Annotated in this window: 103 protein-coding genes, 1 tRNA gene and 2 pseudogenes (1 of these 106 only partly in view); 74 read left to right on the top strand and 32 right to left on the bottom strand. The window is 73.9% G+C overall.

Annotation, left to right across the window (positions count from 1 at the left end; translation table 11 throughout):
- Positions 1–104 (top strand): annotated as a pseudogene (locus tag OO57_RS42310) (IS481 family transposase); the annotation flags it as partial.
- A gap of 123 nt (positions 105–227) precedes the next feature.
- Here OO57_RS42310 and OO57_RS07880 read toward each other — a convergent pair.
- Entirely contained in the window at positions 228–1,517 is a 1,290-nt protein-coding gene (locus OO57_RS07880) for an ABC transporter substrate-binding protein (protein ID WP_051776886.1), read from the bottom strand.
- A 282-nt stretch (positions 1,518–1,799) separates the two neighbouring features.
- Here OO57_RS07880 and OO57_RS07885 point away from each other — a divergent pair, with 282 nt between their 5' ends.
- The 8 genes from OO57_RS07885 (at position 1,800) to OO57_RS07920 (ending at position 9,242) form a co-directional block, all read left to right on the top strand.
- Entirely contained in the window at positions 1,800–2,237 is a 438-nt protein-coding gene (locus OO57_RS07885) for an SCO4402 family protein (protein WP_234337263.1), read from the top strand.
- A gap of 134 nt (positions 2,238–2,371) precedes the next feature.
- Complete coding sequence (gene purU, locus OO57_RS07890; protein WP_033251599.1) at positions 2,372–3,235, top strand: formyltetrahydrofolate deformylase; 864 nt, start codon at positions 2,372–2,374, stop codon at positions 3,233–3,235.
- Positions 3,236–3,636: 401 nt separating this feature from the next.
- On the top strand, positions 3,637–4,194 hold the full coding sequence (locus tag OO57_RS07895; RefSeq protein WP_081973531.1) for an ATP-binding protein: 558 nt from the start codon (positions 3,637–3,639) through the stop codon (positions 4,192–4,194).
- Positions 4,195–4,585: 391 nt separating this feature from the next.
- Positions 4,586–5,854: an MFS transporter gene (locus OO57_RS07900; RefSeq protein ID WP_234337264.1), complete on the top strand. Its 1,269-nt coding sequence runs from the start codon at positions 4,586–4,588 to the stop codon at positions 5,852–5,854.
- Between the two features lie 95 nt (positions 5,855–5,949).
- On the top strand, positions 5,950–7,269 hold the full coding sequence (locus OO57_RS07905; protein WP_081973532.1) for an MFS transporter: 1,320 nt from the start codon (positions 5,950–5,952) through the stop codon (positions 7,267–7,269).
- A gap of 9 nt (positions 7,270–7,278) precedes the next feature.
- Complete coding sequence (locus OO57_RS07910; protein WP_033251600.1) at positions 7,279–7,806, top strand: GNAT family N-acetyltransferase; 528 nt, start codon at positions 7,279–7,281, stop codon at positions 7,804–7,806.
- A gap of 74 nt (positions 7,807–7,880) precedes the next feature.
- Positions 7,881–8,210, top strand: a complete 330-nt coding sequence (locus OO57_RS07915; protein WP_033251601.1) for a DUF4229 domain-containing protein — start codon at positions 7,881–7,883, stop codon at positions 8,208–8,210.
- 6 nt (positions 8,211–8,216) lie between these two features.
- Entirely contained in the window at positions 8,217–9,242 is a 1,026-nt protein-coding gene (locus tag OO57_RS07920) for a LacI family DNA-binding transcriptional regulator (protein WP_051776887.1), read from the top strand.
- Positions 9,243–9,266: 24 nt separating this feature from the next.
- Here OO57_RS07920 and OO57_RS07925 read toward each other — a convergent pair whose 3' ends face one another.
- A complete protein-coding gene (locus OO57_RS07925) occupies positions 9,267–9,701 on the bottom strand; it encodes a GNAT family N-acetyltransferase (protein WP_033251706.1) in 435 nt (144 codons plus the stop codon).
- 372 nt (positions 9,702–10,073) lie between these two features.
- Positions 10,074–11,267 carry an MFS transporter gene (locus OO57_RS07930; protein WP_033251602.1) on the bottom strand — a complete coding sequence of 398 codons (1,194 nt, stop codon included), beginning with the start codon at positions 11,265–11,267 and terminating at the stop codon, positions 10,074–10,076.
- Positions 11,268–11,689: 422 nt separating this feature from the next.
- On the opposite strand from OO57_RS07930, the gene OO57_RS07935 reads away from it, so the two are divergent.
- The gene (locus OO57_RS07935; protein WP_033251603.1) at positions 11,690–13,021 is read left to right on the top strand and encodes a dicarboxylate/amino acid:cation symporter; all 1,332 of its coding nucleotides are present in this window, start codon (positions 11,690–11,692) and stop codon (positions 13,019–13,021) included.
- Between the two features lie 125 nt (positions 13,022–13,146).
- Positions 13,147–13,707 (top strand): Uma2 family endonuclease, encoded by a 561-nt coding sequence (locus OO57_RS07940; protein ID WP_033251604.1) that lies wholly within the window; start codon positions 13,147–13,149, stop codon positions 13,705–13,707.
- A gap of 12 nt (positions 13,708–13,719) precedes the next feature.
- Here OO57_RS07940 and OO57_RS43655 read toward each other — a convergent pair whose 3' ends face one another.
- Positions 13,720–13,875 carry a hypothetical protein gene (locus OO57_RS43655; RefSeq protein WP_158715053.1) on the bottom strand — a complete coding sequence of 52 codons (156 nt, stop codon included), beginning with the start codon at positions 13,873–13,875 and terminating at the stop codon, positions 13,720–13,722.
- A gap of 159 nt (positions 13,876–14,034) precedes the next feature.
- Here OO57_RS43655 and OO57_RS07945 point away from each other — a divergent pair, with 159 nt between their 5' ends.
- Together OO57_RS07945 and OO57_RS07950 are read left to right on the top strand one after the other, a co-directional pair.
- Positions 14,035–14,397, top strand: coding sequence for a DUF1304 domain-containing protein (locus OO57_RS07945; protein WP_033251605.1), 363 nt, complete (start codon positions 14,035–14,037; stop codon positions 14,395–14,397).
- A complete protein-coding gene (locus OO57_RS07950; protein WP_051776888.1) occupies positions 14,394–14,993 on the top strand; it encodes a TetR/AcrR family transcriptional regulator in 600 nt (199 codons plus the stop codon). Before OO57_RS07945 ends, OO57_RS07950 begins: the two co-directional genes overlap by 4 nt.
- A 241-nt stretch (positions 14,994–15,234) precedes the next feature.
- On the opposite strand, the gene OO57_RS07955 is transcribed toward OO57_RS07950, so the two are convergent.
- Positions 15,235–15,438, bottom strand: coding sequence for a cold-shock protein (locus OO57_RS07955; RefSeq protein ID WP_003998944.1), 204 nt, complete (start codon positions 15,436–15,438; stop codon positions 15,235–15,237).
- 354 nt (positions 15,439–15,792) lie between these two features.
- Between OO57_RS07955 and OO57_RS07960 the strand changes: the two genes are divergently transcribed.
- The 25 genes from OO57_RS07960 (at position 15,793) to OO57_RS08080 (ending at position 43,011) form a co-directional block, all read left to right on the top strand.
- Positions 15,793–16,680, top strand: a complete 888-nt coding sequence (locus tag OO57_RS07960) for a menaquinone biosynthetic enzyme MqnA/MqnD family protein (RefSeq protein ID WP_033251607.1) — start codon at positions 15,793–15,795, stop codon at positions 16,678–16,680.
- An 83-nt stretch (positions 16,681–16,763) separates the two neighbouring features.
- A complete protein-coding gene (locus OO57_RS07965) occupies positions 16,764–18,368 on the top strand; it encodes a serine/threonine-protein kinase (RefSeq protein ID WP_051776889.1) in 1,605 nt (534 codons plus the stop codon).
- Between the two features lie 89 nt (positions 18,369–18,457).
- Positions 18,458–19,666 (top strand): cyclic dehypoxanthinyl futalosine synthase, encoded by a 1,209-nt coding sequence (gene mqnC, locus OO57_RS07970; RefSeq protein ID WP_033251608.1) that lies wholly within the window; start codon positions 18,458–18,460, stop codon positions 19,664–19,666.
- A gap of 10 nt (positions 19,667–19,676) precedes the next feature.
- Positions 19,677–20,276, top strand: coding sequence for a hypothetical protein (locus tag OO57_RS07975; RefSeq protein WP_033251609.1), 600 nt, complete (start codon positions 19,677–19,679; stop codon positions 20,274–20,276).
- Between the two features lie 159 nt (positions 20,277–20,435).
- Positions 20,436–20,993, top strand: coding sequence for a hypothetical protein (locus OO57_RS07980; protein WP_158715054.1), 558 nt, complete (start codon positions 20,436–20,438; stop codon positions 20,991–20,993).
- Between the two features lie 44 nt (positions 20,994–21,037).
- On the top strand, positions 21,038–21,733 hold the full coding sequence (locus OO57_RS07985) for a demethylmenaquinone methyltransferase (protein WP_033251611.1): 696 nt from the start codon (positions 21,038–21,040) through the stop codon (positions 21,731–21,733).
- A 95-nt stretch (positions 21,734–21,828) separates the two neighbouring features.
- Positions 21,829–23,106, top strand: coding sequence for a geranylgeranyl reductase family protein (locus OO57_RS07990; RefSeq protein WP_033251612.1), 1,278 nt, complete (start codon positions 21,829–21,831; stop codon positions 23,104–23,106).
- A 135-nt stretch (positions 23,107–23,241) separates the two neighbouring features.
- A complete protein-coding gene (locus OO57_RS07995) occupies positions 23,242–24,153 on the top strand; it encodes a DMT family transporter (RefSeq protein WP_051776890.1) in 912 nt (303 codons plus the stop codon).
- Positions 24,154–24,605: 452 nt separating this feature from the next.
- Entirely contained in the window at positions 24,606–24,965 is a 360-nt protein-coding gene (locus tag OO57_RS08000) for an NADH-quinone oxidoreductase subunit A (protein WP_014137597.1), read from the top strand.
- A gap of 84 nt (positions 24,966–25,049) precedes the next feature.
- A complete protein-coding gene (locus tag OO57_RS08005; RefSeq protein ID WP_033251613.1) occupies positions 25,050–25,604 on the top strand; it encodes a NuoB/complex I 20 kDa subunit family protein in 555 nt (184 codons plus the stop codon).
- A complete protein-coding gene (locus OO57_RS08010) occupies positions 25,601–26,311 on the top strand; it encodes an NADH-quinone oxidoreductase subunit C (RefSeq protein ID WP_033251614.1) in 711 nt (236 codons plus the stop codon). Before OO57_RS08005 ends, OO57_RS08010 begins: the two co-directional genes overlap by 4 nt.
- Positions 26,311–27,639 (top strand): NADH-quinone oxidoreductase subunit D, encoded by a 1,329-nt coding sequence (locus OO57_RS08015; RefSeq protein WP_033251615.1) that lies wholly within the window; start codon positions 26,311–26,313, stop codon positions 27,637–27,639. The genes OO57_RS08010 and OO57_RS08015 overlap by 1 nt, the downstream gene beginning before the upstream one ends.
- Positions 27,636–28,376: an NADH-quinone oxidoreductase subunit NuoE gene (gene nuoE, locus OO57_RS08020; protein WP_033251616.1), complete on the top strand. Its 741-nt coding sequence runs from the start codon at positions 27,636–27,638 to the stop codon at positions 28,374–28,376. The genes OO57_RS08015 and nuoE overlap by 4 nt, the downstream gene beginning before the upstream one ends.
- Positions 28,376–29,734, top strand: coding sequence for an NADH-quinone oxidoreductase subunit NuoF (gene nuoF, locus OO57_RS08025; RefSeq protein WP_033251617.1), 1,359 nt, complete (start codon positions 28,376–28,378; stop codon positions 29,732–29,734). Before nuoE ends, nuoF begins: the two co-directional genes overlap by 1 nt.
- The gene (locus OO57_RS08030; protein ID WP_033251618.1) at positions 29,731–32,172 is read left to right on the top strand and encodes an NADH-quinone oxidoreductase subunit G; all 2,442 of its coding nucleotides are present in this window, start codon (positions 29,731–29,733) and stop codon (positions 32,170–32,172) included. The genes nuoF and OO57_RS08030 overlap by 4 nt, the downstream gene beginning before the upstream one ends.
- Complete coding sequence (gene nuoH, locus OO57_RS08035) at positions 32,169–33,494, top strand: NADH-quinone oxidoreductase subunit NuoH (RefSeq protein WP_033251619.1); 1,326 nt, start codon at positions 32,169–32,171, stop codon at positions 33,492–33,494. Before OO57_RS08030 ends, nuoH begins: the two co-directional genes overlap by 4 nt.
- Before the next feature lie 6 nt (positions 33,495–33,500).
- Positions 33,501–34,082, top strand: coding sequence for an NADH-quinone oxidoreductase subunit NuoI (gene nuoI, locus OO57_RS08040; RefSeq protein ID WP_033251620.1), 582 nt, complete (start codon positions 33,501–33,503; stop codon positions 34,080–34,082).
- Positions 34,079–34,930, top strand: a complete 852-nt coding sequence (locus OO57_RS08045) for an NADH-quinone oxidoreductase subunit J (RefSeq protein ID WP_033251621.1) — start codon at positions 34,079–34,081, stop codon at positions 34,928–34,930. Before nuoI ends, OO57_RS08045 begins: the two co-directional genes overlap by 4 nt.
- Positions 34,927–35,226 (top strand): NADH-quinone oxidoreductase subunit NuoK, encoded by a 300-nt coding sequence (nuoK, locus tag OO57_RS08050; RefSeq protein WP_033215314.1) that lies wholly within the window; start codon positions 34,927–34,929, stop codon positions 35,224–35,226. The genes OO57_RS08045 and nuoK overlap by 4 nt, the downstream gene beginning before the upstream one ends.
- Before the next feature lie 15 nt (positions 35,227–35,241).
- Positions 35,242–37,137, top strand: coding sequence for an NADH-quinone oxidoreductase subunit L (gene nuoL, locus OO57_RS08055; RefSeq protein ID WP_033251622.1), 1,896 nt, complete (start codon positions 35,242–35,244; stop codon positions 37,135–37,137).
- Positions 37,137–38,774: an NADH-quinone oxidoreductase subunit M gene (locus OO57_RS08060; protein ID WP_033251623.1), complete on the top strand. Its 1,638-nt coding sequence runs from the start codon at positions 37,137–37,139 to the stop codon at positions 38,772–38,774. Before nuoL ends, OO57_RS08060 begins: the two co-directional genes overlap by 1 nt.
- Positions 38,771–40,408: an NADH-quinone oxidoreductase subunit NuoN gene (gene nuoN, locus OO57_RS08065; protein ID WP_051776891.1), complete on the top strand. Its 1,638-nt coding sequence runs from the start codon at positions 38,771–38,773 to the stop codon at positions 40,406–40,408. Before OO57_RS08060 ends, nuoN begins: the two co-directional genes overlap by 4 nt.
- Positions 40,409–40,552: 144 nt before the next feature.
- A complete protein-coding gene (locus OO57_RS08070) occupies positions 40,553–41,137 on the top strand; it encodes a Uma2 family endonuclease (RefSeq protein ID WP_033251624.1) in 585 nt (194 codons plus the stop codon).
- Between the two features lie 151 nt (positions 41,138–41,288).
- On the top strand, positions 41,289–42,302 hold the full coding sequence (locus tag OO57_RS08075) for a polyprenyl synthetase family protein (RefSeq protein WP_033251625.1): 1,014 nt from the start codon (positions 41,289–41,291) through the stop codon (positions 42,300–42,302).
- Positions 42,303–42,351: 49 nt separating this feature from the next.
- Entirely contained in the window at positions 42,352–43,011 is a 660-nt protein-coding gene (locus OO57_RS08080) for a response regulator transcription factor (RefSeq protein WP_033251710.1), read from the top strand.
- A 157-nt stretch (positions 43,012–43,168) separates the two neighbouring features.
- Here the strand turns inward: OO57_RS08080 and OO57_RS08085 are convergent, their stop codons facing one another.
- Positions 43,169–44,422, bottom strand: a complete 1,254-nt coding sequence (locus tag OO57_RS08085; RefSeq protein ID WP_033251626.1) for an RNA-guided endonuclease InsQ/TnpB family protein — start codon at positions 44,420–44,422, stop codon at positions 43,169–43,171.
- 161 nt (positions 44,423–44,583) lie between these two features.
- Here OO57_RS08085 and OO57_RS08090 point away from each other — a divergent pair, with 161 nt between their 5' ends.
- The 3 genes from OO57_RS08090 (at position 44,584) to rarD (ending at position 48,664) form a co-directional block, all read left to right on the top strand.
- The gene (locus OO57_RS08090; RefSeq protein WP_033251627.1) at positions 44,584–46,533 is read left to right on the top strand and encodes a 2-oxoacid:acceptor oxidoreductase subunit alpha; all 1,950 of its coding nucleotides are present in this window, start codon (positions 44,584–44,586) and stop codon (positions 46,531–46,533) included.
- The gene (locus OO57_RS08095; RefSeq protein WP_033251628.1) at positions 46,530–47,567 is read left to right on the top strand and encodes a 2-oxoacid:ferredoxin oxidoreductase subunit beta; all 1,038 of its coding nucleotides are present in this window, start codon (positions 46,530–46,532) and stop codon (positions 47,565–47,567) included. The genes OO57_RS08090 and OO57_RS08095 overlap by 4 nt, the downstream gene beginning before the upstream one ends.
- Before the next feature lie 173 nt (positions 47,568–47,740).
- Positions 47,741–48,664 carry an EamA family transporter RarD gene (gene rarD, locus OO57_RS08100; protein ID WP_033251629.1) on the top strand — a complete coding sequence of 308 codons (924 nt, stop codon included), beginning with the start codon at positions 47,741–47,743 and terminating at the stop codon, positions 48,662–48,664.
- Positions 48,665–48,678: 14 nt separating this feature from the next.
- Here rarD and OO57_RS08105 read toward each other — a convergent pair whose 3' ends face one another.
- Positions 48,679–49,929, bottom strand: coding sequence for an ABC transporter substrate-binding protein (locus OO57_RS08105; RefSeq protein WP_033251630.1), 1,251 nt, complete (start codon positions 49,927–49,929; stop codon positions 48,679–48,681).
- A 223-nt stretch (positions 49,930–50,152) separates the two neighbouring features.
- On the opposite strand from OO57_RS08105, the gene OO57_RS08110 reads away from it, so the two are divergent.
- On the top strand, positions 50,153–50,485 hold the full coding sequence (locus OO57_RS08110; RefSeq protein ID WP_033251631.1) for a hypothetical protein: 333 nt from the start codon (positions 50,153–50,155) through the stop codon (positions 50,483–50,485).
- 200 nt (positions 50,486–50,685) lie between these two features.
- Here the strand turns inward: OO57_RS08110 and OO57_RS08115 are convergent, their stop codons facing one another.
- Positions 50,686–51,918: a LolA family protein gene (locus tag OO57_RS08115; protein WP_051776893.1), complete on the bottom strand. Its 1,233-nt coding sequence runs from the start codon at positions 51,916–51,918 to the stop codon at positions 50,686–50,688.
- A 185-nt stretch (positions 51,919–52,103) separates the two neighbouring features.
- Between OO57_RS08115 and OO57_RS08120 the strand changes: the two genes are divergently transcribed.
- Positions 52,104–54,704 (top strand): bifunctional FO biosynthesis protein CofGH, encoded by a 2,601-nt coding sequence (locus OO57_RS08120; protein ID WP_081973535.1) that lies wholly within the window; start codon positions 52,104–52,106, stop codon positions 54,702–54,704.
- Between the two features lie 6 nt (positions 54,705–54,710).
- On the opposite strand, the gene OO57_RS08125 is transcribed toward OO57_RS08120, so the two are convergent.
- The gene (locus OO57_RS08125) at positions 54,711–55,814 is read right to left on the bottom strand and encodes a tyrosine-protein phosphatase (protein WP_033251632.1); all 1,104 of its coding nucleotides are present in this window, start codon (positions 55,812–55,814) and stop codon (positions 54,711–54,713) included.
- Between the two features lie 192 nt (positions 55,815–56,006).
- Here OO57_RS08125 and OO57_RS08130 point away from each other — a divergent pair, with 192 nt between their 5' ends.
- The gene (locus OO57_RS08130; protein ID WP_033251633.1) at positions 56,007–57,110 is read left to right on the top strand and encodes an ADP-ribosylglycohydrolase family protein; all 1,104 of its coding nucleotides are present in this window, start codon (positions 56,007–56,009) and stop codon (positions 57,108–57,110) included.
- Positions 57,111–57,219: 109 nt separating this feature from the next.
- Here the strand turns inward: OO57_RS08130 and OO57_RS08135 are convergent, their stop codons facing one another.
- The 3 genes from OO57_RS08135 to OO57_RS08145 all read right to left on the bottom strand — a co-directional run bounded on the left by OO57_RS08135 (position 57,220) and on the right by OO57_RS08145 (position 59,335).
- Complete coding sequence (locus OO57_RS08135) at positions 57,220–57,426, bottom strand: DUF397 domain-containing protein (protein ID WP_033251634.1); 207 nt, start codon at positions 57,424–57,426, stop codon at positions 57,220–57,222.
- The gene (locus OO57_RS08140) at positions 57,423–58,280 is read right to left on the bottom strand and encodes a helix-turn-helix domain-containing protein (RefSeq protein ID WP_033251635.1); all 858 of its coding nucleotides are present in this window, start codon (positions 58,278–58,280) and stop codon (positions 57,423–57,425) included. The genes OO57_RS08135 and OO57_RS08140 overlap by 4 nt, the downstream gene beginning before the upstream one ends.
- Positions 58,281–58,606: 326 nt before the next feature.
- Positions 58,607–59,335: a GOLPH3/VPS74 family protein gene (locus OO57_RS08145; RefSeq protein WP_033251636.1), complete on the bottom strand. Its 729-nt coding sequence runs from the start codon at positions 59,333–59,335 to the stop codon at positions 58,607–58,609.
- A gap of 299 nt (positions 59,336–59,634) precedes the next feature.
- Here OO57_RS08145 and OO57_RS08150 point away from each other — a divergent pair, with 299 nt between their 5' ends.
- Positions 59,635–60,078 (top strand): hypothetical protein, encoded by a 444-nt coding sequence (locus OO57_RS08150; protein ID WP_033251637.1) that lies wholly within the window; start codon positions 59,635–59,637, stop codon positions 60,076–60,078.
- Complete coding sequence (locus OO57_RS08155) at positions 60,075–61,691, top strand: serine hydrolase (protein ID WP_158715055.1); 1,617 nt, start codon at positions 60,075–60,077, stop codon at positions 61,689–61,691. Before OO57_RS08150 ends, OO57_RS08155 begins: the two co-directional genes overlap by 4 nt.
- A 73-nt stretch (positions 61,692–61,764) precedes the next feature.
- On the opposite strand, the gene OO57_RS08160 is transcribed toward OO57_RS08155, so the two are convergent.
- Complete coding sequence (locus OO57_RS08160; RefSeq protein ID WP_033251638.1) at positions 61,765–62,673, bottom strand: YhjD/YihY/BrkB family envelope integrity protein; 909 nt, start codon at positions 62,671–62,673, stop codon at positions 61,765–61,767.
- An 84-nt stretch (positions 62,674–62,757) separates the two neighbouring features.
- Positions 62,758–63,519 carry a polyprenol monophosphomannose synthase gene (locus OO57_RS08165; RefSeq protein ID WP_033251639.1) on the bottom strand — a complete coding sequence of 254 codons (762 nt, stop codon included), beginning with the start codon at positions 63,517–63,519 and terminating at the stop codon, positions 62,758–62,760.
- Between the two features lie 267 nt (positions 63,520–63,786).
- Here OO57_RS08165 and OO57_RS08170 point away from each other — a divergent pair.
- Positions 63,787–63,859 (top strand) — tRNA-Arg (locus OO57_RS08170).
- 210 nt (positions 63,860–64,069) lie between these two features.
- Positions 64,070–65,170, top strand: a pseudogene (locus tag OO57_RS08175) (IS1380 family transposase); the annotation flags it as partial.
- A 104-nt stretch (positions 65,171–65,274) separates the two neighbouring features.
- Here the strand turns inward: OO57_RS08175 and OO57_RS08180 are convergent.
- Complete coding sequence (locus OO57_RS08180; RefSeq protein ID WP_158715056.1) at positions 65,275–65,448, bottom strand: hypothetical protein; 174 nt, start codon at positions 65,446–65,448, stop codon at positions 65,275–65,277.
- A 501-nt stretch (positions 65,449–65,949) separates the two neighbouring features.
- Here OO57_RS08180 and OO57_RS08185 point away from each other — a divergent pair.
- The 6 genes from OO57_RS08185 to OO57_RS08215 all read left to right on the top strand — a co-directional run bounded on the left by OO57_RS08185 (position 65,950) and on the right by OO57_RS08215 (position 73,281).
- Positions 65,950–66,342, top strand: a complete 393-nt coding sequence (locus OO57_RS08185; protein ID WP_158715057.1) for a hypothetical protein — start codon at positions 65,950–65,952, stop codon at positions 66,340–66,342.
- Between the two features lie 36 nt (positions 66,343–66,378).
- The gene (locus OO57_RS08190) at positions 66,379–67,071 is read left to right on the top strand and encodes an ABC transporter ATP-binding protein (protein WP_033251642.1); all 693 of its coding nucleotides are present in this window, start codon (positions 66,379–66,381) and stop codon (positions 67,069–67,071) included.
- A complete protein-coding gene (locus tag OO57_RS08195) occupies positions 67,068–69,386 on the top strand; it encodes an ABC transporter permease (RefSeq protein ID WP_033251643.1) in 2,319 nt (772 codons plus the stop codon). Before OO57_RS08190 ends, OO57_RS08195 begins: the two co-directional genes overlap by 4 nt.
- 466 nt (positions 69,387–69,852) lie before the next feature.
- Positions 69,853–70,887 carry an AI-2E family transporter gene (locus tag OO57_RS08200; RefSeq protein WP_033251644.1) on the top strand — a complete coding sequence of 345 codons (1,035 nt, stop codon included), beginning with the start codon at positions 69,853–69,855 and terminating at the stop codon, positions 70,885–70,887.
- A gap of 199 nt (positions 70,888–71,086) precedes the next feature.
- Positions 71,087–72,109, top strand: a complete 1,023-nt coding sequence (locus tag OO57_RS39225; RefSeq protein WP_051776895.1) for a hypothetical protein — start codon at positions 71,087–71,089, stop codon at positions 72,107–72,109.
- 161 nt (positions 72,110–72,270) lie between these two features.
- Entirely contained in the window at positions 72,271–73,281 is a 1,011-nt protein-coding gene (locus OO57_RS08215) for a quinone oxidoreductase family protein (RefSeq protein ID WP_033251647.1), read from the top strand.
- 241 nt (positions 73,282–73,522) lie between these two features.
- Here the strand turns inward: OO57_RS08215 and OO57_RS08220 are convergent, their stop codons facing one another.
- Genes OO57_RS08220 through OO57_RS08230 form a run of 3 tightly spaced genes read right to left on the bottom strand, consistent with a single transcriptional unit; the run spans position 73,523 to position 74,762 of the window.
- Entirely contained in the window at positions 73,523–73,714 is a 192-nt protein-coding gene (locus OO57_RS08220; protein WP_033251648.1) for a DUF397 domain-containing protein, read from the bottom strand.
- A gap of 15 nt (positions 73,715–73,729) precedes the next feature.
- Positions 73,730–73,939 (bottom strand): DUF397 domain-containing protein, encoded by a 210-nt coding sequence (locus OO57_RS08225; RefSeq protein ID WP_033251649.1) that lies wholly within the window; start codon positions 73,937–73,939, stop codon positions 73,730–73,732.
- Positions 73,932–74,762, bottom strand: a complete 831-nt coding sequence (locus OO57_RS08230) for a helix-turn-helix domain-containing protein (protein ID WP_033251650.1) — start codon at positions 74,760–74,762, stop codon at positions 73,932–73,934. Before OO57_RS08230 ends, OO57_RS08225 begins: the two co-directional genes overlap by 8 nt.
- A 113-nt stretch (positions 74,763–74,875) precedes the next feature.
- Between OO57_RS08230 and OO57_RS43660 the strand changes: the two genes are divergently transcribed.
- The 4 genes from OO57_RS43660 (at position 74,876) to OO57_RS08250 (ending at position 76,238) form a co-directional block, all read left to right on the top strand.
- Positions 74,876–75,232 (top strand): hypothetical protein, encoded by a 357-nt coding sequence (locus OO57_RS43660; RefSeq protein ID WP_033251651.1) that lies wholly within the window; start codon positions 74,876–74,878, stop codon positions 75,230–75,232.
- Positions 75,229–75,414: a hypothetical protein gene (locus OO57_RS43665; protein WP_033251652.1), complete on the top strand. Its 186-nt coding sequence runs from the start codon at positions 75,229–75,231 to the stop codon at positions 75,412–75,414. The genes OO57_RS43660 and OO57_RS43665 overlap by 4 nt, the downstream gene beginning before the upstream one ends.
- Entirely contained in the window at positions 75,411–75,641 is a 231-nt protein-coding gene (locus OO57_RS08245) for a hypothetical protein (protein ID WP_033251653.1), read from the top strand. The genes OO57_RS43665 and OO57_RS08245 overlap by 4 nt, the downstream gene beginning before the upstream one ends.
- 105 nt (positions 75,642–75,746) lie before the next feature.
- The gene (locus tag OO57_RS08250) at positions 75,747–76,238 is read left to right on the top strand and encodes an HPP family protein (RefSeq protein WP_033251654.1); all 492 of its coding nucleotides are present in this window, start codon (positions 75,747–75,749) and stop codon (positions 76,236–76,238) included.
- Between the two features lie 10 nt (positions 76,239–76,248).
- Here OO57_RS08250 and OO57_RS08255 read toward each other — a convergent pair whose 3' ends face one another.
- From OO57_RS08255 to OO57_RS08265, 3 genes are all read right to left on the bottom strand, one after another.
- Complete coding sequence (locus OO57_RS08255; RefSeq protein ID WP_051776896.1) at positions 76,249–76,734, bottom strand: ATP-binding protein; 486 nt, start codon at positions 76,732–76,734, stop codon at positions 76,249–76,251.
- A gap of 214 nt (positions 76,735–76,948) precedes the next feature.
- On the bottom strand, positions 76,949–77,758 hold the full coding sequence (locus OO57_RS08260) for an ABC transporter permease (RefSeq protein ID WP_033251655.1): 810 nt from the start codon (positions 77,756–77,758) through the stop codon (positions 76,949–76,951).
- Positions 77,755–78,702: an ABC transporter ATP-binding protein gene (locus tag OO57_RS08265; protein ID WP_033251656.1), complete on the bottom strand. Its 948-nt coding sequence runs from the start codon at positions 78,700–78,702 to the stop codon at positions 77,755–77,757. The genes OO57_RS08260 and OO57_RS08265 overlap by 4 nt, the downstream gene beginning before the upstream one ends.
- A 273-nt stretch (positions 78,703–78,975) precedes the next feature.
- On the opposite strand from OO57_RS08265, the gene OO57_RS43670 reads away from it, so the two are divergent.
- From OO57_RS43670 to OO57_RS08300, 8 genes are all read left to right on the top strand, one after another.
- Positions 78,976–79,140: a hypothetical protein gene (locus OO57_RS43670; RefSeq protein WP_157845508.1), complete on the top strand. Its 165-nt coding sequence runs from the start codon at positions 78,976–78,978 to the stop codon at positions 79,138–79,140.
- 104 nt (positions 79,141–79,244) lie between these two features.
- On the top strand, positions 79,245–80,495 hold the full coding sequence (locus tag OO57_RS08270) for a cytochrome P450 (protein WP_033251657.1): 1,251 nt from the start codon (positions 79,245–79,247) through the stop codon (positions 80,493–80,495).
- Positions 80,492–81,355 carry a biotin/lipoyl-containing protein gene (locus tag OO57_RS08275; RefSeq protein WP_033251658.1) on the top strand — a complete coding sequence of 288 codons (864 nt, stop codon included), beginning with the start codon at positions 80,492–80,494 and terminating at the stop codon, positions 81,353–81,355. The genes OO57_RS08270 and OO57_RS08275 overlap by 4 nt, the downstream gene beginning before the upstream one ends.
- On the top strand, positions 81,352–84,066 hold the full coding sequence (locus tag OO57_RS08280; RefSeq protein WP_051776897.1) for an ATP-binding cassette domain-containing protein: 2,715 nt from the start codon (positions 81,352–81,354) through the stop codon (positions 84,064–84,066). The genes OO57_RS08275 and OO57_RS08280 overlap by 4 nt, the downstream gene beginning before the upstream one ends.
- The gene (locus OO57_RS08285) at positions 84,063–86,312 is read left to right on the top strand and encodes an ATP-binding cassette domain-containing protein (protein ID WP_051776898.1); all 2,250 of its coding nucleotides are present in this window, start codon (positions 84,063–84,065) and stop codon (positions 86,310–86,312) included. Before OO57_RS08280 ends, OO57_RS08285 begins: the two co-directional genes overlap by 4 nt.
- A 1-nt stretch (position 86,313) precedes the next feature.
- Positions 86,314–89,559 carry a type 2 lanthipeptide synthetase LanM gene (gene lanM, locus OO57_RS08290; protein ID WP_051776900.1) on the top strand — a complete coding sequence of 1,082 codons (3,246 nt, stop codon included), beginning with the start codon at positions 86,314–86,316 and terminating at the stop codon, positions 89,557–89,559.
- Positions 89,560–89,587: 28 nt separating this feature from the next.
- A complete protein-coding gene (locus tag OO57_RS08295) occupies positions 89,588–91,861 on the top strand; it encodes a TOMM precursor leader peptide-binding protein (RefSeq protein WP_051776902.1) in 2,274 nt (757 codons plus the stop codon).
- A gap of 53 nt (positions 91,862–91,914) precedes the next feature.
- The gene (locus OO57_RS08300; RefSeq protein ID WP_051776904.1) at positions 91,915–93,441 is read left to right on the top strand and encodes a SagB/ThcOx family dehydrogenase; all 1,527 of its coding nucleotides are present in this window, start codon (positions 91,915–91,917) and stop codon (positions 93,439–93,441) included.
- A gap of 82 nt (positions 93,442–93,523) precedes the next feature.
- Here OO57_RS08300 and OO57_RS08305 read toward each other — a convergent pair whose 3' ends face one another.
- From OO57_RS08305 to OO57_RS08315, 3 genes are all read right to left on the bottom strand, one after another.
- Positions 93,524–94,213: a response regulator transcription factor gene (locus tag OO57_RS08305; RefSeq protein ID WP_051776906.1), complete on the bottom strand. Its 690-nt coding sequence runs from the start codon at positions 94,211–94,213 to the stop codon at positions 93,524–93,526.
- A gap of 31 nt (positions 94,214–94,244) precedes the next feature.
- Complete coding sequence (locus OO57_RS42320) at positions 94,245–94,529, bottom strand: hypothetical protein (protein ID WP_158715058.1); 285 nt, start codon at positions 94,527–94,529, stop codon at positions 94,245–94,247.
- Between the two features lie 250 nt (positions 94,530–94,779).
- Entirely contained in the window at positions 94,780–95,109 is a 330-nt protein-coding gene (locus tag OO57_RS08315) for a hypothetical protein (RefSeq protein WP_033251661.1), read from the bottom strand.
- Positions 95,110–95,382: 273 nt separating this feature from the next.
- Here OO57_RS08315 and OO57_RS08320 point away from each other — a divergent pair, with 273 nt between their 5' ends.
- On the top strand, positions 95,383–96,399 hold the full coding sequence (locus OO57_RS08320; protein WP_033251662.1) for a LuxR C-terminal-related transcriptional regulator: 1,017 nt from the start codon (positions 95,383–95,385) through the stop codon (positions 96,397–96,399).
- 228 nt (positions 96,400–96,627) lie between these two features.
- On the opposite strand, the gene murJ is transcribed toward OO57_RS08320, so the two are convergent.
- Both murJ and OO57_RS08330 read right to left on the bottom strand, forming a co-directional pair.
- Positions 96,628–98,709 (bottom strand): murein biosynthesis integral membrane protein MurJ, encoded by a 2,082-nt coding sequence (gene murJ, locus OO57_RS38385; protein WP_063737518.1) that lies wholly within the window; start codon positions 98,707–98,709, stop codon positions 96,628–96,630.
- A gap of 303 nt (positions 98,710–99,012) precedes the next feature.
- The gene (locus tag OO57_RS08330; RefSeq protein ID WP_158715059.1) at positions 99,013–99,933 is read right to left on the bottom strand and encodes a phosphatase PAP2 family protein; all 921 of its coding nucleotides are present in this window, start codon (positions 99,931–99,933) and stop codon (positions 99,013–99,015) included.
- A 389-nt stretch (positions 99,934–100,322) separates the two neighbouring features.
- Between OO57_RS08330 and OO57_RS08335 the strand changes: the two genes are divergently transcribed.
- Both OO57_RS08335 and OO57_RS08340 read left to right on the top strand, forming a co-directional pair.
- Positions 100,323–101,294, top strand: coding sequence for a sigma-70 family RNA polymerase sigma factor (locus OO57_RS08335; protein ID WP_033251663.1), 972 nt, complete (start codon positions 100,323–100,325; stop codon positions 101,292–101,294).
- A gap of 44 nt (positions 101,295–101,338) precedes the next feature.
- A complete protein-coding gene (locus tag OO57_RS08340) occupies positions 101,339–101,581 on the top strand; it encodes a hypothetical protein (RefSeq protein ID WP_033251664.1) in 243 nt (80 codons plus the stop codon).
- A 13-nt stretch (positions 101,582–101,594) separates the two neighbouring features.
- Here the strand turns inward: OO57_RS08340 and mscL are convergent, their stop codons facing one another.
- The 5 genes from mscL to OO57_RS08365 form a co-directional block, all read right to left on the bottom strand.
- The gene (gene mscL / locus OO57_RS08345) at positions 101,595–102,011 is read right to left on the bottom strand and encodes a large conductance mechanosensitive channel protein MscL (RefSeq protein WP_033251665.1); all 417 of its coding nucleotides are present in this window, start codon (positions 102,009–102,011) and stop codon (positions 101,595–101,597) included.
- Positions 102,012–102,062: 51 nt separating this feature from the next.
- Positions 102,063–102,329, bottom strand: coding sequence for a hypothetical protein (locus tag OO57_RS08350; protein WP_033251666.1), 267 nt, complete (start codon positions 102,327–102,329; stop codon positions 102,063–102,065).
- 282 nt (positions 102,330–102,611) lie between these two features.
- Complete coding sequence (locus tag OO57_RS40780; protein WP_081973539.1) at positions 102,612–102,935, bottom strand: FmdB family zinc ribbon protein; 324 nt, start codon at positions 102,933–102,935, stop codon at positions 102,612–102,614.
- 103 nt (positions 102,936–103,038) lie between these two features.
- Complete coding sequence (locus OO57_RS08360; protein WP_033251667.1) at positions 103,039–104,337, bottom strand: MFS transporter; 1,299 nt, start codon at positions 104,335–104,337, stop codon at positions 103,039–103,041.
- 179 nt (positions 104,338–104,516) lie between these two features.
- The gene (locus tag OO57_RS08365; RefSeq protein WP_033251668.1) at positions 104,517–106,055 is read right to left on the bottom strand and encodes a potassium/proton antiporter; all 1,539 of its coding nucleotides are present in this window, start codon (positions 106,053–106,055) and stop codon (positions 104,517–104,519) included.
- A 220-nt stretch (positions 106,056–106,275) separates the two neighbouring features.
- Between OO57_RS08365 and OO57_RS08370 the strand changes: the two genes are divergently transcribed.
- Positions 106,276–109,017, top strand: a complete 2,742-nt coding sequence (locus OO57_RS08370; RefSeq protein ID WP_033251669.1) for a penicillin acylase family protein — start codon at positions 106,276–106,278, stop codon at positions 109,015–109,017.
- Positions 109,018–109,073: 56 nt separating this feature from the next.
- Here the strand turns inward: OO57_RS08370 and OO57_RS08375 are convergent, their stop codons facing one another.
- Positions 109,074–109,661, bottom strand: coding sequence for a 5-formyltetrahydrofolate cyclo-ligase (locus OO57_RS08375; protein ID WP_033251670.1), 588 nt, complete (start codon positions 109,659–109,661; stop codon positions 109,074–109,076).
- A gap of 63 nt (positions 109,662–109,724) precedes the next feature.
- Between OO57_RS08375 and OO57_RS08380 the strand changes: the two genes are divergently transcribed.
- The 4 genes from OO57_RS08380 to moaC form a co-directional block, all read left to right on the top strand.
- Positions 109,725–110,564, top strand: coding sequence for a GGDEF domain-containing protein (locus OO57_RS08380; protein ID WP_051776913.1), 840 nt, complete (start codon positions 109,725–109,727; stop codon positions 110,562–110,564).
- 58 nt (positions 110,565–110,622) lie between these two features.
- Positions 110,623–111,543, top strand: a complete 921-nt coding sequence (gene galU, locus OO57_RS08385; RefSeq protein ID WP_033251671.1) for a UTP--glucose-1-phosphate uridylyltransferase GalU — start codon at positions 110,623–110,625, stop codon at positions 111,541–111,543.
- A 26-nt stretch (positions 111,544–111,569) separates the two neighbouring features.
- Positions 111,570–112,907, top strand: a complete 1,338-nt coding sequence (glp, locus tag OO57_RS08390; protein WP_051776915.1) for a gephyrin-like molybdotransferase Glp — start codon at positions 111,570–111,572, stop codon at positions 112,905–112,907.
- Between the two features lie 115 nt (positions 112,908–113,022).
- Positions 113,023–113,376 carry the 5' portion of a cyclic pyranopterin monophosphate synthase MoaC gene (gene moaC, locus OO57_RS08395; protein WP_051776931.1) on the top strand. The gene runs 84 nt beyond the window's last position, so only the first 354 of its 438 coding nucleotides appear in the window; its start codon is at positions 113,023–113,025; its stop codon lies beyond the right edge, outside the window.

The raw sequence follows: 113,376 nt of genomic DNA on the forward strand, positions 1-113,376 counted from the left end.
ACCCCGCCTGGCTCCACACCTACAATCACCACCGCGGACACACCGCACTCGCCGGCCAACCACCCGCCAGCCGCGTCCCCAACCTCACAGGACAGAACATCTAGGGCGACACGCCCCTGCTTTCGCGCTCGCCGGGGCCGGGGTCCGCGCTCGTCGGGGTTCGCGCTCGTCGGGGTTCGTGCCCGCCGGGGTTCGCGCTCGTCGGGTTCGCGCTCGTCAGGCTTCGCTCACGCGGGCGGTTCGCCGTTGGTGAGGACCCAGCGGACGTCGGTGAAGCCCTGGTGCTGCTCGGTGAGGCGGCCGCCCCGGACCTGCTGGAAGGTGACGGAGGTGTTCACCAGGCGGGGGGAGTCCGCGCTGGGGAGCATGTTGGTGACGCCCCAGCTGAGCGGCGGGGTGGTGCCCGCGGTGTCGATGGGGTCGCCGCTGTCGAGGACGACCTGGAGGGCCTTCGCGGTGACCGGCAGGCTCCTGTCGATCCGGCCGACGGCCTGGCGGAGGACCGCGTAGGCGACCCAGGTGGTCTGCACGCCGGGGTCGGCGACGTCGATGGTGGCGCCGTTGCCGTAGCTGCGGGCGGTCTCGCGGAGGCCGTCCCAGACGGTGGAGGCCTCGGCGGGGAACCAGCCGGTGGCGTACGCGCCGCGCAGGGGGCCGTTGTCGCCGCCGGTGGAGTCGACCACGGACTGCTGGAAGGAGCCGATGACGGAGGCGAGTTGGGTGTTCTTCGGGTTGGCGCGGCGGTACGGGTCGAGCAGGTTGGCGGTGGGTTCGGCGCCGAGCGCGGAGAGCATGCAGTTGCCGGGCCGGTCGTCGCCGACGGCCCGGCGGGTGTACGGGGAGTAGTCGTTGGACTTCTCGGGGGCCTTGACGTCGGTGACCTTGATGCCGGTCCGCGCGACGGCGCTGGTGAGGTAGTTGACCAGGGTGTCGCCGGCCCGGGTGTCGGGGCGGATCAGGGCGATCTGCTTGCAGCCGGCCTCGACGAGCTGGCGCCCGCTGCCCGCGACGAGGGCGGGCAGGCCGCCGTTGACGGGGTAGGAGAGCGGGCTGCTGAACTCGGGGCTGGAGAGGCCGTAGCCGCCCAGGAAGGGGATGCCGGCCTGTTCGAGGATCGGCATGAAGCTGCTGCCGTACTGGCTGGCGGAGCCGACCACGGCGACGGCGCGGGCGTTGACGGCCTGCTCGGCGCAGGCGGTGGCGCCGTCGGTGGTGTCGTGCTCGTTGCAGGTGAGGATGCGGACCCGGTGGCCGTTCAGGCCGCCGTGCTCGTTGAGCTCGCGGCCGACGGCCTCGGCGAGGGCGGTCATGCCGGGGCGGTCGGCGGCTCCGGTGCCGGACGGGGCCCAGGTCATGACGGTGACGTCCTGCCCGGCGGCGTCGGCGGCGGCGGGCCCGCCGCAGGCGGAGGCGGAGAGCAGGGCGGGCAGGACCGCGGCGGAGGCCGCCAGGGCGGTGGCCGCGCGGCGTCGTCCGCTGACGGCGGGTACCGGGTGGTGGGTTCCGTGCCGCGTCATGGCGCTCTTTCCTCCCTGGAGGTGCTGCTTCGGGTCGTCCCGTGCTCCGTTGCGCAGGTTCGGCGGACCAAGGGTGGTCGCCACCGCGCACGCTGAGAGGGACGCGATGTGAACGGACCGCCAACGGGGGAGGAACACGGAGAGTTGCCGCCCGGTGACGCGTGTAGAGCCGGGCCGGGCGGGAACGTACGATCGACTCCCGTGTCCGACAGCCTCGATTCTCCGCACCGGTCTGCCCGAAACACTTCTCGAACGGGCGGCCGCTCCAGCACGATGGGCGCCATGCCCCTGAGCGATCTGCCCTGGTGGCGCTGGCGGGCCCGGATCCGCTCGGCGCTGCACATGTTCTCCGACCCCGCGTTCCAGCGTTCGGCCTGGCTGGAGGGCCCCGGCGGGTACGGCGACGTCACCGACGCCGTGTACCGGCTGGTGGAGGACAGCTGGCTGGACCGCTGGTCGGCGGAGAAGTACGTGGGCTCGGTCTTCCGGGACTCCGCGGAGGCGGTCGCGGTGGACGGCGCGGTGCTGCGGGTGCTGCGGATCCTGCACCAGGTCGGCGCGGACGCCCCGGCCGCCGCGTACCTGGGCCACCCGGACTGGGCGGAGGCGGTGCGGGCGGCCCGCGAGGCGCACCACCGGCTGGCCGTCAACGACGGCGACGACCCCGACCTGCCGCCGCTCCCGCTGGCCGAGCTGCGGCGACTGACCGCGCGCGGCTGAGCGGTGCCCCCGCCGGGGGCGGTCTCGGGTGGCGGGCGGCGTCCGCGTACCGCGGCGATCTGTGCCAGGCTGGGCCGTTGCCCGTCCTCACCCGAACCGAGGAAAACCAGAACCCAGAAACGGGGCCCCGCGCGATGGAAGAGACCGCCCGCACCCAGTACGTCCTGACGCTGTCCTGCCCCGACAAGCAGGGCATCGTGCACGCGGTCTCCAGCTACCTGTTCATGACGGGTTGCAACATCATCGACAGCCAGCAGTTCGGCGACGCCGGGACGGGCCTGTTCTTCATGCGGGTGCACTTCTCCGCGGAGGAGCCGGTCACCGCGGAGAAGCTCCGGGCGAGCTTCTCCGCGATCGGCGACTCGTTCCGGATGGAGTGGCAGATCCACGCCTCCGCGGAGCGGATGCGGGTGCTGCTGATGGTCTCCAAGTTCGGGCACTGCCTGAACGACCTGCTGTTCCGCACCCGGATCGGGGCGCTGCCGGTGGAGATCGTCGGCGTGGTCTCCAACCACACCGACTTCCGCGAGCTGACCGAGTCGTACGGCATCGCCTTCCACCACCTCCCGGTGACCCGGGACACCAAGGCCGCCGCCGAGCAGCAGCTGCTCGACCTGGTCGCCGAGGAGCGGGTCGACCTGGTGGTGCTGGCCCGCTACATGCAGGTGCTCTCGGACGGGCTGTGCAAGGCGCTGTCCGGACGGGTCATCAACATCCACCACTCCTTCCTGCCGAGCTTCAAGGGCGCCAAGCCGTACCACCAGGCGCACGCCCGGGGCGTGAAGCTGATCGGCGCCACCGCGCACTACGTCACCGCCGACCTGGACGAGGGCCCGATCATCGAGCAGGAGGTCGCCCGGGTCACCCACGACGTCACCCCGGAGCAGCTGGTGGCGCTCGGCCGGGACGTCGAGTGCCAGGCGCTGGCCCGCGCCGTGAAGTGGCACAGCGAGCGCCGGGTGCTGCTGAACGGTTCGCGCACCGTGGTGTTCGCCTGACGCCCCTTCCGCGGGCCCCCCGCCCGTCCTGCCGACGGCTGCTCAAGGCCCTTCCGGCCGCCCGGTGTTCGAGCGCGGCTGGACATTTGTAGGAAGGGTGGTTCGCACGTGGCGCCCCGGTGCCGGGCGCGCCGTCGGCGGTACGGTCGTGGGTACCCGTGAGGGCGGTGCCGCCGACCGGTCGTGCGAACCCCGGCAGGGTGAGCGGGACAGTATGCACCGAGCCGTCCCCCGAACGCTGGAATATGCCCGAAGCTCTTGCTGCGACCCGGCCGCGGAATCATTCTGGGGCGTATTCGTGTCGATGCCATGGGCAGTCCCGGTCGGTGCCCCCCGCTGCGGGGGGCCGGCCGGACCGGCGGGATCAAACGGGCCGAATACCTAGTGCGGGTGGTGGAGCGGTGCAGGTACTCCAGGTACAGCTGGCGGTCCAGGCGGATCCGGCAGAGGTGTCACGGGCGCGGCGGTGGGTCCGTGACCGGCTGCGGGCGGGCGGGATCGACCAGGACTCCCCGGTGGCCGAGACCCTGGTGCTGGTGGTCTCCGAGCTGGTCACCAACGCGGTGGTGCACACCGGCCGCCCGGCGGTGCTCAGGCTGCTGCTGCCGGTCGACCCGGCCGCCGCGCCGCCCGCCGTCCGGGTCGAGGTCTTCGACACCAGCTGCACCGCACCCGCGCCCCGGCACGCCGGGGCCGACGAGGACGCCACCAACGGGCGCGGCCTGGAGCTGGTCGAGCTGCTCTGCGCGCGCTGGGGCTGGTACCCGGACGGCTCCGGCAAGCGGGTGTGGTGCGAGATCGGCGACCCGGACGCGCCCTGCGGGCTGGTGGCGCAGCCGGCGGCCCAGGCGGCCCAGGCGGCCCCGGCCGTCCAGGCCGTCCAGGCCGTCCAGCCGGTCCAGCCCCAGCCCCAGCCGGTCCAGGCGGCGCGGGCGGCCCGGGTGGTCTCGGTCCGCTGAGCTCCGGGGGGCGGTGCGCGGCGCGCCGGTCGGGCGCCGGTCGCGCGCGGTCCGCGCCCCGATGATCCTGTCTGAATTTCGGACAACCCATTGACGTGACGTATCCGACTGATCACTCTTGGGTGCGGCGCCCGTTGCGAGGGGACGCCGAGGGAGACCGGGCGGTGCCGACACTCAGGGGGTCGTTGGCCGACCCCGTCCGGAACCTCGGCGAAATCGGGCCGCCCGGGCGTCACGGCTTCAGGGCCCGGACGCCGACCGGACGGCGTCCCGCCGTGCCGTGCTCGGGGTGCGCACGGCGGGCCGCCGTTCCGCCAGCGGGCGCGCGGTCGCCGCATCGTGACCCAAAACCACTGGAAACCAGCAGTGGTCTACACCAAAACTGAGCGGTGTGACCGCACCCGAACTGCAATCCCTCCCCACCCCACAGGTCAGCACGCCGAAACCGCCCGCCATCTGGTCGGGCAACTTCCGCCGCTACTTCACCGCCCGCACCGCCGGACTGCTCAGCGACGCGATGCTCCCGGTGGCGGTCTCGGCCGGCCTGGTGACCGCCGGCTACAGGACCTCCGAGGTCGGCTTCGCGATGGCCTTCCTGCTCGGCCCGTTCGCCGGACTGGTGCTGTTCGGCGGGGTGCTCGCCGACCGGTTCACCGCCCGGCGGCTGATGATCTTCGCCGACCTGCTCAACCTCGTCACCCGGGTGCTGCTCGCCGCGCTGTTCTTCCACGGCTTCGACCAGCTCTGGCAGCTCTACCTGCTGCTCGCGCTGGCCGGCACCGCCGCCGCGATGTTCCAGCCCGGCGCCGCCTCCACCGTCCCGCTGGTCGCCGGCGACGTGCAGGGCGCCAACGGCGTGCTGCGGATCTCCGAGGCGCTGACCGGCCTGGCCGGGCCCTCGCTGGCCGCCGCGCTGATCACCGTCTCCACCGGCTGGGTGATGGTGATCGCCGCCGTGATGTACGCGGTCAGCGCCCTCTGCCTGCTGGCCCTGCGGCTGGGCCCCGTCCCCGCCCCGCCGCCCGGCGACAGCCTGTGGCAGAACCTGGTGGCGGGCTGGCACGAGTTCTGGTCCCGCAGCTGGATGTGGGGCGTCATCCTGATCTGGATGGTCTTCACCGTGCTCTCCTGGGGCCCGCTCGCCCCCGTGGTGGTCGGCGACATCGCCAAGCGCGACGGCGTGGTCGTCTACGGCGTCATCAACAGCATGCTCGGCGCGGGCACCATCATCGGCGGCGTCCTCGCCATCCGGGTCAAGCCGGTCCGCCCGCTGGCCGCCGGTGCCGCCGCGCTGTTCCTGTTCGCCGTCCAGCAGTTCGCCTTCGCGGCGGGCCTGCCCTGGCCGCTGCTCGGCGCCGCCCAGCTGGTCTCCGGCATCGGCATCAGCTTCTGGGGCGTCATGTGGGCCACCAGCGTGCAGACCCAGGTGCCCGGCGAGGTGCTCAACCGGATCCACGCGTACGAAGTGGCGGGCTCCGTCTGCATGTTCCCGCTCGGCTCGGCGCTGGCCGGGCCCGCCGTCAACGCCCTCGGCACCACCCAGGTCTACCTGATCGGCGGCCTGGTCACCCTGGGCACCGCCACCGCGCTGCTGCTCAGCCCGCCGATCCGCAACCTGCGCCGGGCCCCCGACGCCGGGGTGGTCGCCGCCGGGCACTGAACGGCCCCGCCGACCGGGCCCGTTGACCGGAATTCGGGCACACGTGGCAGCCGGAGCCGTCGTCGGGCGGGGCCGGGGCCGGGAGACTCGGGCGGGTGAAGGAACTGGAACTCGCCGCCGCCCCGCCCCGCGACCCCGACCCGGCCCGCCGCGCCCCCCGCGTCCACTACGGCTGGATCGTGGTGGCCGTCTCGCTGGTCGTCCTGGTCGGCTCGGCCGGGTTCCGCTCCACGCCCAGCCTGATGATGGGCGCCCTGCACGACGAGTTCGGCTGGTCCCTCGCCACCATCTCCAGCGCGGTCTCCGTCAACCTGGCGCTGTACGGGCTCACCGCCCCGTTCGCCGCCGCCCTGATGGACCGCTTCGGCGTCCGCCCGGTGGTGGTCTGCGCCCTGCTCACCATCGCCACCGGCGCGGGCCTCACCCTGCTGATGAGCCGCCCCTGGCAGCTCGTCCTGTGCTGGGGCGTACTGGTCGGGCTCGGCAGCGGCTCGATGGCCGGGGCCTTCGCCACCACCGTCTCCGGCCGCTGGTTCCAGGCCCGGCAGGGCCTGGTCACCGGCCTCCTGACCGCCGCCGGGGCCGCCGGGAACCTGGTCTTCATGCCGCTGCTCGCCGCGCTCGTCGAGCACCACGGCTGGCGGACCGCGGTCGTGGTGGTCTCGCTCTGCGCCACCGCGGTGGCCGTCCCCGTCCTGCTGCTGATGCGCGAACGGCCCGCCGACGTCGGGCAGTTGCCGTACGGCGCGAGCACCGCCCCGCCGCCGCCGGTCACCGACGGGTCGGCGGTGGCCCGTTCGCTGCGGGTGCTGCGGCAGGCGGCCGGGCGGCGGGTGTTCTGGCTGCTGGCCGGGTCCTTCGCGATCTGCGGCGCCACCACCGTCGGCCTGGTCGGCACCCACTTCATCCCGGCCGCGCACGACCACGGCATGCCCGTCACCACCGGCGCCTCGCTGCTCGCCCTGATCGGCGTCTTCGACGTCGCCGGGACGATCGCCTCCGGCTGGTTCACCGACCGCTTCGACCCCGTCCGGCTGCTGACCGTCTACTACGCGCTGCGCGGGCTCTCGCTGGCCTTCCTGCCCGCGCTGTTCGCCGGGAGCCTGCGGCCGCCGATCCTCGCCTTCGTGGTGTTCTACGGCCTGGACTGGGTCGCCACCGTCCCGCCCACCGTCGCGCTCTGCCGCCGCCACTTCGGCGAGGACGCCCCGATCGTCTTCGGCTGGGTCCTGGCCGCGCACCAGGTCGGCGCCGCCGCGGTGGCCGGGCTGGCGGGGCTGGCCCGCGACCGCTTCGGCGACTACGACGCGACCTGGTACGCGGCGGGGGGCCTGTGCGCGGTCGCGGTGGGCTGCTGCCTGGCGCTGCGCGGGCGGGCGCGGCCGGGCACGGGCACGGGGGCGGTGCCCGCTTAGGCTGGCCGCATGAGCCTGCGATTCGTACTGGACCCCGAGCCGACCCCCGAACTGCGCGAGGAGGTCGTCGCGCTGTGGACGGAGGTCTCCAACGCCGGGGGCGCGGTCGGGTTCGTGCCGCCGGTGACGGCGCAGGACGTCCGGCCGGTGGCGGAGCGGCAGTTCGCGGCGCTGGACCGGGACCGGCTGCTGGTCGGGTACGAGCCGGACGGGCGGCTGGTGGCGGTGGTGTTCTTCGAGGACCAGCGGTTCGGGCTGATGGACCACTGGCGGCTGCTGAAGCGGGTGATGGTGCACCCGAAGTCCCAGGGCCGCGGCCACGGCGCCCAACTGCTCGCGGAGGCGGAGCGGGTGGCCCGGGAGTGGGGCCTGGCCGGGCTGAAGCTGACCCTGCGCGGCGGGCACGGGCTGGAGCGGTTCTACGGGCGCAGCGGCTACGTGGAGGTCGGCCGGGTGCCGGGCGCGATCCGGGTCGCCCCGGGCGACGACCGCGACGACGTGACGATGTGGCTCGACCTGCGCGCTCCGGCGGTGTGAGGTCGTGCTTCACTGGGAGGGCCTATGAACCCCGCGCGCCCGCCGGCGCGACCCGCCAGCGAAGGACGATCCCGGTGAGCAGCAAGAACCACGCCACGCTCCGCTACACCTCGCTGCGGGCGAGCATCTTCCTGGCCTGCCTGCTGGTCGCCCTGGTGCTGGGGCACTTCGAGGTGATCCCGGTGGTCGGCTCGCTCGGCGTGCTGATCCTGTTCGCGCTGGCCGCGGTCGCCTCCTCGGCGATCAGCTACGTGGTGCTGAGCAAGCAGCGCGACGAGATGTCCGCGCAGATCGCCGAGCGGATCGAGGCCCGCAAGGTCCGCACGGTCGCCCGGGACTCGGCCGAGGACGCGGCGGACGACGCGGCCCGGGCGGCCGCGGCCCAGCAGGCCCAGGCCGGCTGACCGGCGTTGTCGGACAGCCCGCCCGGCAAGGGCACGCCCGGCGAGGGCGCGCGGCGGCGCCCGACCGGCCGTGACGTGGCCCGGCTGGCGGGGGTGTCGCAGGCGACGGTGTCGCTGGTGTTCTCCGGCAGCGCCGGGCACCGGGTCTCGGACGCCACCCGGGAGCGGATCCGCGCCGCGGCCCGCGAGCTGGGCTACCGCCCGCAGGCCGCCGGCCGGCAACTGCGGCTGGGCCGCAGCGGGATGGTGCTGCTGGCGGTGCCGAACCTGCTGGGGCCGTTCTTCGGCCGGGTGCTGACCGGCGTGCACGAGGAGGCGGCCCGGCACGGCCTGGCCGTGGTGGTCTCCAGCGGCTGGGACGCGGCGACGCTGGCCGAGGCGGCCGCGGCCGGGCGCTTCGACGGGCTGCTGGTGTGCTCGCCGGACGACCGGCAGCTGGGCGAACTGCCCGCCGACACCGCGGCGGTGTTCCTGGACGCCGACCCCGCCGACCGGCCGGGCCGCCCCACCGTCGAACTGGACCTGGCGGCGGGCATGCGGGCCGCCGTCGACCACCTCGCGGACCTCGGCCACCGGCGGATCGGCCACCTGCGCTCGGCGCACTCCGCGTACACCTTCCGGGTCCGGCAGGCGGCGTTCGCGGCGGCGTCCGCGGGCCTGGAGGTGCGGGAGCTCGCGGTCAGCCTGAACGAGGGCAGCCGGGAGGCGGAGCGGGCCGCCCGGGAGCTGCTGGCCGGGCCGGGGCGGCCGGGCGCGGTGGTCTGCGACGACGACGTGGTGGCGTCCGGCCTGTACCGGGCCGCGGCGGAGCTGGGACTGCGGATCCCGCACGACCTGTCGGTGGTCGGCATGGACAACATCCCGGTGGCGGAGCTGCTCAGCCCGCCGCTGACCACCGTCGACCTGCCGGGCGAGCAGCTCGGGCGGGCCGGGCTGGCCCTGCTGACCGCTCTGCTGGACGGCGAACTCCCGTCCCCGGTCGCCCCGTTGGCGACCACGCTGGTGGTGCGGGGCTCCACCGCGGCGGCCTGAGCGGCCTCCTGCCGCCCGGGCGTCCTACTGCTGCCCGAGGACCATCCACTTCCCGGACTCGGCCATCGGCTCGAACCCGACCCGGGCGTACACCTCGTGCGCGTCCCTGGTGGCCAGCATCACGCGGCGCAGCCCCAGCCCGGCGAGCTCGTCCCGGACGGCGGCGGTCAGCGCGGTGCCCAGGCCCCGGCCGCGGGCCTGCGGCGCGACGAACACGTCGCACAGCCAGGCGAAGGTGCTCCGGTCGGTCACCACCCGGGCGTACCCGACCTGGGTACCCGAACCCTCCTCGTACAGGCCGAAGTTGAGCGAGTTGTCGATGGCCCGCTCCTGCTTCTCGCGGGGCCGCCCGAGCGCCCAGTACGTCTCCTCGGAGAGCCAGCGGTGCACGGCCGCCCGGTCGAGGCGGTCGGGGTCGGTGGAGACGCGGTACCCGGCGGGCAGTTCGAAACTGGTCATGCGGCGCATCCAAGCAGGCGGGCGGGGGCGCGGGCGAGCACTTTCCGGTCGGGGAGACCGGGCGGACGCGGCGTGAACCGGTCGCGGGGATCCCGGCGGACGCGGTGCTCGGCGCCCCCGCCGGGCCGGAGGAGCCGGCCGGGCCGAGCGGGCGCTCGGGCAGCGGCTGCCGCGCGGGCCGGTGGAACTGCTGCGGGAGTGCGGCGGGGTCGGCGGCGGCCTGTCCGGCCGCCCGCGCACGCCCGAGGGCGAGGAGGCGCCCGTCCGGGACCACGGGACGGACGGCCGCACCCCGGTCCGCCGCCGGTTGGAGGACCACCTGCGGCGGGCGGCGGACCGAGGGCGGCGGCGACCGGCGGCGGGAGGGCCGGGTCAGGCGGGGACGAGGGCGGGAGCGGGCGGGCGCAGCCGGGTGCGGGCGGTGAGCAGCAGCAGGCCGCCGAGGGCGGTGCCGCCGGTGGCGCAGAGGGCGACGGCGTGCAGGGAGGCGTCGACCAGGGCGCCGGAGACGGCGTAGCCCGCGGCGTTGCCGGTGGCGAAGAGGGTGACGAGCCAGGCGAAGGCCTCGGTGACGGTGCCGGTCGGGGCGAGTTCGGCGACCAGGACGAAGGCGGCGGCCAGCAGCGGGGCCAGGCCCAGGCCGGAGACGAAGGCCAGGGCGGCCATCGGGCCGGGGTCGGGCAGGAGCAGCAGCGGCAGGTAGCAGGCGGCCATGCCGAGGGCGAGCACCCAGGTGCGGGTCGCGGTGTCGGCCCGCCAGCGGGCCGCGCCGTAGACCAGGGCGCCGAGCAGTCCGGCCAGCGCGGCCAGGGCGAGCAGGGTGCCCGCGCCGCCGGGCAGGCCGCCCGGGTGCTGTTCGGCGTACGCGATGAACAGCACGTTCTGCGCGCCGACCGCCCAGCCCGCGCCGGCCAGGCCGAGCAGCAGCAGGACCAGCCCGGGCGAGCGCAGCGGCCCGAGCAGCCCGGCGGAGGCCTCCCGCGGCGGGGCCTGCCAGGCCCGGGCGGGCGCGGACCCGGCCACCACCAGGGCGCCGAGCAGGCCGAGCACGGCGGCGGTCCACAGCGCGGCGGTGGGGGAGAGGACCCCGGCGATCCCGGCGACGGCGAGCGGCCCGGCCACGTACAGCACCTGCTGGGAGGCGGAGTCGAAGGCGTACGCGGTGTCGAGCTGCTCCTCGGCGACGACGTCCGGCCACAGCGAGCGCAGGCAGGGCTCCAGCGGGGGCATGCAGAGCCCGGCGACCGCGGCGCCGAGCGGGGCGGCGAGCGCGGAGCCGGGGGCGAGGGCGAGCAGGGCGTAGCCGGTGCCGGCCAGGGCGGCGGAGGCGAGCAGGACGCGGGGCTGCCCGGTCAGGTCGACGATCCGGCCGAGGACGGGCCCGCCGACGGCGGCGGCGATCGCGTACGCGGCGGTGGCCAGGCCGATCCGGCTGTACGGCGCCCCGGCCTCGCGCAGGGCGAGGGCGATGACCAGGGCGGTCATCCCGGCGGGGAGGCGGCCGAGCAGGGTGCCGAGCAGCAGCCGGGCGACGTGCGGGGCGCGGAGCAGTGCGGCGTAGCCCATGGGCGTCCTTCCGGCGGCGGGGTGTCGCTTCAAGTTATACGTATAACTGACGGGCGTCAAAGTCGGCCGGTCCTGGCTGATGGCCCGCCAGGAAAGGGTGGTTCGGCAACGATCTCAAACAAGTACTTTGAACATCTCAAAGGTTTGTTGCTAATGTTCCGGCCATGACCACCGCAGACGCCGCGCGCCAGGCCGGGACGAGCACCCCGCTCGTGCCGCGCTGCCCGCGTCTGCCCGGTGCCGTGGACGGCCCGCGCCGCTGTCGCTCCGGCGGCTGTATGCGGGCGGCACGCCGCTCCTGACGCACCGACACGCCCCAGCTGTCGGCCCCCGGGCCTCCCCGCCCGGCCCCGCGTCCGTCGTGCCGCCGCCTCCGCCCCTCCCCCCCGCCTGCTCCACCACCCCCCCGGAGACGCACACCCATGTCCACCGCGCCCGCGCCCACCCTGCTGGGACGCCTCCGCCGCACCCCCTTCTGGGTCCAGATCGTCGGCGGCCTCGTCCTCGGCCTGCTGCTCGGCTGGATCGCCCGCTCCGGCGACGTGTCCTGGCTGAAGACCACCCTCGACACCATCGGCAAGACCTTCGTCCAGCTGCTCAAGCTGGCCGTCCCGCCGCTGGTCTTCACCGCGATCGTCGTCTCGGTCGCCAACCTGCGGAACGTCACCAACGCCGCCCGGCTGGCCGCCCGCACCCTGTTCTGGTTCCTCGCCACCTCGCTGATCGCGGTCGCCGTCGGCCTCGGCCTCGGCCTGCTCACCGACCCCGGCAAGGGCGCCGACCTCTCCACCGCGGGCGTCAAGGGCGTGGAGAAGGGCGGCACCTGGGTCGACTTCCTCACCGGCATCGTCCCGACCAACATCGCCGACGCCTTCCTCAAGGTGAACGTCCTCCAGATCGTCTTCCTCGGCGTGGTCGTCGGCGCGGCCGTCCTCAAGCTCGGCGAGAAGGCCGAGCCGGTCCGCAAGCTCTCCGAGGCGATCCTCGAACTCGTCCAGACCGCCCTGTGGTGGGTCATCCGGCTCGCCCCGCTCGGCACCCTCGGCCTGATCGGCAAGTCCGTCGCCGCCTACGGCTGGGACCTGCTCAAGCCCTTCTCCACCCTCACCGTCGACGTCTACGCCGGCTGCGCGATCGTCCTGTTCGGCGTCTACTCGCTGCTGCTGCGCTTCGTGGCCGGCCTCAACCCGCTGAACTTCTTCAAGGGCGCCTGGCCCGCGATCCAGCTCGCCTTCGTCTCCCGCTCCTCGGTCGGCACCCTGCCCGTCACCCGCCGCGTCACCGAGCGCCTCGGCGTCCCGTCCGAGTACGCGAGCTTCGCCGTGCCGTTCGGCGCGACCACCAAGATGGACGGCTGCGCCGCGATCTACCCGTCGCTCGCCGCGATCTTCGTCGCCCAGGTGTACGGCATCGACCTCGGCGTCAAGGACTACCTGCTGATCGCCTTCGTCTCGGTGATCGGCTCCGCGGCCACCGCCGGCCTCACCGGCGCGATCGTGATGCTCACCCTGACCCTCTCCACCCTGGGCCTCCCGCTGGAGGGCGTCGGCCTGCTGCTGGCGATCGACCCGATCCTCGACATGATGCGCACCGCCACCAACGTGGCCGGTCAGGTCGTCGTCCCGATCCTGGTCTCCGCCCGCGAGAAGACCCTCGACCTCACCGCCTACAACAGCCCCACCGGCGACCTCCTCGCCGAGGACCGTCGGGTCACCGTCCCGGCCCAGGCCACCGGCGAGCCCGTCGTCGCCTGACCCCGGCCCGCTCCGCGCACACGAAGGCCCGCACCTCGGGAGGGTGCGGGCCTTCGCCCGTTGGAGTGAGGCCGCTTGGGGCGGGCCAGGGGGGTCGGTAGCGTGGAGCCGACGAAGGAGGGGCGATGAGCGCGCTGCCCAGCGAGCGGTCGTACGACGCCGTCGATCCGGAACAGGCCCTGAAGTACGCGATCCGGCACTACGCCGGCGACCGCGTCCAGATCGTGGAAGGGGTCATCGAACCGATGGCGCCGCAGTGGGATCACGAGACGCTGGCAGACGATCTCCGGTACCAACTCTTCGGCAGGGTCCGTGAGCTGGGCTGCGTGATGGGCTCGGGCGACCTCGACCTGCCGGGGTCGAGCAACTGGTACATCCCCGACATCGCGGTCGTCCCGCGCTCCCTCTCCAAGGGTGGCCGTGCGTTGCTGCCCGACCAGACGCTGCTGGTGGTCGAGGTGACGTCCGATTCGAACGGTGACACCGACCGGGTGGTGAAGCGGCGTCGGTACGCGGAGTACGGTGCCCCGCTGTACCTGCTGGTCGACCGTCAGGAACGGGCCTGCACGCTCTTCTCCGAGCCCGGGGCGCTCGGGTACACCAAGGCGATCGGACCGCTGCCGTTCGGCGAGCCGATCGAGCTGCCCGAGCCGTTCGGGCTGCGGGTGGACACGGCCGGGTTCTGAGCGGCAGCCGCGTCAGCGGCGGGCGTGGCGGATCCTGAAGCGGCCGAAGCCCGGGGTGCCGGTGATCTGGACGGTGGGGCCGGTGGTGGTGAGGGCCGCGTGGACGCGCTGGTCGGGTTCGTCCTGGGTGATCCGCTCCTCGGCGTGGGCGAGGTCGGGGCGGTCCACGGCGGCGTCGCGGTCGGCGCCGCCGCTCCCGGTCTGCGGCTGTCCGGGCGTGAGGTCGCCCGGGCGGCGTGGCCGGGGGACGACCGGCGGACGGGAGGGGATGGATCCTGGACGGTTGTCTATGTACTCTGGACACCTGTCCAAGAAGAGGAGGCGGCCGTGACGGTCGTGGCGACGGTGCTGGTCGGGGCGGTGGCCCTGCTGCACGGGTACATCCTGGTGCTGGAGATGTTCCTGTGGGAGAAGGCCCCGGGCCGGGCGCTGTCCGGGTTCGACGCCGAGCTGGCCCGCCGGACGGCCCCGCTGGCGGCCAACCAGGGCCTGTACAACGGCTTCCTGGCGGCCGGCCTGGTGTGGGGCCTGCTGGCGGACGACCCGACCGGCTTCCGGGTGCGGGTGTTCTTCCTGGCCTGCGTGCTGGTGGCGGGCCTGTACGGCGGGCTGACCGCGAACCGCCGGATCCTGCTGGTCCAGGCCCTGCCGGGCGCGGTGGCGCTGGCCGCGGTGCTGGCGGCCGGATGAGCGGGGCGGGCGCGGCGGGCGCGGCAGGCGTGCCGGGCGCGGCGGGCGACCCGCGGGCCGAGCGGACCAGGGCGAAGCTGCGGGCCGCCCTGCTGGCGGAGTGCGCGGACCGCCCGCTGGCGGAGCTGGGCGTGGCGGCGGTGGCGCGCCGGGCGGGCGTCGGCCGGGCGACGTTCTACCTGCACTACCCCGACCTGTCGGCGCTGGCGGTGGACGCCTGCGCGGGCGTGGTCCGGGAGGCGGTGGACGCGCTGCACGCCTGGCGCGGCGTCGCGGACCCGGCGGCGCCCCCGTCCGCACTGGTGGAGTTCTTCGGCCGGGCGGCCGTCCATGCCGGGCTGTACCGCGAGCTGCTGGCGCCGGGCGGCGGCGGCCCGCTGGGGCCGGTGCTGCACCGGGAACTGCGCGAGCGCAGCCGGACGGAGCGGGAGCTGGCCGGGGCCCCGGACGCGCCGCTGATCGCCTCGGCGGTGGCGGGCGCGTTCACCGGCGTCCTGGCCGACTGGCTGCACGGGCTGGTCGACGAACCCCCGGCGGCCGTCGCAGGACGGGTGTGGCGCCTGCTGATCGGCCTGCACCGCACGCCGCTGGCCTGACCGCGCCCGGCGCCGGTCCTCTCCCGGCACCGGCCCTCTCCCGGCGCCGGTCCTCTCCCGGCCCCGGGCGGGCGCCCCGGGCGGGTCCCGAAAGGGACGGTGCGGGGAAATGCGGGCGCAAACGGAGGAATGCGGCGGGAATGCGCGGAAAAGGCAGGAGGCCCGCCGGGGCGGGCCTCCTTGGGAACTGCTACTCGTACGGACCCGAGGGGCCGTGAGCGATCAAATGGGAGATCCCGTCTCAGACGGGGGTGACGTTCTCCGCCTGCGGGCCCTTCGGGCCCTGGGTGACGTCGAAGCTGACCGCCTGGTTCTCCTCCAGCGAGCGGAAACCGCTCGCGTTGATGGCGGAGTAGTGGACGAAGACGTCGGGGCCGCCGCCCTCCTGGGCGATGAAGCCGAAGCCCTTCTCGGCGTTGAACCACTTGACGGTTCCGGTCGCCATACCGTTCTCCTTGCGAGGGACGTTGTGGACGCCACACCTTGTGGCGCCCGGGTCCGCTGCGCTGATCGCCCTGCCTCCGGACGAGTCCGGAGTTTTTCGCACAGTGCTCAATCAAACCTCAATTGATGCCCTGATACTGCTGAAAAATTACAAAAAGCCTGCGGTTACATGCTCCGCAGGCTCCAAGTACTGCAAGGGGAATCAAACTGCAACTGAGGGGAACGGTAGCACGAGGGGGCTGCCCCGACCAGGGGTGAACAACGGTGTCGGACGGTGTGTCGGAGACCGGATGCGGAGCGTCCCAATCAGCGGGCATACCCTGCCGGGAGAGCACCGACGGCAAGGGAGCACACGGTGAGCAGTAGCGATGCCGGACGGCCGGAGAGCGCGGTCAGGCCGAGGGTCGGCCATATTCAGTTCCTCAACTGCCTTCCCCTCTACTGGGGCCTCGCGCGCACCGGGAACCTGCTCGACCTCGACCTCAGCAAGGACACCCCGGAGAAGCTCAGCGACCGGCTGGTCGCGGGCGAGCTCGACCTCGGACCGATCACCTGCGTGGAGTACCTGCGCAACGCGGGCGACCTGGTCGTCCTCCCCGACATCGCGGTCGGCAGCGACGGGCCGGTGATGTCCTGCGTGATCGTCAGCAAGGTCCCGCTGGCCGAACTCGACGGCCGCCGGGTCGCCCTCGGCTCGACCAGCCGCACCTCGGTGCGCCTGGCCCGGCTGCTGCTGGAGGAGCGCGAGGGCGTCCGTCCCGAGTACTTCTCCTGCCCGCCCGACCTGGACGCGATGCTCGCCGAGGCCGACGCCGCCGTCCTGATCGGCGACCCCGCGCTGCGCGCCTCGCTGGAGCAGGCCCCCCGGCAGGGGCTGGCCGTGCACGACCTCGGCGCGATGTGGAAGGACTGGACCGGCCTGCCGTTCGTCTTCGCCGTCTGGGCCGCCCGCCGCGAGTACGCCGAACGGCACCCCGGACTGACCGCCGCCGTCCACCGGGCCTTCCTGGAGTCCCGCGACCTCTCGCTGACCGAGGCCGCCAAGGTCGCCGAGCAGGCCGCCCGCTGGGAGGAGTTCGACGCCCCGCTGCTGGAGACGTACTTCTCCGAGGCGCTCGACTTCTCGCTCGGCGAGCGCCAGCTGGCCGGGATCGCCGAGTTCGCCCGCCGGGTCGCGCACGACAGCGGCTTCGCCCCGGACGTGCCGATCCGGCTGCTGGAGAGCGCGCCCGCGGCGGTCTGAGGGATTCTCCGTTCCCGCCCGCCCGCCGCCCTGGGATGATCGGACCGGCCGGGAGGCCCTGAGCAGGGAACGAGGGGGCGGGCATGGAACTGCTGACGGCAGACGACCCGGCGGCGATCGGCGACTACCGGCTGCTGCGCCGCCTCGGCGCGGGCGGCATGGGACGGGTCTACCTGGGCCGGACCGCGGGCGGCCGGACCGTCGCGGTCAAGGTGGTGCGCTCCGAACTCGCCGACGACCCCGAGTTCCGGGCCAGGTTCCGCCAGGAGGTGTCCGCGGCCCGGCGGGTCGGCGGCCGCTGGACCGCCCCCGTGCTGGACGCCGACACCGAGGGCCCCCGCCCCTGGGTCGCCACCGGCTACGTCGCCGGGCCCTCGCTCGGCGAGGCCGTCCGCACCGCCGGACCGCTCCCCGTCCCCTCCGTGCACGCCCTCGGCAGCAGGCTCGCCGAGGCCCTGGAGCAGGTGCACGCCCTCGGCCTGGTGCACCGGGACGTCAAGCCGTCCAACGTGCTGCTCGCCCTGGACGGCCCCCGGCTGATCGACTTCGGCGTCGCCCGCGCGCTCGACGCCGCCACCACCCTCACCCACAGCGGCTACGTGGTCGGCTCGCCCGGCTTCATGTCGCCCGAACAGGCCGCCGGCTCGCCCGCCGGACCGGCCGGCGACGTTTTTTCGCTCGGCGCACTGCTCGCCTTCGCCGCGACCGGCACCGCCCCGTTCGGCGAAGGCGTCAGCGCCGCCGTCCTGCTCTACCGGGTGCTCCACGAGCAACCCGAACTCGACGGCCTGCACGGCGAACTGCGCGAGGCCGTCACCGCCTGCCTCGCCAAGGACCCGGCGCAGCGCCCCACCCCCGCCGAACTGCGCGCCCGCCTCGCCCCCGCCGGCGGCCCCGAGGGCTGGCTGCCCGGCCCGCTGGCCGCCGCGGTCGGCCGCGCCGCCGTCGAACTCCTCGACCTGGAGGGCACCGCCGGGCCCACCGGCGCCGTCACCGCCGACCGGGTGCCGACCGTGCTGGACGGCGGGCGGCGGACCCCCGGCCCCGAGCGGCGGACCCCCGGCCCCGAGCGGCGCACCGGACGGCGCCGGGCGGTGGCGGCCGCCGCCGCGGCGGTGCTGGCGGGCGCGCTGTACGGCGGGCTCGCGGCCTCCGGCCACCTGCCCTGGTCGCCGGACGACCCCGCGACGAGCGCCCCGCCCGGGCAGGACGCGGCCACCGGGACGCCCACCGGGACGCCCAGCGGCCCGGCGAGCGGCCCGGCGAGCGGCCCGGCGAGCGGCCCGGCGAGCGGCACGCCCGGCGGCACGGCGACACCGGTGAAGGGGAACGGCGAGGCGCTGCCCGACGCCTTCGTGGGCACCTTCAAGGGCACCATCACCACCAAGATCGTCCCGCTGGCGTCCACCTTCACCGTCACCTTCGCCCCGGGGAAGGTCGGCGAGCAGGTCGGGCACACCAGCAACGCCTCCCAGCTCAGCAGCACCGTCTGCCGGGGCGTGCTCACCCTGCTCTCGGTCGCGGACGGCGAGGTCCTGCTGCAGGAGCGCCCGGACGGCACCGACAGCGCCTGCACCGGCGTCCCCGAGAAGCAGACGTACACCCTGCTCGCCGACGGCGGCCTGCACGTGGCGGTCTCCGGGGCGGCGCTCGGCTCCGACCCGGAGGGCGACCTGGCCAAGCAGTGAGCGGCGCGGAACGGGCCTGCGGTGGGGCCGAAATGTGCTGGCGTAGGCTGGGCGAGTCGCCCCTCCGATGAAGAAAGCAGGCCCGCCAGGTGTCCGAGCAGAACCTTTCCGCCACCCAGTTGCAGGCCGTACTGGACCGCGCGGCCGAGGGCGGCCGGATCACCGCCGAGGAGGCCCTGGAGCTGTACCGGTCGGCGCCGCTGCACGCGCTCGGCGCGGCCGCGGACGCGGTGCGGCGGCGGCGGTACGCGGGGGTCGAGCACATCGCCACGTACATCATCGAGCGGAACATCAACTACACCAACGTCTGCGTGACGGCGTGCAAGTTCTGCGCGTTCTACGTGCCGCCGAAGAGCGACAAGGGCTGGTCGCGGGAGCTGGACGAGGTCCTGCGCCGGTGCGCGGAGACCGTCGAGCTCGGCGGCACCCAGATCATGTTCCAGGGCGGGCACCACCCCGACTACGGGGTCGAGTACTACGAGGAGAACTTCGCCGCGATCAAGGCGGCGTTCCCGCAGCTGGTGATCCACTCGCTGGGCGCCTCCGAGGTCGAGCACATGGCGAGGATCTCCGGCGTCTCCGTCGAGGAGGCGATCACCCGGATCCACGCCGCGGGCCTGGACTCCTTCGCGGGCGCCGGGGCCGAACTGCTGCCGGAGCGGCCGCGGAAGGCGATCGCGCCGCTGAAGGAGTCCGGCGAGCGCTGGCTGGAGATCATGGAGACCGCGCACCGCCTCGGCGTCGAGTCGACCTCCACCATGCTGATGGGCACCGGCGAGACCAACGCCGAGCGGATCGAGCACCTGCGGATGATCCGCGACGTGCAGGACCGCACCGGCGGCTTCCGGGCGTTCATCCCGTACACCTACCAGCCGCAGAACAACCACCTGAAGGGCTCGACCCAGGCCACGGTCTTCGAGTACCTGCGGATGATCGCCATCGCCCGGCTCTTCCTCGACAACGTCGCGCACATCCAGGGCTCCTGGCTCACCACCGGCAAGGAGGCGGGCCAGCTGTCGCTGCACTACGGCGCGGACGACCTGGGCTCGGTCATGCTGGAGGAGAACGTGGTCTCCGCGGCCGGGGCCAAGCACCGCTCCAACCTGCACGAGCTGATCCACCTGATCCGCACCGCGGGCCGGGTGCCCGCGCAGCGCTCCACCACCTACCAGCACCTGCGCGTCCTCGACGACCCGGCGAACGACCCGGTCGACCCGCGGGTCGCCTCGCACATCGCCTCCACCGCGATCGAGGGCGGCACCGCGCACCCCGAACTGACCATCCTCGCGACGAACTGACCCCCGCGCCGTGCTGACCCTGCACCGGGCCCGCCAACTGTTCACCGGCACCGGACCGGTCGCGGACGGGGCGGTGCTGGTCGACGGCGCGCGCGTCGCCGCGATCGGCCCCGGCGCGGAACTCGCGGGCGGCCCGGCGAGGGTCCGGGAGTGGCCCGGGGTGCTGGTGCCCGGGCTGCTCAACCGGCACGGCGCCTGGCTGCTGGAGACCGCCTACCACCCGGACCCGCGGGAGGAGGCCGGCGACCTGCCGCTGCTGCCGGAGCGGGAACTGACGGACGCGCAGCGGGGCGGCAGCGCCCGCCGCGGGCTGCAGCGGCTCCTCGGCCACGGCGCGACGGCCCTGGCGGGCCCGCTCGCCCGCCCCTCCGTCCGCACGGCCCTGGCCCGCTCCGGCCTGCGCCACCTCCCCGGCGGGGAGGCCGGCCCCGGCCCCCTCGACCCGCTCGCGGCAACGCCGTTGGCGGACGCCGTGCACCGGCCGCTGACGGTCGGCGGCGCGGCGGACTTCGCCGTGTTCGCGGTCGGGGCGGTGGAGGAGCTGGAGGGCGGCGGAGCGGTCTGCCTGGCGACGGTGCTGGACGGGCGGCTGCTGTACCGGCGGCGGTAGCGCCGCCGCGGGTCTCGGCACGGGTGCCGGCGCGGGTGCCGGCGGGGACGGTTCGTTCGGTGGCGAAGGGTTCCGGCGTTTCTGACTCCCCGTGACCCGGGATGCCCTTTGCGGCTAACATCCCGGTTCAGACCTCAGCCCGAGTCAGGAACAGGACGTATGCGAGCCGCGACCCCCGATCGTCCTCGGACCCGCACCGGCCGGGGGTGGTACGTCGGAGCCGTGCTGAGCGCGGTGGTGGCGGTGGCGATGTGCCTGCTGGGGTGGCGCCAGGCCGACCAGGCCGACCGGATCGACGCGCACCCGGTGCGGGTCGAGGGGACGGTCACCCAACTCCCCGGCGGCAGCGGCTCGTACAGCCAGGTCGCGTACCCGGTGGACGGGCGGCGGCTGACCGCGGCGGACCTGTGGCTGCCGTCGGACGCGCAGGTGGGCGACCCGATCTGCCTGGAGCACGCGGCGGACGACGCCGGTGCGGTGCGGGTGTGCGGCAAGACCTACCCGCAGCCGGTGGGCGTCGGGCTGGCGCAGACCAGCGTGCCCGCGGCGGTGCTGCTGTGCGCGCTGTGCCTGTGGCGGATCCGGCGCACCCGGGCGGGCGCGCAGCGGGAACGGGCCGCGTTCACGGTCGCGTTCGCCGCGGAGGGGATGCCCGCGCTGACCCACGGCAAGCGCTCCCGCCGCCGCCGCAAGGGGGGCCGCCGCGCCCTGCGGTGAGCCCTGGTGGCGGCCCGCCGCGTCGCAAGGTGAACAATGGGGGCGTGACCCGAGCCCATCTGGACAAGCAGCCGCAGGACGTCGCCGCCATGTTCGACGACGTCGCGGCCAAGTACGACCGCACCAACGACGTGCTCTCGCTGGGCCAGGCCCGGCTGTGGCGGCGGGCGGTGGCCGATGCGGTGGGGGCCGTCGCGGGCCAGCGGATCCTGGACCTCGGTGCGGGCACCGGGACGTCCTCGCTGCCGTTCCTGGAGGCCGGTGCCGACGTGGTGCCGTGCGACTTCTCGATCGGGATGCTGACCGAGGGCAAGAACCGCCACCCCGAACTCGCGCTCACCGCGGGCGACGCGACCCGGCTGCCGTTCGCGGACGAGTCCTTCGACGCCGTGACGATCTCCTTCGCGCTGCGCAACGTGCAGGAGCACGAGACGGCGCTGCGGGAGATGCTGCGGGTGACCAAGCCCGGCGGGAAGCTGGTGATCTGCGAGTTCTCCACGCCGACCTGGACGCCGCTGCGCACGGTCTACACCGAGTACCTGATGCGCGCGCTGCCGCCGGTGGCGACCCGGGTGTCGTCCAACCCGGAGGCGTACGTGTACCTCGCGGAGTCGATCCGGTCCTGGCCGGACCAGCCCGCGCTGGCCGCCCAGTTGCAGCAGGCGGGCTGGGCGAAGGTGGCGTGGCGCAACCTGACCGGCGGCATCGTCGCCCTCCACCGCGGCTTCAAGGCCCCGTAGACTGCGGTGGTTCGGCACCCCGTCCGCCGGGAAGGCGTCGGCGGGGCGGCCGTCCCCGACTCCGTGACCCCGACGCGCTCAGGAGAGAGCCCCGTATGACCGAGACCGCCGTCGAGTCCACCGCCGACGTCATCGTGGTCGGCGCCGGTCCGGCCGGCTCCAGCACCGCGTACTGGCTGGCCCAGGCGGGCCTGGACGTGCTGCTGCTGGAGAAGACCGAGTTCCCGCGCGAGAAGGTGTGCGGGGACGGCCTGACGCCGCGCGCCGTCAAGCAGTTGGTCGACATGGGCATCGACGTGTCCGCCGAGGGCTGGCTGCGCAACAAGGGCCTGCGGATCATCGGCGGCGGCGTCCGGCTGGAGCTGGACTGGCCGGACCTGGCCGCGTTCCCCGACTACGGCCTGGTGCGCAAGCGCGCCGACTTCGACGAACTGCTGGCCCGGCAGGCGCAGAAGGCCGGCGCCCGGCTGTACGAGAACTGCAACGTCAGCGGGCCCGTCCAGGACCGCACCGGGCGGATCACCGGCGTGACCGCCAAGATCGGGCCGGACAAGCGCGAAGTGGAGTTCCACGCACCGCTGGTGGTCGCCGCGGACGGCAACTCCACCCGGCTGTCGCTGGCCATGGGCCTGCACCGGATCGAGTCCCGGCCGATGGGCGTCGCCTACCGGACGTACTTCACCTCGCCCCGGCACGACGACGACTACCTGGAGTCCTGGCTGGAGCTGTGGGACACCCGCGGCGGGCAGAAGAAGCTGCTGCCCGGCTACGGGTGGATCTTCGGCATGGGCGACGGCACCTCCAACGTGGGCCTGGGCATCCTCAACTCCTCGCCCGCCTTCGGCGACCTGAACTGGCGCGAGGTGCTGAAGAGCTGGTGCGCCGGCATGCCCGAGGAGTGGGGCTACACGCCGGAGAACATGACCGAGCCGATCCGCGGCGCGGCCCTGCCGATGGCCTTCAACCGGCAGCCGCACTACACCCGCGGCCTGCTGCTGGTCGGCGACGCGGGCGGCCTGGTCAACCCGTTCAACGGCGAGGGCATCGCCTATGCGATGGAATCCGGCCAACTCGCCGCGGGCGTCATCGTCCAGGCGATGGCCCGGATCACCCCGGAGGGCCGCGAGCGCGCCCTGGCCCGCTACCCGCAGCTGCTCAAGGACACCTACGGCGGCTACTACACGCTCGGCCGGGCCTTCGTGAAGCTGATCGGCAACGACAGGGTGATGCGGATCGCCGCCGAGCGCGGCCTGACCCACCCCGTGCTGATGAAGTTCGTCCTCAAGCTGCTGGCCAACCTGACCGACCCGACCGGCGGCGACGTCGCGGACCGGATCATCAACGGCCTGACCAAGGTGGCGCCGCGCGCCTGACCCCGGGCTCCGCGGAGGCGGCGGGCGGGCGCGAAAGCGTTTGCCCGCCGCCTTCCGCGTGCGGGAGAGTGGCGGCCTCCGAACGTCCCGTCCGATGCCGCACGGGCCCCCGACGACCCTTCCGGGAGCCGTGCCATGGCCGTCGTGTCCGTCGATGCCCGTCCGCAGTCGGTGCGCGACCTGCCGTTGGTGGCGGTCGCGGTGGTGTGGGGTTCGAGCTTCCTGGTGGTGAAGCGGGTCGCCGAGCCGGAGACGGTGGTGGCGGTGCTGGCGCTGAGGTTCGCGCTGGTGCTGCCGGTGCTGGGGGCGGTGGCGTGGCGGCGGCTGCGCGGGCTGTCGGCGGCGCAGTGGGGCGGCGGGGCGGTGCTGGGGGTGGTGCTGGGGGCGGTGTTCCTGCTGGAGACGTACGGGGCGGTGCACACCTCGGCGACCAACGCGGGGCTGGTGATCAGCCTGACGATGGTGCTCACGCCGCTCGCGGAGGCGGCGCTGCGGCGTTCGGCGCCCGCGGGGGCGTTCCTGGCGGCGGCGGGGCTGTCGGTGCTGGGGGTGGCGCTGCTGACCGGGGACGGCGGGCTGCGGGCCCCGTCGGCGGGCGACCTGCTGGTGCTGGGCGCGGCGGTGGCGCGGACGGTGAACGTGCTGGCGACGGCCCGGCTGCGGTCGGTGCGCGGGGTGGACGCGCTGGCCCTGACCTGGGTCCAACTGGCTTTCGCGACGGCCGTGTTCGTGCTGGCGGCGCCGCTGGCGGGCCCGTCCCCGCTGAGCGTGGCGGCCTCCTTCGACGCGGCGCGCTGGGGCCTGCTGCTGTACCTGTCGCTGCTGTGCACGCTGTTCGCGTTCTTCGCGCAGTTGTGGGCGGTGCGGGCGACCTCGCCGTCCCGGGTGAGCCTGCTGCTGGGCACCGAGCCGCTGTGGGCGGCGCTGTTCGGGATCGCGCTGGCGGGGGACCGGCCGGGTCCGCTCGCGCTGCTGGGGGCGGTGGCGGTGCTGGCGGGCACCGAGTGGGGGCGGCGGCGGGCGCCGCGGTTCCCGTCGGCCCCTTGAGGGCGGCTCCCGGGAGCGGCTCCTTGAGAGCTTGTGAACGAAGGGTCAAGCGGCCGCCGTTCCGGGTCCACCGCCAGGGTGAGATCCACTATCACGTAAACCGGATCACTCCGAAATTTGCCCCGACTGCCGCAGAATTGATATAGGGCGTGGCCGAACGGCAGTCGTTTCGCTCCGGGTTGCGACCGTATGTGGTCAATCGCCCGCTCTGGGTCGAACAGTGGTGACCGATCCGCTTTCGCGGGCCTTCGTCGGGTGGCGAAGATCACAAAGATCATCGGGAACTGCGTGTCGCAGATCACAAGCCGACAGGCATAGGATGCGCTCCAACCTGGCTTTGTGAACTGCCTCACATGGAGCCGGATCCCACGAAGTGGATCATCGGTTCACCCTTGGTGACCTGGTGGTTCCGATTTGCAGTCAAGGACGACTGGACGGAGGGAGCGGGGGCTATGAATGCCTACGCGCCGATCCTCGTACTCGGTGCCATCGCGGCGGCGTTCGCGGTCGGCTCCGTCGTGATGGCCTCGCTCACCGGCCCGAAGCGTTACAACCGGGCCAAGTTGGAGGCGTACGAGTGCGGCATCGAACCGACCCCGCAGCCGGTGGGCGGCGGTCGGTTCCCGATCAAGTACTACCTGACGGCGATGCTGTTCATCGTCTTCGACATCGAGATCGTCTTCCTCTACCCCTGGGCGGTCAGCTTCGACGCCCTCGGGATCTTCGGGCTGGTCGAGATGCTCCTGTTCATCGCCACCGTGTTCGTCGCCTACGCCTACGTCTGGCGCCGCGGCGGCCTGGAGTGGGACTAGACCACCGGCTGCCGCGGCGCGGGACGCGCGCGTTTGTGAACGGGCGGACAAGCCACCGGACTCGAGGGCATTGAGAGGGAACTGATGGGTATCGAGGAGAAGCTGCCGAGCGGCTTTCTGCTCACCAGCGTGGAGGCCGCCGCGGGCTGGGTGCGGAAGGCGTCGCTCTTCCCGGCCACCTTCGGTCTGGCCTGCTGCGCGATCGAGATGATGACCACCGGAGCGGGCCGCTACGACCTGGCCCGGTTCGGCATGGAGGTCTTCCGCGGCTCGCCCCGGCAGGCCGACCTGATGATCGTGGCGGGCCGGGTCAGCCAGAAGATGGCACCGGTGCTGCGGCAGGTCTACGACCAGATGCCGAACCCGAAGTGGGTCATCTCGATGGGCGTGTGCGCCTCCTCCGGCGGCATGTTCAACAACTACGCGATCGTCCAGGGCGTCGACCACATCGTCCCCGTGGACATCTACCTGCCGGGCTGCCCGCCCCGCCCGGAGATGCTGATGGACGCGATCATCAAGCTGCACGAGAAGATCCAGCACGAGAAGCTCGGCGTGCACAAGCGCCGGGCCGAGGAGGAGGCCGAGCGCCTCGCGCTGCAGGCCGTCCCGACCAGCGAGATGCGGGGGCTGCTGCGATGAGCGACGAGCAGAAGCCCGAAGTCCCGGCGACCCGGCGGGAGATCCCGGTCGAGGTGGTCGGCGCCCGGCAGGGCATGTTCGGCGCCCGCGGCACCGGCGACACCTCCGGCTTCGGCGGCCTGACCGCGCCGATCGTGCTGCCCGGCGCCAGCGAGCGCCCGTACGGCGGCTGGTTCGACGAGGTGGCCGACGAGTTCGAGGGCGCGCTGGAGGAGCAGGGGCTCGACCCGGCCGACGTGATCTGGAAGACGGTCGTCGACCGCGGCGAGCTGACCTTCCACGTCGAGCGCACGCACCTGCTCAAGGCGGTGCGGATCCTGCGCGACGACCCGGCGCTGCGCTTCGAGCTGTGCCTGGGCGTCAGCGGCGTGCACTACCCGCAGGACAAGGGCCGGGAGCTGCACGCGGTCTACCACCTGCGCTCGATCACCCACACCCGGCTGATCCGGCTGGAGGTCACCGCGCCCGACGCCGACCCGCGGATCCCGTCCGTGGTCAGCGTCTACCCGACCAACGACTGGCACGAACGGGAGACCTACGACTTCTTCGGCCTGGTCTTCGAGGGCCACCCGGCGCTCACCCGGATCATGATGCCGGACGACTGGCTGGGGCACCCGCAGCGCAAGGACTACCCGCTCGGCGGCATCCCCGTCGAGTACAAGGGCGCCCAGATCCCGGCTCCCGACCAGCGGAGGTCGTACAGCTGATGAGCAGCACCCACTACGAAGCAGGCGCCCGGGAGACCACCGAGGGACGGGTGTTCACCGTCACCGGCGGCGACTGGGGCGAGGTCGCCGAGGCGGTGGCCGGCGCCGACGACGAGCGGATCATCGTCAACATGGGCCCGCAGCACCCGTCCACCCACGGCGTGCTGCGGCTGATCCTGGAGATCGACGGCGAGACGGTCACCGAGGCCCGCTGCGGCATCGGCTACCTGCACACCGGCATCGAGAAGAACATGGAGTTCCGCAACTGGGTGCAGGGCACCACGTTCGTGACGCGGATGGACTACCTCACCCCGCTGTACAACGAGACCGCCTACTGCCTGGCCGTGGAGAAGCTCCTCGGGATCACCGCGGACGTGCCCGAGCGGGCCACCGTGATCCGGGTGCTGATGATGGAGCTCAACCGGATCTCCTCGCACCTGGTGGCGCTGGCCACCGGCGGCATGGAGATCGGCTCCACCACCCTGATGATCTACGGCTTCCGGGACCGCGAGACCGTCCTCGACATCTTCGAGCTGGTCACCGGCCTGCGGATGAACCACGCGTACGTCCGCCCCGGCGGCCTGGCGCAGGACCTGCCGCCCGGCGCGGTCGACAAGATCCGCGAGGGCGTCAACCTGCTGCGCTCGCGGATGCACGAGTACGACAAGCTGGCCACCGACAACCCGGTGTTCAAGGCCCGGCTGGTCGACGTCGGCTTCCTCGACCTGCCCGGCTGCCTGGCGCTCGGCGCCACCGGCCCGATCCTGCGGGCCACCGGGCTGCCGCACGACCTGCGCAAGACCGACCCGTACTGCGGGTACGAGACCTACGACTTCGACGTCGCGGTGGCCGACACCGCGGACTCCTACGGGCGGTTCCTGATCCGCCTGGAGGAGATGAAGCAGTCGCTGCGGATCGTCGAGCAGTGCCTGGAGCGGCTGGCCCCCGGGCCGGTCATGGTGGCCGACAAGAAGATCGCCTGGCCGTCCCAACTGGCCGTCGGCCCCGACGGCATGGGCAACTCGCTGGACCACATCCGGAAGATCATGGGCACCTCGATGGAGGCCCTGATCCACCACTTCAAACTGGTCACCGAGGGCTTCAAGGTGCCGGTCGGCCAGGCCTACGCCGCGGTGGAGTCGCCCAAGGGCGAACTCGGCGTGCACGTGGTCAGCGACGGCGGCACCCGGCCCTACCGGGTGCACTTCCGCGACCCGTCCTTCACCAACCTGCAGACGATGGCCGCGATGTGCGAGGGCGGCCCGCTGGCCGACGTGATCGTGGCGGTGGCCGGGATCGACCCGGTGATGGGAGGCGTGGACCGGTGAGCAGCACAGAACTCGGCCTGCCGGCGCTGCCGGCCAAGCCCTACCCGCCGGAGGTGGCGTCCCGACTCGCCGCCGACGCACGGGAGTTGATCTCCCGATACCCGCAGTCCCGGTCCGCGCTGCTGCCGCTGCTGCACCTGGTGCAGGCCGAGGACGGCTGCGTCACCCCGACCGGGATCCGGTTCTGCGCCGAGCAGTTGGACCTCACCACGGCCGAGGTCACCGCCGTCGCGACCTTCTACACGATGTACCGGCGGCGCCCCGCGGGCGAGTACCACGTCGGCGTGTGCACCAACACGCTGTGCGCGGTGCTCGGCGGCGACCAGATCTTCGAGGAGCTCTCCGAGCACCTCGGCATCGCCAACAACCGCACCACCGAGGACGGTTCGGTCTCGATCGAGCGGATCGAGTGCAACGCGGCCTGCGACTACGCCCCCGTGGTGATGGTCAACTGGGAGTTCTTCGACAACCAGACCCCTCAGAGCGCCAAGCAGCTGGTCGACCAGCTGCGCGCCGGGCAGGAGGTCAGCCCCACCCGCGGCGCCAAGCTCTGCTCGTTCAAGGAGACCTCCCGGATCCTGGCCGGGTTCGCCGACGGGCGCCCCGGCGCCAACGACGAGTCCGGGGCGGGCGGCGCGCCCTCGCTGGCGGGCCTGCGGCTGGCCAAGGGCGAGGCGCTGCCCGGCGCCCCCGGCACCAAGGTGGTCTCCCCGCGGCACGAAGGGACGGAAGCGTGATGACCTCCGCCGAACCGGCCGAGAAGCTCCTCTCCCCGGTCCTGTCCGCCTCCTGGGACGACCACCGCCCCTGGACGCTGGAGACCTACCGCCGCCACGGCGGCTACGACGGCCTGACCGCCGCCCTCGCGATGGCCCCGGACGACGTGATCGCCCTGGTCAAGGACGCGGGCCTGCGCGGGCGCGGCGGCGCCGGCTTCCCCACCGGCATGAAGTGGCAGTTCATCCCGCAGAACGACGGCAAGCCGCACTACCTGGTGGTCAACGCCGACGAGTCCGAGCCGGGCACCTGCAAGGACATCCCGCTGCTGTTCGCCAACCCGCACTCGCTGATCGAGGGCATGGTCATCGCCTCGTACGCGATCCGCTGCGAGCACGCGTTCGTCTACCTGCGCGGCGAGGTCGTCCCGGTGCTGCGCCGCCTCCAGGCGGCCGTCGCCGAGGCGTACGAGGCCGGGTACCTCGGCAAGGACATCCAGGGCTCCGGCATCAACCTCGACATCACCGTCCACGCCGGCGCGGGCGCGTACATCTGCGGCGAGGAGACCGCGCTGCTCGACTCGCTGGAGGGCCGCCGCGGCCAGCCCCGGCTGCGGCCGCCGTTCCCGGCGATCGCGGGCCTGTACGCCTGCCCGACCGTGGTGAACAACGTCGAGTCGATCGCCTCGGTGCCGCCGATCCTGGCCCGCGGCAAGGACTGGTTCAAGTCGCTGGGCACCGAGAAGTCGCCCGGCTTCACCCTGTACTCGCTCTCCGGGCACGTCACCAACCCCGGCCAGTACGAGGCGCCGCTCGGCATCACGCTGCGCCAGCTGCTGGAGATCTCCGGCGGCGTCCGGGCCGGGCACCGGCTCAAGTTCTGGACGCCGGGCGGCTCCTCGACCCCGATGTTCACCGACGAGCACCTCGACGTCCCGCTGGACTACGAGGGCGTCGGCGCGGCCGGGTCGATGCTCGGCACCAAGGCGCTCCAGGTCTTCGACGAGACCACCTGCGTGGTGCGGGCCGTCACCCGGTGGACCGAGTTCTACGCCCACGAGTCCTGCGGCAAGTGCACCCCGTGCCGCGAGGGCACCTACTGGCTGGTCCAGCTGCTCAAGCGGATCGAGTCCGGCCAGGGCGAACCGGGCGACCTGGAGAAGCTGCTGGACATCGCCGACAACATCAACGGCAAGTCCTTCTGCGCGCTGGGCGACGGCGCGGCCAGCCCGATCGTCTCCTCGCTCCAGCACTTCCGCGCCGAGTACGAGCAGCACCTCAACGAACACCGCTGCCCGTTCGACCCGGCGGCCTCCACCGTCTGGGCCGACCGGGCCCCCGTCCACGAGTCCGCCACCGAGAGGGAGGTGCACGCGTGACGGTCACGGAGCCTTCCACCCAGACCGAGCTGGTCACGCTCACCATCGACGGCGTCGAGGTCAGCGTCCCCAAGGGCACGCTGGTGATCCGCGCCGCCGAGCAGATCGGCACCCAGATCCCGCGCTTCTGCGACCACCCGCTGCTCGACCCCGCCGGGGCGTGCCGCCAGTGCATCGTGGAGGTGGAGGGGCAGCGCAAGCCGGTCGCCTCCTGCACGATCCCGGTCGCCGAGGGCATGGTGGTGCGCACCCAGGTCTCCTCGCCGGTCGCCGAGAAGGCGCAGCGCGGCGTGATGGAACTGCTGCTGATCAACCACCCGCTGGACTGCCCGGTCTGCGACAAGGGCGGCGAGTGCCCGCTGCAGAACCAGGCGATGTCCACCGGCGACACCGACTCCCGGTTCGAGGGCGTCAAGCGGACGTACGAGAAGCCCGTCCCACTCTCCACCCAGGTGCTGCTGGACCGCGAGCGCTGCGTGCTGTGCGCGCGCTGCACCCGCTTCTCGCAGCAGATCGCCGGCGACCCGTTCATCGACCTGGTGGAGCGCGGCGCGCTGCAGCAGATCGGCACCGGCGTCGACCAGCCGCTGGACTCGTACTTCTCCGGCAACACCATCCAGATCTGCCCGGTCGGCGCGCTCACCTCCGCCGCCTACCGGTTCCGCTCCCGCCCGTTCGACCTGGTGTCCTCCCCGTCCGTGTGCGAGCACTGCTCGGCGGGCTGCGGGCAGCGCACCGACCACCGGCGCGGCAAGGTGCTGCGGCGCCTGGCCGGCAACGAGCCGGAGGTCAACGAGGAGTGGAACTGCGACAAGGGCCGGTTCGCGTTCCGCTACGCCCAGCAGCGCGACCGCTTCACCACCCCGATGGTCCGCGGCGAGGACGGCGAACTCGTCGCCGCGTCCTGGCCGGAGGCGCTGGCCCGGGCCGCCGAGGGGCTGCGCGGGGCGCGCGCCGCGGTGCTCGCGGGCGGCCGGGTCACCGTCGAGGACGCGTACGGCTACGGCAAGTTCGCCCGCCTCGCGCTCGGCACCAACGACGTCGACTTCCGGGCCCGGCCGCACAGCGGCGAGGAGGCCGACTTCCTGGCCGCCGCCGTCGCCGGGACCGGCGTGGACCTGGACGGCGCCGGGGTCTCCTACCGGCAGCTGGAGGCCGCCCCGGCCGTGCTGCTGGTCGGCCTGGAGGCCGAGGAGGAGGCGCCGATCGTCTTCCTGCGGCTGCGCAAGGCCAACCGGGCGAGCGGGCTGCGGGTCTTCTCGATCGCCACCCACGCCACCCGCGGCCTGGCCAAGCTGCGCGGCGCGCTGCTGCCCGCCGCCCCCGGCACCGAGGTCGAGTGGCTGGCCGCGCTCGCGGGCGACGAGGTGCTCGCCGACGACGCCGGACGCTGCGCCGACGCGCTGCGCTCCCCGGGCGCCGTCGTGCTGGTCGGCGAACGGCTCGCGCAGACCGCGGGCGGCCTGAGCGCCGCGCTGCGCCTGGCGCACGCCACCGGGGCGAAGCTCGCCTGGGTGCCGCGCCGGGCCGGTGAGCGGGGCGCCGTCGAGGCGGGCGCGCTGCCCGGGCTGCTGCCCGGCGGCCGGTCCGTCGCGGTGCCCGCCGCCCGCGCCGAGGCCGCCGCGCACTGGGGCGCCGAGCTGCCGTCCCGCCCCGGCCGCGACACCGGCCGGATCCTGGCCGCCGCCGCCGCGGGCGAACTGGACGCGCTGGTGGTCGGCGGCGTCGGCCTGGACGACCTGCCGGACCCGGCGCTCGCCGAGGAGGCGCTAGCCCGGGTCGAGTTCGTGCTCTCGCTGGAGCTGCGCCCGTCCGCGGTCACCGCGCACGCCGACGTGGTGCTGCCGGTCGCGGCGGTCGCCGAGAAGGCCGGCACCTTCCTGGACTGGGAGGGCCGGGTCCGGATGTTCGAACCGGCGCTCAAGCCCGACCAGTTGATGCAGCGCCACCTGCACGCCGACGTCCGGGTGCTGAACATGGTCGCGGACGCGCTGGGGAGGCCGATCGGCCTGCCCGACGTCCGCGCGGCCCGGCTGGAGCTGGACCGTTTCGCCCCGTGGACGGGCGACCGTCCGGCCGCGCCCGCCGCCCACCCCGCCGCGCTGCCCCGCCCGGCCACCGGGCAGGCGGTGCTGGCCGGGCACCGGATGCTGCTGGACAACGGCTCGCTCCAGGAGGGCGACACCCACCTGGCCGGGACGCGGCACGCCGCCGTCGCCCGGCTGTCCGCCGCCACCGCCGCCGAGGTCGGCGCGACGACGGCGCTGCGGGTCACCGGCCCGGCCGGGTCGCTGACCCTGCCGCTGGAGGTCACCGACGCGATGCCGGACCGCACGGTCTGGCTGCCGCTCAACTCGACGCCGGACGGCGGCGCGTACCGCGCGCTCGGCACCACGGTCGGCCACCTGGTCACCATCGCCCCGGCGGAGGAGTCATGAGCGTCCTTGCTGCTGCCGACACGCTCGGCTTCTTCGGCCGCGATCCGTGGTGGCTGGTGCTGCTGAAGGCGGTGTTCTGCTTCGCGTTCCTGGTCGGGACGGTGCTGATCGCCATCGTCTGGGAGCGCAAGGTCGTCGCCTGGATGCAGCTGCGGATCGGCCCGAACCGGCACGGCCCGTGGGGCCTGCTGCAGTCGCTGGCCGACGGCGTCAAGCTGGCGCTGAAGGAGGACCTGGTCGTCAAGAACGCCGACAAGGCGGTCTACGTCCTGGCGCCGATCGTCGCGGCGATCCCCGCGTTCATGGCGTTCGCGGTGATCCCGTTCGGCCCGGCCGACAACGAGGTGTCGATCTTCGGCACCCGGACGCCGCTCCAGCTGACCGACCTGCCGATCGCGCTGCTGTACATCCTGGCCACCGCCTCGGTGGGCATCTACGGCATCGTGCTGGCGGGCTGGTCCTCCGGGTCGACGTACCCGCTGCTGGGCGGCATCCGCTCCTCCGCGCAGATGATCAGCTACGAGATCGCGATGGGCCTGTCGTTCGCGGCGGTGTTCATCTACTCGGGCTCGATGTCGACCTCGGAGATCGTCTCCTCGCAGCAGCCGACCTGGTTCGCGGTGCTGCTGCCGGTGTCGTTCATCGTGTACGTCATCGCGATGGTCGGCGAGACCAACCGGGCGCCGTTCGACCTCCCGGAGGCCGAGGGCGAGCTGGTCGGCGGCTTCAACACCGAGTACTCCTCGCTGAAGTTCGCGATGTTCATGCTGGCCGAGTACGTCAACATGGTCACCGTCTCGGCGGTCGCCTCCACGCTGTTCCTGGGCGGCTGGCGCGCCCCGTGGCCGGTCTCGACCTTCTGGGAGGGCGCGAACCACGGCTGGTGGCCGATGCTGTGGATCGTGCTGAAGATCCAGCTGCTGCTGTTCTTCTTCATCTGGCTGCGCGGCACCCTGCCCCGGCTGCGCTACGACCAGTTCATGAAGCTCGGCTGGAAGGTCCTGATCCCGGTCTCGCTGGTGTGGCTGGTGATGGTCTCCACCGTGCGGGCGCTGCGCAACGAGGGCTACGACTTCGCCAAGGTGGTGCTGTACGTGGGCGCGCCGCTGGCGGCGGTGCTGCTGGTCGCGCTGGTGGTCGACCTGCTGCGCAAGAAGCCTGCTCCGGCGCCGGAGGCCGCCCCGGCCTTCGACCCGATGGCCGGGGGCTACCCGGTGCCGCCGCTGCCCGGGCAGGAACTGCCCCCGGTGCCGCGCCGCCGCCGCCGGACCCCGCAACTCCAGGACGCCCTCAACGGCGCCGACCATTCCGAAGGGAGCTGATCCGCGATGCCTGACGAGTCGTCAGAGAAGTCGGTCCTCGGGCCGGCCGCCGGCTTCGGCGTGACCTTCAAGGCCATGTTCAAGAAGCGGCTCACCGAGCAGTACCCGGAGTACAAGAAGCCCACCGCTCCGCGCTTCCACGGCCGCCACCAGCTGAACCGGCACCCGGACGGCCTGGAGAAGTGCGTCGGCTGCGAGCTGTGCGCCTGGGCCTGTCCGGCCGACGCGATCTACGTCGAGGGCGCCGACAACCGGGACGAGGAGCGCTACTCGCCCGGTGAGCGGTACGGCGCGGTCTACCAGATCAACTACGCCCGCTGCATCCTGTGCGGCCTGTGCGTCGAGGCGTGCCCGACCCGGGCGCTGACCATGACCAACGAGTACGAGCTCGCGGACTCCTCCCGGCAGGACCTGATCTTCACCAAGGAGCAGCTGCTGGTCGGGCTGAGCGAGGGCATGGTCGACTCCCCGCACTCGATCTTCCCGGGCGCCGACGAGGGCGCGTACTACCGGGGCGAGATCACCGGCGCGGCGCCCGGCACCGTCCGGCAGGAGCAGCACGACCGCGAGAAGGAGGAGCAGGCATGACCTCCACCGGCGAGGCCGTGCAGTTCTGGGTGCTGGCCGTGGTCGCGGTCGGCGGGGCGCTCGGCATGCTGCTGATGAAGAAGGCCGTGCACTCGGCGCTCTGCCTGGCGGCGACCATGCTGGCGCTGGCGGTCTGCTACATGGCGCAGGGCGCGGTGTTCCTGGGCGTGGTGCAGATCGTGGTCTACACCGGCGCGATCATGATGCTGTTCCTGTTCGTGGTGATGCTGGTCGGCGTCTCGGCGGCGGACTCGCTGAAGGAGCAGCTGAAGGGCCAGCGGATCGCCGCGGTGCTCTGCGGCCTGGGCTTCGGCGTGCTGCTGGTCGCGGGCCTGGCCAACGCGCACCTGCGGGACTTCACCGGCCTGTCCGAGGCGAACGCCGAGGGCAACGTGCAGGGCCTGGCCCGGCTGATCTTCACCAAGTACGTGTGGGCCTTCGAGGTGACCGGCGCGCTGCTGATCACCGCGGCGGTCGGCGCGATGGTGCTGACCCACCGCGAGAAGGTCCGCGCCCCGCTGACCCAGCGCCAGCTGGCCGCGCAGCGGGTGAAGGACAACATCCAGGTGCCGCCGCTGCCCGCCCCCGGCGTGTACGCCCGGCACAACGCGGTGGACGTCCCGGCGCTGCTGCCGGACGGCACGGTCGCCGAGGACTCGGTGATGGGCACCCTGCGCGAGCGCGGCCAGGTCCGCGACGTCAGCCAGGAGATGCTGCAGCGGATGGCCGAGCTGGAGGAGACCACGGCCGACTGGCTGGGCCGCCCCTCCTCCGCCCGCCCGCAGGTCACCGGGCCGCGCCAGGCGCTGGAGACCGTGCCGACCAAGGACAAGGAGGAGGCGGAGTGAACCCGGCCAACTACCTGTACCTCGCCGCGCTGCTGTTCACCATCGGGGCCTCCGGGGTGCTGCTGCGGCGCAACGCGATCGTGCTGTTCATGTGCGTGGAGCTGATGCTGAACGCCTCGAACCTGGCGCTGGTCACCTTCTCCCGGATGCACGGCAACCTGGACGGGCAGATCCTCGCGTTCTTCACCATGGTGGTCGCGGCGGCCGAGGTCGTGGTCGGCCTCGCCATCATCGTCTCCATCTTCCGGACCAGGCACTCCGCTTCGGTCGACGACAGCAACCTGATGAAGCTGTAGGCGGAGGGCCCTTCAGTGAACTCTCTCATTCCGCTGCTGGTCGCGGCGCCGCTGGCCGGTGCCGCCCTGCTCCTGCTCGGCGGACGGGCCCTGGACCGGTTCGGGCACTGGATCGCGACGGCCCTGGCCGCGCTCTCCTTCGCCTTCGGCCTGGCCCTGTTCGCGGACATGCTCGGCCGGGACGCCGAGCACCGCGCCGTCACCGAGCAGCTGTACAGCTGGATCCCGGTGGACGGCTTCCAGGCCGACGTCGCCTTCCAGCTCGACCAACTCTCGATCACCTTCGTCCTGCTGATCACCGGCGTCGGCACCCTGATCCACCTCTACTCGGTGGGCTACATGGCGCACGACGAGCGCCGCCGCCGCTTCTTCGCCTACCTGAACCTGTTCCTGGCCGCCATGCTGGTGCTGGTTCTCGCCGACAACTACCTGCTGCTGTACGTCGGTTGGGAGGGCGTGGGTCTCGCGTCCTTCCTGCTGATCGGGTTCTGGCAGCACAAGCCGAGCGCCGCGACGGCCGCCAAGAAGGCGTTCATCGTCAACCGGGTCGGCGACATGGGCCTGTCCATCGCGATCATGCTGATGTTCGTCGAGTTCGGGTCCTTCGCCTTCCAGCCGGTGTTCGCCACCGCGGGCGACGCGAGCGAGGGCAAGCTCACCGCGATCGGCCTGATGCTGCTGCTGGCCGCCTGCGGCAAGTCGGCGCAGGTGCCGCTGCAGTCCTGGCTGGGCGACGCGATGGAGGGCCCGACCCCGGTCTCGGCCCTGATCCACGCGGCCACCATGGTCACCGCGGGCGTCTACCTGATCGTCCGCTCCGGCGCGATCTTCAACCTGGCGCCGGACGCGCAGACCGCCGTGGTGGTGGTCGGTGCGGTGACGCTGCTGTTCGGTGCGGTCGTCGGTTGCGCCAAGGACGACATCAAGAAGGCCCTGGCCGGGTCGACCATGTCGCAGATCGGCTACATGATCATGGCGGCGGGCCTGGGCCCGATCGGCTACGCCTTCGCGATCATGCACCTGGTCACCCACGGCTTCTTCAAGGCCGGGATGTTCCTCGGCGCCGGGTCGGTCATGCACGGCATGAACGACGAGGTGAACATGCGGCACTACGGCGGCCTGCGGAAGTACATGCCGGTCACCTTCGCCACCTTCGGCCTCGGCTACCTGGCGATCATCGGCTTCCCCGGCCTGTCCGGCTTCTTCTCCAAGGACAAGATCATCGAGGCGGCGTTCGCCAAGGGCGGCACCGAGGGCTGGATCCTCGGCCTGTGCGCCCTGCTCGGCGCCGCGGTCACCGCGTTCTACATGACCCGGGTGATGGTGCTGACCTTCTTCGGCGAGAAGCGCTGGCAGCCGGACGCGGAGGGCAACGACCCGCACCCGCACGAGTCCCCGAAGTCGATGACCGTCCCGATGGTCGTGCTGGCCTTCGGCTCGGTCTTCGCGGGCGGCCTGTTCGTCTACGGGAACTCCTTCCTGCACTGGCTGGAGCCGGTCACCGGCCACGCCGAGGGCGACTCCCCGCTGAGCCCGTGGACCGTCACCGGCCTCGCCACCGCCTGCATGCTGGCGGGCGCCGCCCTGGCCTGGCAGATGTACGGGCGCAGCCCCGTCCCGGTCAAGCCGCCGGTCGGCTCGCTGCTCACCCGGGCCGCCCGCCGCGACCTGCTCCAGGACGACTTCAACCACGCCGTCCTGGTCCGCCCCGGCACGGCGCTGGCCGCCACCCTGGTCTGGTTCGACAGCCGGGGCCTGGACGGCTTCGTCAACGGCCTGGCCGCCGCGATCGGCGGGATCTCCGCCCGGCTGCGCCGGATCCAGACCGGCTACGTCCGCACGTACGCGCTCTCCATGTTCGGCGGCACGCTGGTGCTGGTCGCCTCCACTCTCCTGATGAGGTCGGTCTGATGAGCTACCTCCTCTCCGCCACCTGTGCCGTCCCGGCCGCCGGAGCGGTGCTCACCGCCGCACTCCCGGCCGGGACCACCGAGGCCCGGCGGCGCACCACCAAGACCGTCGCGCTCGCGGTCTCCGTTCTCACCCTCGGCCTGGCCGCCGCGGTCGCCGCCTCCTTCGAACCCGGCGGCGCCCGCTACCAGTTGACCGAGTCCCACTCCTGGATCCGCTCCTTCGGGATCAGCTTCTCGCTCGGCGCGGACGGCATCGGCACCGCCCTGGTGCTGCTCACCGCCGTCCTGGTGCCGCTGGTGATGCTGGCGGGCTGGCACGACGCCACGGGACCCGTCAGCGGCTCCGCCGCGGGGTCCGTCCCCGAGGGCTCGTTCGAGTCCAAGCGGCGCACCCAGGCGTTCTTCGCGCTGATCCTGGCCGTCGAGGCGATGGTGCTGGTGTCCTTCCTGGCCACCGACGTCTTCGTGTTCTACGTGTTCTTCGAAGCCATGCTGATCCCGATGTACTTCCTGATCGGCGGCTTCGGCGACCGGGCGGGCGGCCCCGACTCGGACCGCCAGCGCTCGTACGCGGCCGTCAAGTTCCTGCTGTACAACCTGCTCGGCGGCCTGGTCATGCTGGCCGCCGTGATCGGCCTGTACGTGGTGGCGGCCGACCAGGGGCAGGCGACGTTCAGCCTGACCGCGCTGACCGACGCGATCTCCTCCGGCAAGCTGGTGATCGACCCGAACGCGCAGCGGGCGCTGTTCCTCGGCTTCTTCTTCGCCTTCGCGGTGAAGGCCCCGATGTGGCCGCTGCACACCTGGCTGCCGAACGCGATGGGCGAGTCCACCGCCGGGACGGCCGTGCTGATCACCGCGGTGGTCGACAAGGTCGGCACCTTCGCGATGCTGCGCTTCTGCCTGGGCCTGTTCCCGGACGCGTCCAAGACCTTCGCCCCGGTGATCATGGTGCTGGCGCTGGTCGGCATCGTCTACGGCGCGCTGGTCGCGATCGGCCAGAAGGACATCAAGCGGCTGGTCGCCTACGCGTCGATCTCGCACTTCGGGTTCATCATCCTGGGCGTCTTCGCGATGACCAGCCAGGGCCAGTCCGGCGCGACCCTCTACATGGTCAACCACGGCATCTCCACCGCCGCCTGGATGCTGGTCGCGGGCTTCCTGATCTCCCGCCGCGGCTCCCGCCTGATCGCCGACTACGGCGGCGTCCAGAAGGTCGCCCCGGTGCTGGCCGGCACCTTCCTGATCGGCGGCCTGGCGACCCTGTCGCTGCCCGGCATGGCCCCGTTCGTCAGCGAGTTCCTCGTCCTGGTCGGCACCTTCAGCCGGTACCCGGCGATCGGCGTCGTCGCGACCTTCGGCATCGTGCTGGCCGCGCTGTACGCCCTGCTGCTGTACCAGCGCACCATGACCGGCCCGGTCAAGGCCGGCGTCGAGGGCGTCAAGGACCTGAAGGCCCGCGAACTGGCCGTCGTCGCCCCGCTGGTGGCCCTGACCCTGCTGCTGGGCGTCTACCCGAAGCCGCTCACCGACATGGTGAACCCGGCCGTGAACGACACCCTCAGCCAGGTCCACCGCACCGACCCGGCGCCGGCCCACCCGGTCGCCGCCACCAACGGAGGTGAGCAGAAGTGATTCCCGCACACGCGCTGGCCGCCGCCAACGGCAGCGGTCCGAGCATCCCCGCCCCGCACATCGAGTACGGGCAGCTCTCGCCGATGCTGGTGGTGTTCGGCGCCGCGCTGCTCGGCGTGCTGGTCGAGGCGTTCCTGCCCCGCCGGGCCCGCGCCTCCGCCCAGCTGGGCGTCTCGCTGCTCGGTCTCGGCGGCGCCTTCGCCGCCGTGGTGGTGCTCGCCGCCCAGGGCCACGGCACCACCAAGGCCGGGCTGCTGGCGATGGGCGCGGTCGCCATCGACGGCCCGGCGCTGTTCCTGCAGGGCGTGATCCTGCTGACCGCGGTCCTGGCCGTCCTCACCTACGCCGAGGGCCGCCTGGAGCCGCGGATCAACGGCCACCGGGTCGACGCGTTCGCCGCCCAGGCCGCGGCCGTCCCCGGCGGCGAGCAGGAGCGCGACGCGACCCGCGAGGGCCTGCGCACCACCGAGATCTACCCGCTGACCCTGTTCGCGGTCGGCGGCATGCTGCTCTTCCCGGCCGCGAACGACCTGCTGACCATGTTCGTGGCGCTGGAGGTGCTCTCCCTCCCGCTGTACCTGATGAGCGCGCTCGCCCGGCGCCGCCGCCTGATCTCGCAGGAGGCGGCCGTCAAGTACTTCCTGCTCGGCGCGTTCGCCTCGGCGTTCTTCCTGTTCGGCACCGCCCTGGTGTACGGCTACGCGGGCTCGCTGCAGCTCGGCGAGATCGCCGACGTGGTCTCCGGCGTCTCCCAGGTCACCCCGGCGCTCGCCGTCACCACCCAGAACGACGCGCTGCTGCTGATCGGCCTGGCCATGCTGGCCGTCGGCCTGCTGTTCAAGGTCGGCGCGGTGCCGTTCCACTCCTGGACGCCGGACGTCTACCAGGGCGCCCCGACCCCGGTCACCGGGTTCATGGCGGCCGCCACCAAGACCGCCGCGTTCGGCGCCCTGCTGCGGCTGTTCTACGTCGCCTTCCCCGGCCTGCGCTGGGACTGGCGGCCCGTCATGTGGGGTGTGGCGATCCTCACCATGGCGGTCGGCGCGGTGCTCGCCATCACCCAGCAGGACGTGAAGCGGCTGCTCGCCTACTCCTCGGTCGCGCACGCCGGTTTCATCCTGACCGGCCTGATCGCCACCGACCGGCGCGGCGTCGCCGCCGTCCTCTTCTACCTGCTGGCCTACTCCTTCGTGACGCTCGGCGCGTTCGCCGTGGTCACCCTGGTGCGGGACTCCAAGGGCGAGGCCACCCACCTGTCCAACTGGGCCGGGCTGGGCCGCCGTTCCCCGCTGCTCGCGGCGGTGTTCGCCCTGTTCCTGCTGGCCTTCGCGGGCATCCCGCTGACCTCCGGGTTCACCGGCAAGTTCGCGGTCTTCCAGGCCGCGGCCGAGGGCGGGGCCACCCCGCTGGTCATCGTCGGCGTGCTGTCCTCGGCGGTCGCCGCGTTCTTCTACATCCGGGTCATCGTGCTGATGTTCTTCTCCGACCCGCAGCCCTCCGGCCCCGCGGTGGCCGTGCCCAGCCCGCTCACCGCCACCGCCATCGGCGTCGGCGTGCTGGTCACCCTCGGTCTCGGACTGCTCCCGCAGTACTTCCTCGACCTGGCCTCCAAGGCCGCCCTGTTCACCCGCTGAACCGGCTCCGCCCCGCTCCGGCTCCCGCCCCCACCGGGCGGGGGCCGGACTGCTGTTCGGGGGGTGAAGGGTGCGCCGGTGAACCGTTTCGCCACTCGTCGCCAGCCGTAGGCTCGACTCCTACACTGGGTGCAGGAGGTGACCATGACTGCCGAACCGATCGACTGGACGTCCCCGCCCTCGGGAGGCTGGACCTACGACCAGGTCAAGGACCTCGATCTGCCCTTCGAGTTCGACTTGGTGGACGGGGCGATCGTGGTCAGTGGGATGACCAACCAGTGGCACGACACCGTGCGTGACGAGCTGTACTTCGCGCTCCGCAGTGCCCGGTGCGACCCGTACGGGGTCAACTCCGAACGCTGCATGTTGATCGACCCCTACAACCCGCCCAAGCCGGACGTCCTGGTCTTCGACCGCACCGGCCTCGACTTCTTCACCATGGAGTGCGTCCCCGTCGCCGCCGTGGCCCTCGCCGTCGAGGTGGTCTCGCAGGGCTCGCGCGGCGACGACCGCTTCCGCAAGCCCGGCATGTACGCCGAGGCGGGCATCCCCTTCTTCTGGCGGGTCGAGCGCGGCGAGGACGGCCTCCCGGTGGTCTACGAGTTCCACCTGGACGCGGAGACCGGCGTGTACGCCCCCGCGCCGGGCACGGCCGTCCACCACGGCAAGCTGAGCACCGCCCTGCCCTACCCCGTCGAGATCGACCTGACCCGGATCGTCCCCCGCTGACCAGCGCCCTCCCCGCCCCCTCCCGCCACCAGGGAAGTCGGGCCCATGCCCGTGCAGTGATCCACTCCGGACCGGATACGCTGCCTTGTATGTGCATCGGCGAGGCTGAGGGACCGGCCCGCTGGATCGACCAGGGACAGGAGTGGTCAGCGTGACCGTCGTGGGGCCCTTCGGGCTGAGCGTGCAGGACCGCGATCTGACCCGTGACGTCCAGGCGGGTATGGAGGCCGTGGAGGCCGCCCTGATCGAGGCCGTCAAGAGCGACGTGCCCTTCATCACGGTGACCGCCAGCCACCTCGTCGAGGCCGGGGGCAAGCGGTTCAGGCCGCTGCTGGTGATGCTCGCCGCCCAGTTCGGCGACTCCGCGGCGCCCGGCGTGGTGCCCTCCGCCGTGGTGGTCGAACTGACCCACCTCGCGACGCTCTACCACGACGACGTGATGGACGAGGCGCCCGTGCGCCGCGGCGCCCCCAGCGCCAACAGCCGCTGGGACAACTCGGTCGCCATCCTCACCGGCGACTTCCTGTTCTCCCGCGCCTCCCAGGTGCTCTCCGACCTCGGCCCCGAGGCCGTCCGGATCCAGTCCGACGCCTTCGAGCGCCTGGTCACCGGCCAGATCCTGGAGACCGCCGGGCCGCGCCCCGAGGACGACCCGCTGCGCCACTACCTGGACGTCATCTCCGGCAAGACCGGCTCGCTGATCGCCGTCTCCTGCCGCTTCGGCTCGCTGATGGCCGGCGCCGAACCGTGGATCGTCGACCTGCTCACCCAGTACGGCGAGCGGATCGGCACTGCCTTCCAGCTCGCCGACGACGTCCTGGACATCGCCAGCGACGGCCACGAGTCCGGCAAGACCCCCGGCACCGACCTGCGCGAGGGCGTCCCCACCCTGCCCGTGCTGATGCTGCGCCAGATGCCCGCCGACCCGGCCGACCCCGAGGACGCCCGGCTGCGCGCCCTGCTCGACACCGACCTCGCCGCCGACGACGCCGCCCACGCCGAGGCGCTGCGCCTGCTGCGCCGCCACCCGGCGCTGGAGCGGGCCCGCCGCGAGACGCTGCGCTACGCCGAGGAGGCCCGCGCGCTGCTCGACGCCCTGCCCGACTGCTCCGCGAAGTCCGCCCTGCAGGAGCTGTGCGACACCGTGGCGATCCGCACCATGTAGCCCTTCCGCCCCGAGCCGCCGCCGCGTTCTCGATAGGGTCTGTGCCATGTTGCGCGTGGTGATCGCCGAGGACTCCGTGCTGCTCCGGGAGGGGCTGACACGACTGCTGACGGACCGTGGGATGGAGGTCGTGGCGGGTGTCGGGGACGGCGCCGCCCTGGTGCGGACGATCGACGAACTGCACGGCGCGGGCGCCCTGCCCGACGTCGTGGTGGCGGACGTGCGGATGCCCCCGACGCACACCGACGAGGGCGTGCGGGCCTGCGTGGAGCTGCGCGGCCGCTACCCCGACCTGGGCGTGCTGGTGCTCTCCCAGCACGTGGAGCAGCAGTACGCCAGCGAACTGCTGGCCGGCTCCACCCGCGGGGTCGGCTACCTCCTCAAGGACCGGGTCGCCGAGGTCCGCGAGTTCGCCGACGCGGTGGCCCAGGTCGCCGGGGGCGGCACGGTCCTCGACCCCGAGGTGGTGCAGCAGCTGTTCAGCCGCAGCCGCCGGGGCGACACCCTGGCCGGCCTGACCCCGCGCGAGCGCGAGGTGCTCGGCCTGATGGCGGAGGGCCGCACCAACGCGGCGATCGCCAAGCAGCTGGTGGTCTCCGACGGCGCGGTCGAGAAGCACGTGTCGAACATCTTCCAGAAACTGGGTTTGGGACAGAGCCAGGGTGATCACCGGCGGGTTCTCGCCGTCCTCGCCTACCTGGAGTCCTGACCCCCCTCCACCCACCGGAACGGTCTGCGCGAGTTCCCCTCCAGTCGCGCCCCGCCCGCTTAGGATTCCCTCGGTGCACCAGGCGGACGGGGCACACGGCTCACGCCCGCTGCTGGCTCCCCGACAGGAGGTCCGCGGCATTGGCATCCTCCCTGTCCTACCGGACGGGGATTCCTCCCGCGCCCGCGGCACGGATTCCCGTGCGTGGCGGGTCGCCGAGGCGGGTTCCCCGTTCGACGGGCCGTGCCCGGTGCGGGGTCGCCGCGCCGGGTCTCACCGGCCCTCCAGGGGCGTTTCGCCTGTCCGCCTGCCCGGCGGCCAGGATGTTGCGGGCGGCATTGAGGTCGCGGTCGTGCCGTGCACCGCACGCGGGGCAGGCCCACTGCCTGACGTGCAGGGGCTTGGGCCCGTCGCGGTGCCCGCACTGCGCGCACAGCCGGGAGGAGGGGAACGACCGGTGCACTACGCCGACCGTCCGCCCGTGACGGGCCGCCTTCTGCTCCAGCATGCGCCGGAAGGCGCCCCAGCCCGCGTCGTGCACGGACTTGGCGAGCCTGCCGCGGCCGAGGCCGTGCACGTTCAGGTCCTCCAGGTACACCGCTTGGTTCTCGCGGATGATCCCGGTGGTCAGCTTGTGCAGCCAGTCCCGGCGGGTGTCGGCCACCCCGGCGTGCGCCCTGGCGACCTTGGCGCGGGCCTTCGCCCGGTTCCTCGACCCCTTCGCCTTGCGCGCGAGCTCCCGCTGTGCGGCCTTCAGCTTCTTCTCCGCCTTGCGCAGGAACCGCGGGTTGTCGACCACGCTGCCGTCCGACAGGACCGCGAAACTGCCCAGCCCGAGGTCGATGCCGACCTCCCGGCCGGTCTCCGGCAGCGGCTCGGGTTCGACGTCCACCACGAACGAGGCGTGGTAGCGCCCGGCCGCGTCCAGCACCACCGTCACGGACGACGGCTCGGCGGGCAGCGCCCGCGACCAGCGCACCCGCACGTCGCCGATCTTCGCCAGGTACAGCTTGCCGTTCGGCCGGACCCGGAACCCGTTGCGGGAGAACCGCAGCGACTGCCGGGAATCCTTGCGCGACTTGAAACGGGGCAGCCCGACCAGCCGACCTCGGCGTTTGCGGGACACGGAGTCGAAGAAGTTCCGGTACGCCGCGTCCAGGTCCCGCAGGGACTGGATCAGCGGGTCCACCCCGACCGAGGCCAGCCACGACCGCTCGGGAGTCCGCTTCGCCCCCGTGATCACCCGCTTCTGCAACTCCGTGGCCGTCGGGTACGGCAGACCCGCCTTCCGGGCCTCCCGCCGCACCGCCAGCGCGTCGTTGTACACCACCCGCGCACACCCGAACGTCCTTGCCAGCAAGGATTGCTGACCTTTCGTCGGATAGAGGCGACAGGAGTATCGAAGGTGCACCGCAGCAAGCCATCGGAGGCCCCTGACAGCGGCCTCCGCCAGAGCCCCCGAAGACCGTGCCGTCACGTCGCGGGTCCGGTCCACGGACCTTCCTCCGTCCACGGAGCGGAGGGGCTTCCATCTTCCCGGCCTGAAGGCCGTAGCCTCCTGGGAGAACAAAGGTGACCAGTCAGGTCGATCAGTCAGAAGCAGTGGACGGCTCGGACGGCGACGGCCCGGCCGTGCCGGGGCGTCCCGCGTCCGGGCGGACGGCCAAGCCGATCCGGCGGCTGGACCGGGTGATCATCCGTTTCGCGGGCGACTCGGGCGACGGCATGCAGCTCACCGGCGACCGCTTCACCTCGGAGACGGCGGCGTTCGGCAACGACCTGTCCACGCTGCCGAACTTCCCGGCCGAGATCCGGGCGCCCGCAGGGACGCTGCCGGGGGTCTCCAGCTTCCAGTTGCACTTCGCCGACCACGACATCCTCACGCCGGGCGACGCGCCGGACGTGCTGGTGGCGATGAACCCGGCGGCGCTGAAGGCGAACCTGCCGGACCTGCCGGCCGGGGCGGAGATCATCGTCAACACGGACGAGTTCACCAAGCGGGCGCTGGCGAAGGTCGGCTACCCGGCCTCCCCGCTGGAGGACGGCTCGCTGGAGGCGTTCCGGCTGCACCCGGTGCCGCTGACCACGCTGACCCTGGAGGCGCTGAAGGACAGCGGGCTGGCCCGCAAGGACGCCGAGCGGGCGAAGAACATGTTCGCGCTCGGCCTGCTGTCGTGGATGTACCACCGGCCGACGCACGGCACCGAACTGTTCCTGCGGCAGAAGTTCGCCAAGAAGCCGGAGATCGCCGAGGCCAACGTGGCGGCGTTCCGGGCGGGTTGGAACTTCGGCGAGACCACCGAGGACTTCGCGGTCTCCTACGAGGTGCCGCCCGCCAAGCTGGCGCCCGGCACCTACCGCAACATCTCCGGCAACCTGGCGCTCTCCTACGGCCTGGTCGCGGCGGGGGAGCGTTCGGGCCTGCCGGTGTTCCTCGGCTCGTACCCGATCACCCCGGCCTCGGACATCCTGCACGAGCTGTCGCGGCACAAGAACTTCGGCGTGCGCACCTTCCAGGCGGAGGACGAGATCGCCGGGATCGGTGCCGCGCTGGGCGCGGCGTTCGGCGGGGCGCTGGGCGTGACGACGACCTCCGGGCCGGGCGTGGCGCTGAAGTCGGAGACGATCGGGTTGGCGGTGTCGCTGGAGCTGCCGCTGGTGGTCGTCGACATCCAGCGCGGCGGCCCGTCGACCGGCCTGCCGACCAAGACCGAGCAGGCCGACCTGCTGCAGGCGATGTTCGGCCGCAACGGCGAGGCGCCGGTGCCGGTGGTGGCGCCCGCGACGCCCGCCGAGTGCTTCGACGCGGCGCTGGACGCGGCCCGGATCGCGCTCACCTACCGGACGCCGGTGTTCCTGCTCTCGGACGGCTACCTGGCCAACGGCTCCGAGCCGTGGAGGCTCCCCGCCGTCGACGAACTCCCGGACCTGCGGGTGGAGTTCGCGACCGAGCCGAACGGCGCGGACGGCTCCTTCCGGCCCTACCAGCGCGATCCGCACACGCTGGCCCGCCCGTGGGCGGTGCCGGGCACGCCGGGCCTGGAGCACCGGATCGGCGGCATCGAGAAGCAGGACGGCACCGGCAACATCTCGTACGACCCGGCGAACCACGACTTCATGGTCCGCACCCGGCAGGCGAAGGTCGACAACATCGACGTCCCGGACGTCGAGGTCGACGACCCCAGCGGCGCCGCCCGGGTCCTGGTGCTCGGCTGGGGCTCCACGTACGGCCCGATCACGGCCGCGGTGCGCCGGGTGCGGGCGGACGGCGGGCACGTCGCGCAGGCCCACCTGCGCCACCTGAACCCCTTCCCGGCCAACCTCGGCGCGGTGCTGGAGCGCTACGAGAAGGTGATCGTCCCCGAGATGAACCTCGGCCAGCTCGCCCTGCTGCTGCGCGCCAGGTACCTCGTCGACGCGCAGTCCTACAACCAGGTCCGCGGCCTGCCGTTCAAGGCCGCCCAACTCGCCGACGTGCTGCACGCCGCGCTCGGCAGCCTCGACGCGCAGGAGACCCGATGACCGACTTCCCCGCCCTGCGGCTGGTCCCGAAGGCGGACGGCCCGCAGTCCGCGAAGGACTTCAAGACCGACCAGGAGGTGCGCTGGTGCCCGGGCTGCGGTGACTACGCGATCCTGGCGGCCGTCCAGTCGTTCATGCCGGAGCTGGGCATCCGGCGCGAGAACACCGTCTTCGTCTCCGGGATCGGCTGCTCCTCGCGCTTCCCGTACTACATGAACACCTACGGGATGCACTCGATCCACGGCCGCGCCCCGGCGATCGCCACCGGCCTGGCCGCCTCCCGCCCCGACCTGTCGGTGTGGGTGGTCACCGGGGACGGGGACGCGCTGTCGATCGGCGGCAACCACCTGATCCACGCGCTGCGGCGCAACGTCAACCTGAAGATCCTGCTGTTCAACAACCGGATCTACGGGCTGACCAAGGGCCAGTACTCGCCCACCAGCGAGGTCGGCAAGATCACCAAGTCGACGCCGATGGGCTCGCTCGACGCCCCGTTCAACCCGCTCTCGCTGGCGATCGGCGCCGAGGCGACCTTCGTGGCCCGCACCATCGACTCCGACCGGCAGCACCTGCAGTCCGTGCTGCGGGCCGCCGCGCAGCACGAGGGCACCGCGCTGGTGGAGATCTACCAGAACTGCAACATCTTCAACGACGGCGCCTTCGAGGTCCTGAAGGAGCCCGGCACCCGCGACGAGGCGCTGATCCGGCTGGAGCACGGGCAGCCGGTGCTGGTCGGCGCCGGGCACCACGTGGTCCGCGACGGCGACGGCGAACTGCGGGTCGCCCCGCGCACCGAGGGCACCGCGATCGTCCACGACGCCCACGCGGCCGGGCCGAGCACCGCCTTCGCGCTCACCCGGCTCGCCGACGCGGACACCCTGCACCACACGCCCATCGGCGTGCTGCGCGACGTGTCCCGCCCGGTCTACGACACCCAGCTGACCGAGCAGCTCGCCCGCGCCGAGGAGCGGCAGGGCCGCGGCGACCTCGCCGCGCTGCTCGCGGGCTCCAGCACCTGGACGGTGGGCGAGTAGCGGGACGCGGAGGGCCGGTGACGGGAGGGGCCCGGGGGAGCGGTGTTCCCCCGGGCCCCTCCCGTCACCGGCCCTGTCAGTAGCCATCCACTGATACGGGGATGACACCGGCGCGTGCGGGCCGCTACCTTTCGGGGGAATGCGACAGCGTGCGGCGAGGTGAAGGGCAGGCCATGGCGGAGGGTGCGCGGGAGGCCAGGGTCGGGTTGTGGAACGGCTTCGCGGCGTACGGGATGTGGGGGCTGTTCCCGCTGTTCTGGCCGCTGCTGGAGCCCGCCGGGGCGGCCGACATCCTGGCCAACCGGATGGTGTGGTCGCTGGTCGCGGTCGCCGCGATGCTGCTGGTGCGCCGCCGCTGGGCGTGGATCCGGCCGCTGCTGCGCCAGCCGCGGCGCCTGGGCATGCTGGCGCTGGCCGCGGCCACCGTCTCGGTCAACTGGGGCGTCTACATCTGGGGCGTGAACTCCGGCCACGTGGTGGAGACCAGCCTCGGCTACTTCATCAACCCGCTGGTCACCATCGCCTTCGGGGTGCTGGTGCTGCGCGAGCGGCTGCGCCCCGCGCAGTGGGCGGCGGTCGGCGTCGGCACCGCGGCCGTGCTGGTGCTGACGGTGGCGTACGGCCGCCCGCCGTGGATCGCGCTGGTGCTGGCGTTCTCCTTCGCCACCTACGGGCTGCTGAAGAAGAAGGTCGGCCTGGGCGGCGCGGAGAGCCTCGCCGTGGAGAGCGCCGTGATGTTCCCCTTCGCGCTGGCCTTCCTGGTCTACCTGGGAGTGCGCGGCGAGGGCACCTTCGGGCACGGCTGGGGGCACAGCGCACTGCTGGTGCTCAGCGGGGTGATCACCGCGGTGCCGCTGATGTGCTTCGGCGCGGCCGCGCTGCGGGTGCCGCTGACCACGCTGGGCCTGCTGCAGTACCTGGCGCCGGTCTCGCAGTTCCTGATCGGCGTCGCGGTGTTCCACGAGACGATGGCCCCGGCCCGCTGGGCGGGCTTCGCGCTGGTCTGGGTGGCCCTGCTGGTGCTCAGCGGGGACGCGCTGCGCCGGATCCGGGTCGAGCGCCGGCGGGCCCCCGTCCTGGAGGCCGTCGCGGGCTGACCGCGGCCGGGGCCTCAGACCCGGGCGAGCTCGCGGGCCAGCCGGGTGCTGTCGCGGTGCCCGGCGAACGCGCCCGCGGCGGCGACCGCGGCCGCCCGGCGGCCGGGGGCGAGCAGCCCGCCGTGGGCCAGCGAGTCGACCGGTCGGCGGGTGCGCCACTCGTCCAGCGACCAGCGGGCGTACGGGCCGAACAGCGCGCGGGTGGTGTCCGGCAGGTCGGTGCGGGCGGGGACGGCGGCGCGGGCCCCGTTCAGGGCGACCTGGCCGTCCGGGCCCGCGCAGACGTCCAGCCAGGCCAGGGCGGCGGCGCGGTTGCGGGCCCCGCGGGGCAGGGCGAAGGCGTCCACCCGGGACTGGAACAGGCCGTCGGTGCCGGGCGCCGCGGCCCAGCCGTAGTCGGTGCCCGGGCGCAGGGCGAGGTCGTCGCGCAGCCAGGTGTCGGCCCAGTCGCCGGTGAGCAGGTACCCGGCCCGGCCGGTGCCGAGCAGCCGGGCGGCGTCCGTCCAGTCGGCCTCCGGCGCGGGCGGGGCGGCCAGCGCCAGCAGCTGGTCCAGGGTGCGCAGCGCGCCGGTGGTGGCGGGGGAGTTCCACGGGCCGCCGGGCTGCCAGAGCGCGGCGAAGGCGTCCGGGCCGTGCGCGGCCAGCAGGACGGTCTCGGCCAGGTGCAGCACCTCGGTGGGGCCGCCGACGGCCAGCGGGGCGGTGCCGGTCGCGGCGACGCTCCGCAGCCGCTCCAGCAGCGCGGCGGTGTCCCGCGGGGCGGTGGCCACCCCGGCGGCGGCCAGCACCCGCGGGTTGGTCCACAGCAGGTTGGTGCGGCGGACCCCGGCCGCGACGGCGTGCAGGGCTCCGCGGACGCCCAGCCGGGGCAGCAGCGCCCCCGGCAGCCCGGCGGCCCAGCCGCGGGTCCTGGCGAGGCCGTCCAGCGGCTCCAAGTGGGGTGCCAGCTCGGCGAGTTCGGCCCCGCCGGAGCAGCGGAAGCTGTCCGGCGGCGGGCCGGTGGCGAGCCGCGCCGCGAGGTCGGTGCCCGCCGGGTTGGAGCCGTCCCCCGCGACGAAGGTGACGTTCGGCGCCCGGCCCTTCAGCGCGGCCAGCAGCGCCTGCAGGCCGTCCTGCTCCGGGCCCGCCGTCCAGCCCGTCGCGACCTCCAGCAGCCCCGACGGCCCGCCCCCCGAACTCGCCTCCGCCGACCCGTACCGGGCCAGCGCCGTGCCGCACAGGGCGGCCAGCCCGCCCAGCAGGACGTGACGGCGGCGGATCGGCACGGCACTCCCAGCGGGTCGAACGGACGGGCGGGCGGACAACGGACGAACGGTCCGCGGCGGCCCACCATCCCACCGTCCGGCCCGAGTCCGCGTCAAGGGCCCGGTCCGGCCCGGCGCCCGTGAAGAACGCCTCCTCGGGATCTCCTCAACCGGACTCCCGGGCTGCTAACGTCCGTGCTGCGCGACCCGGCCGCAGCTGTCCCGGCGCGCGGGAGGAACTCCGATGGTGCACCTCGCCCGGCCCGTGCTCCACCACGTTCCCGCGGTGCGGCGGGAAGCGGGCGGGGCCCAGAGCGGCGAGCTGCGCATCAGCCGGCAGGCGGGCCTCCCCGCCGTCATCAGCTGGCGGCCCGCGGGCGGCGACCCGGTCGACCTGCTCCCGCCCTACCGCCTCGACCGGGTCGAGCTGCGCCACTCCCCGCGCGCCCGCCTGCACGGCCTCACCGCGGGCGTCCGCCTGGTCACCGCCGGCTGGTCCCCGCTCTTCCTCGTCCCCCCGTCCGGCCTCCCGGCCCTGGCCCTGGCGGCGGCGTCCACCCGCCGGGTGCAGATCTAGGGGCTCGGGAAGGACGGCGGGATGCGCGATCAGGGGCTCGGGGAACGGCGAGTCCGAGCTGCCGGCGGCCGGAGCCCATCGGGGTGTCCGTGCTGCTTCGGGCCGCCTGAACAGAACCCGGAGCCACCGCACGCACCGGCAGTGCACCCGCAGCAGCCCCGAGCCCGCCGTTCCCCGAGCCCCCGGATCGTTCCCCCGGATCAGCCCTTCGCGGCCTTCTGCAGGGTCTCCGCGGTGACCGCGCCCAGGTAGACGCGGCCGTCGTCGGTGATCAGGGCGTTGACGATGCGGGTGGAGACCAGGGTGCCGCCGTCGACGTGGCGGCCGGTGAACTTGGCGAGGCCCTTCGCGGCCTCGGCGCCCGCCTCGCCGTGCAGGACGGTGGTCCAGCCCTCGCCGATGACGCCGGCGTCCCCGGCGGCGGCGGAGCCCGCGGGCCCCGCGGCGGCGGCGTCGAGCTCGGGGAGGACGGAGGACAGCGGGCTGTCGGGGCGCCCGTCGGCGGGGGCCTCGACGACCTCGGTGCCCTCGGGGACGGTGAACTGGAAGGTCGCGGCGTCGGGCCGGGCGTAGGAGAGGCTGCCGAAGCGGACGTCGAAGGCGGTCGCGCCGTCGACGGTGCGGACCTGGACGGCCAGCGGCACGCCCTTCTCGGCGTCGACCGCGACCCGGATCTCGTCGATGGTGGAGCCGGACTGCTTCGGCTTGATGCTGAGCCGGTACGCGTCGTGCCCGGCGACCCGCTCGGTGCCGCTGACGGTGACGGCGGTGGTCGCGGCGGACTGCTCCAGGAACCGCTTGGCGACCTCCTGCGGGGTGACGGAGGCGATGCCGGGTTCGGCGCCCCGGTGCCCGTCCGCGGCGCCCTCCGGGGCGGTGAGGTGCAGGGCCTGCCGGGAGCCGCGGTCGTAGGCCCACAGCTGGGTGCCGTTGTGGACGAGCTCGTAGCCGGACGACTTCTCACCCGTGAGGGTGAGCTTCTGCCGGTCGGGCCCGTCGGAGGCGACGGTCAGGGTGTGCGCGCCGCCGAGGAGTTCGACGGCCTTGAGCTGCGGGTCGGCGCTGCCGACCGGGGCGCCGGCGCTGCGGGCGAGGTTGCCGACCGGGCCGGAGCCGGTGAGGGCGTCGGTGAGGGCGGTGGGCAGGCCGAGGTCGGCGCTGACCCGGACGGTGCCGGAGAAGGTGTCGGTGTCGGCGGCGAGCGCCTTGGCGACGAGGTCCTGGGCGCTGATCGCGGGCAGGTCGGGCGCCTCGTCGCTGGCGAGCGCGGGCAGTCCGATGCCGACGGCGACCAGCGCGGCCACGGCCACCGGTACGCCGACGCGGACGGCGGCGCGCCGCTTCGCGGGCCGGGCGGACGGCCCGGCGGGTGCCGGTGGCGGTGCGATCCGGAGCGGCGTCGTTTCCTGTCCTGCGGTGGAGTCGTGCTCCATGGCAGCCCCCTTCCGAGTGCCTGTGCGCTGTCACCGTCCATTAGAGCCCCCGGCGGCCCGCGGCGGCGTCGCCCGGTGGCAGCAGATCCGGGTACGCCTCGCGTTGTATCCGGGACATTGCGACCCTGAGAAGCCGTCAGGGTCGTGTAGTCCCGCAGTGGTACCTCTCGCGTAGGGTCGGGCCCATGAGCCCTCAGCCCCCGTCCGAGCTCCCGTCCGCGGCGGCCGCCGCCCCGACCGCGACCGCGATGCGGCGCGCACTGCGCCGGGCCGGGGACGGGGTCGCGCTGGACGTCGCGGAGGCGGCGGTGCTGCTGCGGGCCCGCGGCGAGGACCTGGTGCAGCTGTGCGCGGTCGCGGCCCGGCTGCGGGACGCGGGCCTGGAGCAGGCGGGCCGCCCCGGCGTCATCACGTACTCGCGCAAGGTGTTCGTCCCGCTGACCAGGCTGTGCCGGGACCGCTGCCACTACTGCACCTTCGCCACCGTGCCGGGCAGGCTGCGCAAGGACGGGCACGGGATGTACCTGTCCCCGGACGAGGTGCTGGACATCGCCCGCAAGGGGGCCGAACTCGGCTGCAAGGAGGCCCTGTTCACGCTCGGCGACCGGCCCGAGGAGCGCTGGCCGGAGGCCCGCGAGTGGCTGGACGCGCACGGCTACGACGACACCCTGGCGTACGTGCGGGCGATGGCGGTGCGGGTGCTGGAGGAGACCGGGCTGCTGCCGCACCTCAACCCGGGCGTGCTGTCCTGGACGGACTTCCAGCGGCTCAAGCCGGTCGCCCCGTCGATGGGCATGATGCTGGAGACCACCGCCGTCCGCCTCTGGTCGGAGCCCGGCGGCCCGCACCACGGCTCGCCCGACAAGGAACCGGCCGTCCGGCTGCGGGTGCTGGAGGACGCCGGGCGCAGCGCGGTGCCGTTCACCACCGGGGTGCTGATCGGCATCGGCGAGACGTACGAGGAGCGGGCCGAGTCGCTGCTGGCGATCCGCAAGGTCGCCCGCGCCTACCAGGGCGTGCAGGAGGTGATCGTGCAGAACTTCCGGGCCAAGCCGGACACCGCGATGCGCGCCATGCCGGACGCCGAACTGTCCGAGCTGGCCGCGGCGGTGGCGGTGGCCCGGCTGGTGCTCGGGCCCGCGGCCCGGATCCAGGCCCCGCCGAACCTGGTGGACGCCGAGTACGCGCTGCTGATCGGCGCGGGCATCGACGACTGGGGCGGCGTCTCCCCGCTGACGCCCGACCACGTCAACCCGGAGCGCCCCTGGCCGCACGTCGAGGAACTGGCCGAGCGCACCGCCGCCGCCGGGTTCGCGCTGCGCGAGCGGCTGACGGTCTACCCCGAGTACCTGAAGCGCGGCGAGCCCTGGCTGGACCCGCGCCTGCTGCCGCACGTCCGGGCGCTGGCCGACCCGGCCACCGGCCTGGCCGTCGAGGGCCGCACCCCGGTCGGCCTGCCCTGGCAGGAGCCGGACGAGCCGATGACCGGCGGCGGCCGCACCGACCTGTTCCGCACCGTCGACACCGAGGGCCGCACCGGCGACCGGCGCTCCGACTTCGACGACGTGTACGGCGACTGGGAGTCGCTGCGCGAGCAGGCCGCGCTGCCCGCCCCCCGCCGCCTGGACGCCGACCTGCGGGCCGCGCTGTCCACCGCCGCCGACGACCCGGTCAGGCTGACGGACGACCAGGCGCTGGCCCTGTTCCAGGCCGACGGCGACGCGCTGGACGCGCTCACCCGGATCGCCGACGACCTGCGCCGCGACACCGTCGGCGAGGACGTCACGTACTGCGTCACCCGGAACGTCAACTTCACCAACGTCTGCTACACCGGCTGCCGGTTCTGCGCCTTCGCCCAGCGCCGCACCGACGCCGACGCCTACACCCTCTCGCTGGAGCAGGTCGCCGAACGGGCCGAGCAGGCCTGGCAGGTCGGGGCGACCGAGGTGTGCATGCAGGGCGGCATCCACCCGGACCTGCCGGGCACCGCGTACTTCGACATCGCGCGGGCGGTGAAGGAGCGGGTGCCGGGCATCCACGTGCACGCCTTCTCGCCGATGGAGGTGGTCAACGGGGCGACCAGGACGGGCCTGCCGGTCCGCGAGTGGCTGCTGCGGGCGAAGGACGCCGGGCTGGACTCCATCCCCGGCACGGCCGCGGAGATCCTGGACGACGAGGTCCGCTGGGTGCTGACCAAGGGCAAGCTGCCCGCCGCGACCTGGGTCGAGGTGGTCACCGCCGCGCACGAGCTGGGCATCCGCTCCTCCTCGACGATGATGTACGGCCACGTCGACACCCCGAAGCACTGGCTGGGCCACCTGCGGCTGCTCGCCGGGATCCAGCAGCGCACCGGCGGCTTCACCGAGTTCGTCACCCTGCCGTTCGTGCACACCAACGCGCCGGTCTACCTGGCGGGCATCGCCCGGCCCGGCCCGACCGCCCGCGACAACCGGGCGGTGACCGCGATGGCCCGGCTGCTGCTGCACCCGCACATCACCAACATCCAGACCAGCTGGGTGAAGCTGGGCGCGGAGGGCGCCGCCGAGATGCTCCGCAGCGGCGCCAACGACCTGGGCGGCACCCTGATGGAGGAGACCATCTCCCGGATGGCGGGCTCCTCCTGGGGCTCCTACAAGTCGGTCCGCGACCTGGAGGCGATCGCCGCCCTGGCGGGCCGCCCGGCCCGGCAGCGCACCACCCTGTACGGCGAGGTGCCCGCCGAGCGCCGCGCCGCCGCGCTGGCCTCCGACGGGCACCTGCCGCACCTGCTCCCGGTGCTGGACTGACGGGGGTCAGCCGACCAGCAGGTTCCGGCGCAGCTGCTCCGCGTCGACGCCCAGGCCCTCCAGGTAGGCGTCGAAGCTGCCGTAGCGGGCCCGCACCTCGTCGAAGCCCGCCGCCAGGTACTCGGGGCGGACGTCCAGCAGCGGCCGGTACACCGCCTGGTAGGCGGGCGGCAGCTGGGCGAGGGCGGCCGCGTTGGCCTGCGCCCGGTAGGTGTTGGACGCCAGGTAGTCGGCCCGCACGGTCTCCTGCGGCACGCCGAGGGCGGTGAGCAGGGCGGCCGCGCCCCAGCCGGTGCGGTCCTTGCCCGCGGTGCAGTGGAACAGGACGGCGCCGCGGTCGTCGGCGGCGTCCAGCAGCTGCGCGTAGGCGGCGCGGGCGCTGTCGGCGGAGACCATGGTGCGCTCGGCGAGGACCATCATGTCGACGGCGGCCTGCGGGTCGGTGACGTCGAACTGCCCGGTGTCGGCGGCGCCCAGCACGTTCGCGGTGACCGCCTTCGCGCCCGCCGGGAGCCGGTCGGGGGCGGCCTGCTGCTCGGCGGGGGTGCGCAGGTCGAAGACGGTGCGGATGCCCAGCCGGTGCAGCTTGGCGAGGTCCTGGTCGGTGAGCCTGGACAGGTCGTCCGAGCGGTACACCCGGCCGAGCTCCACCCAGCGGCCGTCCGCGGTCCGGTAGCCGCCCAGGTCGCGGAAGTTGGGGGCGGAGGCCAGGTGCAGCGAGCGGTCGGCGACGACCAGCGGCGCGCCCCGGTCCGGGACCAGCTCGAAGTACCAGCGGTCGGCCGCGCCGAGGCCGGAGACGGTGACGGTGGCGCTGCCCGCGCCGGAGGCGACGGCCCGGCGGTGCGCGACGTGCTTCCGGTCGGTGCCCGCGTACACGGTGACGCGCCGGGCGCCGGGCGCGGTCCAGGTGAGGGTGAAGCTGCCGTCGGCCTGCTGGGCGGCGGTGGCGGCGGTGAACGGGACCGCGCGCGCCGCGTGCTGCTCCGCGTGCTGCGCCGGGGCGGCGGACGGGGCGGCGAGCGCCGAGGCGGCGAGGGCGGGGGCGGTGGCGGTCAGCGCGGCGGCGAGGGCGGCCGCGGCGACCAGCCGGGTGCGGGGGGAGGTCATGGACGCCGACCGTAGGCACACCGACCGCTGGGCCGGTGACCTGCGGATGTCGTCGCTCCGACGGCCGGTTGAACGAATCGATGTTCGGGGCTGACCGCCTTTTCGCGCGGTCCTTCGAATAAGGTGCGTCTACCGTCCGCGGCCGTCCCCGTCGACGTCCGCGTCCGCCGAGCGAAAGGGTTCCGTCCCGTGATGCCTCTGTGGTCACGCGCCCAGCAGCAGGACTTCCGCAGCCGGGTCCGCGGCTGCCTGCTCGGTGGGGCGGTCGGGGACGCGCTCGGCGGCGGCATCGAGTTCGAGCAGCTGGAGCAGATCCGCGAGGCGCACGGCGGGGCCGGCGTGACCGGCTACGTCCCCGCGTACGGGCGGCGCGGCGCGATCACCGACGACACCCAGATGACCCTGTTCACCGTCGACGGCCTGATCCGCTCGCACGTCAGCCGCGACGGCGGCGCCTGGCACCCGCCGTCCGACGTGCACCGCGCCTACCTGCGCTGGTACGCCACCCAGCAGGACTGGGGCCCGGACGAGCGCCGCAAGGACCTGGGCTGGCTCGGCCGCCAGGAGTGGCTGTACGCCCGCCGCGCCCCCGGCCAGGCCTGCCTGTCCGGCCTGGCGGGCACCGAGAACGGCCCGCTGCCGACCGTCGAGGAGCCGCGCAACCCGGGCTCCAAGGGCTGCGGCACCGTGATGCGGGCCGCCCCGTTCGGGCTGCTCACCGCCTGGGACCCGGCGCTGGTCTTCCAGCTCGCCGTCGAGTGCTCGGTGCTGACCCACGGCCACCCCACCGGCTACCTGTCCGCCGGGGCGTTCGCGGTGATCGTCCACGCGGTGGCCCGCGGCGGCACCCTGGAGGAGGGCGTGCACCTCGCGCTGGCCCTGCTCTCCGAGCGCACCGGCCACGAGGAGACCACCGCCGCGCTGCGCGCCGCCCTGGACGCGGTGCGGGCCGGGGCGCCGTCCCCCGAGCGGGTCGAGGAGCTCGGCGAGGGCTGGGTCGCCGAGGAGGCGCTCGCCATCGGCCTGTACTGCGCGCTGGTCGCCGAGGACGTCCGCAGCGGCCTGCTGCTGGCCGTCAACCACTCCGGCGACAGCGACTCCACCGGCTCGATCTGCGGCAACCTGCTGGGCGCCCTGCACGGCGAGACCGCCCTCCCGCCGGACCTGCTGGCCGAACTGGAGGGCCGCGGCGCGATCCTGGAGCTCGCCGACGACCTGGTGCTGGAACTGCTGCACGGCCCCGAACTGCACGGCACCGAGGCCTGGGCCGAGCGCTACCCCGCCGCCACCGCCTGACGCCGCCGCCGCCACCGCCTGACGCCGCTCCGCCCGCTCCCGGGCCCCGGACGCGCAGGTGCCCGCCGCGCGGGAAGCGGCGGGCACCTGCGTGCGGTCCTGCGGCGGCTCAGACCTCGCCGAAGCGGCCGGTGCCGGCCGCCGCCGCGAACGCGGCCCAGGAGGCGCCGGTGAAGCGCAACTGCGGGCCCTGCGGGTCCTTGGAGTCGCGGACCGCGATCGAGGCCGAGCCCGGCACGGCGATCTCCACGCAGGCGCCGTTGCCCCCGCTGTAGCTGCTCTTGCGCCAGGACAGGCTCTCGGTGGCCTTGCTCATTTCATGAACTCCTCTGCGATGGTGGCGATCATCGACCGGCTCTCCGCGACGCTCAGCGCCGCGGCCCTCAGGTGGTCGTACAGATTGGTATAGCGGCGGACGTCGGCGTCCTTCTCCAGGTAGAGATCGCTCGTCACTCCTTCGAAGTAGACGACCGTGGAATCCGCTGACTCGGGGAACTCCAGCAAGGAGAATGTCCCGGTCATGCCGGGGTGCGAGCCGTGGGTGAACGGGATGACCTGGAGGTTGATGTTCGCCCGCTCGCCCAGTTCCACGAGTTGGTACAACTGCTCGGCCATCACCCGCGCACCACCGACCTGGCGGCGCAGCACGGCCTCGTCTATGACGACCCACAGGCTGCCGAGCTGGTCCTCGCCGTGGATCCGGTGCTGCCGCTTCAGCCGGACGTCCACCCGGCGCCGGATCGCGGCCGGGTCGGTGTCCGGCTGGGTGCCCGCCACCACCGCCTCCGCGTACTCGCGGGTCTGCAGCAGCCCCGGCACGAACGAGGACTCGTAGGCCCGGATCGAGGAGGCCTCCGCCTCCAGCCCGATGTACACGCTGTACGGGATGTCCCCGAACTCGTGCCACCAGCCGCGCTGGCGCGACTCCTTGGCCATCTCCATCAGCCCGGTGCGGACCCGCTCGTCCTCGACCTCGTAGACGTCGCACAGGTCGCGCACGTCGCGCTGGCTGATCGAGCGGCGGCCGTTCTCCAGTCGGCTGATCTTCGACTGGGAGACCATCAGGCGGCCGGCCACCTCTTCGGCGGTCATCCCCCTGAGCTCGCGCAGGCGCCGCAGTTCGGCGCCGAGCCTGCGGCGGCGAACCGTCGGATTCACGCTGGCGGACACATCGACCTCCGGCCCTACTTCTGGCAACAGTGCGGTAATTGGTACCAACCCCCCTGACGCTGAGCAGCATGCCACCTCAACTGCGGTCCATGCCCAGGAATCGCGGTACCGCAGTGGAACAGATCATTTGAAAATAGCTCAATCGGGATGCCCGCACTTGCCAACGGCGCGCCCACCCGATAAAGGGGATCCCGTGCGCCGAACGGCACTTGACGGCCGGTCCGCCCCGACGGCCGTCCCCGGGAACGCCAGAGGGCGGGTGGCCCGGTGCATCGCACCGGGCCACCCGCCCTCAGACCGAACCGAACGCTAACGGCGTGCGCCGCTCATCGGGCGCCCACCCGACTGGCCACGCTGCGCCCCGCGGCGGCGGGACGACCGGCCGGACCGCGCGAACCCGCGGGCGCCGACCTGCCCTGCTGCTGCTGGGCGGGCAGACCGTTCTGCACGTCCATCACCGCGTGGGCCACCATCCCGCCCAGCGGGTCGTACCTGATCAGGTCCCGCAGCCGGGAGCGCGAGGACCGCCCTTCGTTGCCCGGGTACAGGTGCTTGCCCAGGCCGACCGCGTGCGCCAGTGCCGCCAGCGCCGCCGTCCGCGGGTCCGGCGGTACGCCGGTGCGGATCGCCGTGTCCAGCCGCTGCTTGATCGCCGCGTTGGTGCAGTCGTCCGACGCCTGGTAGCGCGTCGTCGGCAGCACCCCGCAGACCTGTCCGGCGACGGCGGTCACCATGCCGCACCGCTCCAGGTGCGCCAGGTACGTCTGCCGCAGGCCCAGTCGCGGGCCGCCGATCCAGTGCGCGGCGCGCACCGGGCTGCCGCGCCGGCGCAGTAGTTCCAAAGCGTGGTCAAGGGTCGGGTCGCCGGTCGGCCGTGGTACCACCACGGCGATCCGGTCCCCGTCCGGGACTATCCTTCCGGCCAGGGACAGCTCGACGAGCTGCGCCCCGGCAAGTCCGAGGTCGAGGGTCTGCGGCTGCGCGGTGGTACCCGTGGCCGGGTCCAGCGCGAGCAACAAGAGCTCCTCAGGAATGGTTCGACGGCCTCTGCCCATCCAAGCCTCCCCGCGTGGATGAATGACAGGGTGACGCCTCTCACACGGGCTTGTCGAGTACGCCTCCGAATCGTGACCTTGCCCGGGCAGGCTGGAACCACCGCCCGACGGCGCCGCGTCCCACCGGGCAACAGCCCGTACGGGCAGGAAAAACCGCCGGTCGGGCGGGGTGCGACGGGCCCTTGCGGGCTCGGTGCCGGAGACTGTACAGGTGCTGGGCCGGGCCGAGAACCCGCCCGAAAAAACCAGCTTGTGTGATCGGACCGGCGGTGCCGGGCGGACGAGGAGGAGTGGGTTACGTGGGCGAGTCCCCGAAGAGCGAGCGGCCCGACGGCGAGGAGCGGTCGACCGGAACCGAGGAGACCCCGCACGAACCCGGCGACGCCGCGGGCAGCGGCACCGTCCACCTGCGCGTCCGCGATGCGGACACCCGCACCACCGCCCTCCGCCTCCCCGCCGACCTCCCCGAGTCCAGCGCCGCCCTCGGGGCCTCCCGTCCCACCCCTCGGGACGAGGATGTCCCGGAATCCGAGACGGAACCGACCGGCCCCCAGCCGACGATGACGCTGCGGCTGTCGGACCTGCCGAAGGGCGGGGAGTCGGAGGCGGAGTCGGAGGATGCTCCGGCGGGGCCTCAGCCGACGATGATGCTGCGGCTGTCGGACCTGCCCAAGGGCGGGGCGGCGGACGAGGACACCGAGGTTGAGGACGAGGCCGAGGACGCGCCCGCTGCGAGACGATGATGCTGCGGCTGTCGGACCTGCCCAAGGGCGGGGCGGCGGACGAGGACACCGAGGTTGAGGACGAGGCCGAGGACGCGCCCGCTGCGACCGCGCCGGAGACCGAGCCGAAGACCGAGCCGAAGGTTGAGCCGAAGGCCGGGCCGGTGGCGAAGACGGTGCCGGCCGCGGCCGAGTCCAAGGCGGAGCCGAAGCCCGCACCGGAGCCCGCGGCCGGGCCGAAGCCCGCGCCTGCGCCGGAGCCGAGGAGCGTGCCCCGCCCCGCACCCGCCGCGCCCCCCGCACCCGTTGCTGCTGCTGCGCCCGTCGCTCCCGCCCCCGTCGCGCCCGCGCCCGGGCCGGAGAGCACCGCCGAGGCGCTGGAGGTGCTGAAGGGGCTGAGCGCCCGTCCGGTCTCGCCGCTGCGGCGGGCGGTGAAGCGGGTCACGATCTGGGGCGTGTTCCTGGCGGTGGTGCTGGGCGTGCTGGTGGCGGCGCAGTTGCTGCGCCCGCTGCCGACGCCGCAGGCGAAGCTCTCGTTGCAGGACTCGTTCACCTTCGGCGGGGAGCAGCCGAACATCCCGTGGCCGACGCGCGGGCAGGCCGCCGCCGAGGTGGTGGGCGTGGGCAGCCTGGGGGCGTCGGGGGAGGAGACGCCCGTCCCGATCGCGTCGGTGACCAAGGTGATGAACGCCTACCTGATCCTGCAGGCGCACCCCCTGAAGAAGGGGGAGAGCGGCCCGGTGATCACGGTGGACCAGCAGGCCGCGCAGGAGTCCGGGAACAGCGACGAGTCGACGGTGGTGCTGAAGGAGGGCCAGCAGCTCACCGAGTACGAGGCGCTGGAGATGCTGATGCTGCCGTCGGCCAACAACGTGGCCCGGCTGCTGGCGCGTTGGGACTCCGGCAGCGAGGCGGAGTTCCTGAAGAAGATGAACGCCACCGCCGCGCAGCTCGGTATGACCAACACCACCTACGCGGACCCGGCCGGGTACGTCAACGACACCAAGTCGACCGCGAAGGACCAGCTGAAGCTGGCCGAGAAGGTCATGCAGATGGAGATCTTCCGGCAGATCGTCGCCGAGCCGGACACCCGGTTCAACGGGCAGCGGGTCTACAACACCAACGCGCTGCTCGGGAAGAACGGCAACATCGGCGTGAAGACCGGTTCGTCCACGCCCGCGCAGTCCTGCCTGATGTGGGCGGCCGTCAAGGAGATCGGCGGCGAGGAGCGGATGATCCTCGGCGTGACGCTGGGCCAGCCGCAGACCAAGGAGGAGATGAGCCTGGTCCGCGCCGCCCAGCCGCCGAGCGACCGGATCAACGTGGCCGCGCAGGCCGCGCTGGCCGGGCGGACGCTGGCCAAGCAGGGCGACGTGGTCGGCCACGTGGACGACGGCGTGGGCGGCAAGGTGCCGCTGGTCGCGGCGAAGGACCTGACCGTCGCCGGCTGGAACGGCGTCACCGCGCACCTGACGCTGACCCCGGTCGGGAAGATCGCGCACACCCTGGCGGCGGGCACCCAGGTCGGCACGCTGTCGGCGGGCGAGGGCGAGGGCCGCGTCGAGGTGCCGGTCACGCTGCAGTCGGACCTGGCCCCGGCGTCCATCGGCTCCCGGCTGCTGCGCCTCGGCTGAGGCCCGCGCCGCGGGGTGACGCGAACCGGCCCGGACGGGATCGTCCGGGCCGGTTCGTCGTCCTCCGGGCGGGCTACCAGCGGCCGCGCTCGGTGCGGGTGCCGAGGCGGCGGGAGAGGGCGGGTTCCTCGGAGAGCACCCGGCCGAGCACCAGGGCCAGGGTGATGGCGGTGAACAGCACGATCAGCCAGGACAGCGCGGTGAACACCACCCCGTACGGGCCGAATTTCTCCACGGAGGCGGTCATCGCGTGCGGCAGGTAGACCTTCGAGGCGATGCCGAGGCCGACCTCGGCGACGCCGCACAGCAGGGCGCCGGGCAGCAGCGGGTACCAGCGGATCCGGGCGCCGAGCAGCAGGTGCTGGGTCCACCACCACACGGCGGTGGAGGCCAGGAAGGTCAGCGGGACGCCCAGCCACGGGCCGGCGCCGAAGCCCTTGCGCATCGGGACCTGGACGACCAGGAACACCAGCCAGCCCAGCAGCCACACCACCCAGCGCCACAGGGCCAGCCGGGCGCTGTTCTTCGGCATCTCCCAGGCCCGCTCGCAGACCCGCTGCAGGGCCCGGCTGAGCGCGGTCGCGGACGCCAGGGTGACCAGTGCGCCGATCGCCCCGATGCTCTGGGTGGTGCCGTCGGACTGGGTCTGCATCAGCTGCTGGACCTGCTGCTGGGCGGAGCCCTCCAGGCCGAGCTGCTCGCGCAGCGAGCCGGTGACGCTGTTCTTCAGCGTGGCGGGGGCGAACACCGCGACCACGAACAGGGCCGGCAGCGCGGACAGGAAGGCCTGCGCGGCCAGCCGGGTCGCGTTGTCCAGCAGGTTGACCCGGATCAGGTTGCTGACGGCCCGCCCGACCAGAGGGATCCGCTCGGGGGCGCCCTTGGCGGACTCGGCGAGCCGGGCCGCCCGCTGCTTCGCGGACTCCCACCGGCCGGGGCCGGGGCCGGGGTCCTGCTCCGCTCGTTGCAGTGACTCTGTCACGCCGAAACCTCCGCAAGCTCCGCCGGGCCGGGAACCTCCATCGTCACCTGGTCCGGCGCAGCCCGCGGAGGCGGAGCGTGGCGGCTACTTCTTCCGGGTGAGCCGGGCGACCCGGTCGGCCACCCCCCAGGCGGTGACCCGCCACAGTGCCTCGACCACGATGTTGCGGCTCATCTTCGAGGCGCCGTGCTCGCGCTCGACGAAGGTGATCGGCACCTCGGCGACCTTGAACCCGGCCTTCACCGTGCGCCAGGCCAGGTCGACCTGGAAGCAGTAGCCCTGCGAGGCCACCTGGTCCATGCCGAGGCCGAGCAGCGTCTCCTTGCGGAACGCCCGGTAGCCGCCGGTGACGTCCCGGATCGGCACGTCCAGCATCAGCCGGGAGTACGTGGAGCCGCCCTTGGACAGCAGCAGCCGCGACTTCGGCCAGTTCACCACCGCGCCGCCGGGCACCCAGCGCGAGCCCAGCACCAGGTCCGCGCTGCGCAGCGCGGTCAGCAGCCGGGGCAGCTCCTCGGGCTGGTGCGAGCCGTCCGCGTCCATCTCGACCAGCACGTCGTAGCCGTCGTCGATGCCCCACCGGAACCCGGCCAGGTAGGCCGCGCCGAGGCCCTCCTTGCCCTTGCGGTGCAGCACCTTCACGTGGTCGTCGTCGGCGGCGAGGGCGTCGGCGATCTTGCCGGTCCCGTCCGGGCTGTTGTCGTCGGCGACCAGGACGTGCGCCTCGGGGACGGCGGCGCGGACTCGGGACACGATCCGTTCGACGTTCTCGGCCTCGTTGTAGGTCGGGATGATCACCAGGATCTTGCCGAGGCCGGCGAACGGGGTCTCCGGGGAGGTGCTCACAGATGGGTGCCTTTCACGAGCGGCTGACCGGTGCGGCGCACGTGTGCGCGCCCCCCACGGTAGGCCACCGCACCAGGTGCCCCGGGCCACCCGGCGGGTCGGCGGCGGGGCGGTGGCGGGGCGGTGGAGGGCCGGTGGAGGGCCCGGCGGTGGGCCGGGTGGCGGGGCGGTGGAGGGCCGTGGCGGGTCACCGGGGAAAGGGGTCAGCGAGCCCGAAGCGCGATCCGCTACGCTGTCAGCGGTCCTGCGGCGGTGTCCGCGGGCCCCGCCTCAGTAGCTCAGGGGATAGAGCACGGCTCTCCTAAAGCCGGTGTCGCAGGTTCGAATCCTGCCTGGGGCACGCGCACGACCGCAGGTCGCAGGCCCTACCGCTCTTCCAAGCGGGAGGGCCTCCAACCTTCCAGCACGGATTCAGCACGCATCAGGCCCCAGCGGCGTGCGGGCCGGCCTCCAGGGCCGCCAGCTGGAGGGCGAGCTTCTGGGCCTCCCGGGCGGCCTTCTCCGCGTCTTGTACCCGGGCATGGTCTGGATGACCTTTACGTCGGCTCCACTGGCGATTGTCGGAGTGCTGCGGGCCGAATCCGGCGTGTTCGGGCCGATGGCCTCTGATCCGACCGTCTCGCGGCTGGTCGGCAAGGCACGGGCCGATGTCCGCGAACGGATATGGCAGTTGGCCGGGCAGGCCGCGCCGGACGCGGACGGGAACGTGACCGTGGACATCGACGAGGTGCTCGTCATCGCGCACTCCGACAAGGAGGCGGCCGCCGCGACATGGAAGACAGCCTACGGCCACCACCCGCTCATGGCGTTCGTCGACCACGGGGCAGATGGGTCCGGGAAGCCGGTGGCGGACCTGCTGCGGCCGGGCAACGCGGGCAGCAACACCGCCGCCGACCACATCACCACCGCCCAACTCGCACCGGCCCAACTGCCGAAGAAGCACCGCCGCGGAGGGCACACCCCCGCCCGCACGGACTCCGGCGGCGGCACCCACCGGTTCGTGAACTGGCTCGCGGCACGCGGGCGATGGCTGTCCTACTCGGTCGGGACGACGATCACCGGTGCTGTCCACCAGGCCGTTCTGCCGGTGCCGGCCTCGGCCTGGACGCCCGCGGTCGAGCCCGGAGGCCAGGTCCGTAACGGCGCCCGGGTCCCCGAGCTCGCAGGCGACGTCCTCAGGGGACGGCCCGCGGGGATGCGGCTGATCGTGTGCAAGGAACGGCCTCACCCAGGAGTGCAGTTCCGCTTCACGGATGCCGACGGGGTGCGGCTGACCTGCTTCGCCACCAACACCCCGATCGCCCAACTGGAGCTGCGGCACCGTCGGCGGGCCCGCGCCGAGGACCGCATCCGCGCCGCCAGAGCCACCGGTCTGTGCAACCTCCCCCTGCACGACGCCGCGCAGAACCGCGTCCGGTCGGAGGTCGTCCAGCTCACGCTCGACCTGTCGGCCTGGATGCCGATGCTCGCCCTGACCGGCGACGCACGCAGGTGGGAACCCAAGCGCACACGACTGCGGCTGTTCTCCGCAGCCGCCCAGCTCGTCACCACCGGCCGTCACTGCTGCCTCCGCCTGGCCCGCCACTGGCCCTGGACCGACGAGACCACCACCGCGTTCGAACGCCTGCAGGCCCTGCCGAACCCCGACTGACCAGCGGCAACCCCATCCCGACGAGCAGCCGAACACCCCGGAGCCGTGGAATCCGGCGCCCACCCGGCGCGACAGTCGGGCCAACCGCATGCCCACCATCATCCTCACCAACCGAAACGGCCCGCCGGATGAACCGACGGGCTGTCACGAAAGATCGAGGCCAGCTCCTGCTGCTCGCGCCACTCGGCGAGGACGTGCTCCTGCTCCGACCTGGCGGAGGCGGCCAGCGACGCGTTGCCCAGCGCGGTCACCGCGGTGCTCCCGCTCGGGGTGAACAAGACCGGCGTCACCCCGGTGACCAGGTGGGTGCAGCTGGGCGGTACCCGATCCGTCGGCCCGCCGTGGCCGTACCCGTCTTCCCGGAGGCGCCGGGGGTAGAAACGGACTGGCCCCGCCCCGCGGTGAGGGCCCAGAGAGGTGTCCAGTGCAGGGCCGAAGATCGGTGTTGCTTCCTGCGCGGCTGCTGCTGGCGGGCGGGGCAGTTCGGTCGAGGGCGGCTGCGTCGCCCATGGCGTTCTGGCAGTTGGGCCCGCCTCGGCGCTCTGGCGTCCTTGCCGGGCTGGGCGGCGGGGCCTCGCCGACGGCATGGGTATAAAGGGTGAAGCAGGCCGAATGACGATTTTGTGTGCCATCGAAGGATGCTTGTGCAGCCTGATTCGTGCGTTGCTTAAATAGCTCTTGGTGATGGCTTGGATACCTGTTGTGGCTGGCATTTGACGATCCATAGCGTGTCTATGCACGTTCGTGACCCACATGAACGGACATCGGAGGGGAACTTCATGAAGAACACACGCGGTACCCGCTGGATACGCCGGGGCGCCGTGGGCGTCGCGGCCCTGGGCCTCACGCTCGGGGTGATCCCCGGCCAGGCGTCCGCCGACAGCGGTGTCATCTCCGCCTCGGACGGCCAGTGCCAGGCCCAGTGGCTGTCGGGGAACGACTGGTTCGGCATCCGGGACGGCGACATCTACGACAGCGACTACTGTTACGTCGACTACTCGTTCAACTCGGATCACTCGGCCCGCAGCCGGGTCTCGCGCGCGCAGGACATCAACACCAACTGGGGCTACTACGGCATCACCGTGACCTCCAGCTACATCTACTTCCACGTGTGCAAGGAGCGCCAGGACGACCCGGACATCTGCTCCAGCTGGGTCGGTACCAACGCCTGATCCGACAGCGCGTCAGCCGATGCAAGGAGTGAATGCGTGACACCCGTTCTGCAGGCCAGGGCCCTGCGCGTCAACTACGGCCCGGCTGTCGCGGTGGCGGGCGTCGATCTGAGCATCGGCTCCGGGGAGGTGGTGGGGGTGGTGGGCGCGTCCGGATCGGGCAAGACCACCCTCCTCCACTGCCTCTCCGGGCTCCTGGCCGCCGACAGTGGCAGTGTCCTCTTCCGCGACCGGCCGATCGAGGACATGACGGAGCGCCAGCGCGACGAACTGCGCCGCTCCCATTTCGGGTTCGTCTTCCAGTTCGGCGACCTCGTACCGGAGTTGACGCTGGTGGAGAACGTCTCGCTGCCGCTGCGCCTGCAGGGCGTGCGGGCGGCGCGGGCCCGGGAGCGTGCGGCCGAGCAGCTGGACGCGCTCGGCATCGGGCACCTGGGGCCGCGCACGGTCGGGGAGGTGTCCGGCGGGGAATTACAGCGGGCGGCGATCGCACGGGCGGTGGTGCACCGGCCGGACGTGGTGTTCGCGGACGAGCCGACGGGTGCGCTGGACGACCGCAACTCCGAGGCGGTGTTCGAGCTGCTGCTGCAGCAGGCCCGCACGCACGGCGCGGCGGTGGTCCTGGTCACCCACGATCGGCACCTGGCCGCGCGTACCGACCGCACTGTGGTCCTGGTCGGCGGACGGGTGGTCGGGGCCGGGGCCGGGGCGGAAGTCGAGGCCGGATGAGCGCGTCGTTGCGGACCGCGCTCGCGGTCGCCTGGCAGGCAGTGGTCTCACGCCAGGGTCGGCGCCGCGTCGTGCTGCTCGTCCTGGTGGGCGCGGTGGCCGCGCTGGGTGTGCTGGCCACCTTCGGCACCGCGGCGATGCAGGGGCGCGAGAGCGCCCGCGCGGCGGCGATGGTGCCGGTGTTCGGGCCTCAGCCGGGTCAGGGCGGCACCCCGGTGTTCAGTCGGCCGGGCGTCGCGGAGACCGGGTGGAGCGAGCTGGAGCAGGACTACCGGGGCCGTGCGGTGAAGATCGTGCGGGTGGCCGACCCGGCCGGGAACGGCCCGTTCGCGCCGGGCGTCACCGCCTGGCCGCGCCCGGGACAGGTACTGGTCAGCCCGGCTCTGGAGCGGCTGCTGAAGGACTCCGACGGGCAGATCCGGCGCTGGTTCACAGGCCAGGACGTCGCCGTGCTGCCGCCGGGCGCCGTCGGCAGTGCGGGCCAACTGCTGGCCTACGTGGGTGTCGCGCCCGAAGAACTGCGGAGCGGCCAGGGGTCTCTGGTGGGGTTCGGCGGCGAGGGTGGCCCAGGGTTCGGCTGGTACCCGGCGCTGGGCTGCATGCTCTTCCTGGTGCTGCCCGGGTTCGCCCTCGTGCTGACCGCGAGCCGCTTCGGGCGCCAGGTCCGCACCGTCCGCTACCAGGCCCTGCGACTGCTCGGCATGCCTGCTTCCCGGGCCCGGGCAGGGGGCGCGGTGGAGACGGCGCTGCCCGTCGTGGCCGGGGCGCTGCTGGCCGCGCTCGCCTGGCCGTGGCTGCTGTCGGACGCGTTCGTCCTTCCGGTGACCGGCCGCGAACTCTTCGGCGCCGACCTGCAGGTGACAGCCGCCCAGTCGGCGCTCACCGTGCTGGGCCTGGCCGCCCTCGCCGGAGTGCTGGGCGCGGCCACCGCCGCAGGCTCCGCCCGCACCGCGCGGGGCGTGCGCTTCCTCAAGCCGGTGCGCCTCACCAGCCCGTGGGTGGCGCTGCTGTTCGGCGCGGGTCTGCTGCTCGTCGCGGTCGCGTACTGGCGCCACAAGGCCCGCGATCCGCTGCTGTGGACGGCCATCGTCCTCCTCGGCGCGGGTCTGCCCAGTGCCGCGGCCTGGAGCGGGCAGCTACTGGCCCGGCTGTTGGGACGGATCGAGGTCGGTACGGTCTGGCTGCTGACCACCCGTCGGCTCGCCGCCGACGCCCAGTCCAGGTTCCGGGTCGCCGGGATGGTCGGGATCGCGGTGTTCGCCGTCGGCGCGGCCCAGCCCGTCGCCCAGGTCCTCGCCCAGCCGAACCTGCCCTGGGCAGCCCAGGCACGCGCCGCCGGGCACGCCGATCTCCTCGCCCGCGCCGAGACCCTGGAAGCCGCCCCCCTCCACCTGAACGAGCCCCCGGCCGCCGTCCGCTCCCTCGTCCCCGCCGTCGCCCTGTGGGAACCGGAGCAGGACACCGCCACCCGCCCCGCCGCCACCGCACTCGTCGCCACCTGCCCCCAGCTGGAAGCCCTCTTCGCCCAGCCCCTGCCCGACTGCCCCGGCGGCCGCATGGCGCTGCACCGCGCCGACGTCCCCTACCCAGCGGGCACCCCGGCAGTGGAACCGCTGCTGGTGCGCTCCGCCGACCTCGCCCGCGCGCAGACCGTCCCGCCCCCTGCCGTGGTACTGGCCGTCCCGGACGGGCAGGACGCCCCGGTGGAGGCCGCCATGGTGCTGCCGCCCGACGATCCCGCGCTCACCGCACTGGGCGAGCCCTTTCACTACACCGCCTACCTGAGGGTCCCGGTGGACACGGCCGTCTGGGAGGATGCCCGGGCCTGGGTGGTGTCCGCCTCGCCCGCCTACCGGCTGGACAACTCCTACCAGGTGTCGGAGGTCGTCGACAGCACCGGCAGCTGGGTCCTGCTCGGACTGACCACCGCAGCAGCGATCACCTTGCTCGGCGCCGCCCTGTCCATCGCCGAAGACGGCGGACGCCGCCGTGAATGGTTCGGCCTGCGCGCCCTGGGTGTCCCGCGCACCCGACTCACCGCGGTCCAACTCGCCGAAGCCGCCCTCACCTCGGCGGTCACTGTCACCCTCGCCACCCTCGCCTCCACCACGGTCGGCGCCGCCTACCTCCGCATCAACGACGACCACCTCGACAGCAGCCTCCCCTACCTCCTCGCCGCCCTCACCGGCGTCGCCGTCGTCGTCCTCACCGCCCTCGCCAGCAGCTGGACCACCCTGCGCAGCCCCCGCCGCCGGTCGCCCGCGGCCCAGCCCGCGAACACCGCCCACCCGGACCCGGAGCCGATTTCGCCGTGACCGAGCCCTGATGAAGAGACCGCTGTCCAACGAGTGAACAGGCCGCAGTGGAGAGCCGAGCCAGGCACCAGCTCCACCGTGACCGCGGGCGTGCCGATCCCGCCGGGCGGGGCCGCTTGCCATCCTCCCCAGCGTCGCCGGAGGCGAGGGTGGCCGCGCGGTCGGTGAAGTAGGCGTGGAACGCGCCGGTCTCGTCGTGCGCCCGGTAGTGCGCGGCCTGCTGCTCGGGCGTCTCGCACTGGCCGACGAACGGGCGGGCGTCGATGGTGACGAGAGTCTGATGCTTATTTGAAAAGTTTCGACTTCGTATCGGGATCGCCGCCCGGGCGGATGCGCCAGCGGGGGTGCGCCGGGCGGGTGATTCGGTTCGGGCGGGCGTGCGGGGCGGTCTCGGGGCGGTGGCTGCGGGGGAGGATTCCGCGCATACCGGGCGGCGGTGGGCCGGTGCGGCGGAAGGGCGGAGCTCGTGGACTTCGAACGGGAACCTGTCGCGGCGGGGGCGGACTGGCGGTCGGCCTCCCGCTGGGGGGCGGCGGTGCTGGTGGCGGCCGCGGTGGTGGCGCTGGTGGTCGCGCTGTGCGTGCTGCTGCGGGCGGCGGTGGTGCCGCTGCTGATCGCGGTGCTGATCAGCGCCCTGGTCGAGCCGGTCAGCCGGCGGCTGACCGCCCGCGGCCTGCCGCGGGCGCTGGCGGCGGCCACCGGCTGCCTGCTGCTGGTCGCGGTGGTCGGCGGGGCGCTGTGGGTGGTGGTGAGGCTGATCTCGGACGCGGCCTCCGGCCTCACCGCCTCGCTCCAGGCCGCCGCGGAGCGGGCCTCCGGCACCGACCCGTTCGCGCAGGCGGTGCGCGGTGCGGCGAGCGGCCTGCAGCAGTTGGGGCGGAGCCTGGGCGCGGGCGTGGTCTCCGGGGTGCTGAACGGGGTCGGCCTGGCCGCGCAGGTGCTGGCCTGCGGGGTGCTGACCCTGGCGCTGGCGTTCTTCCTGCTGAAGGACCGGGCGCTGCTGGTCGCCGCGCTGCGCAGGGCGGCCCCGGCCGGGCAGGAGGAGAAGGTCCTCGGGGTGGCCGGGACGGGGTACGCGGCGATGTCCGGCTTCATGCGCGGCACCACGATCATCGCGGGCATCGACGCGGGCTTCATCGCCCTCGGCCTGACCCTGCTCGGCGTGCCGCACGCGCTGGGCCTGGGCGCGCTGGTGTTCGTCGGCGCGTACGTGCCCTACGCGGGCGCGTTCCTGTCCGGACTGACCGCGGTGGTGGTGGCGTTCGCGGACGGTGGCCTCGGCGAGGCGCTGTGGGCGTTCGGCATCGTGCTGGGCGTGCAGGCGCTGGAGGGCGCGATCCTGCAGCCCGCGGTGCAGAGCCGGACGGTGCAACTGCACCCCGCCGTCGTCCTGTTGGCGATCTCGGCGGGCGCCTCGCTGGGCGGCCTGCTCGGGACGCTGCTGGCGGTGCCGCTGACGGCGGCCGCGGTCGGCGTGGTCAAGCAGGTGCGACGTTGGTAGTGCTGATGCGTCGTCAAATAATCGAGTCGGAACGGGAATTGATGCCGATCGGACCGGTTCTGCACGCTTCGATCCGAGGGTGAGGAGTGTGTTACGTTCCGTGCCCAGAGCATAGAAAGAGTGGACCCCGGCGGTGCTACCAACACCCCGGGGCCTGGCACAGGAGTAGCTTCCCATGCACGTTCATCGTAGCGCGCGCATGCGCGGATCCGACCCCTTCGCGGCGCTCCGCCCCGAGGCTTCGGGCATCGGCCACTGCGCGTTCGGCATCGCCGTCCGCATCCTCACCGACCCCGCCGGGTGCGACAGGGACGTCCGCGGATTCGCCGACGTCTCCCCGGAGGGGCGGACCGCGATCACCAACAGCTTCCGGGAGTTGCGGGACGCCGGTTTCTACTGGGTGGTGACCTTCAAGCTCCCCAACGGTCACATCATGAGTCAGACCCACCTCTTCGACACTCCGCAGCAGGTCGCGCCGGATCCCGTCCTACCGGGACCCGGTGGACGGGAGGCCGCTGCGCCTGTCGTTGTATTGAAAACCCGGAGGGGAAAACCCTCCCTCCCGACCGTCGACGCGACCGTCGACGCGACCGTCGACGCGACCGTCGAACCGGTCGCGGAGCCGGTTGCGGCGCCGGAGGCGGAACCGGTCGTGGTGGTGGAGGCCGAACCCGCCGTCGCGGCGCGGGTGGTGGACGAGGAGACGCGGGCGGCGGTGAGCCTGCTGTACCGGGCGATCCGGCCCGAACCCCGGTTGCGGCTCGGCGAGGCGGAGGCGCTGGCGCTGGCCCCGCTGGTGGTGGAGTGGCAGCGCCGCGGCAGCACGGCGGAGGACCTGGCACAGGCCCTGCTGCACAGGCTGCCGATGCTGATGCACTCCGCGCCGGGCGTGCTGCGCTACCGCCTGGAGCAGAAGATGCCGCCGGAGCCGGGCACGTTCGGGGAGCTGACCCTCGGAGCACCCCTGGGAGCGGCCCCGACGGCGCCGGGCGGGCCGCCGAGCGGGCCGCGGAGGGCCAGTTACGCCGAGTGCGCCAAGTGCCATGACCCGGTGCCGAGTCCGGGCATCTGCGGCCCCTGCGCGGGGCTGCCCCACCGGCCGGTCGCGGTCGGCGGCGGCTCGGGAGTCGTCCGGGCCGGAGCGCGACGGGCCAGGGCCGCCCTGCGGGCGGCGCAGGACGTGCTGCAGGTCGGACCGTGCCCGGACGCCGCCGCGGGGTAGCGGACTCCGGCTCGGCGGTGCATTCGTCGGCCCTCGCCGGCCTCGATCTCCTGTCCCGGACCCGGGTGCAGAGCACGCGTCTCGGATTTCGGCGCGGGCTTGCCGGGAATCGGGGCGCCGTCAACGGAGTTGGTGGGGGGACGAATCGTCTTTGGAGGGTCATGCGAGCGATACAGGTGTACGAGGTCGGCGGTCCCGAGGTGTTGCAGGAGGCCGAGGTGGACCAGCCGCGGCCGGGCCCGGGCGAGGCGGTCGTGGAGGTCGCCGCATCCGGGGTCAACTTCCTCGACGTCTACCACCGCGAAGGCCGGTACGGCCTCCCGCTGCCCTTCACCCCGGGCACCGAGGGCGCCGGCAGGGTCGTCGAAGTCGGACCCGGCGTCGCTGACGTCGCGGTCGGGGACCGGGTCGGTTGGGTGGAGACTCCCGGCACCTACGCCGAGCGGGCCGTCGTGGACGCCTCCCGGCTGGTGCCGCTGCCCGACGACATCGACTTCGAGACGGCCGCCGCCGTGCTCCTCCAGGGCATGACCGCGCACTACCTCATCAAGGACGCCTACCCGGTTCAGGAGGGCGACACGGTGCTCGTGCACGCGGCTGCCGGTGGCATGGGGCTGCTTCTGACCCAGCTCGTCACCCATCTCGGCGGCAGGGTGATCGGCACGACGTCGACCACGGCGAAGGCCGAGCTGGCGAAGCGGGCCGGGGCCGCCGAGGTGATCCTCTCCTCCGCGGTCGACGATCTCGCAGCCGAGGTGCGGCGGCTCAACGGCGGTCAGGGACTGCCGGTCGTCTTCGACGGCGTCGGCGCGCACACCTTCGAGGCGAGCCTCGCCAGCCTGCGAACCCGCGGCCACCTCGTGCTCTTCGGCGCGGCGAGTGGTGCCGTGCCCCCGTTCGACCCGATGCGGCTCGCCCAGGGCGGTTCGCTGACCCTGATCCGGCCCAGCCTCGGGCACTACATCGCCGATCGGTCCGAACTGCTCCGACGGGCCGCCGATGTGTTCGAGTGGGTGCGCTCCAAGGCGCTTGAGGTCAACGTGACGGGCCGCTACGCACTGTCCGAGGCCGCCCGGGCCCACAGCGATCTGGAGGCCCGGCGCACCACCGGCAAGCTGCTCGTCCTACCCGGTGCGGCCGCTCCCGGACGCCGCGAGGAGACGCAGAGCTGATCGCGGGCGACGAGGCCGCCGCCGATCCGCCCTCCCCGGTCCGTCCGGTGCGGCGTCCGGCCCGGACGGCCCACCCGAAACGGGGAACCCGCCAACTGGGCAGGTGACCCGTCCGGGCAGACCCGCGGGGCAGCAGTATCGGCGCGCCCTCCAGCCAAATCGCCTTCAGGGGGCGAAGGTTGACGGCTGTATGCGTGCGAAGGCCCCGGCGGCAGACGTCACGCCGGGGCCTGCTGGGTTGTCATGCGGCGGGGAGATCGCCCGTCTTGAGGCTGGTGACGAAGGCCTGCCAGGCGTGGGTGGTGAAGGTGAGGCGGGGGCCGTCGGGGTCCTTGGAGTCGCGGACGGTGCCGGGGTCGGCGTCGTCCACCTCGATGCAGTTCCCGCCGTCGCCGCCGCTGTAGGACGACTTGCGCCAGGTCGCTTCGCTCATGGGCGTGATCCTCCGTCAGGTGGTGGGGAATGCTCCGGCCTTGATGCCGGTGAGGAAGGCTTGCCAGGTGTGGGTGGTGAAGGTGAGGCGGGGGCCGTCGGGGTCCTTGGAGTCGCGGACGGTGCCGGGGTTGGCGTCGTCCACCTCCACGCACTCGCCGCCGTTGCCGCCGCTGTAGGACGACTTGCGCCAGGTGGAGGGGCTGAGGTCGGTCGCTTCACTCATGTGCGTATTCCTCCGCCGCCGACTCGATCAGGTCCAGGGACGCCACTGGCGACAGCGCGACGGCCCTGGCCAAATCGTATGACCCCTGGCAACGGGCGACCAGGGCCGGATCGTCGAGCAACTGGCCCGAGTGCAGGCCCTCGACGTACGCCACCGGTGGGGCTTCCGCGAACGTCATCAGGAAGACCGAACCTTCTGTCATGGCGTGTGCACCAGCGCTGAACGGCAGTACCTGGAGCAGGAGTTTGCCCGCCTCCGCCAGCCCGAGGAGGCGGCGTAGCTGCTCGGCCATCACGGGTCCGCCGCCCACGGGTGTCCGGATCACCGTCTCGTGCAGGATCACCCACAACAAGGGCGCTGTTGGACCGGCCAGGATGCGGGCCCGATCGAGTCTGGCCGTCACCGCGTCGTCCACGGCTCCGGCTGCCGCGAACGGTTTGGCCGCGCGGACGACGGCGCGTGCGTAGTCGGCCGTCTGCAGCAGCCCTGTCACCAGGGTCGGCGCGTAGTGCGAGATCGTCTCCGCCTGGGCCTCCAGCTCGGCGGCCCGCGCGAAGTGGGCGGCGTGCCGGGTGCGGGCGACCATGGGGTAGAGGCGGGTGAAGTGGCCTCCGGTGCCGAGGGCGGCGTCGAGTCGCTCGGAGAGGTCCGCCTGCGGTTTGCGGACCGCGACTTCGATCTGGCCGATGTACGCGCCCGAGCAGAAGACCAGTTCGCCCAGTGCGCTCTGCGAGAGGCCCTTCTCCTCGCGGAGTCTGCGGACCTCGGCCCCGTAGAAGGCGCTGGGGGAGGAGGCGGAGTCGAGGTTCTTCGGGCCGACCATGCGTCACCCCCCGCTTCCAGCTGTGCCGTTGCTGCGTCTGCGCCCCTGTTCAGGGTAGCGAGCGGTGCCGAATCTGGTGGCGGAAAGTGGAGAGCCGACAGCACGGAGCGACGATGGCGGAGACGGAACGCGAGGCGGCGCGGTTGCGCGCGCACCGCGTGGCGGCGGAGGAGGCGGCGGATGCCGTGGAGACGGCGTGGCGGCTCGCGGGGTTGCCGTCCGAGCCGGGGGTGATGCCCGTGACGCGGGGGAGCGGGCTGGGTGCGGGCCCGCACGTCTCGCTCGGGGGGTGCAGCGTGGCCGCGGCCCGGGCGTTGGCGGAGGTGCTGACGGAGTACACCCGGTTGACGGGGCGGCTGGTCGACGGGCGGGCCCAGCGGGTCCTGGCGCGGGTGCTGGCCGAGCACGGCGTGCGACCGGCCCTGCCGGGGGACGGGGCGTACGTGGTGCTGCGGGGGGTGGGCGCGTGAGCGGTGCGGAGTGGGAGCCCCGGGAGGGGCGGGTGGCGTACGACCGGCGTTCGGGGGAGGACGTGCGGGTGATGGCGGTGCACGCCTGCGGGGTGTTCGTCCGGAGTCTGCGGGACGGGCGGGAGGGCGTCACCGCGCTGGGGGAGCTCGCCCCGCCGGAGCGTGGGGCGGAGGAGTCGTGACGGAGGCGTCCCGGCGGGCGTGGGAGGCGGCGGTCCGGTTGGTGGAGTTGCTCGGGGTGGAGGTCGGGCTGTCGGAGGGGGAGGAGGGCGTGCAGATCCTGCTCGAACTGCCGATGGAGGGAGGGCACGACCCCTGTGTGGAGGTGCTCGCCGTCCTGGGCGGCGCCGACCGCTACGGCCACCGGCGGCGGTCCGGCCGCGAGCACCTGTGGGCCGTCTTCCGGTAGGGGCGGCGGTCACGATTCTTGCCTCTGGGGCAAGTGGATTCTTGAAACGTCAACAGTCTGTTTAGGATTCCGGGGTCGCATATCCGCTGATCAGGAAGGTCTCGCATGTCCGTCACCCCGAACGCCGCCGCGCTGGGACGCCGGGCGTGGCACGCGATGCGGGCCGGGGGCTTTGCCACCGGGGCACTGCTGGTGCTGGTCGCGGTCGGCGTGCTGCTGCACCAGCCGGTGCTGATACCGCCGCTGGCGGCGAGTGCGGCGCTGGTGCACGGGGCGCCCGGGCTGCCGATCTCGCAGCCGCGGAACCTGGTGGGCGGGCAGCTGCTGTCCGCCGTGGTGGGGTTCCTGGTGCTGGCGGCGGCCGGGCCGGGGCCGTGGGCGGCGGCGGTCGCGGGCGGGCTGGCGCTGGTGGCGATGCTGGTCGCGCACGTGCCGCACTCGCCCGCGGCGGCGACCGCGGTGATCGTGGTGCTGCAGTCGCCGCGGCCGGGGGTCTTCCTGCCGCTGCTGGCCCTGGCCGCGGCCGTCCTGGTGCTGTTCGGGCTGCTGCCGCACCGGGTCGGCGGGCACCCGGTGCGCTACCCCGCGGCCTGGTGAGCGCCCGGGGTCAGTGCTGCTCGACGGGCGGCGGGGAGGCCGGGAGGGCGGGCAGCCGGACGTCGACCACGGTGGTGCGGGTGACCGGTTCGGAGCCGTCCGCGAGGGGGAGTTCGGCCCAGACGACCTTGCCGCGCGGCGAGGTGCGGTAGTAGCCCCAGCGGGAGGAGAGCTCGTCGACCAGGTGCAGGCCGCGGCCGCCGGTGGCGTCGGGGTCGGCCGTCCGGGGGCGGGGCGGGCGCGGGTCGTGGTCGCCGACCTGGACCAGCAGCGCGCCGTCGTGCAGCACCAGGGAGAGGGTGAAGCCGGGCGGGCCGCAGCGGGCCCGGACCGCGTTGGTGGCCAGTTCGGAGACCACCAGCCGGGCGGAGTCGGAGAGCTCGCCCCTGGTCCGCCAGCACTGCAGCACCTGCGCGGTGTGGCGGCGGGCCCCGGCGACCGATTCGGGGGTGCTGTCGAGCGTCAGCAGGCTGAGGTGCGGTCGGCTTCGGGACATCGCGGGCCTCCGGTGGGTGGCGGGCAGGGGCGGGGCGGGGCGGGGCGTCCGGCCAGGGGCAGGGGGTGACCCGCACCATCCAGGATCCGGTGACACGCCGACGGCCCACCACGGCCGGAAGTCCCGGGGGAGCGGGTACTTCGGGACGGGCGGGCCGGTCGGAGGTGGGTAGGCGGCGTTAACCGGCCGCGGTCCGAGGGCGACCGACGGGGGGTCAGCCGCGGCGCGGCTCCCAGCGCATCAGGCGCCGGGAGAGCACCGCGGCCCCGGCCAGCCAGGCGGCCAGCAGCAGCAGCGACGGCCCGGCGGACGTCCAGCCGTGCACCAGGTCCAGCTCCCGCAGCGGGCCGCCCGCCCAGGTCTCCGCGCCGAACTCGCGGCCGAACCAGGCGGTGCGCAGCCCCCGCACCACCGGGGAGAGCGGCAGCGCGCCGGACGGCCCCCGCAGCCAGTCGGGCAGGCCCGCGACCGGGGTGAACACGCCCGCGCCGAACATGCACAGCACCAGCACCGGCGTCGCCACCAGCGGCGCCGACTCGGCCGACGGCGTCACCCCCGACAGGGCCACCGCCAGCACCGCGAACAGCAGGTAGCCGCCGAGCAGGACGAGCAGCAGCAGCGCCGGATCGGCCGGCAGCGGCGCCCCGAACCAGCCGACCGCGACGCCGCCCAGCACCAGCGCCTGGACCAGCACCACCACCCCGCCCGCGCCCAACTGCCCGGCCAGGACGGCGCTCGGCGGGCACTCGGTGCCGCGCAGCCGCTTCAGCACCAGCTCCTCGCGGCGCGACACCACGCTGCCCAGCAGGTGGACGAACGAGGTGACCAGGGCCAGCCCGAGCAGCCCCACCGCCACGTACCCGGCGGCGTTCACCCCGCCGATCTCCCGCTCGCGCAGCGGCGCCGCGACCACCAGGTTGAGCAGCACCGGCAGCAGGAACCCGATGAAGGTGGAGCGCCGGTTGCGCCAGAACACCTTCCAGGAGAGGGCGAACTGCCCCTTGGCGTAGGCGGACCAGCTCATCGGGACGCTCCCAGCGGGGTGGTGGGGTGGTGGCGGTCGGCGAGGTCGAGGAAGACGTCCTCCAGCGAGCCGGAGCGCACCTCCAGGCCGTCCAGTTCGACGCCCCGGGCGGCCGCCCAGGCGTGCAGCGCGGCCAGTGCGGGCGCCGAGCGGGGCACCCGGTAGACCGCCCGGTTGTTGCTCAACGATGGTGCTGTGCCCAGGAGTTCGGGCAGCTCGGCGAAGCCGTGGCCGGGCGGCAGCGGCAGGCTGATCAGGTCGCCACGGCCGGACAGCACCTGGGCGACGGTGCCCTCGGCGGCGATCACCCCGCGGTCCATGACGGCCACCCGGTCGGCCAACTGCTGGGCCTCCTCCAGGTAGTGGGTGGTCAGCACCACCGTGGTACCCGCCGCGCGCAGCTCCTCGACCAGCCGCCAGGTGGCCCGCCGGGCCTCCGGGTCCAGGCCGGTGGTCGGCTCGTCCAGGAACAGCAGCTCCGGGTCGTTCAGCACGGCCAGCGCCAGGTCCAGGCGGCGGCGCTCGCCGCCGGACAGCTGGGCGACCCGGGTGCCGGCCTTCGCCTCCAGGGCGACCTTCGCCAGCACCTCGGCGGTCGGCCGGGCCCGGCTGGTGAAGGAGCGCCAGCAGTCCACGGTCTCCTTGACCGTCAACTCCTTGAAGAACCCGCCCTCCTGGAGCATCACCCCGGTGCGCCGACGGAGCTGCGGGCCCGCCGCGAACGGGTCCAGGCCGAGGACCCGGACCCGGCCCGAGGTCGGCGGGTGGTAGCCCTCCAGCACCTCCAGGGTGCTGGTCTTGCCCGCGCCGTTGGTGCCGATCAGGGCGAACAGTTCGCCGCGGGCGATGGAGAAGGAGATTCCGCGCACGGCCTCGTATTCTCCGTAACTGCGCCGCAGGTCCACTACCTCCACGGTCGGGGACTTCTCGGAAAGAGGTGTCATGCATGCAGCGTGACGGGTGCGGGCCGGGAACGGCAAGTAGCGCATCGCCGCAGGTCAGAACACGTGCAAAATGTCATCTCGGGCGGTGACATTTACGCCCCGCGGAATCTGACATCTCCTACTGCACGGATTTTCGGAACCCGGTCATAGTTGAGACATCGCCGAGAGCGGCACCGGGGAAATCGGGACCGGGAAAGCGAACGGCGGGAAAAGGAAGACCGAGGCGACCGACCCGGGAAGCGGGCCGGAGCCGCGCAACAGAAGGAGCCTCCCATGGCGCAGAACGAGATCAACAAGGACGAGCAGTTCGACATCGAGGTCGAGGAGCTGGACACCGTCAACGGCGGCGTCTCCGTCTCCTCCCTGCTCTCCGCCGCCTGCCCGGTGTCGAGCTTCAGCTCGGTGTCGAACTCCGTCGCCGAGGTCTCGGCCGAGTAATTCGGGTCCTGTGCGGGGGTGGTCCGCTCTCCGGCGGCCCACCCCCGCACCCCGCTCCGGCCCCGACGACCGAGCCACACCGCCAGATTGAAGGAGAGCCGGGCATGGACAGCCTCCGGCACGAGCTGACGCGGTTCATCCAGCAGCCCGCCGCTCAGCAGGACCCACCCGCGCTCTACCGCCGGCTGCTGGCCGAGGCGCCCGTCCTGGACCTCGGCCCGCTGTACGTGGTCTCCGGGCACCAGGAGATCCTCGCCGTCCTGATGAACCCCGGCACCAACGTCGACCCGACCACCGTCGGACTCCCCCGGGCCGGGAACACCGCCCTGCTCAAGGTGGTCAACCGGATGCTGCCGATGCGCGACGGCGCCGACCACACCCGGCTCAAGCGGCTCGCCACCGCCGCGTTCAGCCACCGCAGGCTGGAGCAGATGCGCGAGCGGATCGAGACCACCGCCGCCCGGCTGCTCGCCCCGCTGGTCGCCGCCGGCTCCTTCGAGCTCGTCGCCGACCTGGCCGTCCCGCTGCCGGTCGCCGTCTCCTGCGCGATCCTGGACGTCCCCGACTCCGAGCAGGGCCGGATCACCGGCTGGGCCGGCCTGGTCGCCCGCGCCATGCTCGACCCCGCCGGCACCGGACCCGGAGCCGCCGCCGTCGACGCCGAGTTCGCCGAATTCCACGCCTACGTCGAGGAGTTGTGCGCCCAGCGGGCCGCCCGGCCCGGCGACGACCTGATCAGCAAGCTGGCCACCGCCCGCGGCGAGGGCCGACTCGACACCGAGGAACTGCTCGCCTTCGTGGTGATGCTGCTCGCCAACGGCCTGGAGACGCTCACCTCCGGACTCGCCGTCGCCGCCTGGGAGTTGATCCGCACCCCCGGCCTGGCCGCCCGGCTGCGCGCCCGGCCCGCACTGGCCGCCGCCGTGTTCGACGAGGCCCAGCGCCTCGGCAGCCCCGTCCGGGCCAGCGCCCGCGCCCTGACCCGCGAGGTCGCGCTCGGCGACACCGTCCTCCCGGCCGGCAGCGTCGCCATGCTGCTGTACGCCGCCGCCAACCGGGACCCGCGCCGCTACGCCGACCCCGACCGCTTCGACCCGGACCGCCCCGAACGCCAGCACCTCGCCTTCGGCCACGGCCCGCACCACTGCCTGGGCGCCCCGCTCTCCCTGATCGCGGGCGCCGCCGTCCTGCGCGGCCTCGCCGAGGCCGACGCCGTACGGGAGTTGAGCACCACCCTGACCGACGCCACCGCCCGCCCGAACGAACAGTTCGCCTTCGGCGGGGTGCGCGAACTGCCGGTGTCCTGCCCGCTGCGCACCGCGCCGCAGCCCGCGCCGATGGAGGTGGCGGCATGAGTACCGCGACGAATCCGCAGGCCGCGGAGACGGATCACAAGCGCACGAAGCGGGACACGGGGAGGGACACCGGGACACCGCCCGCGGCGGAACCCGAGCAGGACGCCGGGGCGCCCTCGCGCACCGCCGCCGTCGCCGCCGCCCGGGCCGCCGCCGTGCTGGAACCCGGGCTCGACCAGCCCGTCCGGCTGATCGGCCCCCGGCTGTGGCTGGCCGCCGCCGCCCTGCTGCTGGCCGTCGGTGCGGGCGCGGGCTGGGCGGTGTGGGGCAGGCTCCCGCACACCATGACCGTGCACGCCGTCGCCGCGCACGGGGACGCCCCCGTCCGGGTCGCCGCCGAACACGCGGGCAGCCTCGTCGAGTTCGAGGTCCGACCGGGCGACGCGGTCACCGCCGGACAGGTGCTGGCCCGGGTCGGCGACGGCGAACTCACCGCCCCCGAGAGCGGCACCGTCAGCGCCCTGCTGGTCCCGCCCGGCACCCAACTCTCTCCCGGCACAACCGTGCTGGCCCTCGACCCGGCCACCGCCCCGGCCACCGTCCGACTGCTGCTGGACGACCCGGAGGACGCGGCGAAGCTCGCCCCCGGCCTGCCCGTGCTCGTCCCGGCACCCGGCGGGGGAGCGGTGCGCGCCGTCATCGACCGCGTCGAGGCGCTGCCCGTTCGCGCCGACTCGCTCGACGGCACCCTGCCGGTCGCCGTCCCCGGCCTGCCGTCCGGCGGCGCCCCCGTCTGGGTCGCTTACGCCCGGCTCCCGCAGGGCGTCGCGTTCGCCGGCCCGCTGGCCCTGGACGTCCGGGTCGACCTCGGCAGCCGGCACCCGTACCAGGCAGTGCTGGGACAGGAGGCGAAGCGATGAAGCCCGCCCGGGCCGCGGCCGTCGAGCCGCCCGCCACCGGACCGCGCACCGCCAACAGCGGCCCGCCGCAGCCGGAATCGCAGCCGGAGCAGAAGTCGGAGCAGAGGTCGGAGCAGAAGTCGGAGCAGAAGTCGGAGCAGAAGGGGCCGCGGAAGAAGCGCACCTACCTGCGCACGCCGGTCGTTCCGCAGATGGAGGAACAGGACTGCGGGGCCGCCTGCCTCGCCGTGGTGCTCGGCGCGTTCGGTCGGCGGGTCACCCTGAACGAGGCCTCCCGGGCCTGCGGGGTCAGCCGCGACGGGGTCAGCGCCGCCGCCGTCGCCCGCGCCGCCGGACGCTACGGGCTGCAGGCCCGCGGCCGCCGGGTGGTGCGCCGCGAGGGGGAGCGGCTGGAGGGCCTCGACGCGGTGCCGGTGCCGTCCGTGGTGCTGGTCACCGGCCCGCACTTCGCCGTCTTCGAAGGCGTCAAGCGCGGCCGGGTGCACGTCAACGACCCCGCGCTGGGCTCCTACTCCGCCACCCCGGCCGAGTTCTGGGACTCCTTCGCGGGCATCGCCGTCGGCTTCGAGCCCGGCCCCGACTTCGAACCCGGCGGCCGCCGCTTCCCGCTGCTGCGCTCGCTCGGCGCCCGGATGCGGCCCTACGCCTGGCCGATGCTGGCCGCCGTGCTGGTCGGCATGCTGATGACCGTGCCCGGCGTGGCCTCCGCGTTCCTGCTGCGCACCTACCTGGCCACCGTCGTCAACGGCGGCGCCGCCGACTGGGCCCTGCCGCTGACCCTGGCCGGGGCCGCCGTCACCGGGCTCGTCCTGGCCGGGAACTGGCTGCGCTCCGCGATGGTCAACCGGGTGCTGGAGGCGATGGCCGCCCGCTCCTCCGCCGCTTTCCTGTGGAAGATGCTGCGGCTGCCCGGCGCCTTCTTCCACCGCCGCCAGCTCGGCGGCCTGGTCACCCGCGTCCAGCTCAACGACGGTCTCGCCAACCTGCTCTCCTACCGGGTCGCCGGGGCGGCCTCCTCGCTCGCCGCCGCCGCCGTCCACCTCACCGCGCTGCTCTGGCTCGCCCCGAGGCTCGCCGTGATCCCGGTCGCCGTCGCGGTGCTGGACGCGCTCGCGCTGCGCTCCGCCGACCGGCGGCGCGGCGGCACCATCCACCGGCTGCACGCCGAGGGCCACAAGCGCGACGGCGTCGCGTTCGCCGGAGTGTCCGCGATCGAGACGGTCAAGGCCGAGGGCGCCGAGGACGCGCTGTTCCGCTCCTGGGCCGGCTGGCAGGCCCGCGCCGCCCACACCGGGCAGCAGGTCGCCCGGAGCGTCCTGGTGCCGCTCTCGCTGCCCGGCGCGCTCAACTCCGCCGCCGCGGCCGCCGCGGTGATCGCCGGAACCGCCCTGCTGCTGGCCGGAACGCTCTCCTTCGGCACCCTGCTGGCCTTCCTGCTGCTGCTCAACGGCTTCCTGCTGCCCGTCTCCCAACTCGTCGGCACCGGCTCCGAGTTCACCGTCGCCCGGGCCCAGAACGCGCTGCTGGAGGACATCGAGACCAGCGAGGTCGACCCGTACCTCACCCCGGTCCTCGACGCCCCCGCCGAACCCGTCCGGCTGCGCGGCGAACTGGAGCTGCGCGACCTGGAGTTCGGCTACGACCCCAACCGGCCCCCCGCCCTCACCGGCATCTCGCTGCGGATCGCCCCCGGCGAATGGGTCGCCGTGGTCGGCGGCAGCGGCAGCGGCAAGTCCACCCTGGCCCGGCTCGCGGCCGGCGTCCTGCGTCCCTGGAAGGGCGAGGTGCTGCTCGACGGCCGCCCCCGCGACGACTGGCACCGCGCCGTCGTCACCGGGCAGGTCGCCTACGTCGAGCAGCAGTTGCGCCTCTTCGAAGGCACCGTCCGGGAGAACCTCACCCTCTGGGACCCCTCGGCCGACGAGGACGTCCTGCACCGGGCCCTCGCCGACGCCGAAGCCGCCGAACTCGTCCACCGCCGCGGCGGGTTGGACGCCCGGATCGACGAGGACGCCCGCAACTGGTCCGGCGGCGAACGCCAACGCATCGAGATCGCGCGGGCGTTGGCCCTCGAACCGGTGCTGGTCGTGCTCGACGAGGCGACCAGCGCACTCGACGCCCACACCGAGGCCGCCGTCAACGGGCACCTGCGCCGCCGCGGCGTCAGCTGCCTCGTGCTGGCCCACCGCCTCAGCACCATCCAGGCCGCCGACCGGGTCGTGGTGATCCGGGACGGCCGGATCGTCCAGCAGGGCCCGCCCGCCGAACTCGCCGAACAGGACGGCCCCTACCGCGAGTTGCTGCGCGAGACCGGGGCCGCCGCGGCGGGCGCAACCGCCGGGCCCGCCGCGGGCGGAGCCGCTGCCGCGGGGCGTTCCGGGCCGGGGGCGGCAGCCGTCCGTCCCTCCCGCACCGCAGGGGCAGCCGCTGCCGCGTGGCCGGAGGAGCGAGGGGACGGGGCGCCGCCCGCCGCGGGCGGAGCCGCTGCCGCGGGCGGGGGCCGCGGGGCGGGCGCAACCGCCGGGGCGGCAGGGAGCCCGGGCGGGGCGTCGTCCGTCGACGTCCGCCCGGTCGGGCCCGCCGCAGGCGCGTCGCTGCCCGTGGCCGGTCGCGAGGCTGCCGCGGACCGCTCCGCCGCCCCCGCGGGCGCGTCGCGGGCCCCCGGGAGCACCACCGAGAACCAGCCCGTCCGGACGGAGGAGCAGGCATGAGCACCATGACCACCCCCGCCGCCCCCGCGGGCGGGACGCAGACCACCGCGGCGGACCCCGAGCGCGGCCCGGCGACCCGGGCCGACGCCACCGCGGACGCCAACCGGACCGCACTCGCGGACGCGTTGGCGGAGTTCGGCACCACCACCCGTCCGCACACCTCCCCGCGCCCCGGCGGAGCCACGCCGACAGCGCCGCGCCACCGCGCGGACCAGGCGCGGGAGGTGCTGCGGGCCCTGGGGGTGCCGGTGCCCGACCAGGTCCCCGCCGCGGTGCGGGACGCCGCCGACCCGGTGACGGCGCTGCTGCGCCGGGCCGGGGTGCGCTGGCGTCCCGTGACGCTGAGCGGCGGGGACGAGAACGGCACGGCCGGGCCGATGGTGGCGTTCGCCGCCGAGGACGGCCGGCCGATCGCCCTGGTCCCCCGGGCCGGGCGGCACCGCCGCCACGACCCGGGTTCCGAACGGGCTTCCACCCGTGCGGAGTTGAGCCGCCAGGCGCTGCTGCTGTACCCGCCGCTGCCGCCGGGGTGCCCGACCCCGGTCGACCTGCTGCGCTTCGCCCTCGCCGTGCCCGGTGCCCGCCGGGACCTGGCGGTGCTGAGCGGGGCCGGTCTGGTGTCGGCGCTGCTCGGCCTGCTCGTCCCGCTGTCCACCGGAGTGCTGCTGCCCGGCCTGCTGCTGGCCGAACGGCACCCGGTGCGCTGGCTGGCCGTGCTGCTGGGCACCGCGGTGGCGGCGTCCTGGCTGCTCACGCTGGTCCGCAACACCGCGGCCGTCCGGCTCACCGGCCGGGTGCAGCACGCGCTCGAACCCGCTGTCTGGGACCGGCTGCTGGCCCAGGACGCGCGGTTCTTCCGCGACTACACCACGGGTGACCTGGTGCACCGGGCGAACGCGGTGGCGCAGGCCCGGCAAGCCCTCTCGGAGGTGCTGGTGGGTGCCGTGCTGGGCGCGGTGTTCGCCGTCACCGGGCTGACGGTCCTGCTGCTGGTGGACTGGCGGCTCGGCGGGCTGCTGCTGCTCGCCGTGCTGGCGGTGACGGCCGGGCTGCTGCTGCTCGGCCGTCGCCGCCAGGAGCACGAGTCGAAGGTGTACGAGGCGCACGGGCAGCTGCAGGGCGTGCTGTACGGGCTGCTGCTGGGCATCGACAAGATCCAGACCGCGGGCCGGGAGATCCAGGCCTTCGCCCGCTGGGCCGTCCCGTTCGCCGGGCAGAAGCGCGCGGACGCCGCCGCGATGCGCACCGAGGCGCTGTCCGGCGCCCTCACCGCCGCGCTCCAGCCCCTGCTGCTGGCCGTGCTGCTGGCCGGGGCGACGTTCGGTTCGGCCGCCGAGGCCGGGCACCTGGTGGCGGCGGGCGTGGCGGCCGGCCAGGTCGCGCTGGCGCTGGGCCAGGTCACCCACGCCGCGGCGGGCGCGTACGGGGTCGCCCCGGTGCTGGAGCGGCTGCGGCCGATCCTCGCCGAACCGGCCGTGAACGCCGCCGAGCGGAGCGGCCGGCTCGCCGACCCGGGCCGGCTGAAGGGGCGACTCGCCCTGGAGCACGTGGTGTTCCGCTACCCGGGCAGTGCGCTGCCCACCCTGGACGGGGTGTCGCTGCGCGCCGAGCCGGGCGAGTTCGTCGCGGTGGTCGGCCCGTCCGGCGCCGGGAAGTCCACCCTGGTCCGGCTGCTGCTCGGCTTCGAGCAGCCCGAGGCCGGGGCGGTCCGCTACGACGGCCGCGAACTGGCCGAGCTGGACGCCCGGTCGGTGCGCCGCCAGCTCGGCTCGGTGCTCCAGCACGGCCGGATGCTGCGCGGCTCGCTGCTGGAGAACCTGGCCGGGGCCGACCCCGACGTCACCGAGGACCGGATCTGGCACGCCGCCGAACTCGCCGGGATCGCCGACGAGTTGCGGGCCCTGCCGATGGGCCTCGGGACGAGGGTCGGCGAGGACGCGCAGGGCTTCTCCGGCGGCCAGGTGCAGCGCCTGCTGCTGGCCCGCGCCCTGGTCCGCGACCCGGCCGTGCTGCTGCTCGACGAGGCCACCTCCGCGCTCGACAACGCCACCCAGCAGCGGGTCGCCGCCGCCGTCGCCGGCCTCGACCGCACCCGCCTGGTGATCGCCCACCGACTGAGCACCGTCCGCACCGCCGACCGCATCTACGTGCTGGACGGGGGACGGGTGTCCGCCGAGGGCACCTACCGCGAACTTCTCGGCACCGACCCGCTGTTCACCCGCCTCGCCCGCCTCCAGGAGATGTGAGATGTCGCTCGACGTTCAGACCTGGCTCCGCACCCCCGGGGCCTCGGGCCACCAGGCCCCGACGGCCGTCCTGCTGCCCGGCCTGCCCGGCGCCGACGAGCGGCTGCACGCCGTGATCGCCGCCGCGGCGAGCTTCGAGGAACGCGCCGCGGCCCGCGACGACGGGCAGGCCCTGTTCGCCCCCGACCCGGCCGAGGACCGGCGCAGCCGCACCGCCGCCGTCGAGACCTGGCTGCGCCGCGCCGCGGGCGACCAGCGCTCCGCCGGGGTGCTGCTCGACCACCTCGCCGAGACCGGCCGCCCGCTCGGCGACGGCCTGCGCCGCGTCCGCCTCGCCGACCCGGCGAAGCTGCCGTCCTGGGCGTACCCGCTGGCGGTGTTCCTGCGCGCCCAGAGCACGGCCCCCGCGACCGGGCCGGGCGCGGTCGCGGCGGGCTTCGTGGCCGCCGCCGACGCCCTGCTGCCCGCCGGGGAGGGCGCGGTGCTGGGCGTCCCGGTCACCGTGAAGGGCCGCGCCGACGTGGTCTCCACCCTGACCGGGCGGCTGGTGGAGGTCGCCAACCTCACCCTGTGCCAGGAGTTCCAGCTCGCCACCGGCCGCCCCCGCGCGACGGGTTGGGACGCCGAGGGCGGCCCGGACGCCTCCGCCGCGGGCTGGCTGGCCCGGCTGGAGCGGCTGCCCGCGCTGGCCTACCTGATCGGCACGGTCTGCCGCCAGTGGCAGGAGATGTACACCGAGATGTTCGCCCGCTTCGCCGCCGACCGGGCCGGCCTGGTGGCCGAGATGTGGGGCGGCACCGACCCGGGCGCGCTGGACGCGGTGCACGGCGACGCGGGCGACCGGCACGCCCAGGGCCGCTCGGTGGCGCTGCTGCGCTTCGAGAACGGCGCGGGCGTGGTCTACAAGCCCAAGGACATGCGGCACGCCGCCGCCTTCCTCGGCCTGGTCGAGCGCCTCAACCGCGAGCTCTCGCTCGACCTGCCGCTGCGCACCGTGCTGATCCGCTCCGACCGCGGCGACGACGGCCACGGCGCCTCGCTCAGCACCGACTGCTCCGGCGACTACGGCTGGGAGGAGCTCGTCCCGTCCCGCCCGTGCACCGAACGGGCCGGCTTCGCCCGGTTCTACCGCCGCCTGGGCATGACGATCCGGCTGGTGCAGCTGCTGGAGGGCCGCGACATGTGGGCCGACAACCTGCTGGCCGACGGCGAGCACCCCGTCCTGATCGACCTGGAGTGCCTGCTCTACCCGCGGGTCCAGAACCCGCCGGTGCTCAAGGAGGCCCAGCACGCCCTGCTGGACGAGCTGGAGACCACCGTGGTGCGCACCGCGATGGCCTTCCAGGCCTGGACCCCGGCCGGGCGCACCGACGCCCTCGACATCGGCTGCCTGTCCCGGGTCGGCAGCCTGGAGGTCGTCCCCGGCGTGCCCGCGCTGCCCATCACCGCCTACCGGCCGGTGCACGAGGGACAGCCCGCCGACCCGTGGCAGTACACCGACGAGGTGGTCGACGGCTACCGCGAGATGCACGGCGCGCTGTACCGCCTCCGCGGCGAACTCGCCGACACCGACGGTCCGTTGAGCGGCTTCCGGGGCGTCTGGGTGCGCTACATCTGGCGCCACACCTGGGACGGCTACAAGATCCTGCGCGCCTCCACCAGCCCGCTCGCGCTGGACGACGGCGCGACCCGGGAGACCGTCATCGCGGGCGCCCTGCGCGGCGCCGTCACCGCCCGCTCCGGCGACCCGGACCGCGGCGACCTGCTGGAGGTGGTGCTCGCCGAGCTCGACTCCTTCCGCACCCTGGACATCCCGTTCTTCCGCTCGCTGACCACCTCCTCCTCGGTGTTCACCGCCGACGGCCGCGAGATCCCCGGCCACTTCCGCTCCACCGGCTGGCAGCGCCTCCAGCAGCGGGTCGCCGAACTCGACGACTTCGACCTGGACGCCCACGTCGCCGTGCTCTCCGGCTGCGCGGACGCCGCCCGGGCCGGCACCGAGGAACCCCCCGCGAAGCCGCTCCGCCCGCTGGCCGCCGCCGAACCGCCCAGCCCCGGCGAGCTGCTGGCCGAGGCCGTCGCGGTCGGCGACCGGATCCTGGCCGCCCGCCGCGGCACCGGCTGGGTCGCCCAGGGCTGGTACCCGGGCACCGGCCTGCGCCAGGTCGAGGTGCTCGGCCCCGACCTGACCTCCGGCACCCTCGGCATCGCCCTGTTCCTCGCCGAACTCTGGTCCGCCACCGGCGAACCCCGCTTCCACCGGGCCGCCCACGCCCTGCTCGCCGAGGCCGCCGCGCTGATCGACCCGGCCGAGCCCAAGGCCTTCGCCTTCGCCGGGGACTCCCGGCTGGCCTCCGGCGCGCCCGTCCCCGGCGGCTTCTTCGGCCCCGGCGCGATCATCCACGGCCTGGCCCGCGGCGGCCTGCTGCTCGGCGAGGCCGACTTCCTCACCGCCGCCCAGGCCCTCGTCCCCGGCGCCGTCACGGTCGCCGAGTCCGCCTCCAACCGGCCCGGCCGCCCGGTCCGGACCCCGCACGGCGACGTCCCGCTCGGCACCGCGGGCCTGCTGCTCAACCTGCTGCGGCTGCGCCGCGCCACGGGCGGCAGCCACGCCGACACCGACCAGGCGATCCGGGTCCTCGCCGCCGGGGCGCTCGACCAACTCGCCGACGAGCACGCCCCGTTCGACTTCCTGGAACTCGTCCCCGGCGGCGCCGACTCGATCGCCGCCGCGCTCGCCCGCACCCTCGCCGAGGCCCCCGCCCTGCTCGCCGACCCCGCCGACGTCCGGGCCCGGCTGCGCGCCCACCGCTTCGCCACCGGCACCCGCTCCGGCCGCCTCGCCTGCCTGGACGCCGCCGTCTCGCTCGGCGCCGACGCCGTCGACCGGGCCGACCTCGGCGCCCTCGCCCCGCCCGTCACCGGCCCCGAACTCGCCGCCCTCACCGGCCGCGCCCTGCTCGCCGCCGCCACCGAGGCGCTCACCGCGGCCGAGGCGGGCCTGGTGCACACCCTGCCCGAAGGCGCCGAAGCCCTGCTGCCCGGCCCGTTCTACGACGGCCGCGAGGCCGCCGCCCTGATGGTCCGCGAACTGCTCACCCGCCACCGCCTGCACGGCACCTGGTTCCCGGACCGGGCCGCGCACGACGCCGTCAACCTCGGCGCGCTGGACGGCACCGTCGCCGTCGGCCTGCTGCTGCTGCGCCTGCACGACGCCTCCGCCGCCCCGCTCGCCACCCTGCGCTGACCGCGCGCCGCATCGAGGAGTACCCGCCATGTCCGAACTCATCGGCTTCAAACGCCACTTCACCCCGTACGTGGTCGACGGCGAGGCCGTCTACCTGGTCTCCGAGCGCGGCGTCTCGGTGGTCGACGGCAGGCTCGCCCAGGCCCTCGCCCCGCTGCTGGACGGCACCCGCACCGCCGAGCAGATCGGCGCCGCCCTGGACGGCGTCGTCCCCGCCGACCGGCTCCGCGCGGGCGTCGACAAGCTCCGCGCGGGCGGCTGGGTCACCGCCGCCGACCCGGCCACCGACCGCCCCGGCGCGGCCTTCTTCGAGATGGCCGGGCAGGACGGCGACACCGCGATGACCGCGCTGCGCAGCGCCACCGTCCGGGTCGAGGTGCACGGGGAGCTCGACCCCGCCCCGTTCCTGGCCGCGCTGGCCGCCGCGGGCGTCACCGTCGACCCGGACGCCGCCTTCACCGTCGCGCTCACCGAGGACTACCTCCACCCCGGCCTGGCCGAACGCAACCGGCAGGCCCTCGCCGACGGCCGCCCCTGGCTGCTGGCCCGCCCGGTCGGCTCGATCGTCTGGGTCGGCCCGGTGTTCAGCCCCGACGCCCCGGGGGCCGAGAACACCGAGGGCTCCGGCTGCTGGGAGTGCCTGGCGCACCGGCTGTCCGCCAACCGGCAGTCGCTCAGCTACCTCCAGCACCGCCTCGGCCAGGACGGGCCGATCCCCACCGCCGGGGCCCACCTGCCCGCCACCCTGGCGCTCGGCACCCAGCTCGCCGCCCTGGAGACCGCCAAGTGGCTGGCCGGGGCCCGCCCGGCGCAGCCCGCCGTCACCACCCTGGACACTGTGCTGCTGGAGAGCGAGAAGCACGTCCTGGTGCGCCGCCCGCAGTGCGCCGCCTGCGGCGACGACGCGATGGTGGCGCAGCGCCAGCTCGCCCCCGTCCGCTTCGAGTCCCGGCCCAAGGCGTTCACCGCCGACGGCGGCCACCGCTCCGCCTCGCCCGAGGACATGCTGGAGAAGTACCGCCCCCAGCTCAGCCCGGTCACCGGCGTGGTCACCACCCTCGTCCCCGCCGCCCGCACCCCCACCGGCCTGCGGGTCTACGTCTCCGGGCAGAACCTCTCCCGGCAGAGCGGCGACCTCAGGCAGCTGCGCACCGGCCTGCGCTCGGTCTCCTGCGGCAAGGGCCGCACCGACGTGCAGGCCCGGGCCTCCGCGCTCGGCGAGGCCATGGAGCGCTTCTCCGGCGTCTTCCAGGGCGACGAGGCCCGCCGCACCGCGACCTACGCCGAACTCGGCGACGCCGCGATCCACCCCTCCCGCACCCTGCTCTACTCCGCCAGGCAGTACGCCGAGCGCGACCGCTGGAACGCCAAGCAGTCGATGTTCAACGTCGTGCCCGTCCCGTTCCGCGCGGACGACCCGATCGAGTGGTCCCCGGCCTGGTCGCTGACCGAGCAGCGGCACCGCTGGCTGCCCACCCAGGCGATGTACTACGGCTACCGGCACGCCGGCCGGTTCTACGCCGCGGGCGACTCCAACGGCTGCGCGGCCGGCACCTCCTTCGAGGACGCCGTGCTCCAGGGATTCCTGGAACTCGTCGAACGGGACGCCGTCGCGCTGTGGTGGTACAACCGCGTCCAGCGCCCCGCCGTCGACCTGGACGCCTTCGGCGACCCGTACGTCGACCAGCTCCGCGAGGTCTACCGCGGCCTGCGCCGGGAGATCTGGGCGCTCGACCTGACCGCCGACTTCGGCATCCCCGTCGTCGGCGCGTTCTCCCGCCGCACGGACGCCGGGCGGGGCGGCACCAACGAGGACGTGCTGATCGCGTTCGGCGCCCACCTCGACCCGCACATCGCGCTCACCCGCGCCCTGACCGAGATGAACCAGTTCCTCGGCCCCGTCGCCGGGGACGAGCACGGCCGGGTCAGCTACGCGGGCGCCGACCCCGAGCAGAAGGCCTGGTGGACCACCGCCACCGTCGCCAACCAGCCCTACCTGCTGCCCGACCCCGACGCCCCGCGCTCCACCCCCGCCAGTTGGCTCCCGCTCGCGGGCGCCGACCTCGCCGACGACCTGGCGCTCGTCCAGAAGATCGTCGAGGACCGCGGCATGGAGTTCCTGGTCGCCGACCAGACCCGCCCCGACGTGGGCCTGCCCGTCGCCCGGGTGATCGTTCCCGGCATGCGGCACTTCTGGGCCAGGTTCGCGCCCGGCCGGCTCTACGACGTCCCGGTCCGGCTCGGCTGGCTGGACACCCCGACCCCGGAGAGCGAGCTCAACCCGATCCCCGTCTTCATCTGACCGACGCGCGGGGCAGCCGGGCCCGGCTGCCCCGCCCCTCCGGGGAGGTACCCGTGACCGTCATCGACACCCTGCCGCCCGCCCCCGCCACCGGGGGCCACCACCCGCTGCGCCGCCTGCTGCGACTGCGCCCCGAGGTCGACGTCACCGCCCAGGGCGCCGACGTCGAACTCGCCCACCCGTGGGGCCGCCAGCGCGTCCACGCCCTCGGCGAGCGCACCGTCACCGCGCTGCTCGACCTCACCCGCACCGACGCCGACCTCGACCTGCTGGCGCTCGACCACGTCCGGCTGCTGAAGCTGCTCGAACGCTTCCCGTACCTGGTCACCACCACCGTCACCGACCCGCTCGGCACCCCGCTGGCCACCGCCGTGCCGATCGCCCGCTCCGCCACCCTGCCCGGATTCGCCCGCCCCACCGGCGAGTTGGTGCTCTCCCGGTTCGCCTACCTGCGCCGCCTGCCGGACGGCCAGGGCCAGGACGGCGAGAGCTGCGTCCTCGAATCGCCGATGGCGCCGTTCCGCCTCACCCTGCACCAGGCCGCCGCCGGAGCCTTCGTCGCCGCGCTCAGCACCTCCCGCACCGCCGGGGCCGCCGCCCTGCTCGCCGGGATGAGCCCCGCCGAGGGCGAGGCGCTGGCCGGACTGCTCGCGGGCGGCGGCTTCCTGGACGCGGGCAAGGGCGCCGAGGCCCCGCTCTGGGACTTCCACGACCTGCTGTTCCACGCCCGCAGCCGCCCCGGCCGCCACGACTACCCCACCGGCGGCGTCTTCGCCCACCAGGACGTCCCGCAGCTGCCCGCGGTCTCCGCCCCCGGCACCCGCGAGGAGGGCGAGGGCATCGACCTGCCCGTCCCCGACTGGGACACCGTCGTCGCCCGCGACCCCGCGCTCAGCGAAGTCCTGGAGGGCCGCCGCTCGGTGCGCTCCTACGCCGACGCCCCCGTCACCCTCGACCAGCTCGCCGAACTGCTCTACCGGGTGGCCCGGGTCCGCCGGGTCATCCCCGGCGACCCCGCCGACCCGCACGGCTACGACGGCGTCGAACGCCCCTACCCGGCCGGCGGCGCCACCGGCGAACTCGAGGTCTACCTCTCGGTGGTCAAGTGCACCGGCCTGGAACCCGGCGTCTACCGCTACGACGCCGCCGCCCACCGGCTGCGCCCCCGCCCGTTCCAGCACCCGGGCGAGGAGGCCGCGTTCAGCGAACTCGTCACCGCCGCCTGGCGCGCCACCGCCTGCACCGTCGACCCGCAGGTGCTGCTCACCGTCACCAGCCGCTTCGGCCGGCTCTCCTGGAAGTACAGCCAGATCGCGTACGCGCTGACCCTCAAGCACGTCGGCGTGCTCTACCAGACGCTCTACCTGGTCGCCACCGCGATGGGCCTGGCCCCGTGCGGCCTCGGCTCCGGCGACACCGACGCCGCCGCCCGGGCGCTCGGCCTGGACTGGACGGCGGAGTCCTCGGTCGGCGAGTTCCTGATCGGCAGCCGCCCGGCCGGGGTGCCGCGCACCGCGCACGGCTTCGCGGACGTGGTGGACGCCGCCCGCGCCGGGGAGGGCTTCGGCGAGAACTTCTAGGACCCCCGCGCCCGTACGCACGCCTGCGACCCGTCAGCGGGAACCTGACGGGTCGTCGGCGAGCCCTTCTCCTTCGAGCGCCCTACAGCCAGCCGCACTCGCGGGCGATCCGGATCGCGTCGCAGCGGTTGCGGGCCCTGGTCTTGGCGATCGCCGCCGAGACGTAGTTGCGCACCGTCCCCGGCGAGAGCGACAGCGCCGCGGCCGCCTCCCGCACCGTGCTGCCCTCGGCGATCTCGCCCAGCACCGCCAGCTCCCGGCGGCTCAGCGGCCCGGCCTGCCCGGCCCGCACCACGTCCAGCACCAGCCGCGGGTCGTACACCCGGCCGCCGCGGGCCAGTTCGCGCACCGCCGCGATCAGCGCCGCCGCCTGCACGTCCTTCAGCAGGACCCCGGCCGCGCCCTCCACCAGCGCCCGCCGCAGCTCCGCCGTCCGCGGCAGCGCCGGGACGAGCAGCAGCACCGCCGTGCCGGGCGCCGCCTGCTGCACCTGCCGGGCCAGCGCCGGACCGTCCGGCTGCTCCGGCTCCAGGCCCAGCACCGCCACCGCGGGCCGCACCCGGGCGGCCGCCGCCGCGGCCTCCTCGCCGCGGGCCGCCTCGGCGACCACCGCGAGGTCCTCCTCCCGGTCCAGCAGGGCCCCCAGGCCCGAGCGGAACAGGTGGTGGCCGTCGGCCAGCAGGATCCCGGCCGGGTCCGCCGCCGCCCCGGCGAGCGGGAACCGGTCCGTCATGGCCCGCTGCTCCAGCGGGCGTTCCAGTGCGGTCGTCATCCGCGCGCCTCCCCGGTCCGTTCCGGTCCGATCAGCCCCAGCCCCAGGTACCGGACTCCTGCGCGCCGCCGGTCGGGCTGCCGGACGGGCTCGGGCTGCCGGACGGCACGGGCACCGGGTCGGACACGCCGGGGCCGATCACGACCGCCTGCGCCCCCGCGCCGGCGGGCTGCTGCGGGCCGTCCGCGACCGCCCCGTCGGCGGTGACCGCGGCGCCGTGGCGGGTCGGCCCGGCGAGTTCGGCGGCGGTGGCGACGCCACCCACGGTCAGTGCGCCAAGTACGGCAATCGCGGCAATTCGGATGTTCAGCGACATGGGAGTGCCCGGTCCTCTCGCGTTCGGCTGATCCCCGGGCTGCCACCGGGGAGCGTGGTGTGAGCCGTCGTCAGGCGTCCGGTGCGCTCCGCGTCCCCCGCCGGGGGCTGCTGCCGCGGTTCCCGCTCCGTCGTCCTTCCGACAACAACGAGAGTGCTCCCGGCGGCGCCTCCGTGCCAGTGCCCGGGGCTGGCACCAGAGTGCCGTGACACCCTGAGGACAGCTCCGGACCTGCATTGTTGATGTACCGTCAATTGCGGGCGCGGTCCTGCCACCGCCCCAGCGCGAACCACGGATCCGCCTCGCACCGCACCACCGACCAGCCCGCCAGCGGCCCGCCCGGCCCCACCAGCGCCCCCGCCCCCGCCCGCAACGCCCACTCCGCCGCCAGCAGCGAGGAGGCCGTCAGGAAGCACACCGCCCCCAGCCCCGCCGCGTCCTCCCGCACCCGCGCGTGGCACACCCGGGCCCCGTCCAGCGGCAGCCGCAGCAGCAGCGCCCGCACCGGACCGGCCCCGGCCGCCTCCGGGCAGCCGTCCGCAACGGGCGGCGGAACCAGCTCCAGACGGATCGCGTACATTCGTCCAGCGTGGCAAACCCCGCGCTGCTCCGGGGGGTTGGGCGGGTGTCAGATCCCCGCCTGGCACGAATATGACAGTTGCCGGGCGCTCTTCACGACCCGCCCACCAGTGCGACAGAATCTCCGCAAGCCAGTTCTCCCGCCGTCCGGTCAGCGCTAGTCTGACGCCCGGTCAGCAGGAATCCGGGGGATGCGCGGCACCTGCGCGCTGGAGGTCGACATGGGCAGAACCACGAGAACGGGCACCGGGCCGGGCACGCGGAAGACCGGCCGTTGACCGCCGGCGGCCCGATCGGGCTCGACGCGTTCGGCGAAGCGGTGTACCGCGCCATGCTGCTCCACCCCGACCTCGACACCGGCGGCCTGGCCGGACACCTCGACGCCACCGAGTCCGAGGTCTGCGGCGCCCTCGACCGGCTCGCCGACCTCGCCCTCACCCGCCCCGCCAGCTGCGGCACCCGCTGGCGCGCCGTCAACCCCGAACGCGGCCTCGCCGCCCTCCTCGCCCACCAGGAGGCCGAGGAGGCCCGCCGCCAGCGCGAAGCCGAACGCAGCCGCGCCGCGATGGCCGGGCTCATCGCCGAGTACGCCAGCATCCACGCCCCCGGCGCGGGCGAGCAGCGCGGCATCGAGATGCTCGCCAGCCTCGACCAGGTCCGCGACCGGCTCATCCAACTCGCCTCCGACGCCACCGCCGAAGTCCTCTCCTTCGCCCCCGGCGGCCCCCAGCCCGCCCCCGTCATGGAAGCCAGCCGCGCCCTCGACCAGGAGACCCTCGAACGAGGCGTCCGGATGCGCACCGTCTACCAGGACAGCGTCCGCAACGACCCCGCCACCGTCCAGTACGCCCGCTGGCTGCACGGCCTCGGCGGCGCCGTCCGCACCACCCCCACCCTCCCGCTGCGCATGATCGTCGTCGACAACGCCACCGCCATCGTCCCGATCGACCCCGACGACCCCCGCAAGGGCGCCGTCCTCCTCCAGAGCCCCGGCGTAGTCGCCGCCCTCCGCGCCCTCTTCGACCAGGTCTGGGAACACGCCCGCCCCCTCGGCGAGAGCCCCCAACGCGACCCCCGCGGCCTCACCGGCCAGGAACGCGAACTCCTCCGCCTCCTCGCCGAAGGCCTCACCGACGAACGCGCCGGCCAACGCCTCGGCGTCTCCCTCCGCACCGTCCGCCGCATGATGGCCGACCTGATGATCCGCATGGACGCCCGCAGCCGCTTCCAAGCCGGCATCCACGTAGCCACCCTCGGCTGGCTGGAAACCCCCGAAGACGCCCCCGCCTGACCCCCAGCCCCCTACCTGGACGGGACGGGGCACGGCTGCCCGCCGCAGGTGCTTGCGGCGTCCCGGCCCGATCGTCCACCGCCACGCCCGCCCGCCGCAGGCGCCCCTGCCGGGGCCGGGCGCGGTTCTGCGTGTCACGGGGCTGCCCGCCGCAGGCGTCTCCACCGCAGTCCGTCCGGCACGGCTGCCCGCCGCGGGCGTATCCGTCCGGGCCCGCCGCAGGTGGTGTCAGCGGCGGTGCTTGCCGCTGGTGGGTGCGGGGGTCGGGTACGGGATGCGGAGCTTGCGGGCGAAGGGGGCCACGGAGGCGCCCACGCCGAGCGGGCGGGCGAGGAGGAACAGGGAGAGCAGGACGGCGAGCGCGCCCGCCGCCAGGCCCGCCAGGCTGCCGATGAGGCCCGCGCCGAAGCGTCCGGCCAGCCAGTGGGCGGCCAGGGCGCCCGGGACGCAGGCGAGGACCAGGCCGAGGTGCAGGGTGACCAGGCGGCCGCCCTCCAGGCCGCTGCCGCGTCGTCCGCCGCGGCGCACGCCCAGGTCGACGGTGGCGTTGGCGCCGGGCGCGAAGGCGTCGGTGCGCAGCACCATCGTGGCGTCCGGGTTCCCGGCCCCGTCGCCCCGCTGGGGCGCCGGCACCGTGGCGGGGGGTGCGCCCTTCGCGAGGCGGCGGCCCAGGGCCACGCCGGTCACGACCGCGGACAGGGTGGCCGCGACGGTGTGCGCCACCGCCATGCCGATCACCTTGTAGCGCAGCGGCAGCGTCTCGTACGCGACCCAGCACAGGACCGCGTTGGTGCCGGTGGAGACCAGGGTCAGCCAGAACGGCGTCCGGGCGTCGCCCATCGCGTAGAAGCCGCGGGCCAGGCCGTACTGGGCGCAGAACGCGGGCAGGCCGACCGCGAAGGCCATCAGCAGCAGGCCGACCACCATCGCGTCGTCGTGCACGCTCGACCCGCTGCCGTAGCCGTACGCGGCCATGGCGATCTGCGAGCCCAGGGCGAAGAACAGGACCGCCGCGGTGACCACCATCGCCGCCGAGGAGCGCAGCACGCCCGACAGGTCCTCGCCGATCTTCCGGTAGTCGCCCGCCGTCGCGGCCCGCGACATGCTCGGCAGCAGCGCCGTCACCAGCGACACCGTGATCACGCCCTGCGGGACGACGAACAGCGCGTAGGCGTTGTTGTAGGCGGAGAAGCCGCGGCCGCCCGCGATGTGCGCGTCGAACGCCTGCTTGCCCGCGCTGGTGCTGAGGCTGGTGATGACGGCGAAGGACAGCTGGGTGGCCAGCACCAGGGCCAGCGCCCAGCCCGCCGCGCGCAGCGGCCGGGTCAGGCCGGCGCCGCGCCAGTCGAAGCGCGGGCGGTAGGTGAAGCGGGCGGAGCGCAGCGAGGGGAGCAGGGCGGCGGCCTGCACCACGATGCCCAGGGTCGAGCCGATGCCGAGCAGCAGCGCGTCGCCGCTGCTCACCTCGTTCGCCTCGTACGCGTGCTTGCCCATCGCCAGGTAGCCGCCGAAGACGGCGATCGCGACCACGTTGTTCAGCACCGGCGTCCACATCATGGCGCCGAACCGGTCGCGGGCGTTCAGCACCTGTCCGAGCAGGGTGAACACGCCGTAGAAGAAGATCTGCGGCAGGCAGTAGCGGGCGAAGGTGATCGCCAGTTCGCGCTGCACGCCGTCGAACTCGGAGTAGAAGTCGACGATCCGCGGGGCGAACAGCCAGGCGCCGAGCGTCAGCACCACCAGGATCGTCACGCACAGGGTCAGCAGCCGGTCGGTGTAGGCCTGGCCGCCGTCCTTGTGGGTCTGCATCGCGTGCACCAGCTCCGGCACGAACACCGAGGCCAGCACGCCGCCGATCAGCATCATGTAGACGATGTTCGGCAGCGAGTTCGCCACGTTGAACGCCTCGCCGGCCGGGCCGGTGGCCAGTGCCGCCACGATCACCGCGCTGCGCACGAAGCCCAGCGCGCGGGACGCCAGCGAGCCCAGCGCCATGATCAGGCCGTTGCGGCCGGTGGAGGCGGCGGGCTTGGCCGGGGCGGGCTGCGGGGCCTCGGCGGCCCGCTCCTCGCTGCCCCGCGGCGGCGGCACCGGGCGCTCCGGGGCCTGCGGCGGGTACTCGGGGGCGTACGGCGACCAGCCGGGCTGCTCGAAGGCCTGCGCCGGGATCCGGCCCAACTGCACGGTCGGCTGGTCCTGCCCGGGCCACCCGTCCTGCTGCTGGTGCTGGTAGGGGTCGCCCTGCGGCGGGTACGCGCCGCCCTGCCGGGAGTACGGGTCGCCGGAGTTGTCCGCGGTGTGCATGGTCATCGGACCCCCCGTCGATCGGTGCCCGTCCGGCGTTGCGTGGGTGAGTGCGGGAAGTCGGTCCGTTCCGGACTCCGCCTGCCGGTTGCAGGGTGCACCAGCCGCAGAAGTCTGCCCCACTTCGGCACCCGATGGGGAGTCGGGCGCCGACCGGCGGGGTGTTCGACCGGGTCGCACCGGTGTCCGGGGGCCTTGCCGCACGCGCCGGGGAGCGCCGTTTGCGCCCGGAAACACGCGGAATGCTGGCCACGGCGTTCCCCCGCCCGGAGGATGCGGGCCACGCAGTGTGACGTTGCTCACGGTCCGTCAGGAACGGCCCGGATCGCGCTCCGCAGCCGACTCCGCCCGCCCCACCGGCTCGACCGGCGACAGCGGCCCCACCGACCAGGCCGACCCGCTCGGCCCGCTCGGCCCGCCCAACCCGCTCGGCCCAGCCGGTCCCCCCGGCCTGTCCGGCCCAGCCGCCCCGCCCAGCCCCGCCGGTCCCGCCGCCCCGCCCAGCCCCGCCGGTCCCGCCGCCCCCACCGGCGGCAGTGGCGGCGCCAGCACCCGCTGCACCCGCGGCCGGGCGCGCCGCCGCAGCCGTCGCACGTCCCGGCCGATCCGGCCGGGCCGCCACAGTTCCAGCGCGAGCGCGGGCGCGGCCAGCACCACGAGGGCCGCCGCCCAGCCCGCCGGCACGTCGCTGGGCCAGTTCGCGCCGAGCGCGATCCTGGTCCAGCCGACGCCGAGCGCGACCAGCGCGGCGGCGCCGCCCGCCGCGGCCCGCACCGGCCGTTCCGCCCGCGGCCACAGCAGCACCAGCAGCGCCCCGCAGGTGACCGCGGAGGCCAGCGCGTGCCCGGACGGGAAGGACGGGCCGGGGGCGACCGCCACCGGGTCGGCGAAGTGCGGCCGGGGCCGGTCGGTCAGCGCCCGCCCGGCGCGGTCCGCGGCCCAGCCCAGCAGGGCGGCGGCCGCGGCCCAGGCCGCCAGGGTCCGGGTGCGGGTGGCCCACAGCCAGGCCGCGACGGCCCCGAGCAGCGTCCGCATCACCCAGGGCGCGCCCAGGTCGGCGAACGTCTGCATGGCGGCCGTCCAGACCGGGTGCCGCAGCGCGTACCGGTGCAGCAGCGACGCCCAGCCCCGGTCGAGCCGGGCCAGCGGCGGCCAGCCGGTCCGCACCAGGAGCAGCAGCACCGCGAACACCAGCGCACCCGTCAGGGCCGCCCCGGCACAACGGAGCACCGTCGTGCGTTGTAGCGGGGGACGGGCCCTTCCGGGCCCGGCGTCGTTGGACTGGTGCATGACAGACACCTTCCCAGCGGCAGGAGGCGATCCGGCGCTGGGGCGATAGCGATTGCGCATCGGTTGTGCGGACGTGCCGCGAAGGCTCCGCACCGATTCGGTGCCGGTCCGCGGGGGCGCGCCGTGCGGCGGGCGTCACGCTGCGTGTACCGACCGGATGAAAATCGGCAGGATACTGCATCCCCGATCGAAAACTGAGCCACTTGGGAATGTTGTCCGATTTCTGTGCGTTGGATCGTTACGTGTGAGCCACGAACGGCCCACACGCTCGTGCCGAGCGGCGGAACGGAGCGCCCCCCGGCAGCGTCAGCTTCAGTGAGGGAGCAAGCATGGCCACCCGTGCCGTCGTACGCGACAGGGCCGATCGGACTCGCACCGCCCGCCCGACCAATTTCGAAGCCGACCGCGACCTGGTCGGCATGTACCTCGACGAGATCGCCAGGACGCCCCTGCTCGACGCCGCCGAGGAGGTCGAGCTGTCCCTGCGCATCGAGGCCGGGGTCTTCGCCCAGCACCTGCTGGACGAGGAGGAGCAGCTCGACGGCGTCACCACCGAGGAGCTGCAGGCGATAGCGGACGACGCCGAGCGCGCCAAGGACGTCTTCATCCGGTCCAACCTGCGCCTGGTCGTCGCCGTCGCCCGCCGCTACCCGCGCAGCGGCCTCCCGCTGCTCGACCTGATCCAGGAGGGCAACGCGGGCCTGGTCCGGGCCGTGGAGAAGTTCGACTACTCCAAGGGCTTCAAGTTCTCCACCTACGCGACGTGGTGGATCCGCCAGGCGATCACCCGCTCCATCGCCGACCAGTCCCGCACCATCCGGCTGCCCGTCCACCTGGTCGAGGAGCTCGGCCGGATCCGCCGGGTGCAGCGCGAGAAGGCCAAGGAGCTGGGCCGCGAGCCGGAGCCCGCGGAGATCGCCGCCGAGCTGGACACCACGGAGCAGCGGGTCAAGGACGTCCTGGACTGGGCGAGGGACCCGGTCAGCCTCAACATGTCGGTCGACGACGAGGGCGAGACCCAGTTCGGAGACCTGGTGGAGGACACCGGCGCGGTCTCCCCGGAGGACGCGGTCATGGTGATGATGCGCCGCGAGGAGCTGGACGACCTGATCGGCCGCCTGGACGACCGCACCGCCTCCATCATCCGCAGCCGCTACGGCATGGAGGACGGCCGCGAGCGGACGCTGACCGAGGTCGGCAAGCAGCACGGCCTGACGCGCGAGCGGATCCGCCAGATCGAGAAGCACGCCCTCGCCGAGCTGAAGAAGATCGCGGACCACGCGGGCTTCGAGGCGGCGTAGTGCACGGGCCGTCGGGGCCCGCGGCCGGTCCTAGAGTTGAGGGCATGACCTCCCCGAACGCACAGCAGCCCGAGCCCCGGCCCGAGCCGGAGCCCGCCCCGCGGCCGGAGCCCGGGCCCGCCCCGCGGCCGGAGCCCGAGCCCGCCCCGCGGCCCCGGCTGGTCTTCAAGGACCCGTTCGAGCAGCAGACCTCGGACGACACCGACCGCGGCTGGGGCGACGCCTCGGGGGAGCGGGGGCTCGACTGGTACCGCAGCCAGCGGCCCCCGCACCACGGGGAGAAGTAGCGGAGCGGTCGGGTCAGCCGCGGCGCACCAGCGCGTCGCGGATCTCGGTGAGCAGTTCGACCTCCTTGGCCTCGGCCTCCAGCGCCTCCTCCTCCGCCGACTTCCGCTTCCGCATGAAGTGGTTCATCGGCAGGATCAGCAGGAAGTAGACGACGGCGGCGGTGATCAGGAAGCTGAGCGCGGCGCTGAGCACCGAGCCCCACAGGATGAAGATGCCCGAGGTGACGTTGCCCGCGGCGTCCACCTCGCAGGGGCCCTTGAGGCAGGAGCTGTAGGCGGCCAGGTCCTTGGTGCCGAACAGGCCGACCAGCGGGTTGATCACGCCCTTGACGAACGCGTTGACGACGCTGGTGAAGGCCGCGCCGATGACGACGGCGACGGCCAGGTCCACCACGTTGCCGCGGAGCAGGAATTCCTTGAAGCCTTTCATGCCGCGTCGAACGGCGGACGCCCGCCGAGGTCACGGGTGAACCCGCGGGCGTCAGGTTGACGCCCGGGGGCAGCCGGGCACCCCGGAGGAGGCCCCGGCGGCCGGTGGCGCAGCCTCCCGCAGCGGGCCGGACAGCAGCACCGCCGCCAGCACCAGGCACCCCGCGGCGCACCGGCCCGGCCGCCGCCGCAGCGCCCAGCGCAAGCGGTGGCGGCCCCGCGCGGTGCCGCGGATCGGCGGGAAATCGGGCACCTCGCGCCGCGGCGGGACGAGCGCGGCGGGCAGCGGGGGGAGCGGGGGCAGCACGGAGGAGGTCACGGCGGCGGGCCTTCCGACGAGGTCCAGCGGCCCCGGTCGGAGCCGCGACGGCCATCCTGCGCCCGCCCGCCGGGCCCCGTCCGCGGGTTTCCCCGGCCTGTGGACAACCCGGCCCTGTGGAAAAACCCCTTCACCCCCGGGGGTGAACCGCTGCGCCGTCCGGCCCCGGCCCCATGACCCCGCCCCGCCCACCGTCCGGAGGAACCCGCGTGACCCGCCCCGGAACAGCACGGAGCCCCCGCCCGGCGACGGCCGGACGGGGGCTCCGCGGGAGGAGCGGGGTCAGCTCGCGGTGGACGCCGAGCCGGAGGAGCTGCTGCTGGAGCTGCCGGCCGAGGACGACGCGGACGACGGGGCCGAGGACGCCGCCGGGGCCGGGGACGCCGGGGACGCCGAGGAGGACGAGCCGCTCACCGAGCTGCTGGAGCTGGAGCGGCTGTCGGTGCGGTAGAAGCCGGAGCCCTTGAAGACCACGCCCACGGCCGAGAAGACCTTGCGCAGCTTCCCCTGGCAGTCGGGGCACGTGGTCAGCGCGTCGTCGCTGAACTTCTGCACCGCCTCGAGGCCGTTGCCGCACTCGGTGCACTGGTACTGGTACGTGGGCACTTTCCGCTTCCTCCTGTCACTCCCCCTGGCACTCTCACGCCATGAGTGCTAACGACGGTCCATGATGCGGCATTCCGCTGATGGAGTCCAGCCGCTCAGCCGCTCAGCCGCGCCGGGCGGCCGGTGCCGCCTCCTCGCGGACCGCGCCGCCCCGTGCCACGGTACGGTGCGCGGGCGCCGGGGCGAGCAGCAGGCGGCGCATCGTGACGAGCGCCACCAGGCCGAGGCCGGAACCGGCCAGGGCGACGGTGAAGCCGAGCGAGGCGCCGGAGCGGTCGATCAGCTGCCCGGCGGCGGTGGAGCCGAGCGCCAGGCCCAGGCCGATCGAGCCGGTCAGCCAGGTGAACGCCTCGGTCTTGGCGCCGGCCGCGACCAGGGTCTCGACCAGGGTGAACCCGGTGATCAGGGTGGGTGCGATGGCCAGGCCGCAGAACAGCCCGGCCACGGTCAGCGCGGCCAGGTTGGGCATCGCCCACAGGGTGGAGCAGCCGAGCACCAGCAGCGCGTAGCAGACGACCATCCGCCGCCGGGCGCTGCTGCGCCACGGGACGAGGCCGTAGAGCACGCCCGCCACCATCGAGCCGGTCGCGAACAGGCCGTAGACCAGGCCGCTGAGCCCGCCGGACCCGGCGTCCTCGGCGAAGGCGGTGATGGAGACCTGCAGGGTGCCGAAGACGGTGCCGAGGCCGAGGAAGGCGACGGCCAGCAGGCGCACGCCGGGGGAGGCCAGCGCGGAGGCGCGGCGGACGCCGGGTGCGGCGGGGCCGGTGGGGGCGGGCGCGGTGTCCCGGCGGGCGGCGAAGGCGAGGCCGCCGAGCAGGGTGAGGGCGGCCTCGGCGGCCAGCCCGGCGGACGGGTTGACCAGGGTGGCGGTGCCGGTGGCCAGCATCGGGCCGATGACGAAGGTGAACTCGTCGGTGACGGACTCGAAGGCGAAGGCGGTGTTCAGCAGCGCGGGCCGCTCCTCCAGCCGGTGCACCCAGCGGGCCCGGACCATCGCGCCGACCTGCGGCACGGCCGCACCGGCGGGCGCGGCGGCCAGGAACAGCGTCCAGTCGGGGGCGCCGGAGTGGGCCAGCGCGATCAGCGCGGCGACGGCGCAGGCGTGCACGACCACGGTGGGCACCAGCACGGCGGCCTGTCCGTGGCGGTCGGCCAGCCGCCCGGTCTGCGGGCCGACCAGGGCCTGGGAGACGGCGGCGGCCGCGGCGACCGCACCGGCCAGGCCGTAGGAGCCGGTGGTGTCGTGGACCAGCAGCACGACGCCCAGGCTGAGCATCGCGTACGGGAGCCGGGCGACCAGGGCGGGGAGCAGGAAGGTCCAGGCGCGCGGGGTGCGCAGCAGCGCACCGTAGCCGGTGCCGTGCGGGGTGGTGTCGTCGACCGGTCGGCGGGCCGCCACGGTCGGTCCTCTCTGCTGCCTGGTAGCGCGCCGGGGCGTGGCCGGGCGGGCGCCGAGTGTCGTCCTCTCGCGCGCCGACCGGGGCCGGCGCGCCGACTCTGCATCAGGCAGATGTGGAAAATCAGGGTGGATCAGAATGTACAAGCGTATATCAGGGGTTCTGCCTTCGGTTCGGCGGTTCAGCCGGTCTTCTTCCTGGCGTTGGAAGGCGTCTTCCGGTCGGCGGGCGGCGGTTCCGCGTTGTGCAGCCACCCGGCGAGCTTGCCGCCGCGGTCGACGGCGCGCAGGCGGCGCTCGGCGTCCCCGGAGACCTCGTCGGTGGTGACCACCAGCAGTTCGTCGCCCTCGCGCAGCACGGTCATCCGGTCCGGGACGAAGCTGGCGCCCTCGCGGACCACCAGGGTGACGGCGGCGCCCTTGGGCAGGCGCAGCTCGGAGACCTCGACGCCGGACATCCGGGAGCCGGGGGAGAGCTGGACGGACAGCAGGTGGCCGTGCAGCTTCTCCAGCGGGGCGGACTCGATGCCCAGGTCCTGGCCGATGTCGCCCTCGCCGATCCGCAGCCACTTGGCGACCAGCGGCAGGGTCGGGCCCTGGAGCAGGGTGAAGACCACGACCAGGATGAAGACCACGTTGAACAGGTGCTGCGCGTCGGTCGCGCCGGACACCAGCGGGATGGTGGCGAGCACGATCGGCACCGCGCCGCGCAGCCCGGCCCAGGACAGCAGCGCCTGCTCCTGCCAGGGCACCCGGAACGGCGTCATGGTCAGCAGCACCGACAGCGGCCGGGCGACGAACACCAGCACCGCCCCGGCCACCAGGCCCGGGACTATCGCCGACCCCATGCTGGCGGGCGTGACCAGCAGGCCGAGCAGCACGAACATGCCGATCTGCCCGATCCAGGCCAGCCCGTCCGCGAAGCCGCGCACCGCGGGGCCGTGCGGCAGCTTGGAGTTCCCGAGGATGACCGAGGCGATGTACGCGGCCAGGAAGCCGGAGGCGTGCAGCAGCGCGCCGCCCGCGTAGGCGAGCACGATCAGCGCCAGCACCGCGATCGGGTACAGGCCGGAGGAGGGCAGCGCGACCCGCCGCACCGCGTACGCGCCGAGCCGGCCGACCGCGTAGCCGACGGCCGCGCCGATCGCCAGCTCGACGACGATGGTGCCGACCAGCACGTACCAGGGGTCGAGCTCGCCGGTGGTGGCGAAGGCGACCACCAGGATCACCACGGGCGCGTCGTTGAAGCCGGACTCGGCCTCCAGCAGGCCGGTCAGCCGCTTGGGCAGCGGCACCATCCGCAGCACCGAGAAGACCGCCGCGGCGTCGGTGGAGGAGACGATCGCGCCCAGCAGCAGCGCGGTGCGCCACTCCAGGCCGACCAGCCAGTGCGCACCGGCGGCGGTGACGAACACCGAGACCGCGACGCCGAAGGTGGCGAGCACGGCGGCGGCGGGGACGACCGGTCTGATGGCCAGCCAGCTGGTCTTGAGCCCGCCCTCGGCGAGGATGACCACCAGGGCCGCGTAGCCCAGGACCTGGGTGAGTTCGGCGTTGTTGAAGCTTATGCCGATGCCGTTCTGGCCGAGGGCGACGCCGATGCCGAGGTAGATCAGCAGCGAGGGCAGCCCCGAGCGGGTGGAGATCCGCACCGCCACGACGGCGAACAGCAGGATCACGGCGGACTCGAGCAGCAGGGTGTTCAGGTGGTCAACGGTCACGCAGGGGCACCTCGGGCAGGGAGGGGAGCTACTGACGGATCGTTACCCATCCTAACATTTTACTTGATCTTTACGCTAGTCCCTCCCTCTCGCTCCCGACCGGTAGGGTCCCTGCGGTGCCGTCGAACCGCCGCCGGTGTCCCCCGTGCACGGCTGCCGGTGCCCTCGCCCTAATGTGGTGACCTGTCACGGCCGCACGCTCCCTCATACAAGGACTCGGATGCCCCGCTCGAAGAAGTTCCGGCGCGCACGTCTGATCATGATCCTGCTCGCCGTGCTGCTGATCGCGGGCCTGGTCGGCGGCGGCTGGTGGGCAGTGGACACCGTCCGCTCCTCCTTCCCGCAGGTCAGCGGCACCGTCAAGGTGTCCGGCATGTCCGCCCCGGTGGACGTGGTCCGCGACGACAAGGGCATCCCGCAGCTGTACGCCGACACCGACGCCGACCTGTTCCGCGCCCAGGGCTACGTGCAGGCCCAGGACCGGTTCTGGGAGATGGACGTCCGCCGGCACATCACCTCCGGCCGACTCTCCGAGATGTTCGGCTCCTCCTCGGTCGAGAACGACACCTTCCTGCGCACCATGGGCTGGCGCCAGGTCGCCCAGAAGGAGTGGGACACCGTCCTGTCCGAGGACACCAAGCGCAACCTGACCGCCTACACCGAGGGCGTCAACGCCTGGCTCGCCGAGCACCCCGGCGGCGCCGGCGCCTCGCTGGAGTACGCGCTGCTCGGCACGGTCAACTCCGACTACCGGCCCGAGAAGTGGGACCCGGTCGACTCGGTGGCCTGGCTCAAGGCGATGGCCTGGAGCCTGTCCGGCAACATGCAGGACGAGATCGACCGCTCCCTGCTCACCCAGGACTTCACCGCCGAGCAGATCGAGCAGCTCTACCCCGCGTACCCGTACGACCGCAACGGCACCATCGTGAAGACCGGCAAGCTCTCCGCCGACGGCACCTACACCCCCGGCGCGGGCGCCGTCGTGCCGCCCGTGCCCGGCGGCTCCGCCCCGGCGAGCAGCGCCCAGGCCCGGGCCGCGACCCAGGGCCTGGTCGGCGACCTGTCCGAGCGGGTGTCCGCGCTGCCGGAGCTGCTCGGCCCGCAGGGCCAGGGCATCGGCTCCAACTCCTGGGTGGTGGCCGGCGCCAACACCACCACCGGCGAGCCGCTGCTCGCCAACGACCCGCACCTCGGCCCCGGCATGCCCTCCATCTGGTACCAGATGGGCCTGCACTGCCGCGCCGTCTCGCCGACCTGCAACTACGACACCGCGGGCTACACCTTCGCGGGCATGCCCGGCGTCGTCATCGGCCACAACGCGAACATCGCCTGGGGCTTCACCAACCTCGGCGCCGACGTCACCGACCTGTACCTGGAGAAGGTCACCGGCCCCGACACCTACCTCCTCGACGGCAGGGACGTGAAGTTCACCGTCCGCAAGGAGACCATCAAGGTCGCGGGCGGCGAGGACCGCACCATCACCGTCCGCACCACCCAGGACGGCATGCCGCTGGTCTCCGACCAGTCCTCCGAGGACCAGAAGGTCGGCCAGTACGCCCCCGCCGGGAACGCCGCCCCCGACCGCGCCGCCGGCTACGGCGTCGCCCTGCGCTGGACCGCGCTCGTCCCCGGCAAGACCATGGACGCCGTCTTCGCGCTCGACAAGGCCACCGACTTCGCCGCCTTCCGGGCCGCCGCGCAGGACTTCGCCGTCCCCGCGCAGAACCTCATCTACGCCGACACCAAGGGCAACATCGGCTACCAGGCCCCCGGCCTGATCCCCGTCCGCGGCAAGGGCGACGGCCGCTACCCCGCCCCCGGCTGGGACTCCGCCTACGCCTGGAAGAGCAGCTACCTGCCCTTCAAGTCGCTGCCCTACGCGTACAACCCCCCGGAGGGCTACATCGTCACGGCCAACCAGGCCGTCGTCGACCAGAACTACAAGCCGCTGCTCACCACCGACTGGGAGTACGGCACCCGCGCCAAGGAGATCGCCGACCAGATCCAGGAGAAGCTGAAGAACGGCGGCAAGATCTCGCTGGACGACATGCAGTCCATCCAGCTCGACAACACCAGCGTGATGGCCGAGGAGCTCGTCCCGCTGCTGCTCAAGGTCCAGATCAGCGACCCGTACGTGCGCGAGGCCCAGGACCTGCTGCGCGACTGGAACTACCACCAGGACGCCGACTCCGCCGCCGCCGCCTACTACAACGGCGTCTGGCGGGCCCTGCTCACCCTCTCCTTCGGCCAGAAGTTCCCCGCCGACCTCCGGGTCGAGGGCGACTGCCTGCTGGTGCGCCAGAAGCGCGACAACACCCTGCCCGACGACGCGCTCGGCGGCGCCGCGCAGGCCGTCACCGAGTGCGGCACCCGCAAGGCCTCGCAGGCCCAGCCGGACGGCGGCGACCGCTGGACGGAGGTCGTCCGCCAGCAGCTCGCCGACCCGAAGTCGCCCTGGTGGGACTACATCGACTCCGACCACGAGCAGCAGCACGGCCTCGACAACCTGCTCGCCGAAGCGCTCAAGGACGCCCGCCAGGACCTCACCTCGCGCCTCAGCAAGGACATCTCCACCTGGAGCTGGGGCCGTCTGCACCAGCTCACCCTGGAGGAGCCCACCCTCGGCCAGGACGACTCCTCGATCGCCTCCGGCCTAGTCCACAAGCTGCTCAACCGCGGCCCCTACGAGCTCTCCGGCGGCAGCGCCGCCGTCGACGCCACCGGCTGGAACGCCGCCGCGGGCTACGACGTCGACTGGATCCCCTCCATGCGGATGGTCGTCGACCTCAGCGACTTCGACTCCTCCCGCTGGATCAACGTCGGCGGCGCCTCCGGCCACGCCTTCCACCCCAACTACAACGACCAGACCGAACTCTGGGCCTCCGGCCAGCTCCTGCCCTGGGCCTACACCAAGGACGCGGTCACCAAGGCGGGGAAGAACACCCTGACCCTGACCAACTGAGCACCTGCCCCCGGAGCCGGACGGGCCCGGACGGACCCGTCCGGCTCCGTCCGGCTTCAGAAGCGCGTCACCCCCTCCGGGGTGACCGCCGCGTGGACGGGGAGGTCGTGGGGCTCGGCCGGGACGGTCCCGCACAGCTCGTGCGCGTACAGCAGGGTCGCCAGCAGCGGCCGCGCGCCCCCGCGGACGAGGCGGGCCAGCACGCGGTCGTAGGAGCCGCCGCCGCGGCCGAGGCGGACGCCGCGGGGGTCGACGGCGAGGCCGGGCAGCAGGACGACGTCCGCGGTCAGGACGGCGTCCGGGCCCAGCCGCGGGCCGGTGGGCTCCAGCAGGCCGCGGGCGGCGGGGGAGAGGCGGTCGTCGCCCTCGTACCGGGCCCAGTCCAGGTCGTTGTCGGGCAGCAGGACGGGCAGCAGCACCCGCACCCCCCGCGCGGCGAGCGCCCCGAGCAGCGGGCGGGTGCCCGGCTCCGCGCCGACCGAGACGTACGCGGCGACGGTGCCGCCCGGCGGCACCAGCGCGGCGGCGTGCCCGGCCAGCGCCTCGGCCGCGGCGGAGCGCTCCGCCGCGGCGAGCGCCCGCCGTTCGGCGAGCAGCCGTGACCTCAGCGCCGCCTTGTCGTTGGACAACCGATCCGCAGTCACCGTTCGATTCCCTTCAGCTCCGTCACGTGCACTGACACGAGCCTGACACGCCGAGGCCGCCGCATGTCCACCCCGCTCCTGCTCCAGGCCCTGGCCGCGCTCGGCGCGGCCGCTCCGGCCGCCGCCGGCGTCCTCGCGCTGCGCCGCCGCCGGTCCCGGGCCGAGCAGGGCTCCCGGGAGGCGGAACTCCTGGCGAAGATCGCGGAACTCTCGGAGGAACGGGACGAGCTGGTGCGCACCGCGTCCTGCGACCCGCTGACCGGGGTGTGGAACTACCGGCACCTGCAGCTCACCCTGGACCGCGAGATCGAACGGGCCCGCCGGGCCGAGGCCACCGCGATCGACCCGCGCCCGCTGTCGGTGCTGCTGCTGGAGGTGGCCGGTTTCGACGCCGTGGTCGCCGAGCACGGCCGGGCCCGCGCCAACGCGATGCTGCGGGACCTCGCCCAGCGGCTGGCGATGGAGATCCGCGGCTGCGACACCCTGGGCCGCTACGGCGGGGAGGAGTTCCTGGCCCTGCTGCCGGACACCGGCCCGGAGGGCGCCGCGCAGGTCGCCGAGCGGCTGTGCTGGTCGGTCCGCCGCCACCGGCTGACGGACCGTCACCCCGGCGAGAGCGCCGACCCGGACGAGCGCAGCGGCCTGACCGCGTCCGTCGGCCTGGCCGTGCTGCCCCGGGACGGCGCCCACGCGGCCCTGCTGCTGCGGGCCGCCGACCGCGCCCTGGCGGCGGCCCGGGCGGCGGGCGGCGACTGCTGGCGCTCCACCGAGCAGCTCCCGGCCGAACTTCCCGGTCCGAACGCTTCGCCGACGCCCGGTAAGGTGTCTTCCGGCCCCGGCGGGGCACCCCTCACCCCGCATGCGACCACCGTCGGCCCGGGCCCGACCGGTGACAGGCCTTAACCATCGATTCACTCCACTCCCAGCCGGGTGGAATGCACGCCTTAGTAAGGTCGGACGCATGACGAACAAGCACGCCCGCCAGCCGGTCACCAAAGCAGTCGTCCCGGCCGCCGGGCTGGGTACGAGGTTCCTCCCCGCCACCAAGGCCACGCCGAAGGAGATGCTGCCGGTCGTCGACAAGCCGGCCATCCAGTACGTCGTGGAGGAGGCCGCCGCGGCCGGCCTGTCCGACATACTGATGGTCACCGGCCGCAACAAGCGTGCTCTGGAGGACCACTTCGACCGCGCCTACGAGCTGGAGGAGCTGCTCAGCCGCAAGGGCGACAAGGAGCGCCTGCGCCGGGTGCAGGAGTCCGTGCAGCTCGCGAGCATGCACTACGTCCGCCAGGGCGACCCCAAGGGCCTCGGCCACGCCGTCTCGGTCGCCGAACAGCACGTCGCGGGCCAGCCGTTCGCCGTCCTGCTGGGCGACGACCTGATCGACCCGCGCGACCCGCTGCTGGCCCGGATGATCGAGGTGCAGCAGGAGCTCGGCGGCTCCGTCGTCGCGCTGATGGAGGTCGACCCCGCGCAGATCCACCTGTACGGCTGCGCCGCCGTCAAGAGCACCGAGCTCGGCGAGGACGTCTTCCAGGTCACCGACCTGGTGGAGAAGCCCGACACCGCGGACGCCCCGTCCAACTACGCCGTCATCGGCCGCTACGTCCTCGACCCGACGGTCTTCGACGTGCTGCGCGAGACCCCGCCCGGCCGCGGCGGCGAGATCCAGCTGACCGACGCGCTGCGCGAGCTGGCCACCCGCGACGAGTCCGCCGGCGGCCCGGTGCACGGCGTGCTGTTCAAGGGCCGCCGCTACGACACCGGCGACCGCGCCGACTACCTGCGCGCGATCGTCCGGCTGGCCGCCGAGCGCGACGACCTCGGCCCCGAATTCCGCACCTGGCTGCGGCAGTTCGTCAGCACCGAGATGCAGGGCTGATCCACCACGAAGGCGAGCGTGAGGCGATGACCGGGAAGCACGACCCCTGCTGCGAGGGAGCCGGCTCCCCGGCCTCGCCGCGCCTGTGGACCGTCGACGAGCACCTCGCCGACGTCCTCGCCGCGGTGGCCCCGCTGCCGCCCATCGAACTGCAGCTGCTGGACGCCCAGGGCTGCCGGCTCGCCGAGGACGTGCGGGCCGCCGACGACCTGCCGCCCTTCGACAACAGCTCGATGGACGGCTACGCGCTGCGCACCGCCGACACCGTGCGGGCCACCGAGCAGTACCCGTCGGTGCTCGCCGTGGTCGGCGACATCGCGGCCGGCGCCGCCGACCTGCCCAAGGTCGGCCCCGGCCAGGCCGCCCGGATCATGACCGGCGCCCCCGTCCCGCCCGGCGCCGAGGCCGTCGCCCCGGTCGAGTGGACCGACGGCGGCACCGGCACCGGCCTGGCCGCCGACGCGATGGGCGCGCCCGTCGCCGACGAGGAGGTCCGGGTGCTGCGCCCGGTCGCCGAGGGCGCGCACATCCGCCGCCGGGGCAGCGACGTCACCGCGGGCGACACCGTGCTGGAGGCGGGCACCGTGCTCGGCCCCACCCAGCTCGGCCTGCTGGCCGCGATCGGCCGCGGCACCGTCAAGGTCGCCCCCCGCCCCCGGGTGGTCGTGCTCTCCACCGGCAGCGAACTCGTCCAGCCCGGCGAGGCCGCCGGACCGGGCCGGATCCACGACTCCAACTCCTTCACCCTGACCGCCGCCGCGACCGCCGCCGGTGCCGTCGCCTTCCGGGTCGGCGGCGTCCCCGACGAGGCCGACACGCTGCGCGCCGTGCTGGAGGACCAACTCGGCCGGGCCGACCTGATCGTCACCAGCGGCGGCGTCTCGGTCGGCGCGTACGACGTGGTCAAGGAGGTGTTCGCCGACTACGGCGGCGTGGCCCGCGGCGGAGCCGCTGGTTTTAGCTTCCGCAGGCTGCGGATGCAGCCGGGCAAGCCGCAGGGCTTCGGCCGGATCGGCGGCGGCCCCGGCGTGCCGCTGCTCGCCCTGCCCGGCAACCCGGTCAGCGCGTACATCTCCTTCGAGCTGTTCGTCCGCCCGGTCATCCGCACCATGCTCGGCGCCCCCGACGTGCACCGCCCCGTGGTGCGCGCCGCGACCACCGCGGCGCTGCGCTCCCCGGCCGGGCGGCGGCAGTTCCTGCGCGGCCGGTACGACCCGGCGGCGGGCACCGTCTCCCCGGTCGGCGGCGAGGGGTCGCACCTGGTCGGGGCGCTGGCCAGGGCCGACTGCCTGATCACCGTCCCCGAGGACACCACCGCGCTGCCCGCCGGGAGCGCCGTGGACGTGGTCCTTCTCACGGACTGACCGGGGCGGGGTTGTACGGTAGCGCGAGATTCGCACCGTGCCACTGGAGCCACTCGTGACCGACACACCCCCCGGCGACCGCCTCACCCACGTCGACCACACCGGCGCCGCCCGGATGGTCGACGTCTCCGAGAAGGCCGCCACCACCCGCGTCGCGGTGGCGGCCGGCCGCGTCCGGGTCGCCCCCCGGGTGGTGGAACTGCTGCGCGGCGAGGGCGTCCCCAAGGGCGACGCCCTCGCGGTGGCCCGGATCGCCGGGATCATGGGCGCCAAGCGGACGCCCGAGCTGATCCCGCTCTGCCACCCCATCGCGCTCACCGGCACCACCGTCGACCTCGCCGTCACCGACACCGCCGTCGAGATCACCGCCACCGTCCGCACCGCCGACCGCACCGGCGTCGAGATGGAGGCGCTCACCGCCGTCGCCACCGCCGCGCTCACCGTCATCGACATGGTCAAGGCCGTCGAC

It is taken from the genome of Kitasatospora phosalacinea (genome assembly GCF_000717185.1).
GTDB lineage: Bacteria > Actinomycetota > Actinomycetes > Streptomycetales > Streptomycetaceae > Kitasatospora > Kitasatospora phosalacinea_A.

What these genes read in the sequence shown, in the direction of transcription:
- OO57_RS07880 (WP_051776886.1), bottom strand. Translation starts at nt 1,517, where the DNA reads ATGACGCGGCACGGAACCCACCACCCGGTACCCGCCGTCAGCGGACGA.
- OO57_RS07885 (WP_234337263.1), top strand. Translation starts at nt 1,800, where the DNA reads ATGCCCCTGAGCGATCTGCCCTGGTGGCGCTGGCGGGCCCGGATCCGC.
- purU (WP_033251599.1), top strand. Translation starts at nt 2,372, where the DNA reads ATGGAAGAGACCGCCCGCACCCAGTACGTCCTGACGCTGTCCTGCCCC.
- OO57_RS07910 (WP_033251600.1), top strand. Translation starts at nt 7,279, where the DNA reads ATGAGCCTGCGATTCGTACTGGACCCCGAGCCGACCCCCGAACTGCGC.
- OO57_RS07925 (WP_033251706.1), bottom strand. Translation starts at nt 9,701, where the DNA reads ATGACCAGTTTCGAACTGCCCGCCGGGTACCGCGTCTCCACCGACCCC.
- OO57_RS07930 (WP_033251602.1), bottom strand. Translation starts at nt 11,267, where the DNA reads ATGGGCTACGCCGCACTGCTCCGCGCCCCGCACGTCGCCCGGCTGCTG.
- OO57_RS07935 (WP_033251603.1), top strand. Translation starts at nt 11,690, where the DNA reads ATGTCCACCGCGCCCGCGCCCACCCTGCTGGGACGCCTCCGCCGCACC.
- OO57_RS07940 (WP_033251604.1), top strand. Translation starts at nt 13,147, where the DNA reads ATGAGCGCGCTGCCCAGCGAGCGGTCGTACGACGCCGTCGATCCGGAA.
- OO57_RS07950 (WP_051776888.1), top strand. Translation starts at nt 14,394, where the DNA reads ATGAGCGGGGCGGGCGCGGCGGGCGCGGCAGGCGTGCCGGGCGCGGCG.
- OO57_RS07955 (WP_003998944.1), bottom strand. Translation starts at nt 15,438, where the DNA reads ATGGCGACCGGAACCGTCAAGTGGTTCAACGCCGAGAAGGGCTTCGGC.
- OO57_RS07965 (WP_051776889.1), top strand. Translation starts at nt 16,764, where the DNA reads ATGGAACTGCTGACGGCAGACGACCCGGCGGCGATCGGCGACTACCGG.
- OO57_RS07980 (WP_158715054.1), top strand. Translation starts at nt 20,436, where the DNA reads ATGCGAGCCGCGACCCCCGATCGTCCTCGGACCCGCACCGGCCGGGGG.
- OO57_RS07990 (WP_033251612.1), top strand. Translation starts at nt 21,829, where the DNA reads ATGACCGAGACCGCCGTCGAGTCCACCGCCGACGTCATCGTGGTCGGC.
- OO57_RS07995 (WP_051776890.1), top strand. Translation starts at nt 23,242, where the DNA reads ATGGCCGTCGTGTCCGTCGATGCCCGTCCGCAGTCGGTGCGCGACCTG.
- OO57_RS08000 (WP_014137597.1), top strand. Translation starts at nt 24,606, where the DNA reads ATGAATGCCTACGCGCCGATCCTCGTACTCGGTGCCATCGCGGCGGCG.
- OO57_RS08005 (WP_033251613.1), top strand. Translation starts at nt 25,050, where the DNA reads ATGGGTATCGAGGAGAAGCTGCCGAGCGGCTTTCTGCTCACCAGCGTG.
- OO57_RS08010 (WP_033251614.1), top strand. Translation starts at nt 25,601, where the DNA reads ATGAGCGACGAGCAGAAGCCCGAAGTCCCGGCGACCCGGCGGGAGATC.
- OO57_RS08015 (WP_033251615.1), top strand. Translation starts at nt 26,311, where the DNA reads ATGAGCAGCACCCACTACGAAGCAGGCGCCCGGGAGACCACCGAGGGA.
- nuoF (WP_033251617.1), top strand. Translation starts at nt 28,376, where the DNA reads ATGACCTCCGCCGAACCGGCCGAGAAGCTCCTCTCCCCGGTCCTGTCC.
- nuoH (WP_033251619.1), top strand. Translation starts at nt 32,169, where the DNA reads ATGAGCGTCCTTGCTGCTGCCGACACGCTCGGCTTCTTCGGCCGCGAT.
- nuoI (WP_033251620.1), top strand. Translation starts at nt 33,501, where the DNA reads ATGCCTGACGAGTCGTCAGAGAAGTCGGTCCTCGGGCCGGCCGCCGGC.
- OO57_RS08045 (WP_033251621.1), top strand. Translation starts at nt 34,079, where the DNA reads ATGACCTCCACCGGCGAGGCCGTGCAGTTCTGGGTGCTGGCCGTGGTC.
- OO57_RS08060 (WP_033251623.1), top strand. Translation starts at nt 37,137, where the DNA reads ATGAGCTACCTCCTCTCCGCCACCTGTGCCGTCCCGGCCGCCGGAGCG.
- OO57_RS08070 (WP_033251624.1), top strand. Translation starts at nt 40,553, where the DNA reads ATGACTGCCGAACCGATCGACTGGACGTCCCCGCCCTCGGGAGGCTGG.
- OO57_RS08095 (WP_033251628.1), top strand. Translation starts at nt 46,530, where the DNA reads ATGACCGACTTCCCCGCCCTGCGGCTGGTCCCGAAGGCGGACGGCCCG.
- rarD (WP_033251629.1), top strand. Translation starts at nt 47,741, where the DNA reads ATGGCGGAGGGTGCGCGGGAGGCCAGGGTCGGGTTGTGGAACGGCTTC.
- OO57_RS08110 (WP_033251631.1), top strand. Translation starts at nt 50,153, where the DNA reads ATGGTGCACCTCGCCCGGCCCGTGCTCCACCACGTTCCCGCGGTGCGG.
- OO57_RS08115 (WP_051776893.1), bottom strand. Translation starts at nt 51,918, where the DNA reads ATGGAGCACGACTCCACCGCAGGACAGGAAACGACGCCGCTCCGGATC.
- OO57_RS08120 (WP_081973535.1), top strand. Translation starts at nt 52,104, where the DNA reads ATGAGCCCTCAGCCCCCGTCCGAGCTCCCGTCCGCGGCGGCCGCCGCC.
- OO57_RS08125 (WP_033251632.1), bottom strand. Translation starts at nt 55,814, where the DNA reads ATGACCTCCCCCCGCACCCGGCTGGTCGCCGCGGCCGCCCTCGCCGCC.
- OO57_RS08130 (WP_033251633.1), top strand. Translation starts at nt 56,007, where the DNA reads ATGCCTCTGTGGTCACGCGCCCAGCAGCAGGACTTCCGCAGCCGGGTC.
- OO57_RS08135 (WP_033251634.1), bottom strand. Translation starts at nt 57,426, where the DNA reads ATGAGCAAGGCCACCGAGAGCCTGTCCTGGCGCAAGAGCAGCTACAGC.
- OO57_RS08145 (WP_033251636.1), bottom strand. Translation starts at nt 59,335, where the DNA reads ATGGGCAGAGGCCGTCGAACCATTCCTGAGGAGCTCTTGTTGCTCGCG.
- OO57_RS08155 (WP_158715055.1), top strand. Translation starts at nt 60,075, where the DNA reads ATGATGCTGCGGCTGTCGGACCTGCCCAAGGGCGGGGCGGCGGACGAG.
- OO57_RS08185 (WP_158715057.1), top strand. Translation starts at nt 65,950, where the DNA reads ATGAAGAACACACGCGGTACCCGCTGGATACGCCGGGGCGCCGTGGGC.
- OO57_RS08195 (WP_033251643.1), top strand. Translation starts at nt 67,068, where the DNA reads ATGAGCGCGTCGTTGCGGACCGCGCTCGCGGTCGCCTGGCAGGCAGTG.
- OO57_RS39225 (WP_051776895.1), top strand. Translation starts at nt 71,087, where the DNA reads ATGCGCGGATCCGACCCCTTCGCGGCGCTCCGCCCCGAGGCTTCGGGC.
- OO57_RS08215 (WP_033251647.1), top strand. Translation starts at nt 72,271, where the DNA reads ATGCGAGCGATACAGGTGTACGAGGTCGGCGGTCCCGAGGTGTTGCAG.
- OO57_RS08220 (WP_033251648.1), bottom strand. Translation starts at nt 73,714, where the DNA reads ATGAGCGAAGCGACCTGGCGCAAGTCGTCCTACAGCGGCGGCGACGGC.
- OO57_RS08225 (WP_033251649.1), bottom strand. Translation starts at nt 73,939, where the DNA reads ATGAGTGAAGCGACCGACCTCAGCCCCTCCACCTGGCGCAAGTCGTCC.
- OO57_RS08230 (WP_033251650.1), bottom strand. Translation starts at nt 74,762, where the DNA reads ATGGTCGGCCCGAAGAACCTCGACTCCGCCTCCTCCCCCAGCGCCTTC.
- OO57_RS43660 (WP_033251651.1), top strand. Translation starts at nt 74,876, where the DNA reads ATGGCGGAGACGGAACGCGAGGCGGCGCGGTTGCGCGCGCACCGCGTG.
- OO57_RS08250 (WP_033251654.1), top strand. Translation starts at nt 75,747, where the DNA reads ATGTCCGTCACCCCGAACGCCGCCGCGCTGGGACGCCGGGCGTGGCAC.
- OO57_RS08255 (WP_051776896.1), bottom strand. Translation starts at nt 76,734, where the DNA reads ATGTCCCGAAGCCGACCGCACCTCAGCCTGCTGACGCTCGACAGCACC.
- OO57_RS08260 (WP_033251655.1), bottom strand. Translation starts at nt 77,758, where the DNA reads ATGAGCTGGTCCGCCTACGCCAAGGGGCAGTTCGCCCTCTCCTGGAAG.
- OO57_RS08265 (WP_033251656.1), bottom strand. Translation starts at nt 78,702, where the DNA reads ATGACACCTCTTTCCGAGAAGTCCCCGACCGTGGAGGTAGTGGACCTG.
- OO57_RS43670 (WP_157845508.1), top strand. Translation starts at nt 78,976, where the DNA reads ATGGCGCAGAACGAGATCAACAAGGACGAGCAGTTCGACATCGAGGTC.
- OO57_RS08270 (WP_033251657.1), top strand. Translation starts at nt 79,245, where the DNA reads ATGGACAGCCTCCGGCACGAGCTGACGCGGTTCATCCAGCAGCCCGCC.
- OO57_RS08275 (WP_033251658.1), top strand. Translation starts at nt 80,492, where the DNA reads ATGAGTACCGCGACGAATCCGCAGGCCGCGGAGACGGATCACAAGCGC.
- OO57_RS08280 (WP_051776897.1), top strand. Translation starts at nt 81,352, where the DNA reads ATGAAGCCCGCCCGGGCCGCGGCCGTCGAGCCGCCCGCCACCGGACCG.
- OO57_RS08285 (WP_051776898.1), top strand. Translation starts at nt 84,063, where the DNA reads ATGAGCACCATGACCACCCCCGCCGCCCCCGCGGGCGGGACGCAGACC.
- lanM (WP_051776900.1), top strand. Translation starts at nt 86,314, where the DNA reads ATGTCGCTCGACGTTCAGACCTGGCTCCGCACCCCCGGGGCCTCGGGC.
- OO57_RS08295 (WP_051776902.1), top strand. Translation starts at nt 89,588, where the DNA reads ATGTCCGAACTCATCGGCTTCAAACGCCACTTCACCCCGTACGTGGTC.
- OO57_RS08305 (WP_051776906.1), bottom strand. Translation starts at nt 94,213, where the DNA reads ATGACGACCGCACTGGAACGCCCGCTGGAGCAGCGGGCCATGACGGAC.
- OO57_RS42320 (WP_158715058.1), bottom strand. Translation starts at nt 94,529, where the DNA reads ATGTCGCTGAACATCCGAATTGCCGCGATTGCCGTACTTGGCGCACTG.
- OO57_RS08315 (WP_033251661.1), bottom strand. Translation starts at nt 95,109, where the DNA reads ATGTACGCGATCCGTCTGGAGCTGGTTCCGCCGCCCGTTGCGGACGGC.
- murJ (WP_063737518.1), bottom strand. Translation starts at nt 98,709, where the DNA reads ATGACCATGCACACCGCGGACAACTCCGGCGACCCGTACTCCCGGCAG.
- OO57_RS08335 (WP_033251663.1), top strand. Translation starts at nt 100,323, where the DNA reads ATGGCCACCCGTGCCGTCGTACGCGACAGGGCCGATCGGACTCGCACC.
- OO57_RS08340 (WP_033251664.1), top strand. Translation starts at nt 101,339, where the DNA reads ATGACCTCCCCGAACGCACAGCAGCCCGAGCCCCGGCCCGAGCCGGAG.
- mscL (WP_033251665.1), bottom strand. Translation starts at nt 102,011, where the DNA reads ATGAAAGGCTTCAAGGAATTCCTGCTCCGCGGCAACGTGGTGGACCTG.
- OO57_RS08370 (WP_033251669.1), top strand. Translation starts at nt 106,276, where the DNA reads ATGCCCCGCTCGAAGAAGTTCCGGCGCGCACGTCTGATCATGATCCTG.
- OO57_RS08380 (WP_051776913.1), top strand. Translation starts at nt 109,725, where the DNA reads ATGTCCACCCCGCTCCTGCTCCAGGCCCTGGCCGCGCTCGGCGCGGCC.
- galU (WP_033251671.1), top strand. Translation starts at nt 110,623, where the DNA reads ATGACGAACAAGCACGCCCGCCAGCCGGTCACCAAAGCAGTCGTCCCG.
- glp (WP_051776915.1), top strand. Translation starts at nt 111,570, where the DNA reads ATGACCGGGAAGCACGACCCCTGCTGCGAGGGAGCCGGCTCCCCGGCC.